The sequence below is a fragment of the Polaromonas sp. YR568 genome, from assembly GCF_943369415.1.
Taxonomy (GTDB): Bacteria; Pseudomonadota; Gammaproteobacteria; order Burkholderiales; family Burkholderiaceae_C; genus Polaromonas.
The window spans coordinates 1-84658 of the sequence record NZ_CALRNF020000028.1; the positions used below are offsets into that span (position 1 = coordinate 1).

Below are 84658 nucleotides of genomic sequence, written 5' to 3' on the forward strand. Positions count from 1 at the left end.
CGCCCACTGCTTTTGCTCTGTCGAATATCTTTTCTGTTTCATCTCTTTGCCTGTATTGCCGCCCCAATTTTCCATCGAATGACGAGGCGACAACTATCCTGACATGGAGGGCGAAGCAAAAGAAAAGTGAGTTGCCGCCGGGCAACCCCCGGCCAGCAGAACTAAGAAGAGGGAGAGGCGCACCGCCGGCGCAAGACCCGGCGAAAACTACCCTTGCCCCGAAGCCTCAGTAGCTTCAGCCTTCTTCACCACCCTCACCTCCGGCGACAACTGCCAGAAGATCCCCGCCGACGCGAGCGTGATCAGTCCCATCGCGGCAAAGGTTGCCTGGAAGGAATGCAGCGTGTGCACCGCTTCACCGGCGCCGAAGAACTCCGTGAAGCCGGCCAGCACCGCGCCCGCGGCGGCCACGCCCATGCTCATGGCCAGCATCTGCACCATGGACAGCAGGCTGTTGCCGCTGCTGGCCATGCTGCCGTCGAGGTCGCGCAACGTGACGGTGTTCATTGCGGTGAACTGCATCGAGTTGGCCGCGCCAAAACATGCCAGTTGCAGGATGTGCAGCCACAGCGGCTGGGACGGCGCCACAAACGCAAAGCTGGCCATGCTCAGGCCTACCAGCGCCGTGTTGGTCACCAGCACCCTGCGGTAACCGTAACGCGTAATCAACGGCGTGGTGACGCGCTTGACCAGCATGCTGGCCACGGCGACCGGCACCATCATCATCCCGGCCTGCAGCGGGGAATAGTCCAGACTCACCTGCAGCAGCAGCGGCACCAGGAAAGGCATGCAGGAACTGCCCAGGCGCGAGAACAGGTTGCCGAGCAGCCCGATGCTGAGCGTGGGAATCGAAAACAGCTTGGGCGAAAACAGCGGGTCGGGCCGCTTGGCCGCGTGCAGCCAGTAGGCGGTGAGGCTGGCCATGCCGAAGACCAGCAGCACCAGCACGCTGGCCTGCTTCAGGCCCAGGCCCGAAAGCCCATCCACCGCCAGCGACACGGCCACCATGCCGAAGGCCAGGAACAGATAACCCGGCAGGTCAAAGCGCGGCACCTGCAGCCGGGGGTTGTCCTGCATGTAAAACACCGTGGCCACGCCGCCCAGCAGTCCCACCGGAATATTGATGAGGAAGACCCAATGCCAGGTAGCGACCTCGACCAGCCAGCCGCCCAAGGTGGGGCCTATCAGCGGACCGACCAGGCCCGGAATGGCGATGAAACTCATGGCCTGCAAAAAACGCTCGCGGGGGAAGGCGCGCAGCACGGCCAGCCGGCCCACCGGCAGCAGCAACGCGCCGCCCATGCCCTGCACCACGCGCGCGGCCACCAGCTGCATCAGGTTGCCGGACATCGCGCAGGCGATGGAGCCGACAACGAACAGCGAGATCGCGGCCACATACACACGCCGCGTGCCGAAGCGGTCGGCAACCCAGCCTGAGGCGGGGATCAGCATGGCCATGGTGAGGGAATACGCCACCACCACCGACTGCATGCGCAGCGGGCTTTCGCCAAAACTGCGCGCCATCGCCGGCAAGGTGGTGTTGACGATCGTGGCGTCCAGCGTCTGCATGAAAAAGCCGATGGCCACCAGCCACAGCAGCATGCGCAATGATTTTTCTTCTGCCTGCATGGATGAGAGATGAAGAGATGAAGGAGAGAGCCGGACAGCAAAAAGCCGCCTCAAGGGCGGCTTTTAAAGCGGAGAGCGTTGGGCCGTTCCTCAGGCCGAGAAGCTGGAGCCGCAACCGCAGGTGCTGGTGGCATTGGGATTCTTGATGACGAACTGGGCGCCTTCGAGATCGTCCTTGTAGTCGATCTCGGCGCCGACCAGGTATTGGTAGCTCATGGCGTCGATCAGCAGGGACACGCCGTTCTTGGTCATGGTGGTGTCGTCTTCGTTGGTGATCTCATCGAAGGTGAAACCGTACTGGAAACCGGAGCAGCCGCCGCCTTGCACGAACACGCGCAGCTTCAGGTCCGGGTTGCCTTCTTCGGCGATCAGTTCGGCCACCTTGGAGGCGGCGCTGTCGGTGAAGACAAAGGGCGCGGGCATTTCGGTCTGGATATTTTCGGCAACGGCACTCATGGGGGACTCCAATACTTAAGGGCGAAGCGGGGTTCGCGGTTCGAAGCGTTCAGGCTCTGACGGCACTTGTGGGCAAATAGTACAGCAATTCAATCAACCATAACGCCCATGCGTGTTAGGCCTGCCGCCTATTTGTGAGCGCTTACTAGCTCACCGCAGCGCGTGCACTCAGATATTGTTGGCTGCCAGCTTGAGCGTAGGCTTTTCTTCCAGCTCGGGGTGCGTAGTGGGGCGCAACTGTCCAAAGATGACGGCGCCCTGGTGCATTTCAAGCGCCTTGTAGGAAACGTCGCCCTCTATCCTTGCTTTGGGCTGCAATTCGAGCAGCTCGGACGCGTGGACGGGACCCATGACACGGCCGTTGATGATGACGTGGTCGGCGTGGATATAACCGGTCACCGTGGCGGATTCACTGATCACCAGGATGCTGGAAGTGCCCTCGGCGGCGCGGATGTCGCCGATCACCTCACCGTCGATGCGCAGGCCGTCGGTGAACTTCAGGTTGCCTTCAATACAGCTGCCCTGGGCAATCAGGCTTTTGATGGGCGGCTGCTTCTTTTTTCCAAACATACAAGGATTCCTGTGCTGGGTCGGGGTGGCGGTGGGACGGGATGGCTGGGAGACTCAAAGCTTAAAGGTCTGGGCAGATCTGACCGTTGTTCCTTCAATGACCTTAGCTGTAACAGTTTGTACCACGGCTTGGGGTGGCAAGTCGAGGACACCCTCCACACGCCGGTACTGTTTGAACTGTAAAGTTTGCGGCCCCCCGGGCAAAGTCATGCTCCAGGGCTTGCCGGCCTGGGTTCCGTTGACGGTCAGGTCCAGTTTTCCGTTGAAATTCGGGGCGGCTTTTTCGGCTTGGATGACCAGCACCTGCCATTTGAGTTGGGTATCCGACAACTTTTCAGCCTGCAGACTGCGTATGGTGGCGACTTCGGTGGTGCCGGCCGGTAGCAGCTTTTCGAAAAACCCGAGGTCGTCGCGCAGGCTGCGGTTGTCCGTCTCCAGCTGCTTGATCTGGCTGATCATCTTCTCCTGGGCGGCCTTTTCGGCCGTCAGCAGGCTGCCCGAGGTGTTGGCGATGGACTGGGCCTTGTCACGGTCGGCGCGCAGGCTGGCCAGTTCCTGCCGCAACAGGACAAGCTCCTCCTTGGTGTCGGTGTCGGTGCCGGTGATGCCCTTGCCGAACTCAAACGCCCACAGGGCGATGGCGCCGGAAAAGCCCAGCATCAGGGCGCCGGCAATCCAGCGCAGGGGCCAAGGCAGTGAACTGCGCACCGACATGCGCGGGGAACTGATGGTCAGGCGACGGCGAAACAGGCGGAATTTCAAGGACAGGTCCTGCGGTTTTCGGTTCGGGAGTGCATTGTGCACGCAGACGGGAGCGCGCAAGACCCAATAAGCCGACATAGCCGGTAAAGCAACAGTAAGGGTTTGCATCCGGGCGTTTGCCTACTGTGCCCGCGCCGGCTAAGGCTCCCATCTGGAACCGAAAAGACACGATCAGTCCCGATTTGCGCCGAAAAAAGTGAAAAAGGCGAAAAAGCATTCGCCCATGAAAAAAGCCGCCTGGCGCGAACCAGGCGGCTTTTTCGGCAGCGAAGCGGATTAGCGCTTGCTGAACTGCTTGCGGCGGCGAGCAGAACGGAAACCGACTTTTTTACGTTCGACTTCACGTGCATCGCGGGTCACAAAGCCGGCCTGGCTCAGGGCCGGCTTGAGCGTTGCGTCGTAATCGATCAGCGCGCGGGTGATACCGTGGCGCACTGCGCCGGCCTGGCCGGACTCGCCGCCGCCGTGGACGTTGACCATGATGTCAAACGTCTCGACGTGGTTCGTCAGAAACAGGGGTTGGCGGCAGATCATGATCGAGGTTTCACGACCGAAGAACACCTGGATGTCACGATCATTGATCGTGATCTTGCCGGTGCCTTTTTTGATAAACACACGGGCGACGCTGGATTTGCGACGGCCGGTGCCATTGTTCCATTCACCAATCATCAATGGCTCCTTAGATGTCCAGCACTTTAGGCTGTTGGGCGGTATGCGGGTGCTCAGCACCACCGTACACCTTGAGTTTCTTGATCATGGCGTAGCCGAGCGGGCCCTTGGGCAGCATGCCCTTGACGGCTTTTTCCAAAGCGCGGCCGGGGTGCTTGGCTTGCATGTCGCGGAAATTGGTGGCTGTGATGCCGCCTGGATATCCGGAGTGGCGATAGTAGATCTTGTCGGTCGACTTGGCGCCGGTGACGCGCAGCTGGGCTGCGTTGATGATGACGATGAAGTCACCGGTATCGACGTGAGGCGTATAAATGGCCTTGTGTTTGCCGCGCAAACGGAGAGCAACTTCGCTGGCTACTCGTCCGAGGACCTTGTCGGTCGCGTCAATCACAAACCACTCGTGCGTCACGTCAGCGGGTTTTGCGCTGAACGTTTTCATGAGTTTTCTTTCGAAAAAATGGTTTGTCGGGTTCTTTTCTGCGGTCGGTGTTCTTCTGATGAGAACCTCTTAGGCAGTCAATCCGGTATCGGATTTCTCCATTTACCAAGCTCCGCCGCGGAACCACTAGGCGCTGCAGAGCCAATGATTATATGAAAAATCAAGGACTTGCGTCAATTCAGCCCGGTTAAAGGCATTTCCTCCCGGCAAGAAGGTAGGATAGGCCCATGTTTTCCTATCGCCACGCCTTCCACGCAGGCAACCACGCCGACGTGCTCAAGCACACCACGCTGATCGCGTTGATGAAGTACCTGACCCAGAAAGACACGGCGCTGACCGTGATCGACACGCACGCGGGCGCCGGCCTCTATCGCCTGGACGGCGATTACACCGAAACCAGCGGCGAAGCACAGGAAGGTATTTTTCGCCTGCTGTCCGAACCCAAAGCGGCCGCAGCCCCCGTCAAAAAAGCCCCGGCCGCTACCAAAACCGCAGCAGCCGGTGGCGCCAAACCCGCCGCCGCCCCGGGCTGGGCGCCGGCGCTGCAAGACTATATTGATTTGCTGCGCGGCCTGAACCCCCAGTTCGCCGAGACCGGCGACATCGCCCACCTCAAGATCTACCCCGGTTCGCCCTTCATCGAGCAGCAATTCCTGAGCGGTCGCGACAAACTCAAGTTGTTTGAGCTGCACCCCACCGATTTCAAGTCGCTTTCCGGCAACATCGAGCAGCTCGGCGTCGGCCGCCAGGTGGCGGTTTCCCGCGAAGACGGCTTTGAAGCCCTGAAAACCTTTTTGCCGCCGCCGGCGCGCCGGGCCATGGTGCTGTGCGATCCCAGCTACGAAATGAAGAGCGACTACGGCCGCGTCGCGACCTGCATGGCCGACGCCGTCAAGCGTTTCGCGACCGGCACCTATGTGGTCTGGTATCCCATCATTCCACGGCCCGAAGCCCACGATTTGCCGCGAAAACTCAAAACCCTGGCCGTCAAGGCCGGCCGCAGCTGGCTGAATGCCGCGTTAACGGTGAAATCAAGCAAATTAACGACAGATACCACCGGTGAAGTGATTCGCCCAGGGCTTCCGGCCAGCGGCATGTTCGTCATCAACCCGCCGCATACGCTCAAAGCGGAGCTGCAGGCAGCCCTGCCGCAAATGGTTGCGCTGCTGGGACAGGACCGCAACGCGGGCTTCACGCTCGAGCACGGCGGCTGAGGCAGTTCACGGGAGCAAGCGCCGCCCCTGCGTAGCCCCCTAGCTGGTTTGCACACGGGTGCGACCATGTTTTCCTGTCTTTACCGCCGCGGTGAGTTGTGGCAAGGTTGCCCCGTAACTCTTGCCCTTCTTCTCGCGCCTCCCGGCTTTCCACCCTCCATCGGCGTTTCACGATCCCCATGCCCGCTCAGGCACATCCGACCACCCCAAACCTGCCGGCTCCCGGCGGCGAGCCGCTGACGGGCGGCATGGCCGGTGACGAGGCGATGGAGGCGGAGATCGCGCGGCGGGTGGCCCTGCGCACGCGCGAGCTGGGCGCCTCGCTGGCTCGCTACCAGACCATGGTCGACCTGGCAACAGAGAACATCTGCGTCGGCCAAGGCGGCTTCCTCCGCTTTGCCAACAAGCCCTGCCTTGCGCTGCTGGGCACACAGGCCGGCACGATGGCCGACCGGCCCATGATCGAATACATCCATCCGGAGGACCGCGACTTTGTTTCCGGCAAGCACAAGCTGCGCGCCGCCGGCAACGTCGTCCCGGCCTTTGAGGTGCGGTTCCAGCGCGACGACGGGACGATTTCCTGGGTGGAAATCAACGGCGTGCTGGTGGACTGGGAAGGTGCGCCGGCGGACCTTTTTTTCCTCAAGGACATGACCGAGCGCAAGAAGCTCGAAGCGCTGACCCGTTCGGCCGCCGAGCGCTACCGCGCCGTGGTGGAAAACGTCAACGACGCCATTCTGGTGGTGCAAAAAGGCGTCATCCGTTTTGCCAACACCAGCGCGCAGGCCCTGTTCGGCCGCGCCATCACCGGCCTGCCTTCGCTGCACCTGATCCACCCCGAGGACCGGCCCCTGGTGCAGCAGCGGCGCGAGCTGATGCAGGCCGGCACCATGGTCAACGCCTACGAAGCGCGCTTCATCACGCCGCCGCGCGAGGCGATGGAGCCCGGGCTGCGCACCGGATGGGCCAGCATCTACGGCACGCGCATCGAGTGGGACGGCGAGCCGGCCCTGCTGGTGCTGATGTCCGACATCAGCGAGCGCCGCCGGCTCGACGAGGAACTCAAGAGCGCGCTGGCGCAGCGCGAGGCCATCCTGGAGACCACCGCCGTCGGCGTGACCTTCCTGAAGGCGCGGCGCCACCAGTGGCTCAACCGCACGCTGGCCGCCATGCTGGGCTACAGCCCCGCCGAGTTGCTGGGCCAGGAAACGCGGGTGCACTACCCCAGCGACGAGGAGTTCGAGCGCCTGGGCGCGCTGGCCTATGCGCAGATCACGCAGACCGGCCTGTTCTCGGCCGAGGCGCGCATGCGCCGCAAGAACGGCGAACTGATCTGGGTGCAGCTGGACGGCTCGGCGCTGGACCGCAACCGGCCCGAAGACGGCTCGGTCTGGACTTATGTGGACATCACGCGCCGCAAGGAGGCCGACGAGGAGACCCGGCGCGCGCTGGTGCGCGAGCGCGAGCTGGGCGAGCTCAAGACGCGCTTCGTCTCCATGGCCTCGCACGAATTCCGCACGCCGCTGGCGACGATTCTTTCCTCGGCCGAGCTGATCGAGCACTACGGCGAGAAAATCACGCACCGCGAGCGCCAGGACATCATGGCCGACCTGGTGGTCGCGGTCAAACGCATGCAGGGCATGCTCGAAGACATGCTGACCGTCGGCCAGGCCGATGCCGGCAAGCTCAGGCTCAACGTGCGTCCGCTGGACATCGCGGCGCTGTGCCGCAAGCTTGTCACCGAAATGCACACCAGCGACGCGGGGCAGCACGTCATCGAGTTCGAGGCGCCTGTCGGCCATGATGCATTTTCGCAGTTGGTCATGCTCGACGAGCGGTTGATACGCCACATCGCCAGCAACCTGCTGGCCAACGCCTGCAAATATTCGGCCGCGGGCAGCGTGGTGGTGCTGACGCTGGACGGCGGCAAGGACGAACTGGTACTGAAGGTCAGCGACGAAGGCATAGGCATACCGCCGGCCGACCTGCCGCGCCTCTTCGAGAGCTTTCACCGCGGCTCCAACGTGGGCAACCGGCAGGGCTCCGGCCTGGGCCTGGCCATCGTGAAACACGCCGTCGACCTGCACCACGGCAAAATCGAGGTGGCGAGCACGCCGGGCGCAGGCACCCGCTTCACGGTCAGCCTGCCCATTTCCCAAGGATAGACATGCCCCTTATTCTGATCGTTGAAGACGACGACGCCATCCGCAGCAACATCGTGCGCCTGCTCAAGCTCGAAGGCTTTGAGACCGCCGCCGCGCCCGACGGCCTGCAGGGCCTGGAGCGGGCCCGCGCCGGCCGCCCCGACCTGATCATCTCCGACGTCGGCATGCCCGGCATGAACGGCTTCGAGCTGCTGGCCGCCCTGCGCGCCGACCGCGTGCTCGCCAACACGCCCTTCATGCTGCTCACCGCGCTGGACGACCGCGAGAGCATGCGCCGCGGCATGACTTCCGGCGCCGACGACTACCTGTCCAAGCCCTTCAGCCGCGCCGAACTGCTGGACGCCGTCAACGCCCAGCTCAAGAAAAAAGCGCGGGTGCGCGAAGCCATCGACTCCGAAGTGGCCGCCGGCGAGGCGCGCCTGCGCGCGGCCTTCTCAGACCGCATCAGCGGCGGCCGGCCCGACGCGGTGCCGGTGGACATCCCCGCCACGGCGCAAACCGAGGAGCTCTCCGGCGCCACCGTGCTGGTTGCCAGCATCCGCAACTTCACCTCCATCGCCGAAAAGCTCAGCGCGGCCGAGGTCTCGCAGCTGCTCACGGAGTATTTCGAGCGCGCCTCCGAGCCTGTGCTGAAGAACAGCGGCCGCCACATCAAGTTCATCGGCGACGGCCTGATGGCGGTGTTTTCCGACACGATCACCGGCTCGCCGCTGCCGGCCTCGCGCCGCGCGGTGTCCGCGGCCCTGGCCATGGCGCTGGCCACGCATGAATTCCGCGACTGGCTCGACGAGCGCTTCGGCGAACGCGCCCTGCCCCCTTTCGCCATGGGCGTGGGCATCCACAGCGGCGCCGTCACGCTGTGCCAGCTCGGCACGCAGCAGAACAAGGAACTCACGCCGGTCGGCGAAACCGTGACCCTGGCCGCGCGGCTGGAAAGCGCCTCCGAGGAAATGGGCTGGACCGTGATGGCCAGCGAACATACGCTGGGCCAGGCCGGCACCGGCATACAGACCGGCATCCACACCTCGCTGGTGGTGCCGGGCAAGAACCTCGCCATCGACGTGGCGGAAGTCACCGGCCTGGTCACCACCATGGAAGACAAGATCCACGGCATGGCCAGCCTGACCGAGCGCGCGCACGAAATCAGCGACGCGGTGCGCGCCAATTCCGACATCACCGCGCGCGCCGTCAAGGGTGCGCTGGACTCCAAGCTCTCGGCCCTCAAGGACCTGCGCTTCGACGCCAGCACCGAGCCGGTGCGGCTCAAGGGCTACCGCATCACGCGCAAGATAGGCGCGGGCGGCATGACCGAGGTTTACCTCAGCGAGCGCGAATCCGACGGCCTGCCTATCGTGCTCAAGGTGCTGGACTCGCGCGGCAAGGAGGCCTCGGACCACCTGGTGCGCTTTATCCAGGAATACGCGCTGCTCTGCAAGATCGACCATCCGCACGTGATCAAAATTTACGACCAGGGCTTCACCGACGAGCACGCCTACATCGCGATGGAATACTTCGAGCGCGGCGACCTGCGCAGCCTGTTCGGCCCCAGCCTGGCGCGGCCGCAGGCGCTGACGGTGGCGCGCGAGATCGCGCAGGCCCTGTCGGCCATCCACGCGCACGGCATCGTGCACCGCGACATCAAGCCCGAAAACGTCATGCTGCGCGCCGACGGCAGCGTGGCGCTGGCCGACTTCGGCATCGCCAAATCCATGCTGCAGGCGCAAAGCATGGGCCTGACGCAAACGCACCACGGCGACGTGGTCGGCACGCCCTATTACATGAGCCCCGAGCAGGCCACGGGCCGCAAGGTGACCGCCCAGTCCGATCTCTACAGCCTGGGCGTGATGCTGTTCGAGATGCTGGCCCACCGCAGGCCCTACATCGCCGAATCGCTGGAGCTGCTGCTGGCCAAGCACCTGAACGCCGAAACGCCCGCGCTGCCGGCCGCGCACAGCGACCTGCAAGGCGTCGTCAACAAGCTGATGGCCAAGAAGACCGAGCAGCGCTATGAATCGGCCGAGGCCTTTTTGCTGGAGCTGGAAGGCGTAGCTCCCGCACCCGAAATCAGTTTGTAGCAAAGCACCCCCGTCCAGGCTCACTGCGTGTAGCCTGTTCCCCCCTCAAGGGGGCGGCGCCTGGGGCCGGCGAAGCCGGACCCGCGGCCCCCACTGGTGACATACCCCCACTGCATACGCCCTGAGTCTTCAACCCAGCATGAGCCGTGGAACCGGCTTTGCCGGGCCACAGGCGGGCGGCCCCTCGGGGGCAGGGAGCTACACGCAGTGAGCGACCGTGGGGCTAATATTTAAGCGCAGTGCTCTTGCCCCAGAAGACCCGGTAAGCGAATATCGTGTACCCAATGATCATCGGCAGCACCACCGCCGCCCCCGCCAGGATCACGCCCATGGCCTCGGGGGCCGCGGCGGCTTTCCAGATGTCCAGGCTGTCTATCACCAGCCACGGGAACAGGCTGTAAGCCAGGCCGTAAAAGGCCAGCAAAAACACGCCCACCGTGGCGCCGAAAGGCACCCAGGCGCCGTATTCATTGCCTTGCGCCAGCCGCACCGGCAGGCGCTGCAGGCTGCGGAAGATCACGGCGAACAGCACCAGTGTGGCGGCTGGAATCGGCAGCAGCAGCACGATGTTGGGGAAGGAGAACCACTTGGTGAAAATGCTGTGGCTCACCAGCGGCGTCGCGATCGAGATCGCCGCCACGCCGGCCATGGTGAACCACAGGCTGGCGCGCGCCCAGCGCACCGCGCGCAACTGCAGCGCGCCTTCGGACTTGATGATGAGCCAGCCCGCGCCCAGCAGGCAGTAGGCCGCCACCAGTGCCAGGCCGATCACCGCGTTGAACACGATGGTCCACCAGGTGCTGGCGAAGCCGGTGATCAGCGAGCCCAGCATGTAACCCTGCGACCAGCTTGCCAGCAGCGAGCCGGTGTAGAACATGCGGTTCCACAGCGGCTTGTGGCTGGCGCGCGCCTTCACCCGGAAGTCGAAGGCCACGCCGCGCAGCGTCAGGCCTATCAGCATGAAGGCCACCGGCAAATACAGCGCGCCCAGGATGACGCCGTGCGCCAGCGGGAACACCGTGAGCAGGATGCCCACGCCCAGCACCAGCCAGGTTTCGTTGGCGTCCCAGAAGGGGCCAATGCTGGCGATCATGGTGTCCTTGTCGTCGTCACTGGCGCGGCGCATCAGCACGCCCACGCCCAGGTCGTAGCCGTCCAGGATCACATAGGCCAGCATCGCCAGGCCCATCACCACCAGGAAAACGATGGGCATCCAGCCGGCGGCTTGCGTGAGGTCGGGGGCAAGATCAAGCATTGGGTGCTCCTTCCTTTTCGGGGTAGTTCACGACGTTGAGTTCCTTCTCGGTCTCGCCCGCGGTGCCGTCGTCGCCGAAGGGCTTGTCCGCATGCTTCTTGTGGCGCGCCAGGTAGAACACCACCGACACATACGACGCCAGCAGCACCGCATAGAGCGCCAGGTACAGGGTCAGCGTCAGCGCGATGCGCGGCGCAGGCACTTTGGAGGCCGCATCGGCCGCCGTCAGCACGCCGGTCACCAGCCAGGGTTGCCGGCCTATCTCGGTCACGTACCAGCCGGCGATCAATGCGATCCAGCCCGCGAAAGTCATGGCCACCAGCACGCGTGCATGCCAGACCGTCAAGGTGCGCGCCGGGTCTCTCTTCCACGGCGCGAGCTGCAGCACGCTGGCCCAGCTCACGGCCAGCATCAGCATGCCCACGCCCACCATGATGCGGAAGGCCCAGAACACCGGCGCCACCGGCGGGTGCTTGCCCTCGAACTGGTCCAGGCCCTTGACCTCACCGTCCATCGAATGCGTGAGGTAAAGCGAAGCCAGCTTGGGAATCGCGATCTCGTAGCGGTTTTCTTTTGCCTTTTCGTCGGGCAGCGCGAACAGCACGGCGGGCACGCCTTTTTCAGTTTTCCAGATGCCTTCCATCGCGGCCAGCTTGGCCGGCTGGTGCTCCAGCGTGTTGAGGCCGTGCAAATCGCCCGCGACGATTTGCAGCGGGATCAGCATTGCGGCCATGTAGATGCCGGTCTTCAGGCCGGCCATCACTTCGGCGCCGCGGTCCTTGCGCAGCCAGCGGTAGGCCGACACGCCCGCCACCAGGAAGGCCACCGTCAGCCCCGAGGCCAGCAGCATGTGCGTGAGCCGGTACGGGAACGAGGGGTTAAAGATGACCTCGAACCAGCTCGTCACATGCGCCTGGCCGTTGATCATTTCAAAACCCGCCGGCGTCTGCATCCAGGAGTTGAGCGCCAGGATCCAGAAGGCCGACAGCGTGGTGCCGCCCGCCACCAGCAGGGTGGCCACGGTGTGCATGGTTTCGCTGACGCGTTCGCGCGCGAACAGCATCACGCCCAGCATGGTGGCCTCCAGGAAGAAGGCCGTCAGCACCTCATAGGCCAGCAGCGGCCCGGCGATGTTGCCGACCTTCTGCATGTAACCCGGCCAGTTGGTGCCGAACTGGAAGCTCATGGTGATGCCGCTGACCACGCCCAGCGCGAAGGTCAGCGCGAAGATCTTCACCCAGAACTGGTAGGCGTCCATCCAGTACTGGTCCTGGCTTTTGACGAAGCGCAGCTTGAAGTACAGCAGCACCCAGCCCAGCGAGATGCTGATGGTCGGGAACAGGATGTGAAAGGTGATATTGGCCGCGAACTGGATGCGGGCCAACAGGAATGCGTCAAGTCCGTCCATCGTCAACTCCTGGTGTCATCGGGAAGATCGGCAGGCAGTGCTGCGGGTGCGGCGCGCGGGGATTCCGCAGCCACTGTGGGGGATGCGGCGCGGCCTGTCAAACCGGCCTTCATGGTGCTGGCGACCTTGTCCTTCATCTCCAGCAGCTTCTGCACCTTGGCGCCCATCTTCATGAGGCTGACCAGCGTGGCCGAATCCATTTTCTGCACGTCGGCCAGCCAGCCCGTCATGAGCTCGATCAGATCGTGCATCTGCTTCATGCGCTGCTGGGCGTGGATGTCGTCCGCATGCGCGGGCTGCTCCATCAGCGCATCGCGCAGCATGGACAGCGTCGGGTCGATCTCGCGCTTGCGGCGCTCCTCGGCCAGCGTGCGGAAGATGGCCCAGACGTCTTCAGGCGCCTGGAAATACTCGCGCCTGTCATTGGGCAGGTGCTGCAAGCGCACCAGGTTCCACGACTGCAACTCCTTCAGGCCCATGCTGACGTTGGAGCGTGAAAACGCCAACGCCTCGCCGATGTCGTCGGCATTCAGGGCCCGCGGCGAGACGTACAAAAGGGCATAAATCTGCCCCACGGTGCGGTTGATGCCCCAACGGCTGCCCATTTCACCGAAATGCAGGACAAAACGCTGGGTCAAGGGGGCGAGATTCATGGCGCTGGGCCTTTTTGGTTTATTGAATTTTCAGGAATTACTGAAATTCTAATAAATTGAAACAGTTTGCGCCAACCGCGCTTTATTACCCATTCATTAGATGTGGAATGCTTTGTTTCTACTTAAAGTTACTGTATAGTTACTTTAAAGTAAATAAGGAGTCCAAATGGACATCATCAAAGTTCCGCTGAAACGCGAAGTTTTTGAACGACTAAAAGGGCTCGCAGAGCCTCTGGTTGATGACGCCAGCTCTGTTATCGAAAGGCTCATCAAACATTGGGAGTCGGTCCCCCATGGATCGAATACCCGAGTCATCGCGATACCGGAGAGCTTAAAAGTCTGGCGGTCTGCACGAGGCGAGAAATTCCCCGTGGGAATCAAACTGCGGTCAAAGTATTTGAGTCACTCTTTCGAGGCCACGGTCACGTCTGGGGGCATCGAATTCAATGGCCGCACGTACGATAACCCTTCATCAGCAGGGATCGCCGCCAAACAATCCGTCGGCACACACGGAAATTCAGCCAATACAAACGGATGGAATTTTTGGGAAATGCAAGATCCAGAGACTTTGCAGTGGACATCGATCGATGTATTGCGCTCTCAAAAAAACTGACTTGACGCGTGCCGCCCAAGGAGGCCCGCCCCTAAAGTAGGCCCATGTCCCAACACCTCACCGCCCTGCTCCAGCAAAGCTACGACGAGGTGCCTTACGCATCGCACCCGTTCCCGCAATCGGCGCCCGAGCACCTGGAAGCGGTGGCCACCTTGTTTGGCCTGGCGCCCACACCGCCGGCCAGGGCGCGCGTACTGGAACTGGGTTGCGCGGCCGGCGGCAACGTCATTCCCTTTGCGCTGCGCCACCCGCAAGCTCAGGTGGTCGGGCTCGACTTGTCGGCGGTGCAAATTGAGCAGGGCCTGGAGCGCGTGCGGCAACTGGGCATCACCAACCTCGAGCTGCGCCAGATGAACCTGGAAGATGTGGACGCGTCGCTGGGCAGCTTTGACTACATCCTTTGCCACGGCGTTTTCAGCTGGGTGCCGGACTCGGTTCGGCAGGCGATCATGCGCATTTGCAGCGCGCATCTGACACCGGGCGGCATCGCGTATGTCAGCTTCAATACCTACCCGGGCTGGAAGGCGCGCGAGATTGTCCGGGATGCCATGCTGTTTCGCGCCGAAGCGCGCACCGCGCCCGCGGACAGGCTGGCTTATGCGCGCGGCATGCTGGACTTCCTGGTGCAGGCCTCGCCCGAAGGCAGCCTGCTGCGCAAGGCACTCGATGAAGTGATGCCCACCATCCAGGCGGCCGGTCCGACCTACCTGATGCATGAGTTCCTGGAGCACTGCAACCAGCCCCTGTACTTCCGCGACTTCGTCGCCTCGGCCCGCGCGCAGGGGCTGGACTACCTGGGTGACGCCGAACCCCAGACCATGTTCGTCAGCAACCACGGCGCGCAGGCGGCCGAGCCTTTGCTGAAAGAAGCCGGCAGCGACCAGGTGCGGATGGAGCAGTACCTCGACTTCCTCACCAGCCGCAGCTTTCGGCAGAGCCTGTTGATCCATGCCGGCGAGAAACCGACCGTGCAGTACCGGCTCGACACACGGCACATGGAAAAGCTGCACTACGCCTGGAGCGAAGACCCGCAGATGCGGGCGGGCGAGCGCGGTGAGGCGGCATCCCCGGCAGCGGCAGCCGTGCACGCCGCGCTGGACGCCGCCTTTCCGGCAACCCTCTCCTTCGCCGAACTCTGCGCCGCCGCGGCGCCGCCGGCCGTGACGGCCTGCGTGGAGGAGCTGATCATCACCGGCCGTGTGCGCTACGTGCGCAGGCCGGTGGCCTGTGCATCGGCGACCAGTGTGGCGGCCGGCCAGGTGCGTCCTTACCCTGCCGCAGCGCTGCTACCGGACTTCGCCTGCAATGTCTGGCATCAGCCGGTGAAGCTCGACGCCGCCGAGCACGAATTGTTGCTGCACCTGCAAAGAGGCGGCGCCGCGGACGTAGCGCACGACGGCTATTTGCTGGAGCGCCTGCGGCGCTTCGGATTGCTGGTCTAGCGCAACCGCGGCGGGGCCGCGCGCCTCACGGGCTGCGGGCGCTTCCTGGGCGGCGGCGGCGCCACGTCCACCTCGGGCGTGGACTCCGGCACCATCAGCACCACCTCCTTGAAGCCCAGTCCCAGCATGCCCAGCTCTTCGGCGGCCGCGCGGCTCAGGTCGATGATGCGGTTGCCGGCGTAGGGGCCGCGGTCGGTGATGCGCACGTCCACGTCGCGGCCGTTGACCAGGCTGTGCACGCGCACCAGGGTGCCGAAGGGCAACGTGCGGTGGGCGGCGGTGAACTCGCGCATGTCAAAACGCTCGCCGCTGGCGGTGCGCCTGCCGTTGAAGCGCGGGCCGTACCACGAGGCCGTTCCTCGCTGGAACTCGCGCGGGACTTCGCCGCCCAGCAACTCGGGGCGCGGCCGTTCAGCAAGGGATACCGGCGCCGGCACTTCATCGACGGCCTGGCCGGGCGCATCATGCGGCGGCACCACGGTGGGCCGGGGCGCGGCCGCGCGAGGGCCCGGGGATGGCGGCGCAGGAGGCGGCGTCGTGCACGCCGCCAGCAGGGCGACCAGGGCCGCCGCACCGGCAAGCCGGACAAGCTGGATCACACCCCGCGGCATGGGTGGCCGCGCTCAGGCGCGCTGCAGCCGCCGGATGATTTCGGTCGTCGCGGCGGCCTGGTTCATCGTGTAGAAATGGATGCCGGGCACGCCCGCGGCATACAGCTGCTCGCACAGGCCGGTGATCACGTCCAGGCCGAAGCTCCTGATGGACGCGGTGTCGTCGCCGAAGCCCTGCAGGCGCAGGCGTATCCAGCGCGGGATCTCGGCACCGCAGGCGTCGGAAAAGCGCATGAGCTGTGTGGAACTGGTGATCGGCATGATGCCGGGCACGATGGGCAGGTCCACACCGAGCGCCTGCGCGTCGTCGACGAAGCGGAAGTAGGCGTCGGGGTTGAAGAAATACTGGGTGATGGCCGAGTCGGCGCCTGCCTTGACCTTTTTGACGAAGGCCTGCAGGTCGGCATCGGCCGATTTGGCCTGGGGGTGGATCTCGGGGTAGGCCGCGACCTCGATGCGGAAGGCGTCGCCGGTTTCCTCGCGAATAAAGGCCACCAGGTCGCTCGCGTAATGGAACTCGCCGCCGGCGCCGTAGCCGCTGGGCAGGTCGCCGCGCAGCGCCACCAGGCGCTTGACGCCCATGGCCCGCAGCGTGGCCAGCTGCTCGCGCACCGTGGTCTTGGTCGCGCCCACACAGGAGAAATGGCTGGCCGCGGCCACGCCTTCGTCCAGGATTTCCTTCACCGTGCCGAAAGTACCCTCTTGCGTGGAGCCGCCGGCGCCGAAGGTGACCGAGCAGAACTCGGGCTTGTGCGCATAGAGGTCCTGGCGCGCCAAGCGCAGTTTCGCGGCGCCTTCGGGCGTCTTGGGCGGGAAGAATTCAAAGCTGAGAGGCAGGTTCATCTCGGATCTCACTCGTCGTTATCGGTTTTCTTGTCGCGCCGCTTGCCGCGCGCCGGACCGGGTTGGCCGGCATGCGCGAGTTCGGAGTCTTCGTGCGGCGCCCGCGCGGCACGCAGTTCGCCGCGCGGCACGCGCTTGGCGACCTTGCGCTGCGGCGCGGCCGGCAGCGGCTGGTCTTCGCCGGCAACGTCATCGCCCTTGACCGCCTGGATGAAAAATTCACGGTTGCCGTCGCCGCCTTCAATCGGCGAAGCCAGCCAGGCTTTGACCTCCAGCCCCAGGGCCGCACAGGCATCGCGCAAACGCTTTTCCACAAACTCGAAATGCGCGGCATCGCGCACGATGCCGCCCTTGCCGATCTGGCCGGGCTGCAATTCAAACTGCGGCTTGACCAGCATCAGCAAATCGCCGCCGGGCTTGAGCAGGCGCACCACCGCGGGCAGCACCAGCGTGAGCGAGATGAAGGACAGGTCGCCGGTCATGAAGTCGAAGTTCGCTTCAATGGCCGGGCTTTCTTCACCCGTCTCTTCGTCATCGAAGTCATCGCCAAAATCCATGTCTTCCGAGTCGCCCGCATGGCCGGCCACCAGGTCCGCAGCCGTCATGGACCGCGCATTGACGCCTTCGATGCAGACCACGCGCGGGTCTTCGCGCAGGCTGGGATGCAGCTGGCCGTGGCCCACGTCGACACCCACCACCTGCACGGCGCCGTGCTGCAGCAGGCAGTCGGTGAAGCCGCCGGTCGATTGGCCGATGTCCAGGCAGCGCAGGCCGGCCACGCTGAGGCCCGTGGCCTTGAGCGCGCCTTCGAGCTTGAGCCCTCCGCGCGAGATGTACTTGGCTTCCGTGGTGTCCAGCAGCTGCAGTTCGGCGCCTTCCGGGATCTCGTCGCCGTTCTTGGCAACCTTCTTCCAGGGCGCATCGGCTTCCGGGCGCCACTGCACGCCCGCGGCAATCAGGCGCTGGGCCTGTGAGCGGGTGGCGGCATGGCCGTGGTCGACGAGGAAGAGGTCAGCGCGCATGTAGCTCCATGATGGGCCTCGCGCCTGAAACCATCCAGGCGGAGTCCGTGTGTCTTGCTCGGGGCACCTGTCTTTCGGGGGCCCTTCTTACTCCCTCTCCCTTTGGGAGAGGGTTGGGGCGAGGGCCGGCGGCCTCAAAAAACCCGCGCGGGTCGATTGGCGCCGCAGGCCCTCACCCCTGCCCTCTCCGCAAGGGGAGAGGGAGGAATACCGCCGCTAATTAATAGCGGTAGGTATTTGCCTTGTACGGGCCGGCCTTGCTGACACCGATGTACGCGGCCTGCTCGTCGCTCAACTCGGTCAGCATCGCGCCGACCTTCTTCAGGTGCAAGCGCGCGACCTTTTCGTCGAGGTGCTTGGGCAGCACGTAGACCTTGCCCACTTCATAGTCGGCCTGCTTGGTGAACAGCTCGATCTGCGCGATGGTCTGGTTGGCGAAGCTGGACGACATCACGAAGCTCGGGTGGCCCGTGCCGCAGCCGAGGTTCACGAGGCGGCCCTTGGCCAGCAGGATGATGCGCTTGCCGTCCGGGAAGATCACGTGGTCGACTTGCGGCTTGATCTCTTCCCAGGTGCATTTTTCGAGTGCGGCGACGTCGATCTCATTGTCGAAGTGGCCGATGTTGCAGACGATGGCCTGGTCTTTCATCTTCGCCATGTGGTCGTAAGTGATGACGTTCTTGTTGCCGGTGGCGGACACAAAAATGTCGGCCTTGTCGGCGGCGTATTCCATGGTCACGACCTTGTAGCCTTCCATTGCGGCCTGCAGGGCGTTGATCGGGTCGATCTCGGTCACCCAGACTTGGGCGGACAGCGCGCGCAGCGCCTGGGCCGAACCCTTGCCCACGTCGCCGTAACCGGCCACACAGGCGACCTTGCCGGCCACCATCACGTCGGTGGCGCGCTTGATGGCATCGACCAGCGATTCGCGGCAGCCGTAGAGGTTGTCGAACTTGGACTTGGTGACGGAGTCGTTCACGTTGATGGCGCGCAGGGCCAGCGTGCCCTTCGCCGACATTTCATTGAGGCGCAGCACGCCGGTGGTGGTTTCTTCGGTCACGCCGATGATGTTCTTCAGGCGGCGGCTGTACCAGGTCGGGTCCTGCGCGAGCTTGGCCTTGATCGAGTTGAACAGGCAGATCTCTTCTTCGCTCGTGGGCTTGGAGATCAGGCTGGCGTCTTTTTCGGCCTTGGTGCCCAGGTGCATCAGCAGCGTTGCGTCGCCGCCGTCGTCCAGGATCATGTTGGGGCCTTCTTCAGGCGTGCCCTTGGCACCGCTGAATTCAAAGATGCGGTGGGTGTAGTCCCAGTAGTCGGCCAGGGTTTCGCCCTTGATGGCGAACACCGGCGTGCCCGCGGCCGCGATGGCGGCGGCGGCATGGTCCTGCGTCGAGAAGATGTTGCACGAAGCCCAGCGCACGTCGGCGCCCAGGGCCTGCAGGGTTTCGATCAGCACGCCGGTCTGGATCGTCATGTGCAGCGAGCCGGTGATGCGCGCGCCCTTGAGCGGCTGCGCCTTCGCGAACTCTTCGCGGATGGCCATCAGGCCGGGCATTTCGGTCTGGGCGATATTCAGTTCCTTGCGGCCCCAGGCGGCAAGCGAAATGTCGGCAATGATGTGGTCGGTGGAAGGCTTCAAGACGGCGCTCATACGGTTCTCCAAAAATCAAACGCAAAGGGCAAAATCGCCACAGGCATGCGCCATTCAAGGGAGGGGGAATTCAATCATTCACCCGGCTTGAGAGAGCACATGCGGGTGAGCGTGGTTGCAATGAAGTCCTGAGCCTGGTCCACGTGATGTGGCTTGCAACGCTCCTCAGGAAGCCACGATTATACCGAAACCAATCCATAAGCAACCCCAGCAGGGGCCGCGGGACTGGCTTTGCCAGACCGCAGGCGCAGCGGCCCCCTCGGGGGGCAGGGCGCTACACGAAGTGAGCAACCGTGGGGCCACATCCAGCATGCGAAAATTTCACCATGCAAGAACCTACAGCGCGCTGTCTCCGTGACCCTTTCGCCGGCGCATTCCCGGGCACCGGAGCCAGGTGATGCGGCGCCGTTTTTTGCTCGTGTGCTGTGCCCTCTCGCTGGTCGGCGGTATGGGATTAAGCGGCGACTTTGCACTGAAGGCGTTTCGGGCCTGGCAAACCCTCGATTGGGAAGAAGGCGACGCCGAGATGCTTTCTTCTGATGCGGGGGCGCCAAACGGCCCACGATCCAGGTGTTATCCGCCGCGTGCCGCCTACCGCTACAGTGCGAAAGGCACGCAGTTCACGGGCCAGCGCATCCGCGCAGCAGACAGCTGCATGTCGGGGAATGAACTCAGGGAGTTCCAGGCTGAGTTCAGGAAAGGCGACACGGTGGACGTGTATTACGATCCTGCACACCCTTCCGAAGCTGTGCTCCAACCCGGAAGACTCTGGTGCAACGATTGGATTCAGGCCTGCTTCGGCCTGCTCTTCATGGGCTTTGGCATCGTGACGGGCATCAGAATCCTCAGAAAGCAACGATGAATGACCTCCTATCCTGGCCGCCCACCGAGCGCGCGCAGATCACCGGCGTCTTCACCGACATCGACGACACACTGACCACCGAAGGCGAAATCACCCCTGATGCGCTGGAGGCCCTGGGGAAATTGAAAGCCGCCGGGCTGAAGGTCGTGGCCATCACCGGCCGGCCCGTGGGCTGGAGCGAACCCTTCGCCGCGCGCTGGCCTGTCGATGCCATCGTGGCCGAGAACGGCGCCGTGGCGCTGCTGCCCGATGCCGCGAGCGCCGCACCGCGCCCGCTGTCAAAAATCTACCAGCAGGATGCGGCCACGCGCAGCGCCAACTTCGCGCGCATGCAGGCCGTGCTGGCGCGCATAGAACGCGAGCTGCCCGGCGCGCACCGCGCCACCGACTCGCCGGGCCGCGAGACCGACATCGCCATCGACCACAGCGAGTTCACGCAACTGAGCGACGCGCAGATCGCCGCCGTGGTGGCGCTCATGAAAAGCGAGGGCATGCATGCCACCGTGAGCAGCATCCACATCAACGGCTGGTACGGCGACCACAACAAGCTCGAAGGCGCGCGCTGGATCGTGCGTGAACTCTGGCAGCGCGACCTCGATGCCGAAATGGATCAGTGGGCCTACGTGGGTGACTCCACCAACGACCAGCTGATGTTCAAGACCTTTGCCAACAGCGTGGGCGTGGCCAATATCGCGCGTTTTGTGCCGCAGCTGGCGCACCTGCCGCGTTATGTGACAGGCCGTGAACGCGGCGCAGGTTTCACCGAAGTGGTCCGGGCGCTGCTGGATTAGCCAGCGCGGCGCAGCGAGGTCCAGCGCAGCCAGGCGCCCAGGGCCGCCACCGCCAGCACCAGCGCGGCATACCCCTCCACCGTGGCCGGCAAACCCAGCGGCGCGATCAGCCGGCCGGCCAGCATGGCGGGCACGCTGAAGGCCAGGTAGCTGGTGGCGTACAGCGCGGCGAACAGTTCGGCGCGCTGATGGGGCTGTCCCATCGGCGCCAGCGTCTGCACCTGGGCCGAGAAAGCCGAGCCGCCGCCGAAACCGGACAGCGCCGTGCCCACAAAGAACAGCCCCACCGAATGTGTGGCCAGCGACACGGCCACCAGGCCGGCGCCTACGGCCAGCAGGCTCATGCCGATGGCGCTCATGCGCACCGGCGGCAGGCTTCTCAGCAGGGTCGGCGAGACGGAACCGAGGCCGAAGAAGGCCGCAATCGCCAGGCCGTTGACGATGCCGTTGTGGATGCCGAAGATCTGCTGCAGCACCGAGGGCACCAGCGACAGGTAGAGCCCGGCAAAGGACCACACGGCCAGCATGGTCGGCACGCCGCGCACGAATTCGGCGCGCGCCTGCACCGGCACCGAGATGCGCGGCACCAGCGAGGCCAGCGCGCCGGGGCGCGGCGTGACGCTTTCAGGCAGGAACAGCGTGGCGACCGCACCGATGACACAGATGGCGGCCAGCACGCCGAACACCAGCGGCACCGGGTGCAGCGCGTATTGCACGGCAACACCGGTCAGCAGCGCGCCCACGGCCAGGCCCGCCAGCGGCGAGACGCTGCCTATCATTGCGCCCAGGCGCTTTTGCGCAGCCGGGGCGGCCTCCACCACCGCCGCCGTCAGCGCGCCGCTGACCATGCCGGTCGCGATGCCCTGCACGATGCGCGCCGCGATGATGCCGTTGATGCTCCCGGCCATCAAAAAGGTCAGCATGGCGCCGGCCTGCAGCAGCAAGGCGGTAAACACCACGGGCCGCCGGCCTATGTGGTCGGAAAGCGAGCCGGCCACCAGCAGCGAGGCCAGCAGTGCAATCGCGTAGATCGCGAAGGCCACCGTCAGCAGCGCCGGCGAAAAGCCCCACTGCTGCTGGAACACGACAAACAGCGGCGAAGGCGCGCTGCCCGCCACGAAGAAGGCGAACAGCAGGATGGCCAGCAGCGGGAAGGCCGCCTTGGCAGGCAGGCGCCAGCGGGCGGCGGCAGGCGAAGGCTGGGAAGAGGCGGTGGTGGAGGCGGTGGTGGAGGCAGTCATGGGAAACGCTCAACTTTCTTAAAGCGAATTTATTTGCGTTTGTGAATTTTACGCCGCTTTTAAAATTAACGCAAACATCGTGGCTTTAAGCTAAACTTGAGCCATGAACACTCTCATGACAACCCAGGCCAAACGCCCAGGCGGACGCAGCGCACAGGTACAAGCCGTGGTGCGCAAGGCACTGGAAGAACTGATTGCCCAGGAAGGCCGCGACAAGGTCACCGTGCCGGCCGTCGCCGAGCGCGCCGGCGTCAGCGCCTCCAGCATCTACCGGCGCTGGGGCGACGTGAACGGCCTGCTCGACGAAACCGCGACGCGGCGCCTGGACCCGGACCGCCCGCTGCCCGAAACTGGCGACCTGAAAGCCGAACTCACCGCTTGGGCGCAGGAACTGATCACCCACCTCAACAAGCCTGGCAACGCCTCGCTGCTGAAGGCCGCGGCCGCGCTGGCCGGCTCGGAAGAAACCAACTGCCTGAAAAACCGCCGCAAGGAAGCCACCGTGCTGGTGAACCGGGCCAAAGCGCGCGGCGACGCCACCCCCAGCGTGCAACAGGTGCTGGACCACATGATGGCGCCCATCATTTACCGGTTGATTTTTGGTGCGGGCGTGCAGCCGGCCATGGCGGAGCAACTCGCCGGTGAGGTGTTTGTGCTGGCCGGCATCCAGGACGCCGGGCGCTAAGCCTTAGTTGGGTTTCGCTAACCCGAGCTTGTCGATGAGCACCTTCTCCCGGCCAACCGTGTCCTGCGCAAACTTCGTGTACTCCGCCGAACTCATGTAATTGGGCAGCATGTCGTAACGGCCCAGCGCGGCGACGTAGCTGGGTTCCTCCATCGCCTTCTTGAAGGCATCGTGCAAACGTTTCACCACCTCGGGCGGCGTGCCCTTGGGCGCGCCTATGCCGAAGGGCGAGTTCTGCACCATGTCGTAGCCCAGCTCTTTCAGCGTGGGCGCGTTCGGGAATTTGTCCAGCCGCTTCTCGCCCCAGGTGTTGAGCACACGCAGCTTGCCGGCCTCGACCTGCGGCGCAAAGCCGGTGCTGTCGGCGCCCGCCATCAGCTGGCCGCTGACCAGCGCCAGCATCAAGTCCGCGCTGCCCTTGTAAGGCACGTGCTGCAGCTCGATGCCGGCCTTTTGCGCGATCAGCTCGGTCGTCAGGTGCGGGCTGGTCAGCGTGCCGGTGGAGCCATAGGTCAGCTTGCCGGGATTCGCCTTGGCATAGGCCACAAAGTCGGCCCAGGTCTTGAGCGGGCTGTCGGCCGGCACCACGATGCCGAAGGCGTAGCCCGTCACATTGATCACATAGCTGATGTCCTTGACCGGGTCCCAGTTGATCTTGGTCGTGTAGCCCAGGCGGAACACGCCCAGCGGAATCTGCGCCAGCGTGTAGCCGTCGGCCGGCGCGCTTTGCAACTGTTGCGCCGGCAGGGTGCCGCCCGCGCCGGGCTTGTTCTCCACAATCACTGGCTGGCCCAGGATCTTGCCGGCGTTGTCGGCCAAAGAGCGCATGGTGATGTCGGTCGGCCCGCCGGCCGGGAAGGCAATCACCAGCTTGATGGGTTTGACCGGAAAGGTCTGCGCCTGTGCCGGCATGGCCGCGGCGGCGATCAAGGCCAGGACGGCGGCAGTGTGCAGAAAGGGGCGGCGTTGCATGGCGTGTCTCCTTGTCGGGTGGCGGGCAGCTCCCATCATGCGTGCCGCCCGCCGGCGCCGCATCAGGGCAACACCTGAAGGGCTGTCGCGTTTGCGTCAGCCGTTTATCAAACGCCTTCCACCGATACGGCGTGTTGCAATGCGGGCTCGAACCTGGCGCGCAATGCAGCGACCAGTTCCGGCAACGGCACTCCATCGAGTTGGTTCTTTTTGAGGAAGGCGCGCCACAAAGCCTGTCGTGATGCATCGTTGGCGAATTCATCGCTGAGGCCGACGGGCAGCGTGTCCGGAACCGGCATGCCGCGCCGTTGAAAGGTGCCGGCAATCGCTTTCGCAAGAATGTCCGCGTCCAGCGTTTCACGTTCCAGCAACACGGACAAATCCAGGTAGTCTTTCAACCGGCTGTTGGTCATGCCAAGCAAGGCAATGGCATGCAGCTTTTCGGCGATCACCGTGTACACCGGATAGGCTTGCAGCGCCGGCGCCGGAAAGTCATCCAGCATGACGGGATACACGGCTTGCACAGGCCCGGGGGTCACGGCGTCGCCAAAGCCGATGTCAACCTGTGCCTTCACGCGTGCGCCGGCCAGTTCCGCGCTGATGAGGACCCGCACCCCGGCATAACCCGCTTCTTTGCGAATTTCTTCAGCGGCCACACTTTCAGGGTCAAAGCGCATGCCGTCTTCAGCCACCACCGAAGCAATGTCCTTGAAGGTTTGCGTGATGGAGGCCAGGTCGCTGGGTCCAAAGCCCAGCAGGTCCACGTCGCGTGTGGGCCTGTGCGGCATGTCGTACCAGAGCGTGAACAACATGGCGCCTTTGAGCAGGAAGCGGTCGGCATGCGCAGACTGGCTCAGGCGGTACAGCAGGCGCTCAAGCGCATAACGGACCAGCACGCCGTTGAAGTCCGATTGCTCGGCTTTCGCCATGTTCAACAGACGCGCGCGCACCGATGCGGCAAGGTCCTTGCTCATTCGATCACCTCAAGGTAGGGGCGCATCACGTTGGCGACGCGGCAAATCTTGGCGAAACGCCAGAGATCGTCAGCAGAGGCCTTCTTTTGTGAGCGCGCATCCCGCAGCGCCTCCAGCGCCACGTCGAGGCCAATCTTGTTGCGGTGCTTGAAGCAGTCGGCCACTGTTTTGGCCACGCCGTAGACGCGCAGCGATACCTGGTCGCGCTCAAAGACTTCCACGCCTTCCGTGTAGGCCTCGCCGGTGAACTGCACCATCTTCACCGGCGGATAGTCCAGCCTGGGCACATGGCTGCCGCGCGGCATGGCGATCCACACCTGGCGCGGAAGCTGGGTGGTCAGGCCGTGAAACTGGAGTGCCGTGAGCAGGCAGAACACCGCCTGCGGCACCTTGGTGGCGACAGCGGTGAGCGTCTCGTGCTCAGACGCATTGGCGCCCGGAAGCCGGTACAGGCCGCGACCCACTTTTTCCAGCTGGCCGCTGGCCGTCATCCGGGTCAGCATCACCCTTGCAGCCCCCACACCCTTCAGGTCACCAGGTCGCAGCATGCCTTTCTGGCGAGCCAGATCAAGGATGCGCTGGGCGGGGATGACCTTGGTGTGAGGGTTCATGACCCCTGGAGTATGTTCCATTTTTTCGTCGAATGCAAATATTCGACGAAAAATTGGAACAACCCGCTCAATCATCTGATTGCAAGAGCCCGCAAGCCAACAGGGGCCGCGGAACCGGCTTTGCCGGGCCGCAGGCGCCGCCCCTTGAGGGGGAACAGGCTACACGCAGTGAGCCTGGACGGGGTGTTCAAGCTCTTGCCAATACGCTCCTCAGCGCATTCCCGGTATGCGTCCCCAGCTTGACCACAGCCTCAGGCGGCGCCGACGCCACCACACGCCCGCCGGCATTGCCGCCATCCGGGCCCAGGTCAATCACCCAGTCGGCTTCGGCGATCACGTCCAGGTCGTGTTCGATCACCACCACGCTGTGGCCGCCGTTGACCAGGCGGTGCAGCACGTGGATCAGCTTTTCGACGTCGGCCATGTGCAGGCCCACGGTGGGCTCGTCCAGCACGTAGAGCGTGTGCGGCGCCTTCTGGCCGCGGCGCGTGATGTCGTCGCGCACCTTGCTGAGTTCGGTCACCAGCTTGATGCGCTGCGCTTCCCCGCCCGACAGCGTCGGCGAGGGCTGGCCCAGCGTGAGGTAGCCCAGGCCCACGTCTTTGAGCAGCTGCAGCGGGTGGCTGATGTTGGGCATGGAGGCGAAGAAGTCCACCGCCTCGTCCACTTCCATCTTCAGCACGTCGCCGATGTTCTTGCCGCGCCAGGTCACGGCCTGGGTTTCGGGGTTGAAGCGCGCGCCGTGGCAGGTTTCGCACAGCACCTTCACGTCGGGCAAAAAGCTCATGCCTATGGTGCGCACGCCCGCGCCCTCGCAGGTCGGGCAGCGGCCTTCGCCGGTGTTGAACGAGAAACGCCCGGCGCTGTAGCCGCGCGCGCGGGCTTCCAGCGTGTCGGCGAACAGCTTGCGTATGGTGTCCCAGAAACCGATGTAGGTGGCCGGGCAGGAGCGCGGCGTCTTGCCGATCGGCGTCTGGTCGACTTCGAGCACGCGGTCCACTGCCGCATATCCTTCGATGCGTTCGCAGCCGGTCCAGTCCGGCGTCTTGCCCTTGTCGTCGGCGTCGCGCCCGGCCTTGGTGGAGCGCTGCATCACGCCGGCATGCACATTGGTCAACAGCACGTCGCGCGCGAGTGTGGACTTGCCCGATCCCGACACGCCCGTCACCGCCACCAGGCGGTACAGCGGCACGGTGACCGACACGTCCTTGAGGTTGTGCAGGTCGGCGTTGACCACCGTGAGCCAGGAGGTGAACTTGCTGGCCGCGGCGGGCGCGGCGTTGTGCAGCGCGCTGGCATTGGCCGCCGCGGCTTTCAGCGCCGCGGCCTTGAGCAATGCCGCTTTCTGCTTGCTCACGGGCTTGGCGGTGGCGTCGGTGACGGCCTCCTTCACCACGGCCGCCGGCGCCACGCCCTTGCTGGTTTCACGCCGCAGTTGCAGCGGGTGAATCAAGGGGTTGGCCAGGTAGCGGCCGGTCAGCGATTCCGGCACGGCCGACAGCTGCGCCGCCGTGCCCTGCGCCACCAGCGTGCCGCCGCGCTTGCCCGCGCCGGGCCCGATGTCGATGATGTTGTCGGCGCGGCGTATGGTGTCTTCGTCATGCTCGACCACCACCAGGGTGTTGCCGCGGTCGCTGAGCTTGCCCAGCGCGCTCAGCAGGATCTGGTTGTCGCGCGGATGCAGGCCGATCGTCGGCTCGTCCAGCACGTAGCAGACGCCCTGCAGGTTGGAGCCCAGCTGCGCCGCCAGCCGTATGCGCTGCGCCTCGCCGCCCGAAAGCGTGGGCGCGCCGCGGTCCAGCGTGAGGTAACCCAGGCCCACGTCTTCCAGAAATTCGAGACGGCTCTTGATTTCGGGGATCAGGTCGCGCGCGATGCCGGCCTCGCGGCCCAGCAGCGCGAGTTTTTCGACCCAGCGCCGCACGTCCGTCACCGACAGCGCCGCGATGTCGGCAATGCCGACGCCGGCGAACTTCACCGCGCGGGCCTTGGCGTTGAGCCGCGTGCCTTCGCAGGTCGGGCAGGCGGTGCCGGCCACGTCTTCGACCTCGGGCTCGGCAAAACTCTGCTCGCGGCCCTTGTTGTCGTCGTCCATCACCGAGTCGTCGAACACCTTGCGCTGTTCCTTGGTGAGCTTGACGCCGGTGCCCACGCAGTCGGGACACCAGCCGTGCTTGCTGTTGTAGCTGAAGAGGCGCGGGTCCAGCTCGGCATACGAGGTCGCGCAGACCGGGCAGGCGCGCTTGGTCGAAAACGCGATCAGCTTGCCGATGTTTTTGGCGCTGGCGCCGGCCATCATCGCGCCGCGCAAACCATCCAGCGGCGCCAGCACGTGGACCACGCCCTTGCCATGCTCCAGCGCGGTGGCCAGCGCCGACCGCAGCGCGGCCTCGTTGTCGGGCGAGACATGGATGTCCGCAATCGGCAGCTCGACCGTGTGCTCCTTGAAGCGGTCAATGCGCGGGAAACCGGTGGTCGGCAAAAACTCGCCGTCGATGCGCAGGTGTGTGTAGCCGCGCGGCCGCGCCCAGTCGGCCAGCTCGGTGTAGACACCCTTGCGCGCGATCACCAGCGGGGCCAGCAGGCCTATGTGCTGGCCGCGGTAGCTCTTGAGCAGCTGCGCCGCGATGCTCTCGGGGCTTTGCGGCATCACCGCCGCGCCGTCCTTGGTGCAGTGCTGTATGCCCAGCTTCACGTACAGCAGGCGCAGGAAATGCCAGACTTCGGTGGTCGTGCCCACGGTGGACTTGCGCCCGCCGCGCGACAGGCGCTGCTCGATCGCCACGGTGGGCGGGATGCCGTACACGGCATCGACCTCGGGCCGGCCCGCCGGCTGCACGATGCTGCGCGCGTAGGCGTTCAGCGACTCGAGGTAGCGGCGCTGCCCTTCGTTGAACAGGATGTCAAAGGCCAGCGTGGACTTGCCGGAGCCCGACACACCCGTCACCACGTTGAACTTGCCGCGCGGGATGTCGACCGACAGGCTTTTGAGGTTGTTCTCTTTCGCGTTGACGATCTGGATCAGGTTGGAGAAGGCCGGGCGCGTGGCCCACACCTTGGGGCGCGACTCTTCGACGCCGTGCACCTTGCCCATGGCCTGTTCGTATTCACGCAGCGCAAGCGCGGTGTGCGAGGTCGGGTGCTCGCGCACCTCTTCAGGCGTGCCCTGGGCCACCAGCAGGCCGCCGGCCTCGCCGCCTTCGGGCCCCAGGTCGATGAGCCAGTCGGCCGAGCGGATCACGTCGAGGTTGTGCTCGATCACGATCAGCGAGTGGCCGGCCTCCAGCAGCTTGCGCAGCGCGCGCATCAGCTTGGCGATGTCGTCGAAGTGCAGGCCGGTGGTCGGCTCGTCGAACAAAAACAGCGTGCCGCGCCCGGGCTGCCGCAGCGCCAGCGCCTGCCTGCTGGCTGTGGTCGTGGCCTTGCTGGCATTGGCCAGGAAACCCGCGAGCTTCAGGCGCTGCGCCTCGCCGCCCGAGAGCGTGGGCACGGGCTGGCCCAGCTTCACGTATTCCAGGCCCACGTCGACGATGGGCTGCAGCGCGCGCACCACCTCGCGGTCCTGCGCGAACAAGGCAATCGCCTCGCTCACCGTGAGGTCCAGCACGTCGGACACATTGAGCAGGCGCGGCTTGAGGTCGCCTATCGCCTTGCGCTCAATCGTCACTTCCAGGATCTCGGCGCGGTAGCGCTTGCCGTCGCAGTCGGGGCAGCGCAGGTAGACGTCGCTCAGGAACTGCATCTCGACGTGCTCGAAGCCCGAGCCGCCGCAGGTCGGGCAGCGGCCGTCGCCGTTGTTGAAGCTGAACTTGGTGGCGGTGTAGCTGCGCTGCTTGGCCAGCGGCGCCAGCGCGAACAGGTCGCGCACCGCGTCCCAGGCGCCCACATAGCTGGCCGGGTTGGAACGCGCCGTCTTGCCGATAGGCGACTGGTCGACGAACACCACGTCGGTCAGGTGGTCGGCGCCCATCAGGCGGTCGTGCAGGCCCGGCGTTTCGGTCGCCTTGCCGAACTGGCGCAGCAGCGCCGGCGCCAGGATGTCCTGCATCAGCGTGGACTTGCCCGAGCCGCTGACGCCGGTCACGCAGACCAGGCGCTGCAGCGGGAAGTCCACCGTCAGGTTTTTCAGGTTGTGGTCGCGCGCGCCTTCGAGGATGAGGCGCGGCGTGTTGTCCGTCACCGGGCGCTTGAAGCCCATGCCCACCTGCTTGCGCGAACCCAGGTAGGCGCCGGTCAGCGTGTCGGCATGCTTGATGTCGTCGGGCGTGCCGTCGAACACGATCTGGCCGCCCTTCTCGCCGGGGCCCGGGCCCATGTCGATCAGGCGGTCGGCCGCCAGCATCACGGCCGGGTCGTGCTCGACCACCACCAGCGTGTTGCCCGCGTCGCGCAGCCGGTGCATGGCCTGGGTGATGCGGTTCATGTCGCGCGGGTGCAGGCCGATGGAAGGCTCGTCCAGCACAAACAGCGTGTTGACCAGCGAGGTGCCCAGCGCCGTCGTGAGGTTGATGCGCTGCACCTCGCCGCCCGAGAGCGTGCGGCTTTGGCGGTCCAGCGTGAGGTAGCCGATGCCGACGTCACACAGGTATTTCACGCGCGTCTGGATTTCCTCGAACAGCGACTTGAGCGCCTGCAGTTCGGCGTCGTCGCCCATCACATCGAGCGACAGGCCGCTGAAGAACTGGCGCAGCCTGTCTATGGGCAGGCGCATCAGGTCGTGCAGCGCCAGGCCCGGCAGGGCTTCGAGCTGCTCTCGGCTCCACTGCACGCCCACCGGCATGAAGCGCTGGCCGGGCGGCAGCACCGCGTCGGCGGCTTCTTTGGAACCCAGGCGCCAGAGCAGCGACTCGAGCTTGAGGCGCGCGCCGCCGCAGGTCTCGCAGGGCGTGTAGCTGCGGTACTTGGACAGCAGCACACGGATGTGCATCTTGTAGGCCTTGCTTTCGAGGTATTCGAAGAAGCGCTTGATGCCGTACCACTGCTTGTTCCAGTTACCGTCCTTGTAGCCCGGCGTGCCGTTGACGACCCAGCCCTGCTGCTCGGGCGTGAGCTTGTACCAGGGCGTGTCGCGCGGGATGCCGGCCGCCTCGGCGTGGCGCATCAAATCGTCCTGCGCTTCCTTCCACGCCGGGGTCTGTATGGTCTTGATGGCGCCGGCGCGCAGCGTCAGCTTGTCGTTGGGGATCACCAGGCCGTAGTCGACGCCGATCACGCGGCCGAAGCCGCGGCAGGTTTCGCAGGCGCCCATGGCCGAGTTGAAGGAGAACAGCGAAGGCGTGGGGTTGGTGTAGCGCAGGTCGCTGTCGGGACAGTGCAGGCCCGTCGAGAAGCGCCACATCACGTCGGGTTGTCCATCCTCGGCGTGCTGCACATAGACATTGAGCCTGCCGCCGCGCTTGAGCGCGGTCTCAATCGCATCCATCACGCGGGATTTTTCCACCGCATGGGCGCGGAAGCGGTCGGCCACCACGTCCAGCAGCTTGTGCGGCCCGGCCGGCGTGGCGACGTCACGCTGGGCATGCACACGCGTGAAGCCGCTGACGGACAGCCACTGCTCGACCTGCTCGGCGCTGGTGTTGCCCGGCAGCTCGACCGGGAAGGTCAGCACCATGCGCGGATCACCCACTTTGGTGCGCGCCATGATCTCAGCGTAGATCGATTCGGGCGTGTCGTGGCGCACATTCTGCGCGGTCTGTTTGTCGAACAGCTGCGCGGCGCGCGCGTAGAGCAGCTTCAGGTGGTCGTTGAGCTCCGTCATGGTGCCGACGGTGGAGCGCGAACTGCGCACCGGGTTGGTCTGGTCGATGGCGATGGCGGGCGGCACGCCCTCCACCTTGTCGACGGCCGGCTTGTCCATGCGGTCCAGGAACTGCCGCGCATAGGCCGAAAAAGTCTCCACGTAACGGCGCTGGCCTTCGGCGAACAGGGTGTCGAACACCAGGGAGGACTTGCCCGAGCCGCTGGGGCCGGTGACCACCGTCATTTCACCGGTGCGGATGTCGAGGTCTATGTTTTTGAGGTTGTGCTGGCGAGCACCGCGGATGCGGATGGTTCCCTGGGACATGGGTGAGGTCTTTCCTGAAGAGGTCAAACATTCTAGGCAAAGCCCCCGGCACAGCATGGCGTAGGGATTAATGGCCTTTTTACCGGGTTTCGTCGCGCCAATCAGGGCGAATTCTGGTTTTCCTGCTCGCCGTTTTCACGTGTTTATGTTTAACTTGGGAGGTCTGGGTTGATTCATCAAGGAGAGAGCGCATGCAAAAAATACACCGCTTGTTCGCGGCCGTCGCGATCGCTGCCGCAAGCCACCTGAGCCAGGCCCAAATCCTGATCGGGCAGACCGCCGGCTTCACCGGCCCCGTGGGCGCCGGCGTCAAGGAAACCACCGACGGCGCCAAGCTCTATATCGACGCCGTCAACGCCAAAGGCGGCGTGAACGGGCAGAAGATAGAGTTGATCTCGCTCGACGACAAATTCGAGCCCAAGCTCGCGGCGGAAAACGCCCGCAAGCTGGTGGAAGAGCAGAACGTGGTGGCCCTGTTCCTCAACCGCGGCACGCCGCACACCGAGGCCATCATCCCCATCCTCGAGAAAAACGGCGTGCCCCTGATAGGCCCGTCCACCGGCGCCATGGTGCTGCACCAGCCGGTCAAGAAATACGTCTTCAACGTGCGCGCCACCTACCAGCGTGAAGCCGAAAAAGCGGTGACCCACCTGAACTCCATGGGCATCACGCGCATCGGCATCGTCTATGCCGACGACAGCTTCGGGGCGGACGGCGTCATGGGCGCGCAGAAAGGGTTGGCCACGGCCAAGCTGCAACCCGCCGTGCTCGAAAAATTCGACCGTTCCAAACCCGACTTCGGGCCCATCGCGCCCAAGGTCGCGCAGTCCAACGCGCAGGCCCTCATCATGGTGGCCTCGGGCCAGGCCGTGGTCGACGGCATCAAGGCCTTCCGCGCGGTCGGCTCCACGGCGCAGATCGTCACGCTGTCCAACAATGCCTCGGGCGGTTTTGTGAAAAGCCTGGGCGAAAACGCGCGCGGCGTCATCGTGACCCAGGTCTTCCCGTACGAGCGCTCCATCGCCTACCCCATGGTGAAGGAAGCGCAGGAACTGGCCAAGGCCAAAGGGCAGAGTGAGGTCAGCCCTGCCATGCTGGAAGGCTTTGCCGCCGCCAAGGTGCTGGTGGAGGCCCTGCGCCGCGCCGGCGCCAAGCCCACACGCGAAAAAATCCAGGCGGCGCTCGAAGGCCTGCGCAAGCTCGACATAGGCGGGCTGGAAGTGAGCTACAGCACCGAGGACCACACCGGCCTGGACTTCGCCGACCTGTCCATCATCGGCACGGACGGCAAGTTTAAGAGGTAGCCCCCCTGCCGACGCTCACTTCGTGTAGCGTCACCTCCCCCCGGGGGGACAGGCGCCTTGCGCCCGGCGAAGCCGGATCGCGGCCCCTGCTTGTGGATCCGCAGCCCCCCCCCTGCTGACGCTCACTTCGTGTAGCGCCCCCTCCCCCCAGGGGGACAGGCGCCTTGCGCCCGGCGAAGCCGGTTCGCGGCCCCTGCTTGTGGATTCGCAGACCTCGCGGCGTCAGGCCGTCGGGCCGTGCAGGTTTGCTCAGAAGTAGAGCGCGTTTTCGAGTTCCCTGAACTTCTCGGGGCCCACGGCTTCCTTGATCTTGGGCGCCAGTTCCTTGAGCTTGTCGATGTCGCCCGCGGCTTCGACCGCGAGGTTGAGCCTGAAGCCCCTCAATCCCAGGCCGGCCGTGAGCCGCGTGGCGATCGGGTAGGCCCTTGAATAATGTTCCTGCGCGGTCAGCGTGGGCGAGCCGTCGGCGTTATGCGCGGACACCGGTGCCGCGGCGGCAACCGGCGCCTGCGTCGCCGCGGGTGCCAGCATGCCCAGTGCGATCAGGTGGCTGATGTCTTCCGGCGTGACGCCCAGGCCGGCGGTGGCCTTGACCACTTCCTCCATGCTGCGTTTGCCGTCAAACATGATGAACGCCGAGCGTTGCTTCGGCGTCAGCGGAATGGAACGGTCCTGAAATGCGGATTGCCCTGCTTCCGTCTTGGTGTAAATCATCGGCTGGTCTCCAGTAAATACGCCGGGGTAAAACCGCCAGCTGTGCTTAGCGCAGAGACATTTGTTAATACTTTTTTGTTGCCCCCGATTCAATTTACCCCATTTCAGCCCTCATTGCATCTGTTTCGGGCAAGGTGGCGGCGAGTTCCCGCAGCCGGAAATGCAGGCGCGGCGCTGCGCCGGGTTCAGGCGCGGGCCGCAGGCGCCGGATGCGCGCCGTGTTTTTCACCGCCCATGTCGATGTCCCCTCCCTTGTTCAGCAGGTACAGGGCCAAGCCTGCGATCACGATAAATCCGAGCACGAGTTTCCACATCTTTCTCTTCTCCAAAAAAAGTCCAAAAAAAAGCCCCCGGCACATGAATGACGAGGGCCTGCAAATATCACAAGTATCGAAAAAATATTCACCAGGCTGTCGAGCCCGGTGAAGCCGGCCCGAGCCGGCGATCAGCGCGATCAGTCCTTGGCGTAGATGTCCACGTCCTTGGTCTCGCGGATGAACAGCGTGCCGACCACGAAGGTCACGCCGGCGATGATGATCGGGTACCAGAGGCCGTTGTACATATTGCCGGTCTGCGCGACGATGGCGAAGGCGGTCGTCGGCAGCAGGCCGCCGAACCAGCCGTTGCCGATGTGGTACGGCAGGCTCATCGAGGTGTAGCGGATGCGGGTCGGGAACAGTTCCACCAGCATGGCGGCGATCGGGCCGTAGACCATGGTCACCAGCAGCACCAGGTAGAACAGGATGGCCGTGACCATGACCTTGTCGATCTTGGCCGGGTCGGCCTTGGTCGGGTAGCCGGCGGTCTTCAGGTCGTCCGCCACGAGCTTCTTGAACTCGGCGTCCTTCTTCTTGGCGTCGTCGGCGCTCAGGCCCTTGGCGGTGTAGCTCGAGATCGCGGTTTCGCCGATCTTGATGCTGGCCACCGTGCCGGCGGGTGCGGCGACGTTGTCATAGCTCACCGAAGCGCCTGCCAGCACCTGCTTGGCGATGTCGCACGAGCTGGTGAACTTGGCGGTGCCCGTCGGGTTGAACTGGAACGAGCATTCCTTCGGGTCGGCGGTCACGGTCACCTTGTTCTTGGCTTGCGCGGCGGCGAGGTCGGGGTTGGCGGCCTTGGTCAGCGCGGTGAACACCGGGAAGTAGGTCAGCACGGCCAGCAGGCAGCCGGCCATGATGATGGGCTTGCGGCCGATCTTGTCGGACAGCGTGCCGAACACCACGAAGAAAGGCGTGGCCAGGATCAGCGAGTAGGCCACCAGGATGTTGGCGGTCGGGCCGTCCACCTTGAGCGCCTGCGTCAGGAAGAACAGCGAATAGAACTGGCCCGAATACCAGACCACGGCCTGGCCGGCCGTCAGGCCGACGAGCGCCAGGATCACGATCTTCAGGTTCTTCCACTGGCCGAAGGACTCGGACAGCGGTGCCTTGGAGGTCTTGCCTTCGGCCTTCATTTTCTGGAAGGCGGGCGATTCATTCATCGACAGGCGGATGTAGACCGACACGGCCAGCAGCAGGATGGAGACGATGAAGGGAACGCGCCAGCCCCAGTCGGCGAAAGCCGCTTCGCCGATCGCGGTGCGCACGCCCAGGATCACCAGCAGGCTCAGGAACAGGCCCAGGGTGGCCGTGGTCTGGATCCAGGAGGTGTAGGCACCGCGCTTGTGGTGAGGCGCGTGCTCGGCCACGTAGACGGCAGCGCCGCCGTACTCACCGCCCAGCGCCAGGCCTTGCAGCATGCGCAGCGCGATCAGGATCACCGGCGCGGCGACGCCGATGGACGCGTAGTTGGGCAGCAGGCCCACGATGAAGGTCGACAAACCCATGATCACGATGGTGACCAGGAAGGTGTACTTGCGGCCGATCATGTCGCCGAGGCGGCCGAACACCAGCGCGCCGAAGGGGCGCACGATGAAGCCGGCGGCGAACGCGAGCAGCGCGAAGATGAAGGCCGAGCCGGCGTCCAGTCCGCTGAAGAACTGCTTGGCGATGATGGCGGCCAATGAACCGTAGAGGTAGAAGTCGTACCACTCGAATACCGTGCCGAGCGAAGATGCGAAGATCACCTTTTTCTGCTCGGCACTCATGGGTCTGTTGTCGACGGCTGTTGACATGATGTTTTGTCTCCAAATAGTGAGGCCTCCGGTATGGAAGCTACCCCCATTATTTTTGGAGTCCCTGACCTAGCTCTGACGTGAAAATAACAGGAGCTTGCGTGAAACTTATGCGTGGCTGACAACTCAAGGGGAAACCCTTGAGAAACTTTTCAGCATGCGAAGCCTCTCCGGGAAAACGCGTAGAACCTTCTTACGCGCCGCAAAAAGTTTGCTGACGCCCCGATCACGCCTTGCGCGTGATGCCGACGGAGATTTTGCTCACGCCATTCCAGCCTTCGCCCTCAAACCAGGCGTTGCCCAGCAGGTATTCGCGCAGCATGGGCAGTGCGTCGAAGCCCCAGAAAATTTTCCCGTCGACTTCCATCGCGGGCACACCGAAGACCTTGAGCGCAATCGCCTCATCGGTGTTTTTTTTCAGCTGCGCTTTGGCCTCGTCGGCACTCAGGTGCTGCTGCGGCGCGAGCAACGCGGTGAGCGCGGCCAGCCGCTGTTCGTCGCCGGCCTCGGCGCCGCCCTGCCACACATGGCGGAAGATGGTTTCGCACACATAGCGGTTGATGCTGGCCGGGTCTGCGGGCAGGCCGCAGGCGGCCGCCAGGCGCAGCAGCGGCAAGGGATTGAAGGGATGGCTGGCCGGCATCTTCATGTCTATGCCCTTGCTGTGCGCATGCCACAGCGCCTGCCGGTAGGTCCAGTCGCGCTTGGGCGCGATTTCCGCCGGGCCCAGCTGGCCGTGGTGCTTGAGCATGGCGGCGAACAGCACGGGCCGGTAGCTCACGCTGTAGCTCAGGCCCTTGAGCGCTTCGGGCAAGTGCTCGAACGCGAGGCAGGCGTAAGGCGAGATGAAGTCCAGGTAAAAAGTGATGTGCTTCATGGGCCCTCTCCCGTTTGCTGTCTTAAACCCGCGCAGCCGCCATGCGCCGGCCTATGGTGCGCCAGAGTTCGCGCTGCGCGTCCGGGCCGGAACGCGCCCAGCCCGAGATCTCGCCCAGCGTGCGGAAGCAGCCTTCGCACATCCCGCTGTCGGCATTGATGCGGCACACCGAGATGCAGGGCGAAGGCACCACGTCGCCCGCGGCCTCCACCGTGCGGCCGCGTTCCGTCACCTGGGCGATGGCCTGCTCGCGCGCGATGTGTTCCGCGTCCAGGTCCACGGCCACGTCGACGACGGGCGCACCGGTCAGCAACTCCAGCTCCTGCGGCATCAGCTTGAAGACCGCATGCGGGTGGCCGGCCGCGGCCCAGATTTCCTCAAAGCGCATCAGGCTCAGGTCCATCAGCACCACGACCTCGGTCGCATGCGCGAGCGGCGAGACACCGCCTATCGAGAAACCGGTCCTGGCTTTCACGAATTCGGCATCAGCCCGGCCCACGCGCTTGCCGTCGGTGCAGACCAGGGCCTCGACCTTGCGTTCATCGACACGCCTGTCGCCCGAGGTCACCACCATGATGGCGGCATCGTCAGACTTGCGGCGGAAGATGATGCTCTTGGCAATCTGCCCCAGGCGCACGCCCAGCGCGTCGGCCGCCTGCTGCGCGGTGCGGGCCGCGTCGTCGAGCATCACGGGCATGTGCGGGTGGCCGCTTTCCTGCAGCACGGCAATCACTCTCTGCACACCCTCGGGCAAGGTCTTCAGTTCAGCACCACACATACATGAGCCCCCACGTTCGCTCACTGCGTGTAGCTCTCTGCCCCCCGAGGGGGCGCTGCGCCTGCGGCCCGGCAAAGCCGGTTCCGCGGCCCCTGCTGGGTTGTACGTCATTGCACATCTAGTTCACTCGTTTATTCAGAAGCGCCGTCGCGGCGCGGGAATTCGGCTTGCGCCCCAGGAAGTCGCTGATGAATTGTCCCGCATCGATGAGCTTGTCCAGGTCTATGCCGGTGCTGATGCCCATGCCGTGCAGGAGGTAGACCACGTCCTCGGTCGCGACGTTGCCGGTCGCGCCCTTGGCAAAGGGGCAGCCGCCCAGGCCGGCGCAGGAGGTGTCGAACTGCCAGATGCCCATCTGCAGCGAGGCCAGCGTGTTGCCCAGGGCCTGGCCGTAGGTGTCGTGGAAATGGCCTGAGACGTCGTTGATGTCGAAGTGCTTCAGCGTGGCCTCCAGGGCGCGCTGCACCTTGAGCGGCGTGCCCACGCCTATCGTGTCGGCCACGCCCACGTGCTGCACGCCTATGCCCTTCATCAGGCCGGCCAGCATGTCGACGCGTTCCGGTGCGATCTCGCCTTCGTAAGGGCAGCCCACGGTGCAGGACATGGCGCCGCGCACATAAATGCCCTTCTCGCGCGCGGCCTCGACCACGGGGCGGAAGCGTTCAATGCTCTCGGCGATCGAGCAGTTGATGTTTTTCTGGCTGAAGGCCTCGCTGGCCGCGCCGAAGACCACGATCTCGTCGGGCCACAGTTCGCGCGGCGGTGCAATGGCGGCCTCAAAGCCCTTCATATTGGGCGTCAGCACCGAATAGCGCACGCCCGGCTTGCGCTTGATGCCGGCCATCACCTCGGCGGCGTCGGCCATCTGCGGCACCCATTTGGGCGAGACATAGCTCGTGACCTCGATCTCGGTCAGGCCCGCGTCCTGCAGGCGATGGACCAACTCGATCTTGACGGCGGCCGGCACCTGGGCTTTTTCATTCTGCAAGCCGTCGCGCGGGCCGACGTCGACGAGCTTGACTTTGGAAGGTAGTTTCATGGGGCTCTTTCAGGAGATGGCGTGCTCGCGCGCACGCACCGGGTCAGTATCCCTTTTTCGGGTCAACCACGCCGGCCAAGGTGCTTATGGGTGCACCGCCCGCCAGGCTGCGTATTTTCCCGGCAATCTGGGCAATGCTCTCCTCGCGCAGCGTGCGCGCCGAGGTGTGCGGCGTGATGGTGATCCTGGGATGTTTCCAGAAGGGATGGTCCGAAGGCAAAGGCTCGGTGCGGAACACATCCAGCGTCGCCCCCGCCAGGTGGCCGTTGTCGATCAGCGTGATGAGGTCGCCGTCCACCAGGTGGCTGCCGCGCGCCACATTGATGACGTAGCCGCCGGGCTGCAGGCGCGACAGGGTGTCCAGGTTCATGATGCCCATCGTGTCGGGCGTCAGCGGCAGCAGGCAGACCAGGATGCGGCTGGCCGCCAGGAAATCCTGGAATCCCTGTCCGCCCGCATCGCCCGAATAACACCGCACACCCTCAATCGTCTTGGCGGAGCGGCTCCAGCCATTGACCGGGAAATCAAACTGCGCGAGCGCCCGGCTCACGCGCTCGCCCAGCACGCCCAGGCCCATCACGCCGATCGGAAAGTCCGTGCGCAAACGCGGCTTGCGGTAGGACCACTTGCCTCCCGCCATGTCGGCCTCATAGGCGTCGAGTTCGCGAAAGTGGCGTATCACCGCATGGCAGACATACTCGGCCATCTGCGCCGACATGCCGGCATCGTCCAGCCGCACCACCGGCACACCGGCCGGCAGGCGCAGCTTCATGAGCGCATCGACACCCGCGCCTATGTTGAAAATGCCCTTGAGCTGCTTCTGCTCGTCAAAGAACTGCTGGGGCGGCGCCCAGACCACCGCATAGTCGGCCGGCGCCGCGCCCGCTGCCCACAGCGTCACGTCGGCATCGGGGAAGGCGGCCTTGAGGCCGTCCACCCAGGGCTGGGGTTTGGTGTCGGAGCAGCAAAAACTGATGCGCATGAAAAATCCCGTTTGAGTCAATAACAAAATCAAACGGCTATTTTCAACAATTCCGCGCCCTCGTTGACCTGGTCGCCCGGCGCATAGAGCAATTCCTGCACCGTGCCGTCGGCCGGCGCGGCGATGGTGTGCTCCATTTTCATGGCCTCCATCACGGCCAGCGGCTGGCCTTTGCTCACCTTGTCGCCGGCCTTGACGGCGAAAGACACGACCTTGCCCGGCATGGGCGCGGTCAGTCGCCCGCCCTCGGCCTGGGCCTCGCCGGCGTGGGCCAGCAGGTCTATGGAGAGGATTTGTGTCGCGCCTTTGGCGGTGAACACATGGTCCAGTTCGCCCTGCGCATACACGGCCGCCGTCATACGCTGGCCCGCGAATTGCACGTCTATGCCCTGCGCGGTTTCGGCAAACACCAGCGGCCCCGCCACGTCGGCCAGCGCCAGGTGCAGCGAACCGTCATGCCCATAGGTCAAAGCGGCCTTGGCCGGCTCGCCGTGGAATTCAAACTCAAAACGCCGCTGCACCACGCCATGCGAACGCCAGCCGTCGCGGCGGCTGAAAGGGTCGGCGCCTTCCGCCGCCCGCTCGTCGAGCAATTGTTTGGCCACCGCCGCGGCGGCCGCCATGGCTAGGCCCACCGGCTCCTGCCTGAAGAGCACGGCTTCTTCGCGCTGGATCAGCGCGGTGTCCAGGTTGGCTTTGGCAAACGACGGGCTGCGCACCACATAACGCAAAAACTGCACATTGGTGCTCAGGCCCACGATGCGGGTCTGCGCCAGCGCGTCGTCCAGCCGGGCCAGCGCCTCTTCGCGCGTGGCGCCGTGCACGATGAGCTTGGCCACCATCGAGTCGTAATACGGCGAGATCGCATCGCCTTCGCGCACGCCGTCGTCCACCCGCACCTGGCCGCGTTCGAAGGCCGTGTGCGCCGGCTTTTTGTAGACGTGCAGGGTGCCGGTGGCCGGCAGGAAATTGTTGTCCGGCGTCTCGGCGCAGATGCGCGCCTCGATGGCATGGCCGGTGATGCGCAGCTGCTCCTGCGCCAGCGGCAGCTTTTCGCCCGAGGCCACACGCAACTGCCATTCGACCAGGTCCAGGCCGGTGATGGCTTCGGTCACCGGGTGCTCCACTTGCAACCTGGTATTCATTTCCATGAAGAAGAAATTCATGGAACCGTCCGCCCGCTGCTCGACGATAAATTCGACAGTACCCGCGCCCACATAGTTGACGGCACGCGCCGCGGCCACGGCCGCTTCCCCCATCTGCTTGCGCATGGCTTCCGTCATGCCGGGGGCCGGCGCTTCTTCCAGCACCTTCTGGTGGCGGCGCTGCACCGAGCAGTCGCGCTCGAACAGGTAAACGTAATTGCCGTGCGTGTCGCCAAACACCTGGATCTCGATGTGGCGCGGGCGCTGCGCGTATTTTTCGACCAGCACCGCGTCGTCGCCAAAGCTGTTGATGGCCTCGCGCTTGCACGATGCCAGCGCGGCCTCGAAGTCTTCGCTTTTCTCGACCGCGCGCATGCCCTTGCCGCCGCCGCCCGCGCTGGCCTTGATCAGCACCGGGTAGCCGATGCGGTCCGCCTCGCGCTGCAGCAGCGCCGGGTCCTGGTCGCTGCCGTGGTAGCCGGGCACCAGCGGTACGCCGGCTTTTTCCATCAGCTGCTTGGACTCGGCCTTCAGGCCCATGGCCTTGATGGCCGAGGCCGGCGGGCCGATAAAGACCAGGCCGGCGCTGGCGCAGGCCTGGGCGAATTCCTCGTTCTCGCTCAGGAAGCCGTAGCCCGGGTGGATGGCCTCGGCGCCCGTGGCCTTGGCCGCTTCAATGATGCGCTCCCAGCGCAAATAGCTGTCCTTGGGTGCGCTGCCGCCTATGTGCACGGCTTCGTCGCAAAAGCCCACATGCTTGGCGCCGGCATCGGCGTCGGAATACACCGCAACGGACTGGATAGCCATGCGGCGCGCAGTCGCAGCCACCCGGCAGGCTATTTCACCGCGATTGGCAATGAGGATTTTTTTAAACATGGTTAACTTTCGCGGTGAAATACCCTGCGCACGCTTCGCGTGCCACGCAATTTAGCTTCGCTGCTGCGCGGCTTTGCCGCTGGTCACCTCTGTTAGCGATCAGGATTTTTTTAAACATGGTGGTCGTTCTGTTTGGAGAAAGGAGACTTCAAGGTAAAAGCGGCGGCAGTGCCCGGGTCCGGCCTGCCGCTGAAAATTCGCGCCACGCGCACAAACAGCTGGCGCAAAAACCGCCAGCACACGCGTATCAGCCAGACGCTGAGCGCCAGCACGAGGGCCAGCAGCACCACAAAAATCAAGGGGTGCGCCACCGCCAGCCACAGGCCCAGCGGCACCATGCCGTCTTCCAGCAGCGAGGCGCCTATGTTGCTGAAGGGCTCGGGCGAGGTGTTGATGGCCGCGCGGCTGGTGGCCTTGGCGGCAAAACTGGTCGCCGCCAGCGTGCCGCCCAGCAGGGCCGCCACCAGCGCGCCCAGGCCGTTGTCGGCGCCGAACACGGCAGCCGCCAGCGCCGCGCCCGCCGGGATGCGGATCACGCCATGCACCACGTCCCACAAAGAATCCAGGCCCGGGATCTTGTCGGCGAAGAATTCAATGAACACCATAAAGCCGCTGACGCCCAGCACCACCGGGTGCGCCAGCAGCTGCAGGCCGGCCGGCAGCGGCACCCAGCCCATAAAGCCCGCCAGGCCCGTGAGCAGCACGACGAGGTAGAGGCGCACGCCGCTGGCCCAGCCCAGCGCGCCTGCGAGGGCGATCAGTTGTGCGGTGTCCAGCGTGTTCATGGTTGGTCCCCTTATGCGGGTTTGGCAGGCAGCCAGTTGGGCTTGCGCTTTTGCAGGAAAGACTGCACGCCCTCGCGGCCCTCGGGGCTCACGCGCACGTCGGCAATGGCTTCCACTGTCATCTTCACGAGTGCCGGCGTGATGGGCTGGCCGGCCACGTCCTGCACCAGCTTTTTGCACAGGCGCATGGCTTCGGGCCCGGCATTGACCAGCGCCTGCGCGAGTTCGGCGACCTTGGCGTCCAGCGCCTCCGCCTTCACCACCTCATGGATAAAGCCGATGCGCAAGGCCTCGGCCGCATCAAAGCGCTCGGCCGTCAGGAAGTAGCGGTGCGCCGCGCGCGCGCCCATGGCGCGAATGACGTAAGGGCTGATGGTGGCCGGGAGCAGGCCCAGCTTGACCTCGCTGAGGCAGTACTGCGCCGTGTCCACCGACACCGCCATGTCGCAGGCCGCCACCAGGCCGGTGCCGCCGGCATAGGCATCACCCTGCACTTTGGCAATCGTGGGTTTGGGGCATTCGTAGAGCACCTGCATCATGCTGGCCAGATGGCCGGCATCGTCATGGTTTTGCGCGCGCGTGTAGTCGGCCATGCTGCGCATCCAGTTCAAATCCGCGCCCGCGCAAAAGGCCGGGCCGTTGGCGGCCAGCACGATGCAGCGCACGTCGCTGCGCGCGCCCAGTTCGGTAAAGGCCTGCACCATCTCCAGGATGACTTCGTCGTTGAAGGCGTTGCGCACCTCGGGGCGGTTCAGCGTCACGGTGGCGATATGGCCGGCGACGTCTATCAATAAATGCTTCATGGTTTTTTCCAGGCGACGATGTCATCAACGGCGTAGAGCACGCAGGTTTCATTGTTGTTCTTCGCGCAAAGCTCCAGCGCGCGTGTCATGGGGTTGTCTCCGCCCCAGGCATAGTGTTGCTTGCCCGCTTTGGGCGCGATGGCAAACGCCCGCGGAAGCCTCTTTTTCAGAAAGGTCTTGTAAGCGCTTTCGGAGCCGCGGTTCGCGGCCTTCAGCGCGGCGATATCCGCGATGTCCGCATACCCCGTCGCGGCGGGCGCGCCGTCCACGCGGCCGTATTGCGGCAGCACCACTTCCACGGGAAGTCCCGCGTCTTTCATTTTTGCCAGCACCTTGTCCAGCCAGATGTCCAGGCCGTCGGCACTGCCGAACATGGCGTGCGCATCCACGCCGAAGGGGCCATAGGCCACCATTTCACCGTTGCCGCCGGCCTCCACAAAGGCCTTGAACGCCGGCGCGATGACAGGCGGCGGAAAATAGCTGTCGTTCTCGCCGTAGAACCAGATGGAAGGTGTTTTGCTTTTTTTGCCGTAACTCGCGTAGGCATCACGCAGCGCCAGTTCCCACTGGCAACTCGTGGTGTACCTGAGCCCGCCCGCAAAATTCACAAACAGCTTGAAGCCCGGGTCAGGCGCCTGCGAGTAAGCCATGGTGGTCAGGCCCCCGTGGGATTGCCCCATCATCATCATCCGGCTGCTATCCGCCCAAGGCTGGCTTCCCAGCCACCGGACCATGGCAACCACATCTTCGGCCTGAGCCTGCCCATTGCCTTCAATATTGCAGCCCTCGCCCACGGCCGAGCCACCCGAGCCGGCAAAGCCCTGGCGCATGGGCGCCACAACGGCATACCCCCGCTTGAGGAATTCGCGCACGGCGGGAATGGGTCTGTTCCGTCCCTGCAGGTGGTTGTTGCCGGTGGCCTTGCCATGGTTCAGCATCACCACGGGAAAAGGCCCGGGGCCTTTCGGCTGGAACACGGTGACCTGCAGGCTGACGGGAATGAATTTGTCGTTCTTGACGAATTCAATGCGCTCGTCCAGCGACGCATTGAGGATGTCGGCATCCTGCGCCGCCGCGCAAAAGCACCACGCGGACAGCAGCGCGGATGCGCCCAGGACCAAGGCCCTGCGCGAAAATTCAGATTGGATGGAGTTCATAAGTCTCTCTTTTGGATGCGGGTGAAATTCAATACCGTTTCGCCACTTCTTCGAGCATGACTTCGGTCGCACCGCCGCCTATGCCCAGCACGCGCGCGTCGCGCCACAGGCGTTCGATGGCTGTCTCGCGGATAAAACCCATGCCGCCGTGGAACTGCTGGCAGGTCTGCAGCACTTCGTTGACGAGCTCGCCCGTCAGCGCCTTGAGCATGGAGACCTCCTGCACGATGTCGCGCCCCTGGGTGACAGCCCAGGCGCAGTGGTACATGAACTGGCGCGCCGCGCGGGTCTTGGCGTCCAGCATGGCGATGCGCTGGCGAATCGTCTGCTTCTCCCACAGCGTGGCGCCGAAGGCCTGGCGCTGGCGCACGTAGTCCAGTGTCATCTTCAGCGCCTGGGTGCAGTGGCCCACCGCCATGGCCGCCAGCGCGATGCGTTCGGTCTGGAAGTTTTTCATGACCGAATAAAAGCCCTTGCCCTCCTCGCCCAGCAGGTTGCCGGCCGGGATGCGGACGTTGTCGAACACCAGCTCGGCCGTGTCGGACGACAGCCAGCCGGTCTTCTTGAGCGCGCGGCCCACGGTAAAACCCGGCGTGCCTTTTTCGACAATGAACATGGACACCTGGTGGCGCGCCGTGCCGGTCTTGGCCGCGACGAAATAGAGGTTGGCGTGCACGCCGTTGGTGATGAACATCTTGGTGCCGTTGAGCACCCATTCGTCGCCATCACTTCCCTTTTCCAGCCTGGCGGTCATGCGCATGCCGGCTACGTCCGAGCCCGCGCCGGGCTCGGTGATGCCGACCGCGGTAATCGTCTTGCCCGCAATCACGTCCGGCATGTAGCGCGCCTTCTGCGCCGCATTGCCCGCGTGGAACAAATGCGGGCTGGCCATGTCGGTGTGCACCAGCACCGTGATGATGAAGCCGCCAAAGGTGGACTGCGACAGCGCCTCGGCAAACACCAGGTTGGTCAGCGCATCGGCCTCGCCGCCGCCGTATTGCTCTTCATACATCAGGCCCAGCAGGCCGGCCTCGCCCATTTTTCGCAGCACCTCGCGCGGCACGCAGCCTTCTTCTTCCCAGGCAGAAGCATAGGGCTCGACCTCGCGCGCGATAAAGCGCGCGACCTGCTCGCGCAGCAGTTCGTGCTCGGGGGTGACGTAGATGTTGTCCATGGGGGTTTGTCTCTTGTTTGTCTCGTTTTGATGTTTTTCAGGGCGGCCGCATTTACATACGGAACACGCCAAACTTCGTCTCAGGGATAGGCTGGTTCAGCGTGGCCGACAGGCCCAGCGCCAGCACACGCCGCGTGTCCGCCGGGTCGATGACGCCGTCGTCCCACAGCCGCGCGCTGGAGTAATAAGGGTGCGACTGGTGGCCGAACTGGTCCAGCACCGGCTGCTTGAAGGCGGCCTCCTCCTCGGCGCTCCAGCTGCCGCCCTTGGCCTCGATGGCGTCGCGCTTCACCGTGGCCAGCACGCCCGCGGCCTGCTCGCCGCCCATCACGCAGATGCGCGCATTCGGCCACATCCACAAAAAGCGCGGCGAATAAGCCCGGCCGCACATGCCGTAATTGCCCGCGCCGTAGCTGCCGCCAATGATGATGGTGAACTTGGGCACCTGGGCCGTGGCCACCGCCATCACCATCTTGGCGCCATGGCGCGCAATGCCCTCGGCCTCGTATTTTTTGCCGACCATAAAACCCGTGATGTTCTGCAAAAACACCAGCGGGATCTTGCGCTGGCAGCACAGCTCGATGAAGTGCGCGCCCTTCTGCGCCGATTCGCTGAACAGGATGCCGTTGTTGGCGATGATGCCCACCGGCATGCCCTCGATGTGCGCAAAACCGCAGACCAGGGTGGTGCCGTAACGCGCCTTGAACTCGGCGAACTCGCTGCCATCGACGATGCGCGCGATGATTTCGCGCACGTCATAAGGCTTGCGCGTGTCGGTGGGGATCACGCCATAGAGCTCTTCCGCCGGGTACAGCGGCGGCACGGGCGTGCGCAGCACCTGCTCGGGCCGCTTCTGCCGGTTCAGGTTGGCCACGGCGCGGCGCGCCAGCGCCAGCGCATGCGGGTCGTTCTGCGCCAGGTGGTCGGCCACACCCGAGAGGCGTGTGTGCACGTCGCCGCCGCCCAGCTCTTCAGCCGTCACGATTTCGCCGATGGCCGCCTTCACCAGCGGCGGCCCGCCCAGAAAGATGGTGCCCTGGTTCTTGACGATGATGGTCTCGTCGCTCATGGCCGGCACATACGCGCCGCCGGCCGTGCAGCTGCCCATCACCACCGCGATCTGCGCAATGCCGGCGGCGCTCATATTGGCCTGGTTAAAAAAGATGCGGCCGAAATGGTCGCGGTCCGGAAACACTTCGTCCTGGTTGGGCAGGTTGGCGCCGCCCGAATCGACCAGGTAGACGCAAGGCAGGTTGTTCTGCTGCGCGATCTCCTGCGCGCGCAAATGCTTTTTGACCGTCATCGGGTAATAGGTGCCGCCCTTCACCGTCGCGTCATTGCACACGATCATGCAGTCCACCCCGCTGATGCGGCCTATGCCCGCGACCAGGCCCGCGCAGGGCGCGCTGTCCGTCCCGTCACGGTCGGGGTACATCGCGTAGGCAGCCAGCGGCGCGAGTTCGAGGAAAGGCGTGCCCGGGTCCAGCAGCATCTGCACCCGGTCGCGCGGCAGCAACTTGCCCCGCGCCGTGTGCCGAGCACGCGCGGTGTCGCCGCCACCGTGGGCGGCCTTGGCCACCACGGCGGCAAGGTCGTCAACAACGGCGCGCATGGCGGCAGCATTGGCCTGGAAGTCGGCGGAACGGGCGTTGAGCTGGGTCTCAAGAGCGGACATGGATTTTTCCTGATGGGGGCGCCGGAAGACATGGCGGGGCGTACTGGCCCTACCTTAGCGCCAAACAGCCAGCTTAGCGAAAACCCGCCCCCGCCATGCCGCCAACAAGGTTGCAAATCCTGCCAACGGCGCGGAGAATCACCGGATGCCTTCCCGCAGCCCCGCCAGCCCACCCGTCGCCGCCACGCCCATGGCCTTTGCCAGAAGCATCGCCGCCGCCTACCAGCGCTACGGCCAAAGCCCAGCCCATGCCCTCAAGCTGGCACAGATCACGCCAAACCAGCTCAAACAGCCCACAACCCACATCACCGCCCGCCAGATGGAAATCCTCTCAGGCGCCGCCATGCAGGAACTCGACGACGAAGGCCTGGGCGCCTTCAGCCGCAAACTGCCCTGGGGCAGCTACGGCATGCTGGCCCGCGCCTCCATCAGCTCGCCCAACCTGGGCGTGGCGCTCAAACGCTGGTGCCGCCACCACGCGCTGATCGCTGGTGACATCACGCTGCGCCTGACGACCAGCGGCGACACGGCCGCGATCACGGTGGAAGAGAAGACGCCGGGCAAGGTCGGAGAGTTCGGCCTGGTCCACGTGCTGCGCAATATCCACGGCCTGGCCTGCTGGTATGTGGATTCGCGGATTCCGCTGCAAGGCGCGCGCTTCCCGTTTGAGGCGCCGACCCACGTAGCTGCTTACGCGCTGATGTTCCCCGGCCCCAATCTGCAGTTCACGGCCGCACAGGCCGAGATCCGTTTTGATGCGCGTTACCTCGCCTTGCCTTTGCGGCGCGACGAAAAAGCCTTGCAGCAGATGCTGCAGCGGGCTTTGCCCTTGACGGTGTTGCAGTACCGGCGCGACAGGCTGCTGGTGGAGCAGGTGCGGCAGGCGTTGGGAAACCCTGCGGTCGCCTCACACAATGCCGAAACCCTGGCCGCGGCTTTGAACATGTCGCCGCGCTCCCTGCATCGCCAGCTTCAGGAGGAAGGCGCTTCGCTGCAAAAACTCAAGGACGGGGTGCGGTTTGAGAAGGCCAAGGACTTGCTGTTGCGGACGTCGAAGCCGATCAAGCAGGTGGCTGAGGCTTCGGGGTTTCGGAATGAGAAGAGTTTTATTCGGGCGTTTCGTCAGGCGGATGGAACATCACCGAACGAGTTCCGCAAAACGGGTCAAGACTGAGAGCATTCACCAGGACGTTGCCTGTTTCCAGTTCACGCCATCGACCGAACGGTAAACACCCCCCGATGCGCAACAGCCGCCCGCACCAAATGCCTGGCGGCCTAGCTCTACGGTCACCACGCCTGCATTGACCTTGAGCGACTGGCGGACACACATCGTCCACATGGGGTAGAAGTCAGGCTCCAATACCCTTGTCCACTTCACCCCGCCGTCCTTCAGGAGCTCGACCTGAAAGACTTCACAATCGTAAACAAGCAGGTAAGCCGGCTTTTCGGCCAGTTGCCCCTTAAAGACAAGCTCAGGCGGAGCCTCGCGGGTGGCAATGGCCTCTTTGCTCATCGACGCGGCAGAGGCCTTAGACGATTCACTGAAGTCGCAACCCGGCAAGCTCGTGACGATCGCCACGGCCAGCAAAAACGAAAGAGCGCGGCCCAGCCTAAATTTATTCGAAGGCACGAATAAACTTGTCAAACGATCCGTGGCTGTGCTCGAGCGCTTCATTGATGGTTGCCATCTGTGTAGCCAAACGGTAGCGCCTTTGATTTCCCCGTCCGTCCCAAGTAACCTCAGACAAAATTCCGTGCGAAATCAACAAAGGCAATATTTCTTCTAGAAATCCCGCAGCCACAGCGCTTCCTAGTCTCAAGCGAATCACATCCTCATTAACCTGCGTTGCGCGCATAAAAATTCTAAAGAAGCGATTTAGCAATTTCATACGATCATCATGGGCGACAGCTGCATCAGCAAGATAAACACGTGAATCAATGAGATCGGCACCGAAATATTTGAGTCTTTCATTAATCTGCACAGGATCAAAAAAATACTCTTCATCAAATACAACCAGAAGAGAGTCAATTTTGCAATCCACAAACTTGCAACCACTTGCGCCGCCATTTGCGCCAATGTCGATTCGCTCAAACTCCGATGCAAGAAAGACTACTTCATTCAATTTCGCACTTCCCAGCTCAAAGGGCTGGAAGTGACAACGCTCGAATGTCACGCCATGCAAACTACGCCCAGAGAGTGAGTTCAATCCAAAATACATGTCCACATACGCGATAACAACCCCGCTATTGCCCAAATATTCCGCCATACGTATTGCCAGCAATCCACAGTTCTCTTTGCAAAAAGAAAACCCCGATTCCCCCTGATTAATCGACTTAATGTTCTCGCAACACTTCGCCAAGTCGGCACCAACACGTACCAAATACTGAATACTCTGCTCGACAGTGGCCTTTGATAAGACATTGACAGATAAGACCGAATACAGATCAGATATAACTCCCGCAGCGAGATATCGACCCAATCCCTCTCCAAGATAAAAATCTTGGAAATCTTCGTGGTCGAAAGATATCGCAAGCCCCTTATTCGAATCCACTGCCAGCAAAGAATGCTGCTTAATGCGTTCTCGAATCTGCCGAGTAGCATTTGCTGGCTTCTTTCGACTCTCAGAAAATATATCAACCACAAGGTCAATAACATCGGGCCTCAACGATCTCGCTGATGCTTGCCACATTTCCAGAGCAATTTGCGCCAGCAATTCATGATGCTCCACTGCGGGCAAAAGTGGCTCCATGACCTCCCCCGACACTCTAGAAAGCCATTTTTCAGTGGCTTCGCGTTTAACAATGGCATCAACAAAAGTAAAGAAGTAGTCATGAGGATTTGCCCCGAGAAGTTCTGCTAGCCTCATGCGATCGTCATCCGAAGACATGACGTCAAACAATCTTCGAACCAACACTGCACGCGTCAGTAGAGGGTGCTCTGCTCCCAACCTCGTAGCGACGGTTCCATAAATTGCTTCTGGAGAGGCAATTCCTCGTTGGTTACCGTAGTCAATAAACTGATCTTTGGTCCAGCGAGTAATTTCCATTTTGAAGAATGAAGCCGAATGGTTCCCAACCGCATCAAGCAACTTTGCCTGTGACTTGAAGCTCAAATAGTCGAAAAAAGCCTTTCTAGCCGCAACAATCAAAGTGCCCGATGAATCTAATGATTGAACAATGCCACCCAAAGCTGAAACGGCCTCGCCCTTTGATCCCTCGACCAGCATCTCTTCATATCCGTCGAAAGCGGGAATGATGGCTCCGATACGTATCAACGCTAAAAATGCATCAAAGTAGAAATAGTTGAATCTAAGTTTATTTACCAGTGCGGCAATTACTGCATCGTCAAACGTTAGAAAAGCTCGCCCACTTAAGGGTATTGGGACTATTAATGTTGTTGCAGTCCTAGCCTTAAATTTTTTTGCCTGAATAACTGCAATTCGGTTTATTACTGTCGTCTTTCCCTCACCGGCATCAGAAGTTAGATATAAGACAGATGTCGCACCAGGAATCTTACGATCTGCAAAATTTGCCAGGTAATCAACCGCGTCTGAGACAAACTCTAAGCCGTCACTACTACTCCCAATATCGGGAGAGTAATTGCCCGATGGAGTCACGAAAGGTTCAGCCGGCTTTGTCGAAAATGTATTTATGATTTTTTCGGCGAGTTGAGGCAGGTGCGCTACACGGGTAAGAAGCCAAGTGCGAGCAGCAATTTCTCTATCGTTCTCAACCACCACTAATGATTGATGTTCATCTGCAGAGAGTTTTAATCGAACATCGTAGACCTCCTCCCGCACATGGAAGGTAGCCTGTCCCAATCGAATATCCACGTCAGACGGGTCATCGGCAAACGCCATAAGCAAATTTTTAAACTCATTGATGTTCACTTTGGATCCCTTAGACTAAGTTCTCTGTAGAGCTGCAATAGAGGCTGGTTTAATGTTTGAAGGAGATGACTCGGAGTTCTCCAGCCAGGTTTTGTGTGGAGGTGCGTAATCCTGCACTGAGACTGAAGAGCAAGATAAATTCCCGGCCAAATATCAGCATCTGAACAAACTACTACAACCTCGTCTGCTTTGGACACAAAGCTCTCATAGGCGATATCAGCAACCATCATCGTATCGACCATTTTTTGCTCATCTCTCACCAAGACATCCCCAAGCTGCACATAACAGTTAGAAGATTGACAAGGCGTAGCGTTGTGACAGCTACGAAGAATTGAAAAGCCGCATGATTGGCTGTTTACGCAACTTGCCCAAGCATTAGCGCCAGTACGGAAGTACCGTAGCGGCCGGTTTCGAACTAGCGTTTCCGAAAACACTTTTCTAGAGCCCAACGGAGATTCCGCGAGGTTAGTAACGACCTTAACGGCCTTGTTCTTGCCCAAGTAATTAACGTTCCACACTGCAGGGGAGTTAGCTCTTATATCTGGTACTAATTCTTGGGCCGAGGTAGTTAGACCTGTTGCAGATCTCCATCCTCCGTAGAGACGAAAACTCACGGAGTCATAGGGATGAAGCAGGTTGGCAGGTAGCTGATTCAGAATCATGAGCGCCATTTTCACGGGCCCTTGAGGCCGATGTTTTTGCTCAATATTGTCGTAATCAACCAAAATAGTTAGGTTGTGCAATTGCCCTCCGTAAACGTATGCTCTTATTGTTAGTCCAGCGACTGCATTGGAAATGACGTCCTTGGCTTATCTGATTGTTCTGCAGCCTATATCTGTTTTCGCATATATACGGATTTATCGCAAGTGGTTTGCCTCCACTCTGCATTCACCTAGCCCCACAAATCAATAATTTCTTCGAACGTCGACAATGGCGCATCCGCACCCGGAATTTCGCCATCCCTTAAGTCTGAGCAACCTACTACACTCTGCGGCTGATACGCCAATAGCATTGCTGCATGGACGATGATGCGACTTTCTGAGCGGGGTCGTATCGACTTCTGTGAGTTGCGGGTAAGCCTTGGCACGCGATAGACAACTTCCGCATCGCCTCCCCACAGCACACAACCTCAGCTAAGCCCCCGCCCTAAGGCCGCTGTGGCAGGCGGCATCAATGACGAATTTTCCTGGGTGGAGACCTTGAAGTGCTCCTTGCCGAGTATCTCTTTGAGGGCAGCGCCCCTTTCACCACGCGACAGTCTCATCGACGGGCTCTTTAACCCCAATCCGGTCGAGTGCCCCCTCCAAATTGGCGACGGTCTTGTCCACGTTGTGCCACTTCTCCAGCCCGAACAGCCCCACACGGAAGGTCTTGAAGTCGGGGCCTTCGTCGCATTGCAGGGGTACGCCGGCGGCGGTTTGCAAACCTTCATTCAAAAACTTCTTGCCTGACTGGATGTCGGGGTCGGTCGTATAGCTGACGACCACGCCCGGGGCCTTGAAGCCTTCGGCGGCCACGCTGGGCAGGCCGCGGCTTTCGAACAGGGTGCGCACCTTGTTGCCCAGGTCTTGCTGCTCGGCTTTGACTTTGGCAAAGCCATAGTCCTGCGTTTCCTTCATCGCGGCGCGCAGGCGTGTGAGAGCGTCTGTCGGTAGCGTTGCGTGGTAGGCGTGACCGCCGTTTTCGTAGGTTTCCATGATCTGCAGCCACTTTTTGAGGTCGCAGGCGAAGCTGGAGCTTTGGGTGGTTTCAATCGCCGTGCGGGCGCGTTCGCTGAGCATGACCATGGCGCAGCAGGGTGAGCTGCTCCAGCCTTTTTGCGGGGCCGAGATCAGCACGTCGACGCCGGTGGCTTTCATGTCGACCCACATGGCGCCGGAGGCGATGCAGTCGAGCACAAACAGCCCGCCGACGGCATGCACGGCGGCGGCGACGGACTGGAGGTAGCTGTCGGGCAGGATCATGCCGGAGGCGGTTTCGACGTGCGGGGCGAAGACCAGGGCGGGCTTTTCTTTGGCGATGGCCGCGACGACGTCGGCGACCGGTGCAGGCACCCAGGGCGCCTGGGCGCCGGCCGCTGTCTTGCGGGCCTTGAGCACGGTGTGGGAGGCGGGGATGTGGCCCATCTCAAAAATTTGCGTCCAGCGGTAGCTGAACCAGCCGTTGCGAATCACCATGACGTGTTTGCCGGCGGCGAACTGGCGCGCGACGGACTCCATGCCGTAGGTGCCGCTGCCGGGCACCAGCGCGACGGAGTGGGCGTGGTAGACCTCCTTGAGGATGGCGGAGATGTCGCCCATCACGCCCTGGAAGCTGCGGGACATGTGGTTGAGCGCGCGGTCTGTGTAGACGACGGAGAATTCGAGCAGGCCGTCGGGGTCGACGTTGGGGAGGAGTCCAGGCATTTTTTGTCTCGCAATCATTGTTGAAAGTCGGGCTGGCAGCTTAGCACCGCAACCCGATTCGGGACAGCCCCGGCCCGGGGAAACCGTTTCAGCCTTGGGGCGACATGTCTTTGGCCAGCGCGCGCGCCGCATTGGCGTACACCAGCACGTCCACGCCCACCGCCACAAAAGTACAGCCCAGCGCCAGGTAGTGGCGCGCCTGTGTTGCATCACCGGTCAGGATGCCGGCGGCCTTGCCGCTGGCGGTGATGGTCTTGATGGCGCCTTCGATGGCGGCCAGCACCTCGGGGTGGCTGGCGTTGCCGCGGTGGCCCAGGGAGGCGGCCAGGTCGGCCGGGCCTATGAAGACGCCGTCCACGCCGTCGACGGCGCAGATGGCGGCGAGGTTGGCGAGGGCGGTGGTGCTTTCGGCCTGCACCAGCAAACAGGTTTCATCGTTGGCCACGGCCAGGTAGTCAGTGCGGGCATTCCAGCGCGAGGCCCGGGCGATGGCGCTGCCGACGCCGCGCACGCCCTGGGGCGGGTAGCGCGTGGCGGCGACCATGTGGGCGGCCTGGGCGGCGGTGTCGACCATGGGGACCAGGATGGTTTGCGCGCCTATGTCGAGCACCTGCTTGATGAGGTGCTCGCTGCCTTCGACGACACGGACGATGGGGTGTGAGGGGTAAGGGGCGATGGCCTGCAGCGCGGCGAGCGTGCTTTGTAAATCGTTGGGCGAATGCTCGCCGTCTATGAGCAGCCAGTCAAAGCCGGCGGTAGCGCTGACCTCTGCCATATAGGGCGAGGCCATGGAGAGCCACAGGCCGATTTGCGGTGTGCCGGCCTTGAGGGCGGCTTTGAAGGGGTTGCCTGCGGGGGTCATGGGGTTTTGTTTCCTTGTCGCTTTCTTGTCGCCGGAGGGCCTGGGTCCTCCGGCGACTTTAACCCCGGCGGTGCGTTCAGGCCGGCTTGCCTTCGTACTGTTCAAAAAAGCCGATGGGATGGATATCGATGTTCCAGCCCACGTCTTCGCCCAGCGTGGCGGCCGGGTGCAGCGAGGCGATGCGTACGGCTTCGTCGCGGCTGGGGGCCTCGATGATGAAAAACCCGCCCACCAGCTCTTTGGCCTCGGCAAAGGGGCCGTCGGCCACCTGGGTCTTGCCGCCGCGCGGCTGCAGGCGGATGGCGGGCCCGTCCAGCGAAGCGCTCAGGCGCAGCTGCCCGGTGGCCTTGAGCTCGGCATCCTTGGCGGGGCACTGGCTGACCAGCGCCTTGCGGTCGGCAGGCGGCAGGGCAGCCATGTCGGCGGGTTTGTAGTTGGCGAGGCAGAGGTATTTCATGACGTTTCCTTGAGTTAGGTTGGTTGGCTGACACCTCTACGACGAACGGGGCGGGCCGGAATCGACACGCCCCGCCGAAAAAATTCAACTTAACAGCGCCGCCAGGTCCGCCATGTCGGTAAAGACGCGGGTCGCGCCGCTGGCCCTGAGCGCATTCGGCGCGTCGTGGCCCATTTCGGACGGGCTGTAGCCGAAGACGGTGCAGCCGGCCGCGACGCCGGCGGTGGCGCCGGTGACGGTGTCTTCGACGACGGCGCAGCGTTTGGGGTCCACGCCCAGGGCCGCGGCGGCCGCCAGGTAGACGTCGGGGAAAGGCTTGGAGCGCGGCAGCTCGTGGCCGCTGAAGACGCGGCCTTCAAAAAAGGGCATGAGGCCGCATTTTTTGAGCTGCAGCTCGACCTTGAAGCGGTCGGCGCCCGACGCGCAGGCGATGCGGCCCTGGCAGAGCGTATGGATCCGGCTCACGGCCTCGACGGCGCCGTGCACGGCCAGCACGGATTCGACCAGCCCTTCATTGCGGCGGGCCCGAAACTCGTCCAGCCAGGCTTTGGTGAGGGGCTTGCCGGTATGGGCCGCTATGGTGGCGGCCTCGTCGCTGACGGCCTTGCCGACAAAGATGCGCATGCACTCGGCCGAACTGAGCTTCCAGCCGAGTTCTTCGAGCATGTCGCGCAGCACGCCGTTGGTAATGGGTTCGCTGTCGACCAGCACGCCGTCACAGTCGAATAACACCGCGTCAAATTTCATGGCTCTCTTTCATTTCCGGTTTGCAGGTTTGCGCCGCCCAGGGTGAAGGTCACCCACTCAGGCCGCATGTTGAAACGCACCGGCAGGATGCTGACGCCCAGCCCGCTGGTGATGTACATGCGATTGTCGCCGTGCCCGACCCAGCCGTAAGCCCATTCGCGCGGGCCGGCACCGGGCACCACGGGCGGGCCGAAGAAGGGGATGCTGACCTGGCCGCCGTGGGTGTGGCCGGCGACGGCGAGGCCGCGCACGGGCGGCAGGGTGCGCAAGCTTTCAGGCCCGTGCATGAGCACCAGGGCCTGCGCACCCGCTGGCAGCTTGCGCGTGGCGAGTTGGGGTTGTGAATGGTCGGTGTAGTCGTCGCCTATGCCGACGACCCACAGCGCGGTGCCGGGCAAGGGTACGGCGTCGTTCTCCAGCACGGTGATGCCGGCGCGTTTGAAGGCGGCCGTCATGGCCTTGCCTTCGTGCCACCAGTCGTGGTTGCCCAAAACGGCATAGACGCCCAGCCGCGCCTTGAGGCCGCCCAGCACGTTGGCGATTTCATCTTCGGCGGTGGCGGCGTCGTCGGGCGCGTAGTCGCTGTCGGCGATGAAGTCGCCGGGCAGCAGGATGACGTCGGGTTGGGAGGCGTTGATGTCGGCGACGATGGCGCGGGCGCGTTCCACCGTCATGACGCGCCACAGCGCGCGTTTGCTGAAGTGCCAGTCGGAGGCGACGGCGACCTTGAGGCCGGGCGGGCCTTTCCAGTTCGGGACGGTCTCGCTGATGTCGCGGTGGGCGACCCAGCGCGGCTCTATCAGCGTGGCCCAGATGAAGAGCAGCACCACCAGCAGCCGCACGGACCAGGCGGCGATTCGCCAGCGCCGGCTCACACGGTTTTCTCTAACAACACCATGGACGCCCTCTTCACGCTTGCCTTGCTCTTTATGCAATGTCGCCGTCCACATAGTACCAACGGCCCTCCTCGCGCACGAAGCGGCTGCGCTCGTGCAGGCGCACGGCCGGGCTGCCGGGGGATTTCTGGCGCGCGACAAATTCGACTTCGGCGTGGGTGGCGTCGATCCGGCGGTGGCTGCGCACTTCGAGGCCCAGCCATTTGACGCCCGGATCAAACTCAATCGATGCCGGCCTGTGGCTGGTGTGCCAGGTGGCGAGCAGGTAAGCGGCGCGCTCGGCGACGAAGGCGGTGTAGCGCGAGCGCATGAGCGATTCGGCGTCGGGCGCGGGCGCCGTTTCAAAGTGATCGAGGTAGCGGCCGCAGCAGCCGGCAAACGGCAGGGGCTTTTGGGCCGCGCCTGTGCGGCCGCAGGGACATGGCTGGGACGGTGGCAGCGTGGCCATCAACCGCAGCTGTAGTCGCGGCGGGACTTGCGCTCTTCGCGTTCTTCCAGCGTCTCGGTGGGCGCGCCCTGCTTGACCCATTCGGCGTAACCGCCGTCTATGTGGGCGACGTTGGTCATGCCCATGTCCTGCAGGGTCTTGGCGGCCAGGGCGCTGCGCCAGCCGGCGCCGCAGAACAGGATGAACTCCTTGCCCTCGTCGGCAAACAGGGGCTTGTGGTACGGCGAGGCCGGGTCTACCCAGAACTCCAGCATGCCGCGCGGTGCGTGGTAGCTGCCCACCACGGTGCCGGCTGCGAGTTCGCGCACGTCGCGGATGTCGACGATCTGCACGTTAGCATCGGCCAGCTTTGCCTTGGCCTCTTCGACGCTGTAGGTCTTGACCTGGGCCATGGCCTCGTCGACCAGGGCGCGGAATCCTTTGGTGATGGGCATCTGCTTCTCCTCAGGCCAGCGCGCGCTGGATGATGATTTTCTGCACGTCGGAGGTACCTTCATAGATCTGGCACACCCGCACGTCCCGGTAGATGCGTTCGACCGGGAAGTCGCTGACGTAACCGTAGCCGCCCAGGGTCTGGATGGCGGCGCTGCAGACCTGTTCGGCCATTTCGCTGGCGAAGAGTTTGGCCATGGCGGCTTCTTTCAGGCAAGGCAGGCCGGCGTCGCGCAGGCTGGCGGCATGCCAGATCAGCTGGCGCGCGGCTTCGATCTTTGTCGCGCAGTCGGCCAGGCGAAAGCCGACGGCCTGGTGGTTGAAGATGGCGGTGCCGAAGCTTTGCCGCTCCTTGGCGTAGCTGAGCGCGAACTCGAACGCGCTGCGCGCCATGCCCACGCTTTGCGCGGCGATGCCTATGCGCCCGCCTTCAAGCGCGCCCAGGGCGATCTTGTAGCCCTCGCCTTCGCTGCCGATGAGGTTCTCTGCCGGGATGCGGCAGTTGTCGAAATTGATCTGCGCGGTGTCGCTGGAATGCTGGCCCAGCTTGTCTTCCAGCCGCGCGACCACATAACCGGGCGCGCTGGTGGGCACGATGAAGGCGCTCATGCCTTTTTTGCCGGCGCCCTTGTCGGTGACGGCGATGACGATGGCGGCGTGGCCGTTCTTGCCGCTGGTGATGAACTGCTTGACGCCGTTGAGCACGTACTCATCGCCCTCCTTCACCGCCGTGGTGCGCAGCGACGACGCATCGCTGCCGACGTGCGGCTCGGTCAGGCAAAAGACGCCGAGCATCTCGCCCTGCGCCAGCGGCGTGAGCCACTGCTTTTTCTGCTGCGCATTGCCGTAGCGCATCAGGATGGCGTTGACGGGGCAGTTGGTGACGCTGATGGCGGTGCTGGTGCCGCCGTCGCCGGCGGCGATCTCTTCGAGCACGAGTGCTAGCGTGAGGTAGTCGAGGTTAGCGCCGCCGAACTCTTCAGGCACGCAGATGCCGTAGGCGCCCAGCGCGGCCAGGCCTTTGTGCGCCTCGACGGGAAAGTGGTGCTCCTTGTCCCAGCGCGCGGCATGGGGCCAGAGCTCTTCCTGCGCGAAGGCGCGGACCGCGTCGCGGATCATTTCCTGGTCCTGGTTCAGCAGCATGGTGTGGCCTTGCGAGGGGTGTCAAAAAAAAGGAGAAGGCGCGGTGCAACTCACCAGGCGCCGAAAGGCTGGCCGTCGTAATTGAGGAAGGCGCCCTTGTGTTCAGGCCCAAGCCCGGCCAGCGCGGCGCGCATGGCGGTGACGCTTTGCGCGGTGGTGAGCGTTGCGCCCTGCCCGCCCATGTCGGTCTGCACCCAGCCGGGCGACATGGCGACCAGGATGGCCTTGGGGTAGTCGTGCTGGGCCGAGGCGACCACCATGTTGAGCGCGGCCTTGCTGGCGCGGTAGACCCAGCCGCGGCTGTTTTCCACGCCGGCGATGCGGGCCATGGCACTGCTGATGAACACAAAGCGACCCTTGCCGCCGCCGTCCAGCCTGGAGGCCTCGACCAGGGGCGCGACCTGCGGGATGGCCTGCATGGCGCCCAGCACATTGGTGCGCATGGCGTGGTCGAAGGCCTCCTGTGTGGGCGGCGTCAGCGCATCGCCGTGCGGGAAAACGCCGGCCACGTAGAGCGCGACGTCAATCACCTCGCCGTCGAGCTGCCAGGCCAGGCCACTGATGCTGGTGGGCTCGGCCACGTCCAGCCGCAAGGCCCTGGCGCCCAGGCCGGTGAGGCGTTGCAGGCTGTCGTCGTCGCGCGCGGTGGCGATGACTTCGGCGCCTTCGGCCAGGTACTGGGTGGCGAATTCAAGCCCTATGCCGCGCGATGCGCCTATGACAAGAATTTTCATGGTTCAACCTGCAAATTCAAAGTATCTGGCCCATGAGGGGTCGAATTCACTGTTTAGCCCGACTTCTGCCAGGAAGGCGTTGCGCACGCTGCCCTGGATCAATTCGAGCGCTGCCGGCAAATCGCCGACATAGTAGTTGGCCATGCGCTCGCCGTTGCGCAGGATGGTGTGAGACAGGATGCCGGCATGCTGGACTTCGAGGCGGGTGGCGATCTGGTCCTGCAGGTCGCGGGCGGCGTCGAGCGTGGCATGGTCGTGCGCGGGGAGACGCAGCTCGACGGCATGCCCGAGGTCGGGCCTCGCGGCCACGGCATTGGCGCCGTCGTTGACGGACACGATCGCGTGGTTGCCTTCGCCGTCACCCTCAAAGGCAATGGTCAGCGTGGTCCAGTTGTCCTCACCACTGGGGAACAGCCCTGTGTGGCCCAGGTCGCCCGTCCAGAAGCTGTCGAGCACGGTGCCGAACTGGTGCAGCGGTGTGGAATGAACGACCTCGCCGGAGAAGCCACCCACAAAATCCACGGCGCCCACCTTGATGGCGAAATCGTATTCACCGAGTACATGGTCCAGCATGATGAAGGCCATGTTGCGGGCGTGGTCCTGCATGTCGCTGGGCAGTTCGCGGTCGAACATGACTTCGATGCCGACCTGACCCTCGTCGGCGAAATGGCCTATCAAAATATCGGATGTCGCGAGTTCGAAGTTCCCCATGCGCATCGGAAAATCGGGTTCATCGGTGCGGGTGCGGAAAGCGCTGAGGCGGTAGTGCGCCAGCGGCGGCGCGCGCTTCACAAAATCCATCAGCAGCGGAAAGCGCTCTTTGGCGCCATGGGCCGTGGCGATCATGTCTATGGGGTCGTCGCCGTCATTGGCCGACATCTCGAGCGCCAGCCCGTCCAGGCACGCATCAAGCACCTCGTTGATCTCCTCCACCTGCTCGCGCACCGGCTTGCGGATCAGTTCCGTCTCGCCCTCGCGAAAGCGGAACCAGAAGCTGTCGATGCGCTCCGCGAGTTCAGCGGGCGAAAGCTCCGCCTGGTCCCCGCTCACACCAGTTCCACCGCCATGGCCGTGCCTTCACCACCGCCTATGCACAAGGTGGCGATGCCCTTCTTGAGGCCACGCGCTTGCAGCGCGTGGATCAGCGTGACGATGATGCGGGCGCCGGATGCGCCAATCGGGTGACCCAATGCGCAGGCGCCGCCGTTGACGTTGACGATGTCGTGGCTGATGCCAAGTTCCTTCATCGCGGCCATGGGCACGACGGCGAAGGCTTCGTTGACTTCCCAGAGGTCCACGTCCTTGACGGCCCAGCCGGTTTTCTTGAGCAGCTTGTTGACGGCGCCCACCGGTGCGGTGGTGAACCATTCGGGTTCCTGCGAGAAGGTGGCGTGGCCGACGATGCGGGCGATGGGCTTGGCGCCCAGTGCTTTGGCGGTGGATTCGCGGGCCAGCACCAGCGCGGCGGCGCCATCGTTGATGGAGGAGCTGGAGGCGGCCGTGATGGTGCCGTCTTTCTTGAAGGCGGGCTTGAGCGTGGGAATCTTGTCGAGCTTGACCTTGCCGGGGCCTTCGTCTATAGAAATGACGGTTTCGCCGGCGCGGCCCTTGACGGTGACGGGCGTGATCTCGGCCTTGAAGGCGCCGGACTCGGTGGCGGCCTTGGCGCGCTGCACGCTGGCGGTGGCGAAGGCGTCCTGCGCCTCGCGCGTGAATTTGTACTTGTCGGCGCACTGCTCGCCGAAGGTGCCCATGGCGCGGCCGGGTTCGTAGGCGTCTTCCAGGCCGTCCAGCATCATGTGGTCATAGATGCGGTCGTGGCCGATGCGGATGCCGCTGCGGCCCTTGAGCAGCAGGTGGGGCGCGTTGGTCATGCTTTCCATGCCGCCCGAGACCATGACGTCGCGGCTGCCGGCGACGAGCTGGTCGTGCGCGAGCATGGTGGCTTCCATGCCGGAGCCGCACATTTTGGACAACGTGACGGCGCCGACGCTGGCGGGCAGGCCGCCCTTGAAGCCGGCCTGGCGCGCGGGCGCCTGGCCCTGGCCGGCCATCAGGCAGTTGCCGAACAGCACTTCATCGACTTTTTCAGGGGCGATGCCCGAGCGTTCGATGGCGGCCTTGATGGCGGCGCCGCCCAGGTCATGGGCCGAGAGGCTGCTGAAGTCGCCCTGGAAGCCGCCCATGGGGGTGCGGGCTGCGCCGAGGATGACGATGGGGTCTTGGTTAGAGCTGGACATGGTCGTGTTTCCTTTCAGTGGGTTATTCAGTGGGGCGCGGCATTTTTGCCTCCAGCGCCTTGACGAAAGCCGGGTCAATCGCCGCCCGTTGCGGCGTGTTCTCCGCGAGCTTCAAATGCGTCCAGGCCATACGGTAATTGCCGCTGGTGTAGTCGGCGATGGCCCAGTTTTGCAGGTTGAGCGTGTGGCCCGGTGCTTTTTTGTAGATGGCCTCATAACGCCTGACAGCCTCGGCCATCATGGTTGGGTTGCTCACCACGCCTGCCGCAATACCGATGGTTTTGGCGTAATCAACGGCAAGATCGATGTCGTCGGGCGCCAGCTTTTCGGCTTCCGCAAACAGGCTCAATGAAGCGAGAAGACCCTGGTCGCTGTAAGAAGACACTGCGGCCATTCCCCATAGCGAGGGCACGCTCTTCGGGTCAATCAACCAGGCCTGGTTGAATCGGCGCATGGCATCTGCCAGATTGCCCTGGCGCAGCAACTGCCAGCCCCGATCCGAGACCTCTTTCGCCGCCTTTGGCCTGTCACCCGGGTAGCGGGCGTCAACCTGGCTCAGGAATTCGGCGTCTGCCGCTTTTTGCTGTTCGCTCTTTTGTCCATTGCCGTATTTGGGTAACAGCGAGATGTCCTGCGAGAAAGCGAAACCGCAGAAAAAGGCCAGCGCCGCAAAAAGCGCCCAAGCCCTGATGAGTGGGGTTGATATCGTCATGACTTTCTTGCCTCGCTGTTTGTTCCGGTTACTGTTGGCCTGATTCAGGGCGTCAGGCCGCTGAGGCCTGTGAGGACAGGCTCGGGCGGCAATTGGGTCAGCACCTCGTCGTGGGCCTCGCCGGGGCTGTGCAGCGCGATGAAGCGTTTCTCGCGCTCGTAGGGGAAAACGTCGTGCACGTGGCCGGCCTGGATGCGGGCCTGGTGTTTCTGCCAGAAGCCGGCGTCCAGCAGGTTGGCGTGGTGTTTCATGAAGACTTCGCGCACCGCGTCGTTGCCGAGTAAAAAGGGCTCGAAGGTTTCGGGGAAGACGTCTTTGGGGCCGACGGAGTACCAGACCTCGCCGCTCATTTCTTCTTCCTCGTTGCGGGCGGTGGGCACCTTGCGGAAGTTGCAGTCGGTGATGTATTCGATCTCGTCGTAGTCGTAGAACACGACCTTGCCGTGGCGGGTGATGCCGAAGTTCTTCCACAGCATGTCGCCGGGGAAGATGTTGGCGGCGACCAGGTCCTTGATGGCGTTGCCGTATTCGACGACGGCGCGCTCGATCTGGTCCCTGGCGCCGGGCTCGTGCATGCCGGCGTCGAAGGCTTCCTGCAGGTAGATGTTGAGCGGAATCATGCGGCGCTCGATGTAGACGTGCTTGATGATGACCTCGGTCTGGCCGTCGCCGTCGCGGTCGCTGATCTCGAGCTGGCTGGGGGCGAACTTTTCGATCTCGGCGATCAGCTCGTCGCTGAAGCGCTCGCGCGGGAAGGCGACCTCGCTGTATTCCTGGGTGTCGGCCATGCGGCCGACGCGGTCGTGCTGCTTGACCAGCAGGTACTTGCCCTTGATCTGCTCGCGCGTGGTGTCTTTCTGCGGCGGGTAGTAGTCCTTGATGACCTTGAAGACATAAGGAAAGGACGGCAGGTCGAACACCAGCATGACCATGCCCTTGATGCCGGGCGCGATGCGGAACTTGTCGGTGGAGTGCCGCAGGTGGTACAGGAAGTCGCGGTAGAACAGCGTCTTGCCCTGCTTGGCCAGGCCCAGCGCGTTGTAGATTTCGGCGCGCGGCATGTGCGGCATCATGCTGCGCAAGAACTGCACGTAGGCCGATGGGATGCCCATGTCGACCATGAAGTAGGCGCGTGCGAAGCTGAAGAGGATGAGCAGGTCGTCTTCACCGAACAGCGCGGCGTCTATGACCAGCTTGCCGGCCTTGTTGTGCAGCACGGGCAGCGCGAAGGGCACTTCGTTGAAGCCGTTGATGATCTTGCCGACGAGGTAGGCGCCCTTGTTGCGGAAGAACAGGCTGGTCAGCACCTGGATCTGGAAGTTGGCGCGCAGCTTGACGTCGGCAAGGCGGCCGCTGATGGCTTCGAGCACATAACCGGCGTCGCGCTCCAGGTCGTCGAAGGGCAGGCGCAGGTCGAAGTCGCGCACCACCTGGAGCAGCACCTCGCGCATGTTGTCGCGGGTGGGGTAGTAGGCGCGGTAGGTGGGCTGCGAGGCCAGCTCGTCGTTCTCGATGTACTCGGTGCTGACGGCGGGCCGCACGAAGATGAAGTCGTTCTGGAAGTAGCTGCGGTGCAGTATCTTGGTGGTGACCGAGTTGAAGAAGGTCTCGGCCAGCTCGGGCTGGTGGTGGTTGACCAGCAGGCCTATGTAATGCAGCTTGACCTGCTGCCAGACGTCCATGGGCTGCTCGCCGGCCTTGAATTCGCGCTCCAGCCGGGTGGAGGCTTCGCGCACGCGCAGGTCGTAGAACTCGATGCGCTCGCGCTGGGCGCGTTGCTGGCCGTGCCAGTCGGCCGTTTCAAAGCGGTGCTTGGCACGCGCGGACTCGGTGCGAAAGAGCTGGTAGTGGCGGTTGAAGCCGTCCATCATCGCCTTGGCGATGTCGTAGGCAATGCTCGAGTCCAGGCGCTGCGGGAACATGGCTTGCCCTGGGCCCGCTCAGACCAGCTGCTGCTGCTGCGCGCCGCCGCCGACGCGGGCCATCCACACATCCCAGACGCGGTCTATGGCCTTGCTGTAGAGCACATCGAGCTGCTCGGGCCCGGTGACGCTCATCTGCAAATCCTGCAGCAGGCCGTCGTGCACGCCGAAGGCCCAGCCGTGCACGGTGACCTCCTGGCCGCGCGCCCAGGCGTCGACCATGACGGTGCTGACGGAGACGTTGACGACCTGCTCGATGACGTTGATGTCGCACAGGGCCTGCGCGCGCACTTCCTCGGGCAGGCTGTCGAGCAGCTGGCGGTGGCGGTGGCGCACGTCCTGGATGTGGCGGAGCCAGTTGTCGGCCAGGCCGATGCGCGCGCCTTCAAGCGCGGCCTGCACGCCGGAGCAGCCGTAGTGGCCGACGACCATGATGTCCTTGACCTTGAGGCGCTCGACGGCGAACTGGATGGCCGAGAGCGCGTTGAGGTCAGAGTGCACGACGATGTTGGCGACGTTGCGGTGCACGAAAACCTCGCCGGGCTCCAGCCCGGTGATCTGGTTGGCGGGCACGCGGCTGTCGGAGCAGCCTATCCACATATACCTGGGCGTTTGCTGCTTCACCAGGCCGGTGAAGAAGCCGGGCCGTTCGGCTTCCATCTGCGCGGCCCAGGCGCGGTTATGGGCGAAGAGGTCTTGGAGCGAGGTAGTCATGGCCGTATTTTCACCTGAGCGCGTCACATCGTCTCGGCGAAGAGTTCCCGCCCTATGAGCATGCGGCGTATTTCGCTCGTGCCGGCGCCGATTTCATAAAGTTTGGCATCGCGCCAGAGGCGGCCCAGCGGGTAGTCGTTGATGTAGCCGTTGCCGCCGTAGATCTGCACGCCCTCGCCGGCCATCCAGGTGGCTTTTTCGGCGCACCAGAGGATGACGGAGGCGCAGTCCTTGCGGACCTGGCGCACGTGCTCACTGCCCAGCATGTCGAGGTTTTTGGCGACGGTGTAGGCGAAGGAGCGGCCGGCCTGCAGCACGGTGTACATGTCGGCGACCTTGCCCTGGATCAGCTGGAACTCGCCGATGCTCTGGCCGAACTGCTTGCGGTCGTGGATGTAGGGCAGGACGTTGTCCATGACGGACTGCATGATGCCCAGCGGGCCGCCGGTGAGCACGGCGCGTTCGTAGTCGAGGCCGCTCATGAGCACCTTGGCGCCGCTGTTGAGGCCGCCCAGGATCTGGCCGGCGGGCACTTCGACGTTGTTGAAGACCAGCTCACCGGTGTGGCTGCCGCGCATGCCGAGCTTGTCGAGCTTTTGCGCGACGGAAAAACCCTTCATGCCTTTTTCGATCAGGAAGGCGGTGACGCCGCGCGCGCCGAGCTCGGGCTCGGTCTTGGCGTAGACGACCAGGGTGTCGGCGTCGGGGCCGTTGGTGATCCACATCTTGCTGCCGTTAAGCAGGTAGTAGCCGCCCTTGTCTTCGGCCTTGAGCTTCATGCTGATGACGTCGCTGCCGGCGCCGGGCTCGCTCATGGCGAGAGCCCCGACGTGTTCGCCGCTGATGAGCTTGGGCAGGTATTTTTTGCGCTGCTCGTCGGTGCCGTTGCGCTTGATCTGGTTGACGCAGAGGTTGCTGTGCGCGCCGTAGGACAGGCCCACGGAGGCGCTGGCGCGGCTGATCTCTTCCATGGCGATCATGTGGGCCAGGTAGCCCATGTTGGCGCCGCCGTATTCCTCGCCGACGGTGATGCCGAGCACGCCGAGCGCGCCCATTTTTTGCCACAGGTCCATGGGGAACTGGTCGCTGCGGTCGACCTCGGCCGCGCGCGGGGCGATTTCGGCCTGGGCGAATTCGCGCACCGCGTCGCGCAGGGCGTCTATGTCTTCACCGAGCTGGAAGTTGAGTCCGGGCATGTTGGTCATGGGGGTCTTTCTGGGGGCGGGATTATTGGGGATGAAGATCAGTAGGTCTTGGGCACGGGCACCAGGGTCTGCTGCATCAGGGCGCAGGCGCTTTCCTTGCCGCCGGCGGCAATGTGCGTGACTTCGGCGGTGGTGACGATGATGCGCTTGCCGGCCCTGGCGACGCGGCCCAGGGCGCGCAGCTCGCCGTCATTGAAGCCGGCCATGAAGTTGATCTTGTATTCGACGGTGGTGACCTCGGAATCCTCCGCGGCGACCGTGAGGGCGGCATAGCCGCCGGCGATGTCGGCCAGCGCGCCCATGGCGCCGCCGTGAAAGCCGCCCTGCTGCTGCGTCACGCGTTCCGAATAAGGCAGCGCCACCTCGCACAGGCCGGGCTCCACGCGCAGCAGCCGGGCGCCCAGGTGCTGCATCATGCCCTGGCGCAGAAAGCTGGCCTCGATACGGCGGAACAGTGCGGTCGGGGTAGCGGGTGCATCCATGGGAGCCTTTGCGAGGTGTGGAGAGGCCGTTTTTTGATTGACGTTTACGTAAACGTCAATTATGGCGTATTTGCGGGCCGCGCGGCTTTGACCCGGCCGGGCCTAGGGTTTGCCGGCCTTGGCCTTCTCGGTCTTGGCGAGCAGGGCCCTGGCTTCTTTTTCGTGGGTGCGGATTTCGTCGAGGTTGGCCTGCAGGTCGAGCATCTGGGCTTCGAGTTTCTTGCGGTGTTCCGTCAGGATGGCCAGGAACTTTTTGAGCTGCGGCGCGGTGTCGCGCGGGCTGTCGTAGGAGTCGATGATTTCCTTGGCCTCGACCAGCGACAGCCCCAGGCGCTTGGCGCGCAGGGTGAGCTTGAGCCGGGTGCGGTCGCGCGCGGTGTAGACGCGGTTGCGCCCGCCCGCGCCTTCGCGCTGCGGCTGCAGCAGCCCCATGTCTTCGTAAAAACGCATGGCGCGCGTGGTCAGGTCAAACTCTTTTGCCAGGTCGCTGATGGTGTAGGTGGTGGCCATGGTGATGAGTGAGGTCTTGTGCGAACGCGGTTGGAAGCGGGTGAACCCGGGTGACAGCGCGAAACGGGCGCCGTCCCTACAATGCCTGTGTATGACGTTTACGTAAACGTCAAATATACCGCGAATGATGACATGAACCTCCTTGAGCAGCAACTGGACTACCCCTTCGCCGACACCCTGCCCGCCTCGGGCGCGACGCTGGACGTGGCGCCCGGCGTGAAGTGGATACGCATGGCGCTGCCCTTCGCGCTGGACCACATCAACCTGTGGCTGCTGCGCGATGAAATGGACAACCCGGACCGGCCGGGCGACAAAATCCAGGGCTGGACCATCGTGGACTGCTGCATCAGCCGGGAGGAATCGAAAGCCCAGTGGGAGGCGATTTTTGCGACGCAGCTCGAAGGCCTGCCGGTGCTGCGCGTGATCGTGACGCACATGCACCCGGACCACATCGGCCTGGCGTACTGGCTGTGCGAGCGCTGGACGACTGCGACGCATGTCTGCCGCCTCTGGATCAGCGCGACCGACTACCACTCGGCGCGCATAGGCTCGCAAAGCACGACGGGCTTCGGCGGCGAAAGCGCGGCGCGCTTTTTTGCAGCGCACGGGCTGGTGGACCCGGAGGCCATCGAGAAAATCCGCGGCCGGGCCAGCTACTACCCCGGCATGGTGCCCGCGGTGCCTGCGAGCTATGTGCGCATCATGGACGGAAAAACCGTGCGCATAGGCGGGCGCGACTGGCGCTGCATCAGCGGCTACGGCCACGCGCCCGAGCACATCGCGCTGCACTGCGAAGATATATCAGCCCCCACGGTGCCTACGGCACCTGCCCCCCAAGGGAGCGCAACCGGCCTTGGGGCGGCCCGGCGCCCGGTCGGCACGCTGATCAGCGGCGACATGGTGCTGCCGCGCATTTCGACGAATGTGAGCGTCTACGACCTGGAGCCCGAATCCAACGCGCTGACGCTGTTCCTGGAGTCCATCGACAAATTCCTGCCGCTGGACAAGGACACGCTGGTGCTGCCCTCGCACGGCAAACCGTTTCGCGGCCTGCACACGCGCATAGGCCAGCTGCACGACCACCACCGCGACCGCCTGGCCGAAGTGATGCAGGCCTGCGAAGCGGCGCCCTGCAGCGCCGCCGACATCCTGCCCATCATGTTCCCCCGCAAGCTGGACCTGCACCAGACCACCTTCGCCATGGGCGAAGCGGTGGCGCATTTGCATGCGTTGTGGTTTCAGGAAAAGCTGACGCGCCGGCTGGGCGCTGACGGGGTTTACCGCTTCAGTTCCGTCTCAGCGTAACGGCTCCCCACACCAGCAGGGGCCGCGGAACCGGCTTTGCCGGGCCGCAGGCGCAGCGCCCCCTCGGGGGGCAGCGCATTACACGAAGTGAAAAGCGTGGGGGCCTACTGCCGCCACTTGCGATTAGCCGTCACCAGCGCGGTGACGTAACCATGCAGCCAGTCAAAGTTGATGGGCTTTTGCAGCAGATGGGCTTCGGGCGGCAGGCCGCCGCGCGCCTGGACGGCTTCGGGCGCCAGGCCGCTGATGACCACGATCTGCATGTCGTGGAGTTGCTGGTTGCGCTTGCAGGCCTTGAGCATCTCGATGCCATCCACGCCGGGCATGGACAGGTCGGTGATCAGCAGGTCGGGCCGCATGCTGGCGATGTCCATCATGGCTTCCAGCGCGGAAGGCATGAAGGTGCAGTCGACAGGAAGGTCCCAGTCCTCGAACTGGTAGCGGTAGAGCTCGCGGGTGTTCTCGTCGTCTTCCACCATCAGCACGCGCAGGCGGTGCTTGGGGTCGGTGTCCACGCGGGTGACTTGGGGATTGTTTTTCGCGAGGTAGGCATTGATGGATTGAAGCGCGATGCGGCGATGGCCGCCCAGCGTCTTCCAGGCCTCAATCTCGCCTTTTTCCACGAGGGACTGCACCGTGGCCACGGACAAGCCCAGCAACTTGGCCGCATAGCTGGTGCCGCAGTAATCCTCGCTCGAGAAATCCGCGGAGGTGATGGCGGCCTCGAAGGACTTGGGTTCACGCATGGTCGCTCTCGTAAAAGATTGTTTTTTTCACTTTTCTCATTTTAATCAATTCATGCGATCAGGCCCTAATAAAAATAGGTGAAAAGAGGGCAAACAAGCCTTCTGTGAGGGTAATTAAGGCCATTTTTGACACATCAGGACACAACACGACACATTACGACGCATTTGGCGTTTTGGGAAGGGTGAAGAAGAAGGTCGCGCCCTTGCCGGGCTCGGCCTCGGCCCACAGCCTGCCACCATGCCGCTTGATGACCCGGCTGGAGGTCGCCAGGCCTATGCCGGTGCCGGGGAATTCCGATGCGGCATGCAGGCGCTGGAAGGGGTTGAACAGCTTGTCGACGTAGGCCATGTCGAAGCCGGCGCCGTTGTCGCGCACGAAGAATTCGGGCTGCCCGGCGGCATCGAGGGTGTGGCCGACGGTGATCTCGGTCACCGCCGTGTGGGAACTGAACTTCCAGGCGTTGCCCAGCAGGTTTTCCATGACGACGCGCAGCAGCCGGTCGTCGCCGTGCGCCTTGAGGCCCGGCTCGATGTTCACCACCGCCTTGCGGTCGGGGTCGCGGGACTGGTACTCGTCGGCGATGCCGCGGGCCAGCGCCGAGAGGTCCACCACCTTGTTGCTCAGGGGCGCGCGCGAGACCTGCGCCAGCGACAGCAAATCTTCGATGAGTTGCCCCATCTGCGCCACGCCGGCCTGGATGCGCGACAGGTAATGCGTGACCTTGTCGCCGGCCTCGCTGCCCAGTTGCTTGGCCAGCAGGCGGCTGAAGCCGTCCACGGTGTTGAGCGGCGAGCGCAGGTCGTGCGAGACGGAGTAGGAAAACGCCTCCAGCTCGTGGTTGGACAGCCGCAGGGCGGCTTCAATGGCCTTGATCTCGGTGATGTCGGCGTCTATGCCCACCCAGAAGGCCACTTCGCCCTGTTCGTCGAGCACGGGCGAGGCGCGGTAGGACATGGTGTGGGAACTGCCGTCGAGCGCCAGCACGCGGCGTATGCCCATGTACTGCGACTGCGCTGCCTTGGCGGCCTCCCACTTGGCCTTGACGTCGGGAAGGTCTTCGGGGTGGATGACGGAAAACCACTGGGTGCCGGTCCAGTCCTCGAGCTTGCCGCCCACCAGGTCGAACCAGGCGCGGTTGAAATAGGTGGCCGCGCCGTTGGGGTTGATGGTCCACACCACCTGGGGCGCCTGCTCGGCCAGCGCGCGGAACAGCGCCTGCTGGCGTTCCAGCGCCAGCGTGCGCTCGGCGACTTTCTGCTCCAGCCCGGTGTTGAGCTGGCTGACTTCCTCGAGCAGGCGGGCGTTCTCGATGGCGATGGATGCCAGCTGCGCGAGTTCAAGCGCCACGTACTCGTCCTGCTGCGTGAACTCGCCTTCGTATTTGTCGGACAGCTGGAGCAGCCCGATGTTGCGGCCGTCGCGCCCGGTCAGCGGCACGGCCAGCCAGCCGCGCATGGCGGGGTGCTTGCCGGCATAGCTGCCGAAGCCGCGCCAGCGCGGATGGGCCTCAAGCTCGGCCTGCGTCATGCGCATGGAGCGGTTGTTCTGGCAGACCATGGCGTAGATGCCGGTGCCGTCGGGCGGCTCGAACTGGTCGCGGTACCTGGCGTATTTGTCGGAGAAGGACAGCGCGTTGACGGCCTGCTTCCAGTCGCCGCCCAGGGTCAGGCTGACGCTGGACTGGTGCGCGCCTATCACGCCCCTGGCCTGCTCGGCCACCTCGCGCATGGTGCCTTCGAGGGTCTGGTGCCAGGTGATGGCCTGGGCCGCGTCGGCCGCGCGTTGCAGGGTGAAAAGGTGTTCCTGCACGTCGCGCTCGGCCTTGAGCTGGGCCGTGATGTCCATCGCCACCACAAAACGCGCCGGCACGCCGCCATACTGGATGGGCCGCGAGACGGCGTGGACGGAAAAGATCGAGCCGTCCTTGCGCCGGTGCCGCCAGGTGCCTTTTCTTTCGGGCGACTCCTCGCCGAGCTGCCGCTCCAGGCGCGCGTGCTCGGACTCGGGGCGGATGTCGAAGAGCGTCATGGCGCGGAATTCGGCCGCAGAATAACCGTAGCTGTCCACCGCCGCCTTGTTGACGTTGAGGAAGCGCCGCGTGGCGTCGGCGAACACCCACATGGGCACGGGCGCCATTTCGAACAGGGCCGCGTAGCGCTGCTCGCTGTCCACCAGCGCCTGCTCGGCCCGCTTGCGCTGCGTGATGTCGCGCTCCACCGCCACCCAGTGCGTGTACCAGCCCCTGGCATCGGCGATGGGGACGATGTCCATGTCCACCCAGAACTCCTCGCCGCTCTTGGTGTAGTTGATGAGCTCGGCGCGCACCGGCTGCCATTTTTCCAGCGCGGCGCGTATGCGGTCGAGCTCGGCCCGCTGCGTCCTGGGGCCCTGCAGCAGGCGCGGCGTCCGCCCCAGCACCTCTTCACGGGTGTAGCCGGTGCGGCGCTCGAACGCGTTGTTGACGAAGACGATGCGCGGGCCGGGCGCGTCTATGGGCTGGGCCTCGGTGATGAGCACGAGGTCGTTGAGGCGGGACACGCAGGACTCCAGCAGGCGCAGGTGTTCCTGCGCCTCGTGCTGCTCGGTGACGTCCTGCAGCACGCCGACCAGGCTGACGATCTTGCCGTCGCGCTGCAGCACGCGCCCCTGGGTGCGAACCCAGATGCGCCTGCCCGTGGCGGTGACGAGCGGCAGTTCCAGGTCCCATGGTGTGCCGCTTTGAAACGCGGCTTCGGCCGCCGCCCTGATGACGGGCTGCGCGTCCGGCGCGTAGAACCGGATCGCTTCTCCAACGCTCAACGAGATGGTGGGCGCCAGCTCATGGATGCGATAGACCTCTTCGGACCAATAGGGCGTCATGGTCTCCACCTGGATTTCCCACCCGCCGACCTTCGCCAGTTCGCCGGTGCGGTTCAGCAGTTCAGTGCTGCGGACCACCACGAGTTCGGCGCGCTTGCGGTCGGTGATTTCCTGGATCACGCCGGAGCGCAGCGGGCCCGGCCCCGGCTGCCCGTCCTGCCGACCATGGGAGCGGCCCACCAGGTGCACCCAGCGCGTTTCCCCGGCGGCCGTGATGACGCGGAACTCAGCGTCCAGCGGCAGGCCGCCGGTGACCGCCGCGTCCCGCCGCACCCTGAATTCCTCGCGGTCGGCGGGATGGATCAGCTCCAGCAAGGCCTCGCGGCTGCTGGCGACCACCGCCTTGTCCACGCCCAGCACGTCATAGACTTCATCGGACCACCAGGTCTCATTCGTGCGAAGGTCGAGCTGCCAGTAGCCGATGCGCCCCAGCCGCTGCGCGTCCTGCAGCTTGCCCTGGATGGCTTCGCTGTTCGCCAGCTCGGCCTCCAGCGCGCCGCGGTGCTTCTGCAGGGACTCGGCCATGCGGTTGAAGCCGGCGGATATGCGGTAGAACTCCCCGCCGTCGTCGGACGCGCCCAGCGGGATGCGCACGTCCAGGTGCCCGTCCTGGATTTTCCGGGTGGCGTCCAGGATCTTGCGCGTGGGAACCACGATGGCGCGGCCGCCTATCAGCCAGGCGAGCAGCGCGCCCAGCAAGGCCAGCAGCGTCAGCACGGCCAGTTCCAGCCCCAGTTGCCGGCGGCTGTCGCCGACCACGAGGTTGTGGTCCAGGCTGACCGAGACAAAAAAAGCCTCGCCGGGGTTGACGCTGGTGGGCAGGTAGGCCCACAAGCGGCGCTGGCCCGTGCCGTCCGGGCCGTCGGCCGTGCCCGCGCGCATGGTTTTCACGGCCTCCTTCAGCACCGGGCTGCGCGGCTTCTGGCCGATGCCGACGGGCAAAGCCGGCTTGCCCGCCAGCAGGACGCCGTTGCGGTCGTGGATGCCGAGCGCGGCGCCGGGCGGCAACTGGATCTCCACCGCCGACTTCGCCATTTCGCCCAAGTCGACCGAGGCATAGGCCACGACGATGACGCGCCCGTCGCTGTCGAGCAGGGGCAAGGCAAAGCTGATGGAGGGTTTGCCCGAGGCGCGGCCGACGATGTACTCGCCGGCCACGAAGGCGCGGCGCGCCATCGCCTCGCGGAAATAGGCGCGGTCGCCGAGGTAGCCCAGCGGCGTGTTGGGAAGCCCGTTGCACAGCGACTGGCCGTTCGCCGCCACGATGCCGAGGTTGGCATACAGCGGGAACAGGCGGTTCAGTTCCGACAGGTAATTGTTGCAGCGGGCGCTTCCGCCGCCGTTGGCATCACGCAGGTCCGGCGCATGAATGATGGCCGTGAGTACCTGGCGCGCCGTTTCGGCCAGCTGCTGCTGGTTGGAGGCCGCCAGCGAACCCGCAAACTGCAGGTCGGTCATGGCCCGCCCGACGGCGGCATCGGCGTTGTAGACGGCCTTGTAGATGGACAGGCCGAACAGGGGAACAATGGCGGCCAGCACCAGCATGACCAGTCGGGTCCGCAGCGTGATGGGAACCTTCATCGCATCCCTCTTCCAGGAGCACGCCGGATGATAGGGACGCCCCGCGTCCTTGAAATATTAACCGGCCGCGATGGATTCATTGACGTCCAGCCAATAGGCCTGGAGCCGCTGGAGTTTTTCCGTCAAGTCCCCGAAATCGACGGGCTTGCGAACGAAGCCGTTGGCGCCGGCCTGGTAACACGCCACGATGTCGGAACGCTCGCTGGACGACGTCAGCATGACGACCGGCACCAGCGCGGTGAGCGGGTTGGCGCGCAGGCTGCGCAGCACGTCCAGCCCCGACAGCTTGGGCAGCTTCATGTCGAGCAGGATGAACGAGGGTTGCCTTTGCGTATCGCGTCCCGCATGGCTTCCCTGGCCGAAGAGATAGTCGAGTGCCTGAACGCCGTCCCGTGCCACCGCGATCTCGGCGGTGACGCCTTGCTCCTCCAGCGTCAAGACCGTCAACTCGAGGTGGTCGGGATTGTCTTCAACTACGAGTATCAGCTTGTCGTTCATGGAGGTGCTTAAGGAGTACGACATCAATTCCCTGGGAGTTTTGGCAATTTTGGTGTTTTTGTCATATTAACAAGTAACGCTGCTTTCCACCCGCCGATTTGCGCCGGACAAGGGTTTCTCCGTGCGCTATTGCACGCCGCGTGGACATACCGCTGGTGCCTACCAGCGGGGGATCGCCTCGTCCTTGAGCTGGCCGCGCAATTCGGCGTAGTCGGGCACGATGGTGCGCACCGTGTCCCAGAAGCGCGGGCTGTGGTCCATGACGCGCAGGTGGCTCAGTTCATGCACCACCACATAGTCGATGACGGACTGCCTGAAATGAATCAGCCGCCAGTTCAGCCGGATGGAACCATCGGCACTGGCGCTGCCCCAGCGCGTACCGGCGCTGGACAGGCTGAGCTTGTGCCACTGCACGCCGAGCTGCGGCGCGAAGTGATTGAGCCGCTCGATGAAAATCCGCTTGGCCTGGCGCATCAGCCAGGCCTGCACGGCGTCGCGGATCTGCTCGGCCGACGCATTTTGCGGCAGGCCGACGTGCAGCGTCAGCTGCGCCACGCCGGGCAGCGTGTCGTTGGCCGCGTCGTCGTTGCCCTGCAGCAGCACCTCGGGGGCGCGGCTCTTGAGCTCGGCGCCCACGCCGCCGAAAGCATGGCGCGGGTCTATCACCACGATCACGGGGTCGCCCAGGAAAGGCAGCGTCGTGCCGTCCTTCCACTCGATGCGCGCGGACTCCATGCGCTCGTGGCGTGCGCGGGTTTCCTGCAGCTTGGCGAGAATCCAGCCGGACTTTTCGAGCACGGCCTTGTCGATCTCATACAGCGGCACCCATTTGGGCGCGCTCACCGTGAGGCCCTCGGCGCCGGCCGAAAAACCTATGGTCTTGCGTTTGCCGCGCCGGAATTCGTAGGCCACCAGGATGCCGTCCAGCACAGTCTCGCGCGTGGCGCGCGGGTGGCGAAAGGTGGCCGGGGCCAGCGCCTGCTGCAGGGTCTGGGCGGGAAGCCGCGGCCCCATGAACTCCGCCTCGGCGGGGGCGTCGGCAAGCGCTTGCGGGCGCGGAGTGGGAGCCACCGGTTTTTTGGCACGGGGCTTTGCGGGAGTCTTGCGGCTTTTCGGGTTCGCGGCGCCCGGAGGCGGCGCGGAGGGCGCGGGATGGGCGTCAAACAGGTCGAGCGTGAACTGGAGAAGCCGTTGCATCATGGCAGTTTAGCGCGGCAGGGCTGGCGCGGGGCGCTGGCGGGTATTCAGGGATTCGCCGCGGCCGGCGCCGTGCCGGGGGCGGCATAAGCCTCGGGATCCAGCCGGTGCATCTCGGACTCGATCCAGGCTTCCACCTCGCGCATCAGCTCGTCCGGCTGGCGGCCGGCGCTGGGGATGGGCTTGCCGATGGAGATGTCGACGATGCCTGGGGTCTTGATGAAGGCCTTGCGCGGCCAGCATTTGGCCGAGGTCACGGCAATCGGGATCACCGGCGCGCCGGTTTCGATGGCCAGGCGCGTGCCGCCGGATTTGTAGGTGCCCTTCTGGCCGCGCGGGATGCGCGTGCCCTCGGGAAACATGATGACCCAGGTGCCCTGCGCCATCAGGCGCTTGCCCTGCACCACGACCTTGTTGAAGGCCTGGGAACGCTGGCTGCGGTCGATGTGGATCATGTCCATGCGCGCCATGGCCCAGCCGAAGAAGGGCACGTAGAGCAGCTCTTTCTTGAAGACGTAGGCCAGCGGGTGCGGCATCAGCGTGGGCATGCACAGGGTCTCCCAGGTGCTCTGGTGCTTGAGCAGCAGCACCGCGGCGCTGGTCTGGCCCGTGGGCAGGTTTTCCATGCCGGTCACCCGGTTTTCAATGCCGAGGATGAAAGTGCCGCCCTTGACCGCCACGCGCAGCCAGCCCGCGCACATCCAGTACATGGTGGTGCTGCTGACGAACAGCGACGCGATGACCACAAAAGTGGCCCACGGAATGATGGTCACGGCCATCCATAGAAGGTGCAGGACGGAGCGGATAAAGGGCATGGGGGTTCCGGCTATCGGTCAGGTTGTTTGTTATATCGCCACCGGCAGCGGCCGCGCGCCGCGCTCGAGGATGAAGTCGGCGAAGGCCGGCAGGTCGGCATGCAGCAGGGTGCCCGCCGGCAGGCCTTCGGGCTGGCCGCCGCCGCGGTAGCGGGCCGACTTGCCGGTGAGCACCAGGTGCGGCTCGCAGCCGGCCGCAGCGCCGGCCTGCAGGTCGCGCAGCGAATCGCCGGCCGTGGGCACGCCCGCGAGCTGCACGCCGAAGCGCGCGCCTATCTGCTCGAACAGGCCCGGCAAGGGCTTGCGGCAGGTGCAGCTTTCCTCGGGGCTGTGCGGGCAATAAAACACCGCGTCGATGCGGCCGCCGACGGCGGCCAGCATCTTGTGCATCTTCGCGTGCATGGCGTTGAGCGAAGCCACGTCGAACAGGCCGCGCCCCAGGCCCGACTGGTTGGACGCGATCACCACATGCCAGCCCGCATGATTGAGCCGGGCAATCGCCTCGAGCGAACCGGGCAGCGGCAGCCATTCATCGGGCGTCTTGACGAAGTCGTCACTGTCGCTGTTGATGGTGCCGTCGCGGTCGAGGATGACGAGTTTCATGGTGTTTTACCTTACCAAAACGAGCGGCCGGCCGCCGGGCCGTCCCAAGGCCGGCCAGCCCCCTTGGGGGGCAGCGACGGCACGAAGTGCGGAGCGTGGGGGCTCATCATGCCGCTAGCTTGGAAAGATCGGCTACGCGGTTCATGGCCACATGCAGGCTTCTAAGCAGGCCCTGGCGGTTCAGGCGCAGGTCGGCTTCTTCGGCGTTGACCATCACGCCATCGAAGAAGGAGTCGACGGGCGCGCGCAGGGCGGCGAGGGTCTGCAGTGAAGCCGTGTAGTTGCCTTGCTCGAACTGCGCGTTGGCTGTCGGCACCAACTGCTGCATCGCCTGGTAAAGCCCCTTTTCAGCGTCTTCAGGCAGCAAAGCGGGATTGACGTGCGCGTCGACTTCGCCGGCTTTCTTCAGGATATTCGCAATGCGCTTGTTCGCCGCGGCCAGCGCGGGCGCCTCGGGCAGCGCGGCAAAGGCGCGCACGGCCGCCAGGCGCTTGGCGACGTCGCCCAGGCGCTGGGGTTTGAGCGCGAGCACGGCGTCGACCTCCTGTGCGCTGTAGCCCTGCTCGCGCAGGGAGCCGGCGAGGCGGTCGTAAATGAAATCCACCAGGGCTGCGGAGGCATCCTGGATCTTGTCGCCGAACACCGGCTGCGCGCCTTCGACCAGTTCCACCAGGCCCAGGGGCAGGTCTTTTTCTACCAGCATGCGGATCACGCCCAGCGCGTGGCGGCGCAGCGCGAAAGGGTCCTTGTCGCCGGTCGGCAGGTTGCCGATGCCGAACATGCCGACCAGGGTTTCGAGCTTGTCGGCCAGCGCGACGATCACGCCGACGCTGTTGCGCGGCAGTTCGTCGCCGGCAAAGCGCGGCTTGTAGTGGTCTTCGATCGCATCGGCCACGTCGGCGCCGAGGCCGTCGTTGAGCGCGTAATAACGGCCCATGGTGCCCTGCAGTTCGGGGAACTCGCCGACCATGTCGGTCACCAGGTCGGTCTTGGCCAGTTCGGCGGCGCGCTGCACGTCGGCAACCCGTCCGACGTCGATGCGATTGGCAATGGATTCGGCAATGGCGCGAACGCGCTGCGTGCGCTCGCCCTGCGTGCCCAGCTTGTTGTGATACACCACTTTATCGAGCCCGGCGACGCGCGAGGCCAGCGTCTTCTTGCGGTCCTGGTCGAAGAAGAACTTGGCATCGGCCAGGCGCGGACGCACGACGCGCTCGTTGCCGCCAATCACCGCGCTCGCATCGCTGGGGCTGATGTTGCTAACGACCAAAAACTTGTTGGTGAGCTTGCCCGCGGCATCGAGCAGCGGGAAGTATTTCTGGTTGGCCTTCATCGTGAGGATCAGGCATTCCTGCGGAACACCCAGGAATTCCTTTTCGAACTCACAGACCAGCACGTTGGGGCGCTCGACCAGCGCGGTCACTTCGTCGAGCAGCGCGTCGTCTTCAATCGCTTTGACGCCGCCGCCGACCTTGGCTGCGGCCGCCGCCAGCTGGCTGGCGATCTCGGCCTTGCGATCGGCAAAGCCGGCGATCACCGCGCCGTCTTTTTTCAGTGTGGCGGCATAGCTGTCGGCATCCTTCAGCACCACCGGGTCCACCGCGGCTTCAAAGCGATGCCCGTGGGTGCTGTTGCCGGCCTTCAGGCCCAGCGCCTCGATGGCGACCACGTCGCTGCCGTGCAGCGCGACCAGGCCGTGGGCCGGGCGCACAAACTTCACGTCGCTCCAGCCGTCGGCCAGCTGGTAGGTCATGACCTTGGGGATGGGCAGTTTGGCGATGGCTTCAAGCAAGGCCTTTTGCAAACCTTCCTGCAGCGTCGCGCCCTTGGCGGTGCTGTCGTAGAACAGCGCCTCGGCCTTGCCGTCGAGCGCACGCTTGAGGCCGGCCACGGCCGACGCGTCGGCGCCAAGCGCCTGCAGCTTCTTGAGCAGCGCGGGCGTGGCATTGCCGGAGGCATCCAGGCCCACAGCTACCGGCATGAGTTTTTGCGAAACGGCCTTGTCGGCGGCCTGGCTGGCCACTGCCGTGACATGCGCGGCCAGGCGGCGCGGCGAGGCAAAGGCCGTGAGCGCCGAACCGGCAGCGGTGAGGCCCTGGGCCTTGAGCTGCTCGAACAGCACGCCGGCAAACGCGTCGCCAAGCTTTTTAAGCGCCTTGGGCGGCAGCTCTTCGACAAACAGTTCCACGAGAAGGTTTTGGGTCGTCATCGTCATCGCTCTCACGCTGCCTTCTTCGTCATCGGAGTCATTTGTTCCACCCACTCGCGCGGCGCCATCGGGAAGCCCAGGCGTTCGCGGCTTTCGTAGTAGCTTTGCGCCACGGCGCGGGCCAGGTTGCGGATGCGGCCTATGTAGGCGGCGCGTTCGGTCACGCTGATGGCGCCGCGGGCGTCCAGCAGGTTGAAGCTGTGCGCGGCCTTGAGCACCTGCTCGTAGGCCGGCAGGGCCAGTTGCACCTCGATCAGGTGTTTGGCCTGCTTTTCATGCGCCGTGAAGGCGGTGAAGAGGAAGTCGGCGTCGCTGTGTTCGAAGTTGTAGGTCGACTGCTCGACCTCGTTCTGCTTGTAAACGTCGCCGTAACTGAGTTTCGAGCCGTCGGCGCCTTCGGTCCAGGTCAGGTTGTAGACGTTGTCCACGCCCTGCAGGTACATGGCCAGGCGCTCCAGGCCGTAGGTGATTTCACCGGTGGCGGGCTTGCAGTCGATGCCGCCGACCTGCTGGAAGTAGGTGAACTGCGTGACTTCCATGCCGTTGAGCCAGACTTCCCAGCCCAGGCCCCAGGCGCCCAGCGTGGGGTTTTCCCAATCGTCCTCGACGAAGCGGATGTCGTTTTTCTTCAGGTCAAAGCCCAGCGCCTCGAGCGAGCCGAGGTAGAGCTCCAGGATATTGGCGGGCGCGGGCTTGAGCACCACCTGGTACTGGTAGTAGTGCTGCAGGCGGTTGGGGTTCTCGCCGTAGCGGCCGTCCTTGGGGCGGCGGCTGGGCTGCACGTAGGCGGCCTTCCAGGGCTCCGGGCCCAGCGCGCGCAGAAAGGTGGCGGTGTGCGAGGTGCCGGCGCCGACCTCCATGTCATAGGGCTGCAGCAGCGCGCAGCCCTGGGCGTCCCAGTAGGACTGCAGCTTCAAGATGATTTGCTGGAAAGTGAGCATAGGAATGGATTGAGGGCAAAAGCGCGGCGCCTGTGGAGGCGCCGGGGAGGCAAGGCCGCACCGGGCGGCAGTGCTAAACGGCTCATTTTACGCGGCGGCGTGCGGGCGCCGGGGCCGGCGGCGTGTACCAGGGCGGCGCGGCCTTGAAGGCATCGACCAGGAAATCGACCATGACGCGCACTTTGGCGCTCAGGTGGCGCCGGCTGGGGTAGACGGCCAGCACATCGATGTCGGGCATGCGGTAGCCGGGCAGCACCGGCACCAGCCGGCCCGCGCGCAAGTCGTCCCCGATCAGGAAGGCCGGCTGCCAGATGATGCCCTGCCCCGCCAGCGCCGCCTCGCGGGCCGTGTCGCCGTTGTTGGTATGCATGACGTAGTTGACCCTGACCATGTGCGGGCGCGCCTGTTCGTCGACGAAATGCCACTCGTTGGCGGTGGCCGCATAGGTGTAGCCGAGGCAGCGGTGCGCCTCCAGGTCGGCGGGCACGCGGGGCTCACCGTGCTGCTTGAGGTAGGCGGGCGACGCGCAGACGATGTTGTTCGAGGCGGCCAGCTTGCGCGCCGCATGGGTGGCGGGGCCGGCGCGCGAGATGCGGATGGCGAGGTCGTAGCCCTCTTCCACGATGTCGACCAGGCGATCGGTGAGCGAGATGTCCAGTTCCACCTCGGGATAGCTTTGCATGAAGCGCGGCCACAGCGGCGCCAGCTGGTGTATGCCGAAGCTCAAGGGCGCGTTGATGCGCAGGCGCCCGCGCGGCTGCAGCGTGGCCGAGGAGGCCAGCGCCTCGGCGTCGGCGACTTCCTCGAGGATGGACTTGCTGCGCTCGTACAGCGCCTCGCCGCTTTCGGTCAGCGAGAGCTTGCGCGAGCTGCGGTTGAGCAGGCGCGTGCCCAGGTGCGCCTCGAGCTCGTTGATGTAGCGCGTGACGTTGGCCGGAGAGGTGTCCAGCGTGTCAGCCGCGCGCGTGAAACTGCCGCGCCCCACGACGGCGGCAAACACCTCAAAAGCACGCAAACGGTCCATGGCAACTTCTCCCAGCGCTTGATGTTCATAAAACCTGAATGATTAAAACACTTTCCAGGCCTTTTTCCTGAAGAACATGAACCGTACATTGGACACATCGGCAGGCGAACAACACAGGCCGAACCCGGAAAACCTTATCAACTCACGCAGAACAGGACACTGAAATGACCACGCAAGCCATCTCCTCCCCTTCCACCGCAGCAAGGCGCTTTGACAACAAGACCGTGCTCGTCACCGGTGGCAACAGCGGCATCGGTCTGGCCACGGCGCTGCAATTCGCCGCCCAAGGCGCCCGCGTCATCATCACCGGCCGCGACCCCGCCACGCTGGACCAAGCCAAGGCCCAGCTGGGCGCCGGTGCCATCGCGCTGCGCAACGACGCCGGGGAGCAAGGCTCCGCCAAGGCGCTGAGCGATGCGCTGGTAGCCCAAGGCATCACGCTGGACGCGGTGTTCATCAACGCCGGTGTCGCCAAATTCGCGCCGCTTGAAGGCGTGGATGAGGCGCTGTGGGACCACACCTTCAACGTCAACGTGAAGGGCGCTTACTTCGCGATCCAGGCGCTGTCGCCGCTGCTGAACACGGGCGCGGCCGTCATCCTGAACGGCTCCATCAACGCCCACATCGGCATGCCCAACTCCAGCGTGTATGCCGCCAGCAAGGCCGCGCTGATTTCGCTGGCCAAAACGCTGTCGGCCGAGCTGGTGACGCGCGGCATCCGCGTCAACGTGGTGAGCCCCGGCCCGGTGACGACACCGCTGTACGGCAAGCTGGGCGTGCCCGCCGACCAGCTCGATGCGCTGGCCGCCGGCATCCAGGCGCAAATCCCGGTCAAGCGCTTCGGCACGCCCGACGAAGTGGCCAGCGCCGTGGTCTACCTGTCGTCGCCGGACGCCGCGTTCATCGTGGGGACCGAGCTGATCGTGGACGGCGGGATGAGCCAACTCTAAGCCGGCCCGCATTCACGCGCCAATGAAAAAGGGCGATGCCGGAGGCGGCATCGCCCTTTTTTCCCAATGCGGGACGTCAGCGGCGGCGGAACAGCAGCGCCAGCACGGCAATGCCCAGGCCCAGCGCCCACAGCGGCCACAGGCCGTAGCGCGAGACCCAATCGGCATAAGGCGTGATGCCGTTGCGGCCCTCGACCTCGCCGACCAGCACGCCGCGTGTGTGGCGTTCCAGCGAATGCGTGACCTTGCCGGCATGGTCGATGATGACGGTGGCGCCGGTGTTGGTGGCGCGGATCATGGGCCGGCTGAATTCCAGCGCGCGCATGCGGGAGATCTGCAGGTGCTGGTCTATCGCGACGGTGTTGCCGAACCAGGCGATGTTGCTGACGTTGACAAACACCGTGGGCGCCAGCGCCGGGTCGATGAAGCGCGCGCCCAGCTCTTCGCCGAACAGGTCTTCGTAGCAGATGTTGGGCGCCAGCCGCTGGCCCTTCCATTCGAAGGAAGCCTGTCCGACCGCGCCGCGGTTGAAGTCGCCCAGCGGGATGTGCATCATGTTGATGAACCAGCGAAAGCCCGGCGGAACGAATTCGCCGAAAGGCACGAGGTGGTGCTTGTCGAAGCGGTAGGGCTCGGGCTGGCCGGGCTTGAAGCCGAGCACGGAATTGGCATAACCCGCCTGGGAACTGCCCACCGGGATACCGACCAGCGCCGCCTGCTGACCGGTGGCAAAACGCCGCTGCAACGCCTGCCAGTAGCCCTCGGGCAGCTGCATGGGCAGCAGCGGGATGGCAGTTTCAGGCGCCACCACCAGCGGCGTTTTCGCGTCGCGCAGCTGCTCGCCGTACCAGCGCAGGGCGGTGGCCACGCCGGTGCCGCTCTGGAATTTTTCGTTCTGCGGGATGTTGCCCTGCAGCAGCGTGACCTGCAGCGGCTCGCCGGCCGGTGTAAAGGCCGCCGAACCCGGAAGCGCGCTTTGCACCGGCAGGTAGGCGCCCACTATGCTGAGCACCACGATGGCCACTGCGGTCACCCAGCGCGTGCGGGAGGCGCGCAAGGCCATTGCCAACCAGGCCGCGGCCAGCGCCGCGAGGAAGGTGATGCCGTGCACGCCTATCCAGGCGGCCAGCGGCCTGGCCCAGCCGTCCACGTGGGCATAACCGCCCTCGCCCCAGGGAAAGCCTGTGAAAAACTCGACGCGGGCCAGTTCGGCCAGCAGCCACAGCGCGGCGAACACCACGGCGCGCGGAAACTTGCGGGCCGGCGCCAGCCGCACGAAAAGCGCGCCGCCCGCGGCGTAATACAGGGAAAGGAAGGCGGCCAGCAGCACGATGGCCAGCACCGTCAGCGGCGCGGCCAGCCCGCCGTAGAAATGCATGGAAATGAACATCCACCAGAAAGTGCTGCACAGCATCGCCGTGCCGAAGAGGCCGCCCAGCCAGGCGGCGCGCTTCCAGGAACGGCAGCTGTCGACCTGCGCGGCGAACAGGAACATCGCCAGCAGTTGCATCCACCACACCGGCATGCCCTGTGCGAAACCGAAGTCAAACGGCCAGGCCATGCTGGCCGCGTGCATGCAGCCGGCAATCAGGACAATGACGGCCTGGAAGGGGGAGAAGCCCTTGCGCGGCGGCAGGTTGCGCGCGTGTTCGAGCAAGGCGGGCAAGGTCGGCAGATGGGACATCATGCTGTGAATGGAGTCCCGTGCCATGGTTGCCCTCTCTTTGTTGTGTGTCGTCAGACGCCGGCGGAAACCGGCGATACCTTGAACCAGCGCACCGCGCCACCCTTGGTGTGCAGCACCGTGAATTGCAGGCCGGCCAGCGCGTAGTGTTCGCCGCGCTTGGGGACGTGGCCCATCTCGTGCGCCACCAGCCCGCCTATCGTGTCGAAATCGGTCTCGGGCAAGGTCACGCCGAAAGCCTCGTTGACACGCTCTATCGAGGTGTCGCCGCTGACGCGGTAGGTGTGGTCGGTCAGGCCGAAGATGTCGCCCTCGTCTTCGGCGATGTCGAACTCGTCCTCGATCTCGCCGACGATCTGCTCGAGCACGTCCTCAATCGTGATCAGGCCGGCCACGCGGCCGAACTCGTCGATGACGATGGCCAGGTGGTTGCGGTTGCCGCGGAACTCGCGCAGCAGGTCGTTCAGGCCCTTGCTTTCGGGCACGAAGACGGCCGGGCGCAGCAGGGCCTTGATGTTGAGTTCGGGCGCGCGCTGCAGCTTGAGCAGGTCCTTGGCCATCAGGATGCCGAGGATGTTTTCCTTTTCGCCCTCGTAGACGGGAAAGCGCGAGTGGGCGGTGTCGATGACCAGGTGCAGCAACTCGTCGAAAGGCGAGTCGATGTTGATCACATCCATGCGCGGAGCCGCCACCATGACGTCGCCGGCCGTCATGTCGGCCATGCGAATCACGCCCTCAAGCATTTCACGGCTCTGGGCGCCAATAACGTCATTGTCCTGGGCTTCCACCAGGGTTTCGATCAACTCGTCTTTAGAGTCGGGACCGGGGTGGAGCATTTCAGCGAGCTTTTGCAGAAAGCCTCGCTTGTCTTCCGGCCTGGAAGACCGACTGGGGGGAACGTCGGACACGTGATGGCGGTCGGTAGTTGTGAAGGGGGTAAGGATAGCTGAAATCTTTGACGGTGCGGGGCATGGATTGGGCGGAGACTGGTTTAAAGCCATTCTCCGTTGCCAGTCCATCGCAACTCAACTTCCGCAGCTATTTATTTGATAGCGAACAAGCGCGTTTATCCCGGCGCATGAAACCTTTGGTTGTATTGGTTGCCAGGGTACTCAAGCCCCGGGGCCGTTACTGGTATTCGGCTGTCCGGTATTCCGTCCCCATCCCTTGTGGATGCGCCGAGGAGCGCAGAGACAAGCGGATCAGGGCTGGCGTTGTCTGAGGTTCTATGGTTCGCGTCAAGCCATCGCGCGGGCAATCAGGGCTTCATCGAACGGTTTGCCGCTCTTCCACACCGCAAACGCCACCCGCAACAGCTTGCGCGCCATGATCACCAGGGCCTGCGTG

General features: G+C 64.2%; 73 protein-coding genes and 1 riboswitch. Of the genes, 12 read left to right on the plus strand and 61 right to left on the minus strand.

Features of this window, described 5'->3' with window-relative positions:
* Positions 1-207: 207 nt before the first annotated feature.
* The 6 genes from mdtD to rplM all read right to left on the minus strand — a co-directional run bounded on the left by mdtD (position 208) and on the right by rplM (position 4525).
* Positions 208-1629, minus strand: a complete 1422-nt coding sequence (gene mdtD, locus ACLV74_RS17255) for a multidrug transporter subunit MdtD (protein ID WP_411880636.1) — start codon at positions 1627-1629, stop codon at positions 208-210.
* Between the two features lie 90 nt (positions 1630-1719).
* A complete protein-coding gene (gene erpA, locus ACLV74_RS17260; protein WP_122955163.1) occupies positions 1720-2085 on the minus strand; it encodes an iron-sulfur cluster insertion protein ErpA in 366 nt (121 codons plus the stop codon).
* A 168-nt stretch (positions 2086-2253) separates the two neighbouring features.
* Entirely contained in the window at positions 2254-2655 is a 402-nt protein-coding gene (locus ACLV74_RS17265) for a bactofilin family protein (RefSeq protein ID WP_411880637.1), read from the minus strand.
* A gap of 54 nt (positions 2656-2709) precedes the next feature.
* On the minus strand, positions 2710-3417 hold the full coding sequence (locus tag ACLV74_RS17270; protein ID WP_411880638.1) for a DUF6776 family protein: 708 nt from the start codon (positions 3415-3417) through the stop codon (positions 2710-2712).
* 276 nt (positions 3418-3693) lie between these two features.
* A complete protein-coding gene (rpsI, locus tag ACLV74_RS17275) occupies positions 3694-4086 on the minus strand; it encodes a 30S ribosomal protein S9 (RefSeq protein ID WP_007867568.1) in 393 nt (130 codons plus the stop codon).
* A gap of 10 nt (positions 4087-4096) precedes the next feature.
* Positions 4097-4525, minus strand: a complete 429-nt coding sequence (gene rplM / locus ACLV74_RS17280) for a 50S ribosomal protein L13 (protein WP_007867557.1) — start codon at positions 4523-4525, stop codon at positions 4097-4099.
* A 227-nt stretch (positions 4526-4752) separates the two neighbouring features.
* Between rplM and ACLV74_RS17285 the strand changes: the two genes are divergently transcribed.
* The 3 genes from ACLV74_RS17285 to ACLV74_RS17295 all read left to right on the plus strand — a co-directional run bounded on the left by ACLV74_RS17285 (position 4753) and on the right by ACLV74_RS17295 (position 9979).
* A complete protein-coding gene (locus ACLV74_RS17285) occupies positions 4753-5739 on the plus strand; it encodes a 23S rRNA (adenine(2030)-N(6))-methyltransferase RlmJ (protein ID WP_411880639.1) in 987 nt (328 codons plus the stop codon).
* Between the two features lie 179 nt (positions 5740-5918).
* Entirely contained in the window at positions 5919-7904 is a 1986-nt protein-coding gene (locus ACLV74_RS17290; RefSeq protein ID WP_411880640.1) for a PAS domain S-box protein, read from the plus strand.
* Positions 7905-7906: 2 nt separating this feature from the next.
* Positions 7907-9979, plus strand: coding sequence for a protein kinase domain-containing protein (locus tag ACLV74_RS17295; protein WP_411880641.1), 2073 nt, complete (start codon positions 7907-7909; stop codon positions 9977-9979).
* 223 nt (positions 9980-10202) lie between these two features.
* On the opposite strand, the gene ACLV74_RS17300 is transcribed toward ACLV74_RS17295, so the two are convergent.
* Genes ACLV74_RS17300 through ACLV74_RS17310 form a run of 3 tightly spaced genes read right to left on the minus strand, consistent with a single transcriptional unit; the run spans position 10203 to position 13295 of the window.
* The gene (locus tag ACLV74_RS17300; protein WP_411880642.1) at positions 10203-11234 is read right to left on the minus strand and encodes a cytochrome d ubiquinol oxidase subunit II; all 1032 of its coding nucleotides are present in this window, start codon (positions 11232-11234) and stop codon (positions 10203-10205) included.
* Positions 11227-12642, minus strand: a complete 1416-nt coding sequence (locus ACLV74_RS17305) for a cytochrome ubiquinol oxidase subunit I (protein ID WP_411880643.1) — start codon at positions 12640-12642, stop codon at positions 11227-11229. Before ACLV74_RS17305 ends, ACLV74_RS17300 begins: the two co-directional genes overlap by 8 nt.
* 2 nt (positions 12643-12644) lie before the next feature.
* A complete protein-coding gene (locus ACLV74_RS17310) occupies positions 12645-13295 on the minus strand; it encodes a GbsR/MarR family transcriptional regulator (protein WP_411880644.1) in 651 nt (216 codons plus the stop codon).
* A gap of 166 nt (positions 13296-13461) precedes the next feature.
* Here ACLV74_RS17310 and ACLV74_RS17315 point away from each other — a divergent pair, with 166 nt between their 5' ends.
* Both ACLV74_RS17315 and ACLV74_RS17320 read left to right on the plus strand, forming a co-directional pair.
* Positions 13462-13908 carry a hypothetical protein gene (locus ACLV74_RS17315; protein ID WP_411880645.1) on the plus strand — a complete coding sequence of 149 codons (447 nt, stop codon included), beginning with the start codon at positions 13462-13464 and terminating at the stop codon, positions 13906-13908.
* A 44-nt stretch (positions 13909-13952) separates the two neighbouring features.
* Positions 13953-15350: a methyltransferase regulatory domain-containing protein gene (locus tag ACLV74_RS17320; protein WP_411880646.1), complete on the plus strand. Its 1398-nt coding sequence runs from the start codon at positions 13953-13955 to the stop codon at positions 15348-15350.
* Here ACLV74_RS17320 and ACLV74_RS17325 read toward each other — a convergent pair.
* The 4 genes from ACLV74_RS17325 to ahcY all read right to left on the minus strand — a co-directional run bounded on the left by ACLV74_RS17325 (position 15347) and on the right by ahcY (position 19477).
* Positions 15347-15949 carry a septal ring lytic transglycosylase RlpA family protein gene (locus tag ACLV74_RS17325; RefSeq protein ID WP_411880647.1) on the minus strand — a complete coding sequence of 201 codons (603 nt, stop codon included), beginning with the start codon at positions 15947-15949 and terminating at the stop codon, positions 15347-15349. The genes ACLV74_RS17320 and ACLV74_RS17325 overlap by 4 nt on opposite strands.
* Before the next feature lie 24 nt (positions 15950-15973).
* Positions 15974-16804, minus strand: a complete 831-nt coding sequence (gene metF / locus ACLV74_RS17330; RefSeq protein WP_411880648.1) for a methylenetetrahydrofolate reductase [NAD(P)H] — start codon at positions 16802-16804, stop codon at positions 15974-15976.
* A gap of 8 nt (positions 16805-16812) precedes the next feature.
* On the minus strand, positions 16813-17826 hold the full coding sequence (locus ACLV74_RS17335; protein ID WP_411880649.1) for a TlyA family RNA methyltransferase: 1014 nt from the start codon (positions 17824-17826) through the stop codon (positions 16813-16815).
* A gap of 220 nt (positions 17827-18046) precedes the next feature.
* Complete coding sequence (ahcY, locus tag ACLV74_RS17340; protein WP_411880650.1) at positions 18047-19477, minus strand: adenosylhomocysteinase; 1431 nt, start codon at positions 19475-19477, stop codon at positions 18047-18049.
* Between the two features lie 100 nt (positions 19478-19577).
* A riboswitch (S-adenosyl-L-homocysteine riboswitch) is annotated at positions 19578-19650 on the minus strand.
* 224 nt (positions 19651-19874) lie between these two features.
* On the opposite strand from ahcY, the gene ACLV74_RS17345 reads away from it, so the two are divergent.
* Together ACLV74_RS17345 and ACLV74_RS17350 are read left to right on the plus strand one after the other, a co-directional pair.
* Positions 19875-20339, plus strand: coding sequence for a DUF3592 domain-containing protein (locus ACLV74_RS17345; RefSeq protein WP_411880651.1), 465 nt, complete (start codon positions 19875-19877; stop codon positions 20337-20339).
* Positions 20336-21130, plus strand: coding sequence for an HAD family hydrolase (locus tag ACLV74_RS17350; RefSeq protein ID WP_411880652.1), 795 nt, complete (start codon positions 20336-20338; stop codon positions 21128-21130). Before ACLV74_RS17345 ends, ACLV74_RS17350 begins: the two co-directional genes overlap by 4 nt.
* On the opposite strand, the gene ACLV74_RS17355 is transcribed toward ACLV74_RS17350, so the two are convergent.
* On the minus strand, positions 21127-22371 hold the full coding sequence (locus ACLV74_RS17355) for an MFS transporter (RefSeq protein WP_411880653.1): 1245 nt from the start codon (positions 22369-22371) through the stop codon (positions 21127-21129). The two genes, ACLV74_RS17350 and ACLV74_RS17355, sit on opposite strands and share 4 nt — an antisense overlap.
* Positions 22372-22474: 103 nt before the next feature.
* Between ACLV74_RS17355 and ACLV74_RS17360 the strand changes: the two genes are divergently transcribed.
* Positions 22475-23056 carry a TetR/AcrR family transcriptional regulator gene (locus ACLV74_RS17360; protein WP_411880654.1) on the plus strand — a complete coding sequence of 194 codons (582 nt, stop codon included), beginning with the start codon at positions 22475-22477 and terminating at the stop codon, positions 23054-23056.
* A 3-nt stretch (positions 23057-23059) separates the two neighbouring features.
* Here ACLV74_RS17360 and ACLV74_RS17365 read toward each other — a convergent pair whose 3' ends face one another.
* From ACLV74_RS17365 to uvrA, 4 genes are all read right to left on the minus strand, one after another.
* Entirely contained in the window at positions 23060-24028 is a 969-nt protein-coding gene (locus ACLV74_RS17365; protein WP_411880655.1) for a tripartite tricarboxylate transporter substrate binding protein, read from the minus strand.
* 107 nt (positions 24029-24135) lie between these two features.
* Entirely contained in the window at positions 24136-25002 is an 867-nt protein-coding gene (locus tag ACLV74_RS17370; RefSeq protein ID WP_411880656.1) for a nucleotidyl transferase AbiEii/AbiGii toxin family protein, read from the minus strand.
* Positions 24999-25613 carry a type IV toxin-antitoxin system AbiEi family antitoxin domain-containing protein gene (locus ACLV74_RS17375; protein ID WP_411880657.1) on the minus strand — a complete coding sequence of 205 codons (615 nt, stop codon included), beginning with the start codon at positions 25611-25613 and terminating at the stop codon, positions 24999-25001. The genes ACLV74_RS17370 and ACLV74_RS17375 overlap by 4 nt, the downstream gene beginning before the upstream one ends.
* 187 nt (positions 25614-25800) lie before the next feature.
* The gene (uvrA, locus tag ACLV74_RS17380) at positions 25801-31677 is read right to left on the minus strand and encodes an excinuclease ABC subunit UvrA (protein WP_411880658.1); all 5877 of its coding nucleotides are present in this window, start codon (positions 31675-31677) and stop codon (positions 25801-25803) included.
* Positions 31678-31868: 191 nt separating this feature from the next.
* Here uvrA and ACLV74_RS17385 point away from each other — a divergent pair, with 191 nt between their 5' ends.
* Positions 31869-32981: an ABC transporter substrate-binding protein gene (locus tag ACLV74_RS17385; protein WP_411880659.1), complete on the plus strand. Its 1113-nt coding sequence runs from the start codon at positions 31869-31871 to the stop codon at positions 32979-32981.
* 249 nt (positions 32982-33230) lie between these two features.
* On the opposite strand, the gene ACLV74_RS17390 is transcribed toward ACLV74_RS17385, so the two are convergent.
* From ACLV74_RS17390 to ACLV74_RS17450, 13 genes are all read right to left on the minus strand, one after another.
* Complete coding sequence (locus ACLV74_RS17390; RefSeq protein WP_411880660.1) at positions 33231-33695, minus strand: hypothetical protein; 465 nt, start codon at positions 33693-33695, stop codon at positions 33231-33233.
* Positions 33696-33880: 185 nt separating this feature from the next.
* On the minus strand, positions 33881-34009 hold the full coding sequence (locus tag ACLV74_RS17395; protein WP_411880661.1) for a hypothetical protein: 129 nt from the start codon (positions 34007-34009) through the stop codon (positions 33881-33883).
* A 140-nt stretch (positions 34010-34149) separates the two neighbouring features.
* Positions 34150-35808 (minus strand): MFS transporter, encoded by a 1659-nt coding sequence (locus ACLV74_RS17400; RefSeq protein ID WP_411880662.1) that lies wholly within the window; start codon positions 35806-35808, stop codon positions 34150-34152.
* Positions 35809-36034: 226 nt separating this feature from the next.
* A complete protein-coding gene (locus tag ACLV74_RS17405; protein ID WP_411880663.1) occupies positions 36035-36685 on the minus strand; it encodes a 2-hydroxychromene-2-carboxylate isomerase in 651 nt (216 codons plus the stop codon).
* Between the two features lie 22 nt (positions 36686-36707).
* On the minus strand, positions 36708-37439 hold the full coding sequence (locus tag ACLV74_RS17410) for a YbaK/EbsC family protein (protein WP_411880664.1): 732 nt from the start codon (positions 37437-37439) through the stop codon (positions 36708-36710).
* 142 nt (positions 37440-37581) lie between these two features.
* Positions 37582-38502 carry a hydroxymethylglutaryl-CoA lyase gene (locus ACLV74_RS17415; protein ID WP_411880665.1) on the minus strand — a complete coding sequence of 307 codons (921 nt, stop codon included), beginning with the start codon at positions 38500-38502 and terminating at the stop codon, positions 37582-37584.
* 43 nt (positions 38503-38545) lie between these two features.
* On the minus strand, positions 38546-39484 hold the full coding sequence (locus tag ACLV74_RS17420; protein WP_411880666.1) for a 2-hydroxyacid dehydrogenase: 939 nt from the start codon (positions 39482-39484) through the stop codon (positions 38546-38548).
* A 29-nt stretch (positions 39485-39513) separates the two neighbouring features.
* Positions 39514-41505 carry an acetyl-CoA carboxylase biotin carboxylase subunit gene (locus tag ACLV74_RS17425; protein WP_411880667.1) on the minus strand — a complete coding sequence of 664 codons (1992 nt, stop codon included), beginning with the start codon at positions 41503-41505 and terminating at the stop codon, positions 39514-39516.
* Between the two features lie 110 nt (positions 41506-41615).
* Positions 41616-42290, minus strand: a complete 675-nt coding sequence (locus tag ACLV74_RS17430; protein WP_411880668.1) for a DUF4126 domain-containing protein — start codon at positions 42288-42290, stop codon at positions 41616-41618.
* A gap of 11 nt (positions 42291-42301) precedes the next feature.
* A complete protein-coding gene (locus ACLV74_RS17435) occupies positions 42302-43093 on the minus strand; it encodes an enoyl-CoA hydratase/isomerase family protein (RefSeq protein ID WP_411880669.1) in 792 nt (263 codons plus the stop codon).
* Positions 43090-44250, minus strand: coding sequence for a dienelactone hydrolase family protein (locus ACLV74_RS17440; protein WP_411880670.1), 1161 nt, complete (start codon positions 44248-44250; stop codon positions 43090-43092). The genes ACLV74_RS17435 and ACLV74_RS17440 overlap by 4 nt, the downstream gene beginning before the upstream one ends.
* 28 nt (positions 44251-44278) lie before the next feature.
* Complete coding sequence (locus ACLV74_RS17445) at positions 44279-45424, minus strand: acyl-CoA dehydrogenase family protein (protein WP_411880671.1); 1146 nt, start codon at positions 45422-45424, stop codon at positions 44279-44281.
* Positions 45425-45476: 52 nt separating this feature from the next.
* Complete coding sequence (locus ACLV74_RS17450) at positions 45477-47099, minus strand: carboxyl transferase domain-containing protein (protein ID WP_411880672.1); 1623 nt, start codon at positions 47097-47099, stop codon at positions 45477-45479.
* 145 nt (positions 47100-47244) lie between these two features.
* Here ACLV74_RS17450 and ACLV74_RS17455 point away from each other — a divergent pair, with 145 nt between their 5' ends.
* Positions 47245-48273: an AraC family transcriptional regulator ligand-binding domain-containing protein gene (locus ACLV74_RS17455; protein WP_411880673.1), complete on the plus strand. Its 1029-nt coding sequence runs from the start codon at positions 47245-47247 to the stop codon at positions 48271-48273.
* 6 nt (positions 48274-48279) lie between these two features.
* Here ACLV74_RS17455 and ACLV74_RS17460 read toward each other — a convergent pair whose 3' ends face one another.
* From ACLV74_RS17460 to ACLV74_RS17550, 19 genes are all read right to left on the minus strand, one after another.
* Entirely contained in the window at positions 48280-48729 is a 450-nt protein-coding gene (locus ACLV74_RS17460) for a hypothetical protein (protein WP_411880674.1), read from the minus strand.
* Positions 48716-50989: a hypothetical protein gene (locus ACLV74_RS17465; protein ID WP_411880675.1), complete on the minus strand. Its 2274-nt coding sequence runs from the start codon at positions 50987-50989 to the stop codon at positions 48716-48718. The genes ACLV74_RS17460 and ACLV74_RS17465 overlap by 14 nt, the downstream gene beginning before the upstream one ends.
* A gap of 1244 nt (positions 50990-52233) precedes the next feature.
* Positions 52234-53394 (minus strand): aminotransferase class V-fold PLP-dependent enzyme, encoded by a 1161-nt coding sequence (locus tag ACLV74_RS17470; RefSeq protein ID WP_411880676.1) that lies wholly within the window; start codon positions 53392-53394, stop codon positions 52234-52236.
* An 88-nt stretch (positions 53395-53482) separates the two neighbouring features.
* Positions 53483-54256 (minus strand): 4-hydroxy-2-oxoheptanedioate aldolase, encoded by a 774-nt coding sequence (gene hpaI / locus ACLV74_RS17475; protein ID WP_411880677.1) that lies wholly within the window; start codon positions 54254-54256, stop codon positions 53483-53485.
* Between the two features lie 76 nt (positions 54257-54332).
* Entirely contained in the window at positions 54333-54713 is a 381-nt protein-coding gene (locus ACLV74_RS17480) for a YciI family protein (RefSeq protein ID WP_411880678.1), read from the minus strand.
* A gap of 84 nt (positions 54714-54797) precedes the next feature.
* On the minus strand, positions 54798-55460 hold the full coding sequence (locus ACLV74_RS17485) for an HAD family hydrolase (protein WP_411880679.1): 663 nt from the start codon (positions 55458-55460) through the stop codon (positions 54798-54800).
* Positions 55457-56335, minus strand: a complete 879-nt coding sequence (locus tag ACLV74_RS17490; protein WP_411880680.1) for a metallophosphoesterase — start codon at positions 56333-56335, stop codon at positions 55457-55459. Before ACLV74_RS17490 ends, ACLV74_RS17485 begins: the two co-directional genes overlap by 4 nt.
* Positions 56336-56387: 52 nt before the next feature.
* On the minus strand, positions 56388-56804 hold the full coding sequence (locus tag ACLV74_RS17495; protein WP_411880681.1) for a YchJ family protein: 417 nt from the start codon (positions 56802-56804) through the stop codon (positions 56388-56390).
* Positions 56804-57238, minus strand: a complete 435-nt coding sequence (locus ACLV74_RS17500; RefSeq protein ID WP_411880682.1) for a rhodanese-like domain-containing protein — start codon at positions 57236-57238, stop codon at positions 56804-56806. The genes ACLV74_RS17495 and ACLV74_RS17500 overlap by 1 nt, the downstream gene beginning before the upstream one ends.
* A gap of 10 nt (positions 57239-57248) precedes the next feature.
* Complete coding sequence (locus ACLV74_RS17505) at positions 57249-58379, minus strand: acyl-CoA dehydrogenase family protein (protein ID WP_411880683.1); 1131 nt, start codon at positions 58377-58379, stop codon at positions 57249-57251.
* Between the two features lie 50 nt (positions 58380-58429).
* A complete protein-coding gene (locus tag ACLV74_RS17510; RefSeq protein ID WP_411880684.1) occupies positions 58430-59113 on the minus strand; it encodes an SDR family oxidoreductase in 684 nt (227 codons plus the stop codon).
* A gap of 3 nt (positions 59114-59116) precedes the next feature.
* The gene (locus ACLV74_RS17515) at positions 59117-60163 is read right to left on the minus strand and encodes a DUF695 domain-containing protein (RefSeq protein WP_411880685.1); all 1047 of its coding nucleotides are present in this window, start codon (positions 60161-60163) and stop codon (positions 59117-59119) included.
* Positions 60160-61353: an acetyl-CoA C-acyltransferase gene (locus tag ACLV74_RS17520; protein ID WP_411880686.1), complete on the minus strand. Its 1194-nt coding sequence runs from the start codon at positions 61351-61353 to the stop codon at positions 60160-60162. Before ACLV74_RS17520 ends, ACLV74_RS17515 begins: the two co-directional genes overlap by 4 nt.
* Positions 61354-61375: 22 nt before the next feature.
* Positions 61376-62065: a hypothetical protein gene (locus ACLV74_RS17525; RefSeq protein WP_411880687.1), complete on the minus strand. Its 690-nt coding sequence runs from the start codon at positions 62063-62065 to the stop codon at positions 61376-61378.
* Positions 62066-62109: 44 nt separating this feature from the next.
* A complete protein-coding gene (gene aceK / locus ACLV74_RS17530) occupies positions 62110-63987 on the minus strand; it encodes a bifunctional isocitrate dehydrogenase kinase/phosphatase (protein WP_411880688.1) in 1878 nt (625 codons plus the stop codon).
* Between the two features lie 18 nt (positions 63988-64005).
* Entirely contained in the window at positions 64006-64701 is a 696-nt protein-coding gene (can, locus tag ACLV74_RS17535) for a carbonate dehydratase (RefSeq protein ID WP_411880689.1), read from the minus strand.
* A 23-nt stretch (positions 64702-64724) separates the two neighbouring features.
* On the minus strand, positions 64725-65906 hold the full coding sequence (locus ACLV74_RS17540) for an isovaleryl-CoA dehydrogenase (protein ID WP_411880690.1): 1182 nt from the start codon (positions 65904-65906) through the stop codon (positions 64725-64727).
* A 38-nt stretch (positions 65907-65944) separates the two neighbouring features.
* Positions 65945-66388: a PaaI family thioesterase gene (locus ACLV74_RS17545; protein WP_411880691.1), complete on the minus strand. Its 444-nt coding sequence runs from the start codon at positions 66386-66388 to the stop codon at positions 65945-65947.
* A 102-nt stretch (positions 66389-66490) separates the two neighbouring features.
* Positions 66491-66898 (minus strand): MerR family transcriptional regulator, encoded by a 408-nt coding sequence (locus ACLV74_RS17550; protein WP_411880692.1) that lies wholly within the window; start codon positions 66896-66898, stop codon positions 66491-66493.
* Positions 66899-67030: 132 nt separating this feature from the next.
* Between ACLV74_RS17550 and ACLV74_RS17555 the strand changes: the two genes are divergently transcribed.
* Positions 67031-68203, plus strand: a complete 1173-nt coding sequence (locus ACLV74_RS17555; RefSeq protein WP_411880693.1) for an MBL fold metallo-hydrolase — start codon at positions 67031-67033, stop codon at positions 68201-68203.
* A 104-nt stretch (positions 68204-68307) separates the two neighbouring features.
* Here ACLV74_RS17555 and ACLV74_RS17560 read toward each other — a convergent pair whose 3' ends face one another.
* The 9 genes from ACLV74_RS17560 to ACLV74_RS17600 form a co-directional block, all read right to left on the minus strand.
* Positions 68308-68949: a response regulator gene (locus ACLV74_RS17560; protein WP_411880694.1), complete on the minus strand. Its 642-nt coding sequence runs from the start codon at positions 68947-68949 to the stop codon at positions 68308-68310.
* Positions 68950-69103: 154 nt separating this feature from the next.
* Positions 69104-73390 (minus strand): PAS domain S-box protein, encoded by a 4287-nt coding sequence (locus ACLV74_RS17565; RefSeq protein WP_411880695.1) that lies wholly within the window; start codon positions 73388-73390, stop codon positions 69104-69106.
* Between the two features lie 57 nt (positions 73391-73447).
* Positions 73448-73912 carry a response regulator gene (locus ACLV74_RS17570; RefSeq protein ID WP_411880696.1) on the minus strand — a complete coding sequence of 155 codons (465 nt, stop codon included), beginning with the start codon at positions 73910-73912 and terminating at the stop codon, positions 73448-73450.
* Positions 73913-74047: 135 nt separating this feature from the next.
* Positions 74048-75088: a M48 family metallopeptidase gene (locus ACLV74_RS17575; RefSeq protein WP_411880697.1), complete on the minus strand. Its 1041-nt coding sequence runs from the start codon at positions 75086-75088 to the stop codon at positions 74048-74050.
* Positions 75089-75132: 44 nt separating this feature from the next.
* Entirely contained in the window at positions 75133-75900 is a 768-nt protein-coding gene (locus ACLV74_RS17580) for a lysophospholipid acyltransferase family protein (RefSeq protein WP_411880698.1), read from the minus strand.
* Between the two features lie 30 nt (positions 75901-75930).
* Positions 75931-76503 carry a D-glycero-beta-D-manno-heptose 1,7-bisphosphate 7-phosphatase gene (gene gmhB / locus ACLV74_RS17585; protein WP_411880699.1) on the minus strand — a complete coding sequence of 191 codons (573 nt, stop codon included), beginning with the start codon at positions 76501-76503 and terminating at the stop codon, positions 75931-75933.
* A 106-nt stretch (positions 76504-76609) separates the two neighbouring features.
* Entirely contained in the window at positions 76610-78712 is a 2103-nt protein-coding gene (glyS, locus tag ACLV74_RS17590; protein WP_411880700.1) for a glycine--tRNA ligase subunit beta, read from the minus strand.
* 11 nt (positions 78713-78723) lie between these two features.
* Positions 78724-79653 carry a glycine--tRNA ligase subunit alpha gene (gene glyQ / locus ACLV74_RS17595; RefSeq protein ID WP_411880701.1) on the minus strand — a complete coding sequence of 310 codons (930 nt, stop codon included), beginning with the start codon at positions 79651-79653 and terminating at the stop codon, positions 78724-78726.
* 82 nt (positions 79654-79735) lie between these two features.
* Positions 79736-80677: a LysR family transcriptional regulator gene (locus ACLV74_RS17600; protein ID WP_411880702.1), complete on the minus strand. Its 942-nt coding sequence runs from the start codon at positions 80675-80677 to the stop codon at positions 79736-79738.
* Between the two features lie 164 nt (positions 80678-80841).
* Here ACLV74_RS17600 and ACLV74_RS17605 point away from each other — a divergent pair, with 164 nt between their 5' ends.
* A complete protein-coding gene (locus ACLV74_RS17605) occupies positions 80842-81627 on the plus strand; it encodes an SDR family oxidoreductase (RefSeq protein WP_411880703.1) in 786 nt (261 codons plus the stop codon).
* 76 nt (positions 81628-81703) lie between these two features.
* On the opposite strand, the gene lnt is transcribed toward ACLV74_RS17605, so the two are convergent.
* Together lnt and ACLV74_RS17615 are read right to left on the minus strand one after the other, a co-directional pair.
* Positions 81704-83338 (minus strand): apolipoprotein N-acyltransferase, encoded by a 1635-nt coding sequence (lnt, locus tag ACLV74_RS17610; RefSeq protein ID WP_411880704.1) that lies wholly within the window; start codon positions 83336-83338, stop codon positions 81704-81706.
* Between the two features lie 26 nt (positions 83339-83364).
* Positions 83365-84147 (minus strand): HlyC/CorC family transporter, encoded by a 783-nt coding sequence (locus ACLV74_RS17615; protein ID WP_411880705.1) that lies wholly within the window; start codon positions 84145-84147, stop codon positions 83365-83367.
* Positions 84148-84658 lie beyond the last annotated feature (511 nt).

Bases quoted from the DNA above. Each gene is read 5' to 3' on its own strand.
- ACLV74_RS17545 (WP_411880691.1), bottom strand. From the start codon at position 66,388: ATGGATGCACCCGCTACCCCGACCGCACTGTTCCGCCGTATCGAGGCC.
- ACLV74_RS17320 (WP_411880646.1), top strand. From the start codon at position 13,953: ATGTCCCAACACCTCACCGCCCTGCTCCAGCAAAGCTACGACGAGGTG.
- ACLV74_RS17365 (WP_411880655.1), bottom strand. From the start codon at position 24,028: ATGCAACGCCGCCCCTTTCTGCACACTGCCGCCGTCCTGGCCTTGATC.
- ACLV74_RS17285 (WP_411880639.1), top strand. From the start codon at position 4,753: ATGTTTTCCTATCGCCACGCCTTCCACGCAGGCAACCACGCCGACGTG.
- uvrA (WP_411880658.1), bottom strand. From the start codon at position 31,677: ATGTCCCAGGGAACCATCCGCATCCGCGGTGCTCGCCAGCACAACCTC.
- rplM (WP_007867557.1), bottom strand. From the start codon at position 4,525: ATGAAAACGTTCAGCGCAAAACCCGCTGACGTGACGCACGAGTGGTTT.
- ACLV74_RS17605 (WP_411880703.1), top strand. From the start codon at position 80,842: ATGACCACGCAAGCCATCTCCTCCCCTTCCACCGCAGCAAGGCGCTTT.
- ACLV74_RS17570 (WP_411880696.1), bottom strand. From the start codon at position 73,912: ATGTCGTACTCCTTAAGCACCTCCATGAACGACAAGCTGATACTCGTA.
- ACLV74_RS17290 (WP_411880640.1), top strand. From the start codon at position 5,919: ATGCCCGCTCAGGCACATCCGACCACCCCAAACCTGCCGGCTCCCGGC.
- ACLV74_RS17370 (WP_411880656.1), bottom strand. From the start codon at position 25,002: ATGAGCAAGGACCTTGCCGCATCGGTGCGCGCGCGTCTGTTGAACATG.
- ACLV74_RS17445 (WP_411880671.1), bottom strand. From the start codon at position 45,424: ATGGACAACATCTACGTCACCCCCGAGCACGAACTGCTGCGCGAGCAG.
- ACLV74_RS17415 (WP_411880665.1), bottom strand. From the start codon at position 38,502: ATGAAACTACCTTCCAAAGTCAAGCTCGTCGACGTCGGCCCGCGCGAC.
- ACLV74_RS17310 (WP_411880644.1), bottom strand. From the start codon at position 13,295: ATGAATCTCGCCCCCTTGACCCAGCGTTTTGTCCTGCATTTCGGTGAA.
- ACLV74_RS17520 (WP_411880686.1), bottom strand. From the start codon at position 61,353: ATGTCCAGCTCTAACCAAGACCCCATCGTCATCCTCGGCGCAGCCCGC.
- ACLV74_RS17430 (WP_411880668.1), bottom strand. From the start codon at position 42,290: ATGAACACGCTGGACACCGCACAACTGATCGCCCTCGCAGGCGCGCTG.
- ACLV74_RS17315 (WP_411880645.1), top strand. From the start codon at position 13,462: ATGGACATCATCAAAGTTCCGCTGAAACGCGAAGTTTTTGAACGACTA.
- ACLV74_RS17600 (WP_411880702.1), bottom strand. From the start codon at position 80,677: ATGGACCGTTTGCGTGCTTTTGAGGTGTTTGCCGCCGTCGTGGGGCGC.
- ACLV74_RS17615 (WP_411880705.1), bottom strand. From the start codon at position 84,147: ATGCTCCACCCCGGTCCCGACTCTAAAGACGAGTTGATCGAAACCCTG.
- ACLV74_RS17300 (WP_411880642.1), bottom strand. From the start codon at position 11,234: ATGCTTGATCTTGCCCCCGACCTCACGCAAGCCGCCGGCTGGATGCCC.
- ACLV74_RS17435 (WP_411880669.1), bottom strand. From the start codon at position 43,093: ATGAAGCATTTATTGATAGACGTCGCCGGCCATATCGCCACCGTGACG.
- ACLV74_RS17525 (WP_411880687.1), bottom strand. From the start codon at position 62,065: ATGACGATATCAACCCCACTCATCAGGGCTTGGGCGCTTTTTGCGGCG.
- ACLV74_RS17345 (WP_411880651.1), top strand. From the start codon at position 19,875: ATGCGGCGCCGTTTTTTGCTCGTGTGCTGTGCCCTCTCGCTGGTCGGC.
- ACLV74_RS17580 (WP_411880698.1), bottom strand. From the start codon at position 75,900: ATGCCCTTTATCCGCTCCGTCCTGCACCTTCTATGGATGGCCGTGACC.
- ACLV74_RS17420 (WP_411880666.1), bottom strand. From the start codon at position 39,484: ATGCGCATCAGTTTTTGCTGCTCCGACACCAAACCCCAGCCCTGGGTG.
- ACLV74_RS17335 (WP_411880649.1), bottom strand. From the start codon at position 17,826: ATGCGCGCTGACCTCTTCCTCGTCGACCACGGCCATGCCGCCACCCGC.
- ACLV74_RS17395 (WP_411880661.1), bottom strand. From the start codon at position 34,009: ATGTGGAAACTCGTGCTCGGATTTATCGTGATCGCAGGCTTGGCCCTG.
- ACLV74_RS17455 (WP_411880673.1), top strand. From the start codon at position 47,245: ATGCCTTCCCGCAGCCCCGCCAGCCCACCCGTCGCCGCCACGCCCATG.
- ACLV74_RS17440 (WP_411880670.1), bottom strand. From the start codon at position 44,250: ATGAACTCCATCCAATCTGAATTTTCGCGCAGGGCCTTGGTCCTGGGC.
- ACLV74_RS17480 (WP_411880678.1), bottom strand. From the start codon at position 54,713: ATGAAATACCTCTGCCTCGCCAACTACAAACCCGCCGACATGGCTGCC.
- ACLV74_RS17555 (WP_411880693.1), top strand. From the start codon at position 67,031: ATGAACCTCCTTGAGCAGCAACTGGACTACCCCTTCGCCGACACCCTG.
- ACLV74_RS17385 (WP_411880659.1), top strand. From the start codon at position 31,869: ATGCAAAAAATACACCGCTTGTTCGCGGCCGTCGCGATCGCTGCCGCA.
- aceK (WP_411880688.1), bottom strand. From the start codon at position 63,987: ATGTTCCCGCAGCGCCTGGACTCGAGCATTGCCTACGACATCGCCAAG.
- ACLV74_RS17350 (WP_411880652.1), top strand. From the start codon at position 20,336: ATGAATGACCTCCTATCCTGGCCGCCCACCGAGCGCGCGCAGATCACC.
- can (WP_411880689.1), bottom strand. From the start codon at position 64,701: ATGACTACCTCGCTCCAAGACCTCTTCGCCCATAACCGCGCCTGGGCC.
- ACLV74_RS17565 (WP_411880695.1), bottom strand. From the start codon at position 73,390: ATGAAGGTTCCCATCACGCTGCGGACCCGACTGGTCATGCTGGTGCTG.
- ACLV74_RS17305 (WP_411880643.1), bottom strand. From the start codon at position 12,642: ATGGACGGACTTGACGCATTCCTGTTGGCCCGCATCCAGTTCGCGGCC.
- ACLV74_RS17550 (WP_411880692.1), bottom strand. From the start codon at position 66,898: ATGGCCACCACCTACACCATCAGCGACCTGGCAAAAGAGTTTGACCTG.
- ACLV74_RS17485 (WP_411880679.1), bottom strand. From the start codon at position 55,460: ATGAAATTTGACGCGGTGTTATTCGACTGTGACGGCGTGCTGGTCGAC.
- ACLV74_RS17405 (WP_411880663.1), bottom strand. From the start codon at position 36,685: ATGAAGCACATCACTTTTTACCTGGACTTCATCTCGCCTTACGCCTGC.
- ACLV74_RS17495 (WP_411880681.1), bottom strand. From the start codon at position 56,804: ATGGCCACGCTGCCACCGTCCCAGCCATGTCCCTGCGGCCGCACAGGC.
- lnt (WP_411880704.1), bottom strand. From the start codon at position 83,338: ATGGCACGGGACTCCATTCACAGCATGATGTCCCATCTGCCGACCTTG.
- ACLV74_RS17400 (WP_411880662.1), bottom strand. From the start codon at position 35,808: ATGTCAACAGCCGTCGACAACAGACCCATGAGTGCCGAGCAGAAAAAG.
- ACLV74_RS17425 (WP_411880667.1), bottom strand. From the start codon at position 41,505: ATGTTTAAAAAAATCCTCATTGCCAATCGCGGTGAAATAGCCTGCCGG.
- ACLV74_RS17355 (WP_411880653.1), bottom strand. From the start codon at position 22,371: ATGACTGCCTCCACCACCGCCTCCACCACCGCCTCTTCCCAGCCTTCG.
- ACLV74_RS17510 (WP_411880684.1), bottom strand. From the start codon at position 59,113: ATGAAAATTCTTGTCATAGGCGCATCGCGCGGCATAGGGCTTGAATTC.
- ahcY (WP_411880650.1), bottom strand. From the start codon at position 19,477: ATGAGCGCCGTCTTGAAGCCTTCCACCGACCACATCATTGCCGACATT.
- ACLV74_RS17265 (WP_411880637.1), bottom strand. From the start codon at position 2,655: ATGTTTGGAAAAAAGAAGCAGCCGCCCATCAAAAGCCTGATTGCCCAG.
- erpA (WP_122955163.1), bottom strand. From the start codon at position 2,085: ATGAGTGCCGTTGCCGAAAATATCCAGACCGAAATGCCCGCGCCCTTT.
- glyQ (WP_411880701.1), bottom strand. From the start codon at position 79,653: ATGCTCACTTTCCAGCAAATCATCTTGAAGCTGCAGTCCTACTGGGAC.
- ACLV74_RS17505 (WP_411880683.1), bottom strand. From the start codon at position 58,379: ATGCTGCTGAACCAGGACCAGGAAATGATCCGCGACGCGGTCCGCGCC.
- gmhB (WP_411880699.1), bottom strand. From the start codon at position 76,503: ATGAAACTCGTCATCCTCGACCGCGACGGCACCATCAACAGCGACAGT.
- ACLV74_RS17390 (WP_411880660.1), bottom strand. From the start codon at position 33,695: ATGATTTACACCAAGACGGAAGCAGGGCAATCCGCATTTCAGGACCGT.
- ACLV74_RS17560 (WP_411880694.1), bottom strand. From the start codon at position 68,949: ATGCGTGAACCCAAGTCCTTCGAGGCCGCCATCACCTCCGCGGATTTC.
- ACLV74_RS17500 (WP_411880682.1), bottom strand. From the start codon at position 57,238: ATGCCCATCACCAAAGGATTCCGCGCCCTGGTCGACGAGGCCATGGCC.
- rpsI (WP_007867568.1), bottom strand. From the start codon at position 4,086: ATGATTGGTGAATGGAACAATGGCACCGGCCGTCGCAAATCCAGCGTC.
- ACLV74_RS17470 (WP_411880676.1), bottom strand. From the start codon at position 53,394: ATGCCTGGACTCCTCCCCAACGTCGACCCCGACGGCCTGCTCGAATTC.
- metF (WP_411880648.1), bottom strand. From the start codon at position 16,804: ATGAACCTGCCTCTCAGCTTTGAATTCTTCCCGCCCAAGACGCCCGAA.
- hpaI (WP_411880677.1), bottom strand. From the start codon at position 54,256: ATGACCCCCGCAGGCAACCCCTTCAAAGCCGCCCTCAAGGCCGGCACA.
- ACLV74_RS17360 (WP_411880654.1), top strand. From the start codon at position 22,475: ATGAACACTCTCATGACAACCCAGGCCAAACGCCCAGGCGGACGCAGC.
- ACLV74_RS17575 (WP_411880697.1), bottom strand. From the start codon at position 75,088: ATGATGCAACGGCTTCTCCAGTTCACGCTCGACCTGTTTGACGCCCAT.
- ACLV74_RS17450 (WP_411880672.1), bottom strand. From the start codon at position 47,099: ATGTCCGCTCTTGAGACCCAGCTCAACGCCCGTTCCGCCGACTTCCAG.
- ACLV74_RS17295 (WP_411880641.1), top strand. From the start codon at position 7,907: ATGCCCCTTATTCTGATCGTTGAAGACGACGACGCCATCCGCAGCAAC.
- glyS (WP_411880700.1), bottom strand. From the start codon at position 78,712: ATGACGACCCAAAACCTTCTCGTGGAACTGTTTGTCGAAGAGCTGCCG.
- ACLV74_RS17540 (WP_411880690.1), bottom strand. From the start codon at position 65,906: ATGACCAACATGCCCGGACTCAACTTCCAGCTCGGTGAAGACATAGAC.
- ACLV74_RS17375 (WP_411880657.1), bottom strand. From the start codon at position 25,613: ATGAACCCTCACACCAAGGTCATCCCCGCCCAGCGCATCCTTGATCTG.
- mdtD (WP_411880636.1), bottom strand. From the start codon at position 1,629: ATGCAGGCAGAAGAAAAATCATTGCGCATGCTGCTGTGGCTGGTGGCC.